Raw genomic sequence first — 112,491 nt, 5'->3', positions numbered from 1 at the left:
TTTCCATCTCGTTTAGCGTTGACTTTTTCATCGCATTATTGTTACCAATAGGCAGCGGTGAAACTAGCTAATGAATGCTTAATAGCTTTATAAGTAAAATTTATAAATAGCCCGGAAACCAATATGGCAAGACGCAACCTCAACGATTTACTCTCTTTCGTCACCGTGGCGCGGGAAGGCAGCTTCACGCGTGCCGCCGCGCAGCTTGGCGTGACCCAGCCTGCGCTGAGCCAGGCGATTTCCGGGCTGGAAGAGCGAATGCAAATCCGCCTGCTGACGCGGACCACCCGCAGTGTGTCCCCGACGGCGGCCGGGGAACGCCTGTTGCAATCGGTGGGCCATCGTATTGATGAGATAGAGGCTGAGCTGGACATGCTGACTGAACTGCGGGACAAGCCTGCAGGAATCGTCCGCATCACCTGCGGGCCGAACGTGCTGAAAACGACCCTGCTACCCAAGCTGGCGCCGCTGCTCCGCGAATATCCGGATATTCATATTGAGTTCGATGCTAATCACGGATTCCGGGACATCGTGGCGGATCGGTTTGATGCGGGCGTGCGACTTGGCGATACGATTGATAAAGATATGATAGCGATGCCAATCGGCCCGAAACTGCGCATGGCAGCAGCCGCTTCGCCAGATTATTTCGCACGATACCCGGTGCCGAAAACGCCTCATGATCTGACGCAGCATCAGTGTATTAATATGCGCATGGTTCGCTCCGGCGGGATTTATGTCTGGGAATTCGATCGCGAGGGAGGAGAGTTGAAGGTCCGGGTTAATGGACAGTTGACGTTTAACACGTCGGATCATGTTGTCGACGCCGCCCTGGCAGGGTTAGGCATCGCCTTTTTACCTGAAGAGGAATTCGGCCCACACATCAGAGAAGGTCGTCTCGTACGCGTGCTTGAGTCCTGGTGTCATCCTTTTCCGGGCTACTATCTTTATTATCCCAGCCGCAAACAGCCTTCCCCAGCCTTCTCACTCGTTGTTGATGCGCTGCGCATGAACGGGAAACTTTAGGTTTAAGATTTTTTCGCTGTATCAGGATGGACTTATCAAATGACCAGAACAGAGAGGCTTCTCGAGTTACTACAGATATTAAGGGCGCAAAGATATCCCATCACGGCATCCACGCTCTCAGAAAGATTAGGGATAAGCGTACGCTCACTTTACAGGGATATAAAAACGCTGCAGCATCAAGGGGTGCGCATTGAAGGTGGGGCAGGAATGGGTTATATCGTTAAGTCTGACTTTCATTTGCCACCCTTAAATTTTTCTCATGAAGAAATCAATGCTATTACCCTTGGGCTAAATTGGGTATCTCATAACACAGATGATGATTTCAAAAATACAGCAAGGAATGCGCTTGCTAAAATACACGCCGTCATTCCCGACGAATTAAAAAGCCTTATCGAAAGCCAATCCTATTTGATCGGCCCTTCAGAAAGTAATGAGGTCTTTTTCAAAGACATTCGCGATGCTATTAAAAAGCAAAAGAGAGTCCAAATAAAATATTGTGACAAGAAAGGCGCTTACTCTTCTCGTGTTATATGGCCCATCGGATTGGCATATATGCAGTCATGTTGGCTTTTGGTCGCATGGTGTGAGATGAGAAATGATTTTCGTCATTTTAGAACTGACAAAATTGCAGAGATGGCACAACTGGACTCTATATACAGGGAAAGCCGGATGGCTTTATTGAAAAAATGGAGAATAAAAGAAGGGATCGCCGAGGAGAAAGAGTACTGACAAAAACTGTCACAGCTATTTTGTATACTCCCTCAGATGAAAAACTCAATTCTACATCATAGGGGGAAAGATGAATTTGCAGAATAAAGTTGCTGTCATCACAGGAAGCACCACAGGGATAGGTGAGGCAGTCGCAGAGCAATTACACCAACATGGTGCTAAGGTCGTTATTGTCTCCCGCTCGCCAGAGCAGGCCATCCAAAAAGCGAAACAATTATCTTCACAGGGGCAACAAGCGCTGGGGATCGGATGCGATGTGTCGCAACCTGAACAAGTAGAGAAAATGATTGCTCAAGTGATCAAACATTTCGGCAGACTTGATTATGCTGTAAATAATGCGGGCATAACAGGTGAGCATGGTAAAAATATAACAGAACAGACGGTTGAAAACTGGGATAAAGTTATTGCCACTTCATTGAGCGGCGTTTTTTACTGCCTAAAATACGAAATACCTGCAATGATGAAGTTTGGCGGCTCTATCGTTAATTTATCTGCAGTCAATGGTCTGGTTGGCATTCCAGGATTAGCGCCCTACACCGTGGCTAAACACGGTATCATCGGTTTGACCCAAACCGCAGCATTAGAGTTTGCAACGCAAGGCATTCGAATCAATGCCGTCGCTCCGGGCTACGTCCAAACGCCACGAATGAGTGAATTCCCTGACAATATCGTACGTAGTTTCGCCAATAGCCACCCAATGAAGAGGATGGCAAAAATGCAAGAAATAGCAGACTTCATACTGTTTTTGCTGTCAGAAAATGCGGCGTTCTGCACCGGCGGCGTTTATCCCATCGATGGTGGTTATTTAGCTGAGTGAAACTCCCCCCAGTACTTTTAAACTGCAAGAGTTTCATAAAGCTTTAACGTCGGCTATGTCGAGGTGTGAACCTCATACAGTTCGACGTTAACCCTGGGGAACCGCTCATTCCCGTTCTTCTATCCAGCTCACAAGCTCCGCAAACTGAGCTTCTGAAAATACCGTGATGCCATGCTCACTGAGCAGTGACGCCGCCACTCCCATACCCGATTTACGCTGATTACTGAAAGAACCGTTATAGATAAACTGACTGCCGCACGTAGGACTACCATCAGTTAACAATGCGGCGGTACAACCTGCTTCTTGTGCTGCTCGCAGAGCCAGCCAGGCTGCCAGTTGATAATGCGGCGTAACATCCCTTCCCGTATTCTCAATTATTCTGGCTTGTCCACTCATTACGTCTCTCCCATCAGCCGACACGATCTCGGCAGGTGGTCGCGGAACAGGTAGCCCGGCAGCCAGCTCAGGGCAGTGGATTACCAGGCGCTGCTCCCGTTGCCAGCGAGCAAGTTGATGGGTCATCTGCGCTTTCTCTTTTCCGTTATAACGGACTTTAAGGCCCATCAGGCAGGCACTGACCAATATTTTATTTATCATTTCTTTGTTGGCCCCCGGAGACCGTTCACCCGCGCTTTCCGCGGCACACGAAAACTTAGCCCTGCCCGGCAGGCAGCAGTGATTCCACCAGCGCCGTCCACAGCGCCACGCCGGGCGCCAGTAGATCGTCGTTAAAATCGTAGCTGGCATTGTGTAGCGGCCTGGAGGGCGTGTCGCCGTCTGTGCCTATCCAGAAATAGGCGCCGGGACACACTTCCAGCATGCAGGCAAAATCCTCCGACGCCATGGAAGGATTGATCTGCCAGCGCACCGCGGCTTCGCCGAGCTCGGCCTGCGCCACCTCGCGCACCTTCAGCGCCTGTTGCGCATCATTTTTGGTCACCGGATAGCCCGGATACCACGCAATCTGACCGTCAACGTCGGAAACCTGCGGCTGCGTATGCACGTATTGCTCAATCAGGTTTTTTACCCGCTCGCGCACCGTATTGCTCAGGCAGCGAAAAGTCCCGCGCAACACCACGCGGTCCGGCAGCACGTTGATCGCCTCGCCGCCGTTGACCTGGGTAATGCTGACCACCGCGGAATCCTGCGGCGACAGGCGGCGCGACGGAATCGTCTGCAACGCCATAATCAGCTGGGCGGCGGCGACGATAGGGTCGGCGCCGCTTTCCGGCATCGCCGCATGGCAGCTTTTACCGGTGAGCGTTATCTCGAAGGCGTCAAGCGAGGCCATCATTGCCCCGGGATTCACCGCCACATGCCCCAGCGGTAAGCCTGGCCAGTTGTGCAACGCGTAAATGGCGTCCATCGGGAAGCGCTCGAACAACCCCTCTTCCACCATTTTGCGCGCGCCGCCGAGGTTCTCCTCCGCGGGCTGAAAGACAAAATGCACGGTGCCGCCAAAGTTGCGGGTCTGGGCAAGGTGCGCGGCGGCAGCCAACAGCATGGCGGTGTGGCCGTCATGACCGCAGGCATGCATCACGCCAGCACGACGCGAACGATATTCCACCGCCCCCTGTTCAGCGATAGGTAGCGCATCCATATCGGCACGCAGGCCAATCACCGGCCCCGGGCCGTTCTCAAGCGTCGCGACGACCCCGGTACCTGCCAGCCCGACATGTACCTGCAGGCCGAACGAAGCCAGTAGCCCAGCAACCCGACTCGAGGTCTCCTGCTCCTGGTACCCGAGCTCCGGATGAGCATGAAAATCGCGACGCCAGCCGATAGCTTCGGCAATCAGTGAAGACGATACCGCCATGTCCTGTTCCTTCCATTACTGAATGAGTGGTCCCCGTCCTGCTGCTTCCAGGCGGCACCCTTCGTTATATCCTTTCGCCCCCGCGGCTGACAACTTCAGCGATGATGATTTTTGTCTATTCACCAGCGGATCGTTTTATCGATATCAAAAATAGTAGCTATTTCAGCGGTGACTTCCGTCAGCTGATTAATTATCATGCAGACTGGTCGGCGTCTTGCCGGATTATCCACCTGCAACCTTCCGTTATCGGGAATACAATGTTTAACCCAGACCAGAATCGCCTGGCCCCCACGCTGGCGATGATCATGGCCGCTTCACTTGTGGGATTTATCACCGGCTATACGGTGCCATTAATCAGCCTTGAGCTGGCGCAGCAGCAAGTTGCTCCGCTTTATGTCGGCCTGCTGGCCGCGCTGCCGCCCGCTGGAATGATGCTCTCTTCTTTTCTTTCTCCCGCGCTGTGCCGTCGTTTTGAAATGGGCGCGTTGCTCAGCGTTAGCCTGATCCTGCTGGCGTTGGCGACCATCGCCTCCTGCATGACCACCGACATGACGCTGTTGCTGGTGCCGCGTCTGCTAACCGGACTCGCCTCCGGCGTCATTATCGTATTGGGGGAAAGCTGGATAACCGGCGGCGCGGCGGGCAGTAATCGCGCTACTCTCACCGGCATCTATGCCTCGGCCTTTACCGGCTGCCAGCTCGCCGGCCCGCTGCTTATCTCCGTCGGCCCCGCCTGGCAACACGCGGCGCTGATGGCCATTGTCGCCATTACCGCCGTTTGCCTGCTAATGCTGCGTCATCTGCCGCGCGGCAGTCGCGAAAGCCTTGCCGAGCGCGCCAGCTGGCGCAGCCTGGGGGCGTTTCTACCGGTGCTGGCCTCTGGGGTATTCTGCTTTGCCTTCTTCGACGCCAGTATTCTCGCGCTACTGCCGCTGTACGGCATCGATAAAGGTTTGAATGAAACGATGGCGGTACTGCTGGTCACCGTCGTCCTCACCGGCGACGCTATGTTCCAGGCGCCGCTGGGCTGGGTTGCCGACCGCTTCGGCATCCGTCGCGTGCATCTTATCTGCGCGGTTGTCTTTAGCCTGTCGCTACTGGCGCTGCCGTTTATGCTCGCCTCGCGCGTACAGCTGATGGCTATCTGCCTGCTGCTCGGTGCCGCGGCGGGCGCGCTTTACACCCTGTCGCTGGTGCGGGCGGGTAAAACCTTTAGCGGGCAAAAGTTAATCATGATTAACGCCCTGTTTGGCTTTTTCTGGTCAGCGGGTAGCGTGGCCGGGCCGATAGTCAGCGGCATGCTGATCGGCGTCTCCGGGTATGACGGCTTGATCATCACCCTGTTCGCCAGCGGCGTGCTATTCCTGCTGATCCAGTGTCTTAGCAAGAACGAAAAAACGCTGCTCGCCAATGAGCAGGAAGAGGACATGGAAGAGGCTACCGAGACCGCGCAATAGCGGAGGTTGTTGATAACGGGCAGGCGGGGATCCACCTGCCCGTTTTGCTTTTGGCTACAGCACCTTACTGAGGAAGGCGGCGGTGCGCGGATTGGTCGGCGCGCTAAAGATCTGCGCCGGTTTACCCTCTTCCTGAATCACCCCCTGATCGATGAAAATCACCCGGTCGGCCACTTCGCGGGCAAAGCCCATTTCGTGGGTCACGATCACCATCGTCATCCCTTCGCTGGCGAGATTTTTCATCACTTCCAGCACATCCCCTACCAGTTCCGGATCCAGCGCTGACGTGGGCTCATCAAACAGCATGATCGACGGCTTCATTGCCAGCGCGCGGGCAATCGCTACCCGCTGCTGCTGACCGCCGGAGAGGCTGGAAGGCCAGGCATCGCGCTTATCGCTGAGGCCCACCTTCGCCAGCAAGGCATCCGCCAGGTCGACCGCCTGCTGGCGCGGCATGTTGCGCAAATTCATCGGCGCCATCAGCAGGTTTTCCAGCACCGTCATATGCGGAAACAGGTTAAAGCGCTGGAACACCATGCCAACGCTTTCACGCATCTTGTTGAGGTCGGTCGTCCGGTCATGGGCGGCAAAGCCGTTGACCACCACTTCGCCTTCGCTCACGGTTTCCAGCGCATTCATACAGCGCAAAAAGGTGCTTTTGCCCGAGCCGGAGGGCCCGATAATGCACACCACTTCCTGCGGTTTAATATCGCAACTGATGCCGCGCAGCACGTGGCTATCGCCAAAGCGCTTATGTAAATTATTAATGTGAATCACTTTTGCCAAACCTCTTTTCCAGACGGTTAACCAGCTGCGCCAGCAGGAAGGTAATCACCCAATAGACCAGCGAGATCGTCAGGTAGGGCTCCCAGTAGGTGGCGTACGCGCCGGAGACGGTTCGCGCCGCGTAGGCCAGATCGGCAAGCCCGATCGCCGAGGCCAGCGATGAGTCTTTAACAATAGCGATAGCGTTGTTGCCAAGCGGCGGCAGAATGCGGCGAAATGCCTGCGGCAGGATCACTTTACGCATGGTTTTCCACCACGGCATACCCAGCGCGCGCGAAGCTTCCATCTGCCCTTTATCGATAGACTGGATCCCGGCGCGGAAAATCTCCGACACGTAGGCCCCGGCGTTAAGGGTAATCGCCACGATACAGGAGAGGAACGCGCCGTAGTTAGAACGCAGTTCGCGGGCGAAATCGGCGCTCATTATCCCGCTGGTGACCAGCAGGCCGTCGCGCGGGTTAATAAACAGCGGCACCAGCGCAAAGTGGACCACCATAATCTGCACAAACAGCGGCGTACCGCGGAAGGCGCTGACGTAGAAGCGCACCGGAAACTGCACCAGATAACGCAGAATATATTTCCATGGCCCGTGCTCGGCCTTCGCCATCCGCCCCAGTCCAAGCGTTAACCCCCACAACGTCCCGAGGATCACGCAGATAATGGTACATTTAATCGTCATCAAGGCGCCGTCCATAAACAGCGGGCCGTACTCCTCGATGATCTCCCAACGGAATCCCGTCATAGTCCTTCCCTAAAAAATACGGCCATCGCCTGAGCGACAGCCGCGGTCACTGAAAATTGGTGTTATTGCGCAGGCAGCGTCGGCACGTTGTCATCGAACCAGGTTTTATAGATTTTGGCGTAGGTGCCGTCGGCAACGATTTTCTGCAAACCGGCGTTGATTTTGCCCAGCAGTTCACTGTTACCTTTAGCGACGGCGATGCCGAAATACTGGCGCTCAAATTTAGCGTCAGGCACCAGCTTGAACTGCTTTTCCGGGTGCTGCTTGATGTAGTATTTAACCACCCCAACGTCGCCTACCGCAGCGCTGACGCCGTCTTCAAACAGCTCCTGCAGCATGAGTGGCGTATTGTCGAAGCGCTTAATGGAGGTGCTGTTTTTACCCAGTTCCTGCGAAACCACAATATCGCCAGTGCTGGAGTTCACCACGCCGACTTTTTCGTTTTTTAACGCCGCCAGCGAGTTCACTTTTGAACCTTGCGGCACCACAATCGACTGCTCGGCCGGGAAGTACGGCGCGGAGAAATCCACCATCTGTTTGCGTTTATCGGTGATGGTAATACCCGAGATGATAATATCGCGATCGCCGGTACCCAGAGTGGCGAAAATGCCCTCCCAGGGGGTGTTGACCAATTTGACGTCAAAACCTTCGGCCCTGGCGATCGCTTTAATGATATCGATATCAAAGCCTTCCAGCTGCTTTTGGCTATTTTCGAATTCAAAGGGACGGTAGGTGCCGCCAGAACCGACTGTATAGGTTTCCGCAGCCGCCTGTCCGGCTGCCGCCAGCGCGGCCATCATGAAACACGCTTTGAGCAAATTCTTGACCATGAGATGTCCTTTTTATGCATTTATTTTGCATAAAAATACACATACTTAGCATAGCATGCAACCGGAAAGCATCGGGATAGCGAATTATCTTTTGTTCAACCGCGTTGACCACCTGATTTGCCAATGGCTCGATGCAATTCATTGATTCGCTTCATTGATTTGACCGTCTTTTGCGGCGTAGTCGAGGCAACGGACAGCACGATCATTTCAAGGCAAATCAGCACCGTACCGTGCAGCGGCACTCGCCCGTTATCGCCGCCGCGCGGAACATCAATCACCACCTGTGCCAGTTGACTGAAGCGCGAATCCAGCGCCTGGGTGAGTAATATCGTCGGGATCCCCAGCCGCTGCGCCTCGCGCAACGTGGTCATGCCCTCCCGGTGCGGTGATTTTTGCCCCATCATAATCAGCACGTCGCCGCGCTGCAGGCTAATCAACTGCTCAGCAAGACTGAAGCCGGTACGGTTGAGGGTACAGGCAGGTAAGCCAATACGATTAAACAGACGCGCGGTGTACTCGGCGAGGATCCCCGACGCCCCGATGCCAAATATCGCCACCTGACGCGCATCGCCCAGCAGCGCCACCGCCTGGGCTACCGCCGCGCGATTATCCGCACGCGATAGCACCTCACAGGCGCGCTGATGCCCATCGAGCACAAAATCGATGCTGGAATTGACATCACAGGAGAGTGCCCCCACCGTCGAGCGCATCTTTTCCGACGAGGTCGCTGACGGCCCGAACCAGCGCGCCATGGTCTCTTTTAACTCGCGTAGCCCGGCAAAACCCAATGCCTGAATTGCCCTCACCACGGTGGCATCGGAGGTGTGAGTAGCGGTGGCGATCTCCATCGCCGTGCGTTCCAGTACCACCTCGCGATTATCATTGATGTAGTTTGCCACTTCGCGTAAACGGGGCGAAAGCTGATGCGCGCGGGCGCGAAAACGCTCGCCAAACAGATCGACTCTGCCCTTCTCTTTTTTCACTCCCGCTTTCATTTCGCCCCCGCCGGAATCGGCCGCCCGACGATGTGCGACTGCACCTGAGCAACCATCAGCGTCAATGCGGCGTACGAATTAGAAATAACCTCTTCGCGCGGCAACAAAATATAGCGGCCGGTGCGGCAGGCGCGCATAAAGTCACACCAGCCGGGCATGACCGCCTCCATGGCCTTTAGCTCATCCTGCGGCTTACCGCCGGTGTCCGAACGCCAGGTCGCGAAGACAAAATCGGCATCCAGTTCCGGTAGCTGCTCGGCGCTGACGTCGATCCGCTGGCCATCGGGGATCTTGTCGATCAACGGCGGGAAACGGAACCCGGCGTCACGCAAAACTCGCCCCAGCGCGTGATAGGAGTGGTGTACCGTCACCTTGCCGTTATTCGCCTGAATCACCGACACGCGATACTGCTGCGGATCGACCGTGGCCTTTAGCTGTTTAATTTGTTCCTGATAACGACGTTCAAGCACCGCCAGCCGCGCCTGGCTGCCGGTGAGCTGCGCCAGTTTGCGGTAAATCCGCGGCGCGCTGCCTTGCAGGTGATCGATACTGACCGTCGGCGCGATTTTCGCCAGTTGCTCCACCGAGACATGGCGGCTGGGCTCGGTAATAATCAGATCCGGCTTCGCCGCGGCCACGGCTTCAAGGTCAATATCGGCGGTGCCAATAAAGCGGATCTCGCTATTGTCGAAATCGACGCCGGTCAACTGGGCGCTGGAACGTAGGTAGTGGCTGCCGTCCGGGCGCGTGCGGCCATGGCTGGCCACCGGCGGTACCCCAAGCTCAATTAGCGGGATGGTAATATCGAGATCGTGCATCGAAACGATACGCTGCGGATGCAGCGGTACGGTCACCGTACGACCTAAATCGTCGGTGAAGGTTTGCGAATCGGCAGCCGCGGCAGCGCCCGCGCACAGCACCAGCAGAGAAACGAACCAACGCATAACAATCCTTTTTGATTTACAGGGCGTCACGGCGACGCCAAAGCAGAGCAATAAAAAATGGGCACCCCACCAGAGCAATAACAATCCCCGCCGGGATCTGCAGCGGCGCAAACGCCAGCCGCCCCAGCGTATCGGTTGCCAGCACCAGCAACGCGCCAATCAGCGCGCTGCCGCAGAGTAGCGCCACCTGACCGCCGCGCAGGACGAAACGCGCCATATGCGGCGCCATCAGGCCGACAAAACCCAGACTGCCAACGCAGGAAACGCTGGCAGAGGTCAGCAGCACGGGGGCGAAGAAACGCAGTAGCGTGAGCTGCGGCAAACGCACGCCAAGACCGATGGCGGTACTGTCACCCAGCAGCGCCACATCCGCCGCGCGGGCGGTGCAGAACAGAATCAATGCGCCAGGCAGCGCCCAGCAAAACGCCACCGCCAGCAGCGGCCAGGTCGCCGCGTGCAGGCTACCGGAGAGCCAGATCATCGCCGTCTGTACATCGCGTACGTCGGCGGTGGTCATAAAAATGCCAACCGCCGCCGCCAGCGTCCATGACACGCCGATGCCGATCAGAATAAAGCGCGGACGTGAACAATCGCGCGCCAGCGCCAGCACCAACAGCGCCACCAATACGCCGCCGAGCATTCCCGCCAGCGGCCGCCACGCGAGCCCTACGGCCGGGAAAAACAGAATTAGCGCCAGTACCACAATGCAGGCTCCCTCTTTGACGCCAATAAGGCCGGGGTCCGCCAGGCCGTTACGGGTAATGCTCTGCATCGCCGCCCCCGCCAGGCCAAGCATGGCGCCGCACAGCAGCGCCATCAAAATTCGCGGCAGGCGAATGTCAAACAGGATAAAGCGTTGCTGCTCGCCAATCTGCTCCGGCGCCAGCAGCGCACGCGCCCATGTCGAAGACGGCAGCGGGAAGCTGCCGCGGCTGAGGCTGTAGAGCCCCAGCGTCAGCAAAATGAACAGGATGAAGGCGGCAATTTTTAATGCCGCCGGACGTAACAATAGGCGGGTTGAACCCATCGCCAGAGGCCGAAATCCGGCGCGATGAACGGCGCGTTTCATTTAAAAAACCTCGCGGCAATAAAGATAAACAGCGGCGCGCCCACCAGCGCGGTCATCGCGCCGGTCGCAAGTTCCTGCGGGGCGACGATCGTACGGGCAGCGATATCCGCCAGCACCAGCACCAGCGCCCCTACTGGCGCCGCCAGCGGTAACGCCAGACGAATATCTTGCGTTATCAGACGGCGCACCACGTGTGGCACCACCAGCCCGACGAACCCTATTGGTCCGGCGACCGCCACCGCCGCGCCGCACAGCAACGCAATAGCGGCCAGCCCCAGCAGCCGGGTCTGCACCAGATTCACCCCCAACCCCAGCGCCACTTTATCGCCCAGCGCCAGCACGTTCAGACGTGGCGCGAGAAGCAGCGCCAGTCCCATGCCAGAAAGCGCTGGCACCAGCGCCGCCTGTAGAGTAGCCCAGTTCAACCCGGCCAGATCGCCGGCAAGCCAGGTGCGCATCGCCAGCAGCGTTTGTTCGTCAAGAATTAATATCGCCGCCGTCACCGCCGAGGCAAACGCCGAGATCGCCACGCCGCATAGCGTAATGCGCAGCGGCGTCGCCCCGCCGCGCCCGGCAGAGGCCAGCGCCATTACCCCGCCGAAAAGTAGCGCCGCGCCACAGGCGGCGGTTAGCGGGCGAGCTGCCGGAAAATCGCCGACAGAGAGGCCCAGCGCCGAGGTCGCGACCACCGCCAACGAGGCCCCGGCGTTGAGCCCAAGGATATGCGGCTCGCCAAGCGGGTTGCGGATCACCGTCTGCAGCAGCACCCCGGCAACGCCAAGCGCCGCGCCGGTCAACAGCGCCGCTGCCAGCCGAACCAGACGTAAATCAACAATAATACGGTGATCGAAGTTCCGCGGGTCGTACTCGATCAGCGCCTGCAGGACCGTCTGCGGCGCGATCCAGCGGGCGCCTAAACCAAGATGAATCAGCGAACCGGCGATTAGCATCAGGGTTAATAGCAGCATGGCCAACCGCGGACGAGTACGACGCCGCGTGGCGTACAGCACGGGGGCGCTCATCGGGCAACGGCCTGGGGTGCGCGAAACGGCATAAAGAAAGGTTTGCCGGTTTGCGGATTGATTGACATCTGCACATCAACATCAAAGACGTTTTTAATCAGTTCGGGGCTGCAGATTTCCTGTTCTGAAATGGTCCCGGCTATTCGCCCCTTTTTGAGAAATACCAGCAGGTCGGCATAGTTCACCGCAAAGTTCAGGTCGTGAAGCACCGTCACTACCGTGCGGCCATGTTCGCGGGTCAGGCTTTGCAGAAGTTCAAGAATTTCGACCTGATAGCGCAGGTCGAGCCAGGTGGTCGGCTCATCCAGTAATATGGTTGTCGTCTGCTGGGCCAGCGCCATCGCTATCCAGCAGCGCTGACGTTGGCCGCCGGAAAGGCTATCGACCGCCAGATGGGCGAATTCGGCGGTGCCGGTTAATAGCAGCGCCTCTTCCACCGCCTGTTCATCGGCTGCAGACCACTGGCGCATCAGCCCCTGCCACGGGTAGCGCCCGCGCGATACCAGTTCAAACACCGTGAGCCCTTCCGGCGTCAGCGGCGATTGCGGCAGGATCCCCAGCTGGCGGGAAACCGTTTTGGTCGGCATGTCGTGGATGGCCTTTCCGTCCAGACGCACGCATCCGCCGAGCGGTTTTAGCATCCGGGCGATGGTCGATAACAGCGTTGATTTGCCTGAGCCGTTAGCCCCGGCAAGCACCGTCATTTTACCGCTGGGGATCGTCAGGTTAATGTCATCGACGATAAGCGTCTGGCCATATCCGGCCGACAGGGATTCCAGGACGATCCCCTTTTCTGCAGGGTTTACCCGCTGTGGCATAACTCGCTCCTGCGCCGCAGCGTTCCGGCATCAGCCCTCGACGTTCTGCAGTCAAATCAAAATAAATCTCATTCTCTTTTGATCATGAAGGGGATGAATGTAGTAGTCAATACTGTGCTTCATGTTGTTCTCGTTACGTTCAATACCCCGCAGAGACACAAATGAATTTTATGAATAGTATTTATAATCAATAAAATAAAAGCATCACACTCTCTACGACAGGCTGCGAAATCGCGCTTTTCTTCTGCGATGATTTTTTATCTTACATAACATTTACTACTACATTTCTTCGTGTTTGAATGATTCTCAATTACATATCTGAAGGCGCGTTCAGACGCTTAACAGATAGGTTTTATTTTCAGGGCAATGATTTTATTGGCTTTATCTGACCGCAAAGGCAGATTCGTTCACGAGAAACAGATAATGACTCAACCCCATGTCGCCTGCAGGACATTGCAAGGGCGCGCGCTTTTTTCGCTTCTTTTTTTAGCCTCACCGGGATTAATGGCCGCAGAAAATAACGCGGCAAAGAATACAAAGGATGTTGAGGACACTATTACCGTGGTGGCTGACGGCCGCCAGCAGAACGCCACCAGCGGTTATCAGCCGCTGAGTTCGTCCACGGCGACATTGACCTCAATGCCGCTGCTGGATATTCCGCAGGTGGTGAATACCGTCAGCGATCGGGTGCTGGAAGATCAGCACGCCACTTCGCTGGATGAAGCGTTGTATAACGTCGCCAACGTAGTGCAGACCAATACCCTCGGCGGTACCCAGGATGCCTTTACCCGCCGCGGCTTCGGCGCCAATCGCGACGGTTCTATCATGACCAACGGCCTGCGTACCGTTTTGCCGCGCAGCTTTAACGCCGCTACCGAGCGGGTTGAAGTCCTGAAAGGCCCGGCCTCGACGCTGTATGGGATTCTCGACCCCGGCGGGCTGATTAACGTTGTCACCAAACGCCCCGAGCGCCAGTTCTCTGGTTCGGTTTCCGCCACCTCCAGCAGTTTTGGCGGCGGCACGGGTAGCTTCGACGTGACCGGACCGATAGAAGGAACTCGTCTGGCCTATCGACTGATCGGCGAATATCAAAATGAAGATTACTGGCGTAATTTCGGCAAGAACAAAAGCAGCTTTATCGCCCCTTCCCTGAGCTGGTTTGGCGATAGCGCGACCATTACCGCTTCGTATTCACATCGCGATTACAGCGCCCCTTTTGACCGCGGCACCATTTTCGACCTCGATACCGGCCACGCGGTCAACGTCGATCGTAAAACCCGTTTCGATGAAGCCTTTAATATCACCGATGGTTATTCCGACATTGCCCAACTGAATGCCGAGTACCGTCTTAACAGCGCCTGGACCGCGCGCTTTGATTACAGTTACAGTCAGGATCACTACAACGATAACCAGGCCAGGGTAATGGCCTATGATTCTGCGACCGGCAACCTGACTCGCCGAGTCGACGGCACGCACGGCTCGACGCAAAAGATGCATTCCACCCGCGCCGATCTACAAGGCAATGTGGTCATCGGCGGCTTTTATAATGAACTGCTGACCGGCGTCGCCTATGAGAATTACGATCTGCTGCGTACCGATATGCTGCGTTGTAAGAACGTGAAAGGCTTTAATATTTATCATCCGGTTTACGGCACTCTCGATACCTGTAATACCGTTTCCGCTGCCGATAGCGATCAGCGCATCAAGCAGGAGAGCTATGCGACCTATCTGCAGGACGCCCTGTATCTGACCGACAACTGGATTGCCGTGGCCGGCGTACGCTACCAGTATTACACCCAGTACGCCGGTAAAGGCCGTCCGTTTAACGTCAATACCGATAGCCGCGATGAGAAATGGACGCCGAAGGCTGGGCTGGTTTACAAGGTAACGCCAAACGTGTCGCTGTTTGCTAACGTCGCCCAGTCGTTTATGCCGCAGTCGTCGATTGCCAGCTATATCGGCGAACTGCCGCCGGAAGAGTCCACCTCTTACGAAGTCGGCGCGAAATTCGACCTTTTAGAGGGTATTACCGCCAATATCGCGTTATTTGATATTCATAAACGTAACGTGCTGTATACCGAAAGTATCGGCGACGAGACGGTGGCGAAGACCGCGGGTAAGGTTCGCTCGCGCGGCGTTGAGGTGGATCTGGCGGGCTCGCTCACCGATAACCTCAGCGTCATCGCCAGCTACGGCTATACCGATGCCAAAGTGCTGGAAGATCCCGATTATGCCGGTAAACCGCTACCGAACGTGCCAAAACATACCGGTTCGCTGTTCCTGACCTATGACATTCATAACGTCTATAACAGCAACACCCTGACCGTTGGCGGCGGCGGCCACGCGGTCAGCAAACGTTCCGGCACCAACGGCGCGGATTATTATCTGCAGGGCTATGCGGTGGCCGACGTCTTCGCGGCCTATAAAATGAAGCTGCAGTATCCGGTAACGCTACAGGTGAATGTGAAGAACCTGTTCGATAAGACCTATTACACCTCGTCAATCGGCACCAATAATCTCGGCAACCAGATTGGCGATCCGCGTGAAGTGCAGTTTACGGTGAAAATGGATTTTTAAACCTTGCCCTGCCCCGGATAGCGGCGCGCTGCGCCTTATCCGGGCTACTTCGGTGCCAATAGCGACTGAAACTGCCGCCGTTGTTGGCCTCAAAATCGCTGAGACGTTCCCGGCAGGCCGGGGCAGCACGCAGGGATGCGTGCTGAGGGCCGTGTTTTGCAAGGACGCTGCCTCGGCCCGACCCGAAGCCTGCCGGGATAAGTCGAAGGTACCACGAAGTGGCGATTTTGGCGGCCAGAGCCCGGGGGTACAGGGGGCGGCGGCGATTGGCCGCCCCCTGTGCGCTCCCTGCGCCATGGGAGACATAACGCAGAAGACATTTCGGGAGCGCAATGTGCTCTGAATGAACACAAAACAACTGTTTTTCTCGGACCAAACAGTTGCAAACCAATAACAGTATCGACGGTCCGTGTCATTTGTAGCCCCGATTAGCCCCGCACCTGGCTTACCAATCCTCTTCCTGGCCGAGGATACGCAAAATATCCTGCCGATGCTGCAATAACAATGGATTGTCGCGATGGCGGGGAAACGCCAGAGGAAGCGTAAATTCAGCGATAATGCGCCCCGGCCGCGGCGACATCACCAGTACTCTCTCGCAAAGCAGCAACGCTTCTTCAATATCGTGAGTCACCAGCAGGCTGGTATAACCCTGCTGCTGCCACAGTGCAATCAGCTCGCGCTGCATGCTGATGCGGGTAAGCGAATCCAGCTTACCCAGCGGCTCATCAAGCAACAGTAAACGCGGTTCATTCAGCAACGCGCGCGCCAGCGCCGCACGCTGCGCCATCCCGCCGGAAAGCTGCCGCGGCCACGCCTCGCTGAACGCCTGCAGCCCGATGCGCGAAATCAGCGCGTCGGCCTTCGGCTCCAGCCCCTTTTTCCCCTGCGCTTGCGGCCCCAGCAGCACGTTCTGCCGCACCGTCAGCCACGGATAAAGCGTCGGGTCCTGGAAAACCAGGATCCGTTCCGGCCCCGGCCCGCCCATCGCCGCATCGTCAATCTCAATATGCCCGCTTTGCTGTGGCTCCAGCCCCGCCAGCAGGCGCAGCAGCGTCGATTTACCGCATCCTGAGGGGCCAAGCAGCGCGACACTCTCCCCTGGCCGCAGCTGCAGGCTGATATTGTCCAGCACCGGCACCGTCTGTTTGCCCAATGTAAAAGCATGATGAAGATGACGTACCGCCACCGCCGCACCGGTCGAAATTGTCTGGGCACTTACCATTGCATCCCTCCTCGCTGCCAGCTCAGCAGCCGATCGCGAATCATAAATAGCCCGCTAATCAGGCCGGAACATAACAACGCCATCACGAATAGCGCCGCGTACATATTCGGATAGGCCGCCCAGCCCTGCGCCCACTGCAGATAAAAACCGATCCCGGATTTGACGCCGACCATTTCGGCGACAATCAGCACCGAAAACGACGCGCCAAGCCCCATAAACAAGCCGACAAACACGTTCGGCAGCGCGGCGGGGATCGCCACGCGCAGGATCAGAAATCGCTGGCTGGCTCCCAGCGTTCGCGCCACGTCATACCACGCTTTATCGATACCGATGACCCCGGACCAGGTCAATACCGTGACCGGGAACCAGGTGCTGAGCGCAATCAAAAACACGCTGGCGCCGAAGCTGGAAGGAAAGATAAACAGGCATAGCGGCAGCAGCGCGGTGGAAGGTACCGGCCCCAGCAGGCGTAAAATTGGATGCACCCAATAGCCAATACGCTGAGACCAGCCAATCGCCAGCCCGCTGATAAACCCGCAACTGGTGCCAAGCAGCACTCCGAGCCCGAGCAGCCCCAGCGAATGCAGCAGGCTATCAAGCAGCCGCGGCCAGTCATCGTGCAGCACTTCAATCAGCGCCTGCGGCGGAGCGAAAAACGGCACCGGCAAAAACGCCGTCTTGGCCGTCAGCCCTTCCCATAGCGCGAAGAGCACCGGCAGCAGCGCCAGCCATTTTCCGCCACGCTGCAAACGCGCGCCCCGCTGGCGCCAGTAACGGTAACTCAGCGTCAGTAACAGCAGTCCGCCGCCGAGAGTGAACTGCGCCAGCGCCCACTCCTCGCTAAACGGCCAGCGCCGACCGGCATCGGGCCAGGCCTGCGTGAACAGGCCGCCCAGCAGCCATAGCGCGGCGGCAAGCCCGCCCTCCGTCCAGAGCAGAGCGCCGAGCCCCGGTCGGGCGAGCGCGCGGTCAGGCGAAAACGTTGACATAAATACTCTCCGCAAACTGATGAGGATCGGTTCCCGGTTTGATGACCTGTACCCGCTGCAGATCCACGGCATACTGCGTCAGCTCTTTAACAAAAGCCTCGCCCACCGCATGATGACCGTGCCCCTGGCCGTGAAGAATGCCGCTAACCTCCGCTTCGTTAGTATTTAGCGCATGGGCGAGAAAAGATTGCGCCACGCTTTCCGGATGCGCGGCGGCATAGCTGTGCGCTTCCAGAATCGCCTGGGTAAGCGCGGCCGCCGCCGGTTTATGATCGCGCGCAAGGGCACCGCTGACGCCCAGCACGCAGCAGCTGAGATTGGCATAATCGCCGGTCATATTGCTGGCGATTAGCTGATATTTCCCGGTTTCCAGCAGACGATAGCTAAAGGGCTCGCTGCCGCTAATGGCGGCGATTTCGCGTTTATCCAACGCCACGCTGAGCAGGTCTGCCGGATAGACTTTCCACTGCACATCGCTTATCGGATCGATGCCGTGGCGTTTCAGCAAGATGGCGAAGAAGTTTTTATCCGGCCCGGCCATATCGGTAACGCCAATGGTTTGCCCTTTCAGACTCTCCAGCGCGCCAAAAGGCGAGTTTTTGGCCGTCAGCAGATTCAGGCAACCGCCGTGCGTTCCGGCGGTAAGTTTGACGTCAAAGCCCTGCTCCAGCGCCTTCAGCCAGCGTAGCGCCATGCCTACCCCGGCGTCGGCCTTGCCGGTGGCAATCGCTTCCAGCAGGACATCCGTCGAGTTACCAAAGTTAACAAACTCAACGTCGAGGTTATATTTACTAAAAATCTTCTGCTGCTCAGCGACGGCGACCGGCGCCAGGCACACTGCGCTTTTGTTAATCGCCAGCTTGATTTTATAAGGCTGCGCCAGACGCAGCGCCGGATGTTCATCGCCGCTCGCCATCTCCGCCATATCGTGAGCCCATAGCGGCACAGACGCCCCGGCCAGCGCCAGGCCACCGGTAAACTGTAAGAAACGACGACGGGTAAAACGTGTGGTCATCATGGCGCCGCCTCCGCATGAACCGGCGTGACCGGCACGTTAAAGCCGTGATCAAATGTCGGCGTTACATCGAGCTTTGCGCGAATGAGGCCGTTGGCAAGATAAAAGTCCGCCGTCGACTGCTGCTGGGCGACCGTCGGCGCGTCCAGCCGTTGCCACTGCGACTGGCGGTTGGCAAACTGCGCGCGGGCGATATCCGCCGGGAAACGAATGATCTCCCCCAACGTTTTGCCATAGCTATCGAGATTGGCGTAAGCCCAACGCTCGGCGCCGGCCAGTCGGGTAAGATAATCCTGAAGCGCCGCGCGCTTTTGCGGATCCTTCAGCGCATTATCGGTGGCGGCCAGGAAGGTATTACCCGGCAGCAGCCCTTTGCCGCTCACCAGAATCTGCCCTTCAGCGGTTTTCACCAGCTGCGTGGTATAGGGCTCCCAGGTCGCCCAGGCATCTACCGAACCGTTAAGCAGCGCGACTTTTGCATCCACCGGGCCAAGGAATACCCACTGCACTTCCTTCGGCGAAACACCCGCCTGCTCCAGCGCTTTCAGCGCCACAAAATGGCCAATCGATCCTTTCCCGGTGGCAATGCGTTTACCTTTTAAATCCGCCGCGCTTTTTAACGCGCTGCCGGGAGGTACCAATACAGCGGTCCCCGCCGGGTTGCTCTTATCGACGGCAATCGCTTTTACCGGCGCGCCGTTCGCCAGCGCGAACAGCAGCGGCGCATCGCCGATAATCCCCACGTCAACCGCGCCAGCGTTGAGCGCTTCAGCCAGCGGCGCGGCGGCAGGAAACTCGGCCCATTTAATATCGTAAGCGAGGTTTTGCAAGGCGTTAGCGGCCTCCAGTTGTGACCGCATGCCGCCTTTTTGATCGGCAATTCTTAGTGTGATTCTTTCCTGAGCCGCAACATAGCTGCTCAGCGTCAATAGCATTAGCGCCCCGGCTATGCGGGTAAAATGGGGTATGCGCATCTGAATTATCCTTGTTGTTGAAAAGCGTGTTTACCCGCCGCCAGCCACGCGCAGTCGTTCTGCGGCGTATGTACCCGCCCGCACAGGACGTTGCGATAGTGGCGTTCCAGAGGATGTTGCCGACTTAAACCATGATTGCCGGTGAGTTCAAGCGCCAGGTTGACCGCCTGAATGGCGTTGTCGGTGACAGTGACTTTCGCCAGATTGGCCTCAATAGCGGAAAAGCCCAGCTTCGCGGCATTCTCCAGCAGCGCGCGGTTAACCAGCAGCAGCCCTTCGATCTGCCCCACTTTTTCCTGTACCCGCGGCAGGCTGGAAAGCGCTTGCCCAAGATTGCCGGGGACCCGCGCGCCGAGCCACGCGACAAGCCAGTCGCGCGCCGCACGGGCCACGCTATCGTAAATCGCCGCCAGTAGCGCCGTATGACGGTTGGCAAACAGACGAAATTGTTCGGCGTCCGGCGCGGGCGGCTCGTCGGCAGGCCAAACGTCTACCGCGTGCCCGGCGGACACCTGCACGTTTTTCAGCACCACCTCGTGACTGCCGGTGGCCCGCATGCCGAGGTGATCCCAGCTTTTCACCACGCTGATGCCCTCGCTGTCGGCAGGAACCAGCCAGCTACCGACCAGCGGCGGGTTGTCGTCGCTGCGCGCCCACAGCGCCAGCCAGCTCAATCCTTCGATACCGGTGGTATAAATTTTGTGGCCGTTAATCAGCCAGCCCCGGCTGTTACGGCTGGCTATCGTTTGCGGCAGGCCGCCGCGCGCCGGAGAGCCCAGATCCGGTTCGACGCGCAGGCTATTGATCAACCCGCCGTTTGTGAGCGCATCATCAAATACGCGCTGGCGTAGCGGCTCTGCCCAGTGCGTATTTTCCGCCAGCCGCAGATGATGCAGATACTGCATGCAGACAATCAGCGCGGTTGCCGGTTCGCCCCAGGCGATGGCGGCGATAGCCTGTTGCAGCTCGGCTAAACTGGCACCAGGTCCGCCGTACTGCTGCGGTACGGCAAGGCTTAAAAATCCGCGTCGGCGCAGAACGTCAATATTGCGATGGGGAAAATCGCCGCTGGCATCAAGGCTGGCCGCCTCCTCCGCCATCAGTTGGCGGATCTCGGCAAGCTGCCGCGGCCAATCTGCGATTCGGCGATGACTCACGATGCACGCTCCGCCACGGCGCGCAGCGCGGCTTTTTCGCGGGTAATCGGCAGCAGCGCTTTGCCATACTCCTGCGCATCGTTCAGCGGATCGAATCCGCGGATCAGGAAGTTACGTACGCCGAGGTCGTAGTAGTCGATCAGCGCATCGGCAACCTGCTCCGGCGTACCGACCAGCGCGGTGGAGTTGTGGCCGCCGCCCACCAGCTGCGCGATGCCGGTCCACAGGCGTTTATCCACCACCTTGCCCTGCGCCGCCGTAGCCCGCAGACGCTGCGCGCCAACGCTATCGGGCTTGGCTTTAAAGCCCCCTTCACTCTGCGCCGCCCGCTCGGTGGCGACATGCAGAATATGCTCGGCCTTCTCCCAGGCTTCCGCTTCGCTATCGGCGATAATCGGCCGGAACGATACGCTGAAACCGATCTCGCGCTGATGTTTTGCCGCTTCGGCACGTACCCGCTGGATAGTTTCCGCAGTCTGCGCCAGCGACTCCCCCCATAGCGCGAAGACGTTAGCGTGTTTACCGGCAACCGTAATTGCCGCCTCCGACGAGCCACCAAAATAGAGGGGAATATGCGGTTTCTGCAGCGGGCGAATGGCTGACCAGGCCTGTTGCGCCTGATAAAAATCATTATCGATGTCCACCGGCTGTTCGGCGGTCCAGACTTTGCGGATGGTATCGAGGAAGGCGTCGGTGCGCGCATAGCGCTGGTCGTGGTCGAGATAATCGCCGTCACGGCGCTGCTCGGCGTCATTGCCGCCGCTGATGATATGTACCGCCAGCCGGCCGCCGAGCAGATGTTCGAGGGTGGCAAATTTACGCGCGGCGAGAGTTGGCGAGACAAAACCGGGGCGGTGCGCCAGCAGGAAAGCTATCTTTTGTGTCGACAACCCCGCCAGCGCGGTCACCAAAAAGCCGTCGGGTTGATCGGACCAATGCCCCACCAGCAGACGGTCAAACCCCGCGGCTTCATGTGTTTGCGCGAAGCGCACAATATAATCACGGTCAAAAATCGGCCCTACCGGGGCGATGGTTTCTGACGACAGGCGGTGGCCGATCATGCCGAGAAACTGAATGCTCATACAGAACTCCTGGTAGCAAGGTAATGAATGGGCCGCGGCGGCGGCGCGTTTTCATTACCCTATACACAGGCACTTAATGATCGAAATGCATTTTTATCATAACTTAATATGCAGAATAAGCATTTAAAAATTTATAGATATTTTTCAGTCAGATGCGTTAAGTTGCTGCACAATTTTTCCGGCAAAAAAAGTCAGCGGCTGGCTCAGATTAGCCAGATTCTGCGCGTTTACCAGCCACAGATGCACTTGCGGCTGAAAATCCGCGAGCGCAAGCGTGGCCACTTCGTCGCGCCACGGGCTGGCGGCCAGCGCGGCGCGAGGCACCAGTCCAAGCCCCAGTCCCTGCGCCACCAGGCTGATTTGCAGCTGGGCGCCAGCGGTCTCGACGTTCAGCGCAAGCCGCAGCCCCTGCGATTGCAGTTCGCGGATTAGCCCGGCCCGCAGGCCGCAGCCGTCGGGATTCAGTACCCAGCCTCGCTGCGCACAGTCGCGCAGCGCCCCGGCGTGCAGTCGCCAGCTTTTCGCCGCGATGACCACGATATCCAGCGGACACAGCAGCCTTCCGCTGTAGCCGTCAGCAAAGCGCTGCTGTTGTGGTCCCATCGCCAACACGCCATCCAGTTCGACGCTCTCCAGCCGTTTTTGCAGCAGCCCGCTCCAGCCACAGGTCACCTGCGGCTCCAGGGCCGGGAACTGCTGGCGTAGCGCGCTCAGCGCCGGCTGGAGGGCGATTTCCGCCACGCTCTGCGGCACGCCGAGTCGCAGAACGCCCTGTGGTTCCGCCTCCGGGTCAAGCAGACCGTACAGCTTTTTGGTTTCCCGCTTAATGCTCAGGCACTGCTCATACACCCGATGTCCGGCGGCGGTGAGCGTCAGGGGCCGGGTCTGGCGCTCCAGCAGCGTCACATTGAGGGTTTGCTCCAGACGCTGAAGCCGACGGGTAATGGCCGATTGGGTAATGCCGAGATATTCCGCAGCCTGGTTAAGAGAGGAAAACTGCACGGTAGCCAGCAGGGCATCAATGTCATCGATACGCATATAATCCTTAATGTGATTTTTGCATATTAATATATGCGGAAATTGCATTTTAATTATATTAACGCCTTTGCTAGCGTAATGACCAGTCCCGACAACAGGAAACCACCATGACCGCACCGCGAGTGGAAAAATTACGCCAGTTCATTCAAGACCTTGATGCCCTGCATCGCCAGTTTACCGATGAGGCCACCCTGCTCGACGCCGTCGCCGTGCGCCTGGCTTCGCTTGTGCAAAAAGACGACTGGTTGCCGGAAGAGTACACCCTGCCGCATCCCCATCACTATCAGCAGTATTTGCTGCATGCCGATTCCGGCCAACGTTTTTCGATTGTCAGCTTCGTCTGGGGGCCGGGGCAATCGACGCCGATTCATGACCATCGGGTATGGGGAGCCATCGGTATGTTGCGCGGCGCGGAGGAGAACCAGCGCTACCGACTCGACGAACGCGGTTTGCCGATCGCCACTGGCCCTGCTGAACGGCTTTCACCCGGCAAGGTGGAAAAAGTCTCATCCCGCGATGGCGATATTCATCGGGTGAGTAATGCGCTCGCGGACCACGTTTCAATCAGTATTCACGTCTACGGCGCTAACATCGGCAGCGTCCGGCGTGCTGTTTATACCGCGGATGGGATCGCCAAACCTTTCGTCTCCGGTTACTCCAACCGTCACTTGCCCAATATCTGGGATCTCTCAAAGGATAATGAATATGCCTGACTACAATTATCGCCAGCCAGCCGAGGTACGCCAGGCGCTAATCGATGGCGCAGAAGTGGCGCTCATCGATGTTCGCGAAGAGGCCGTATTTGCCACTAACCATCCGCTGTTTGCCGCTAATTTGCCGCTCAGCAAGCTGGAGCTGGAGATTTTTCGCCGCGTGCCGCGCCTGACGACGCCGATTACCCTCTACGATAACGGCGAAGGTCTCGCGGAGCAGGCCTTTGAACGGCTGCAACGCTGGGGCTATCAGGATGTCGCGCTACTGGCAGGCGGACTGACGGGCTGGCAGCGTAGCGGCGGCGAGCTCTTTCAGGACGTTAACTCACCGAGCAAAGCGTTCGGCGAGCTGGTAGAGAGCGAGCGCCAGACGCCCTCGTTGAGCGCCGAGGAAGTGAAGGCGCTGATCGAGGGTCCCCAGCCGGTCGTGGTGGTCGACGCGCGTCGTTTCGATGAATATCAAACGATGAATATTCCCGGCAGCATCAGCGTGCCCGGCGGGGAGCTGGCGTTACGCATCGAAGGCCTGCTGCCGTCGGCGCAAACGACAGTGATCGTTAACTGCGCCGGCCGTACCCGCAGCATTATCGGCAGTCAATCGCTGCGCAATGCCGGCTTAGCCAATCCGGTATACGCACTGCGCAACGGTACCATCGGCTGGACCTTAGCCGGACTGGAACTTGAGCACGGCCAGCAGCGTCGCTACGACGCCGATTTCCGCGCCTCAGCGCAGCGCGTGGCTGCGGTGACGCAGTTGGCCGAGCGCGCTGGCGTGGCCTTCATTGATGCCCCGACTTTAGCCCGCTGGCAACAGCAGCCGAGCCGCACCACCTATCTGTTTGATGTTCGCAGCCCCGAGGAGTATGCCGCAGGCCATCTGCCGCACAGCGTGAATGCCCCCGGCGGCCAGCTGGTGCAGGAAACCGATCATTATGCCAGCGTACGCGGAGCGCGGATTGTGCTGGTCGCCGATGATGAGATACGCGCGCCGATAGCAGCGTCCTGGTTGGCGCAGATGGGCTGGGAAGTGGCGGTATTACGCGATGTCCGCGTGGAGCAATTGAGCGAACGCGGCGTTCCGCCCGCCAGCGTACCGCCGGCGCCGCAGGCTGAGGAGATAACCCCAGCGCAGTTAGCGGAACAATTGCGCGAACCCGGCACCGTGGTACTGGATTTCACCACCAGCGCTAACTATGTCGCACGGCATATCCCCGGCGCCTGGTGGCTGGCGCGTTCACAGCTGCGTCAGGCGCTTGAGCTCATCCCTCCCGCAAAACGTTACGTTGTCACCTGCGGCAGCAGTCTGCTGGCCCGCTATGCCGTACCTGAAGTCGCGGCATTGACCGGTAAGCCGGTACAACTGTTAAGCGGCGGGACGCTGGCGTGGATTGATGCCGGGCTGGCGTTGGAACAGGGCGAGACGCATCTGGCAACGCCGCGCGGCGATCGCTATCGACGGCCTTATGAAGGAACCGATAACTCCGCTGAGGCAATGCAGGCTTATCTCGACTGGGAGTATGGCCTGGTGGAACAGTTAGCGCGCGATGGTACCCACGGCTTTAAAGTGTTGTAAGTCACAAACCCGGTGGCGACACGGCCACCGGGAATAGCTTACCTTTATTGGAAATTAAATTTCCGGGGTGGTTTTAAAGCCAACCAGCATCAGGATCGGCTGCTTCTGCGCCGCTGCGGCGTCAAACTGATAGTGGTTGCCCTGACGGTCGCCGCCGATGTACCAGGAGATCTCGGTTTTCCCTTCCGCCAGCGCCTTACGCACCGCTTTATCGATATCCACCATCCGATACTCACGAGATGAATTGAGATACAGTTGAGCATCAGAGTTGTAGCTGCAGGTCGGGCGATGCTTCCAGGTCACGCTCGCCGCGCTCCAGTCATTACTGGCCGGGTAGAAGAAGATCTGGTCCGCGCCGTTAGTTTCCACTTTGCCGCCGTACAGACGCAGGCGATATTTAAACAGCGACGCATCCTGATCTTTCGGCAGCGCCGGGATTTTAAACTTCACCAGGGTCAGGGTTTCCGGGTTGCTGGTACGGCCGCCTTTCTTCCAGTTATCGGAAATCTGCAGCGCTTCAGGCGCCCCGAAGTTAACATTCGGCTGCGCGCTCTCGACCACCGCGTTTTCTTCCGCCAGCGAGAAGCTATAAGGCACGTTGGTCCCGCAATCCATGCCTTCATTCATACAGTGTTCGGTCATGAAGTGCGCGCCCTCGACCGTCCAGCCGTTCATAAAATCAGCATGGGCAGTATAGATGCTGCCCCACTTCTCTTCACGTTTATCGCCCTTCATAACCGGGTCCATCGACAACTCAATTTTCGCCGTGTCCAGTGATTTAGTCTGCGGCAGCACATAGGCGATATTCATATTAACCGTCGGGATTTTTACCGGATAGTCGGCCGGGCAGGCGCCGTTGACATCATAGGCGGCGTTGCTGTGACCGTGACTCGGTTTCAGGTTGAAGCCATCCCAGCAGTTGGGGAACTGAATACCGATATTAAACTGCACCGCGTCGCCCGCTTTACGTAGGCCGCAAACCTCACCTGCCTTGTTGCTATAGCCTTTACCGTTGGCGCACAGGAAGGTTATCCGTGAGCTCGGCGCGGAGCCGTGGTGGTCGCCAGCCAGCAGCTCTAACCCCGACGGGAAAGGATGCAGCGGATACTGTTCGACTTTGGTCGCCTGGTAATAGGTTTTCTGATAAGCCGGAGTGACAATTTGTCCATCCGGCAACTTCATTGACGGCGCCCAATAGGCGGAACTATCGGCCTTGTTATCACAGGTGGTTTCCGGCTGCGCGCGCAGGGTTTGATAAGTTGATACCGCGTCGGTGTGGGTATTGCCGAAGAAATCATGCCACATCGCCTGGTTTGGCATACCGAACATCATAATCGCGTCGTCGCCAAGAGTGTGGCTGTAACCGCATACCGCCTGGGCTTGCGGTCCTGCATGGGCGGAAAAAGCGCTGGCGGCCAGCAGCGGGGTCAGGGCCAGTACAACTGAGTTAGCTTTCATTTTACGATCCTCCTTGTTTGAAGGACCGTAGAGATAGCAAGCGTGCGCCAATGTTACACATCAGCAAACATCATTTTATCTCATTCGCGCATAATCCATGAATACTGGAAGGTTTTCGCCGCCGGAAAATGGGTGCGCCGACGGTACGAGCCGAGCGCCTGCGGCGTGCAGTAGGTACAGCTTCCCAGCCATTCGGTATTTTCCGCCGCCACCCCGGCCTGTTGCAGCACCCGCTGCGCCAGCGCGCGGAGATCGAACCACAGATTATCGTTCCCGGTCGCCTGCGCTTGCCCGGTTTCTGGCGGGGCGAGGCGCTGATGAAACAGCTCGTCATTGTACCGTTTTGCCAGCTTGCCCGCCGGCATGGTCAACAGCAACTGATAAAACTCGGCCGAAACCTCATAGCAGCAGGCGTGAATATGCGGCCCGCAGACCACCACAACGTCTTCTATCGCCACCTGATGCTGGCGAAATAGCGCCAGGCTGTTTTCGATAATGCCGCTGGCCGCTCCTCGCCAGCCGGCATGCACGCTGCAAACATAGCGCCCATCCCGCGAGGCCATTAACAGCGGTAAACAGTCGGCGGTGACGACGCCGACCTTTTGCCCACGCAGAGCCGTAAATACAGCATCGGCATGCGGCCGCTCTGCCTGCGGCCCCTGATAATGATGAACAACATTGCCGTGCACCAGCTTAACCGGCGCCATTTCGCTGTACGGAAAAGCGGCGGTTTCGTGCACATCGAGAAAAGCGTAACGAATACCGGGGATATCACTTAATAAGCGGGATGGATAAGACATAACGGCGCATGAATGGATTGGTGGTGGATTTACCGTAGGTCAAAGCCGCTCGATACGCAAGATGTGGATGCTTTGTTCCCGGCATCGCTATATAATTTAATATATATCGCTTATTCTTATCCAACCGGGTTAATCCATGTCACCACACCGTTTACTTTTGGCGCTAACGTTGTTCAGCGCCAGCCTGTTCACCAGCCAGGCCTTTGCCGACCGCACCGTCACCGACCAATTGGGCCGCCAGGTTACGCTGCCGGACCACATCACCCGCGCGGTCGTCCTGCAGCACCAGACGCTAAATCTCCTGGTCCAGTTGAATGCCGGCGACGATATCGTCGGCGTGTTAAGCAGCTGGAAAAAACAGCTCGGGCCGCAGTTTGTCCGCTTTATGCCCGCTATTGAAAATCTGCCGATGCCGGGCGATTTAACTCAGGTCAATATCGAAAGCCTGCTGGCGCTGCATCCGCAGGTGGTGTTCGTCGCCAATTACGCGCCGCAGGCGATGATCCAGCAGATCCAAAACGCCGGGATTCCGGTCGTCGCGATATCCCTGCGTCAGGACGCGGCGGGCGAGAAAAACAAAATGAACCCGACGATGGCCGATGAAGAGCAGGCCTATAACGACGGGCTTAAACAGGGGATCCGCCTGATTGGCGAAGTCGTCGAACGCCAAAACCAGGCCGAAGCGCTGATTGATTACACCTTCGCGGCACGGGCAGAAGCTAACGCCCCGGTCGCCGGTATCCCTGACAGCCAGCGGGTGCGCGTGTACATGGCCAATCCAGATCTCAACACTTACGGCTCCGGCAAATATACCGGTCTGATGATGAAGCATGCCGGGGCGCTGAACGTTGCGGCCGCGACGGTTAAGGGTGCCCGTCAGGTCTCGCTGGAACAGGTTCTGCAGTGGAACCCTGAGGTGATCTTCGTCCAGGACCGCTATCCGCAGGTGGTCAAACTGATTGAAAACGACCCGCAATGGCAAGCGATAGACGCGGTGAAAAACCACCGCGTATGGCTGATGCCGGAATACGCCAAGGCCTGGGGCTACCCAATGCCGGAAGCGCTGGCGATAGGCGAACTGTGGATGGCGAAAAAGCTCTATCCTTCCCGCTACCGGAACGTCGATGTCGATGCGAAAGCGCAGGATTACTATCAACGCTTCTACCGCATGAAATGGACGCCGAATGCGCAGTAACCTTCACTGGGCCCTGCTGCACGGCGGGCTGACGGCGGCGACGTTGTTTATCGCTATCGCTTCGCTATGCCTGGGGCAGTACCACCTCAGCCTGAATGAGGTCTTTCATGAGCTTACGCATGGCGCGCCCGATAGCGACATCGCCGGGCAGATAGTCTGGTCAGTCAGGCTTCCCAGGGTAGCGATGGCGCTGTTGGCCGGCGGCTCGCTGGGGCTATGCGGCGCGACTTTACAAGGCGTATTCCACAACCCGCTGGTCGACCCGCATATCATCGGCGTGACCTCCGGCTCCGCCTTCGGCGGCACACTGGCGATCCTGCTAGGTTTTGACATCATATCGATGATGGGGTGTACCTTCTTCTTCGGCCTCGCCGCGCTGGCGTTGGTTTATCTGATTGCCAGGCTGCAAGGGCGTGAAAACACGCTAGCGCTGATCCTTTCCGGCATTATTCTCAGCGGTTTCTTTGCCGCGCTGGTCAGCCTGATGCAGTACCTTGCCGACACGGAAGAAACCCTGCCGAATATCGTTTTCTGGCTGCTCGGCAGCTTTGCCACCGCTAACTGGCATAAAGTGCTGTCCATGGCGCTGCCGGTCGCCGTCGCCGCCGTTATCCTGCTTAAGCTGCGCTGGCGTATCAACCTGCTGGCGCTGGAAGATAAAGATGCGCGCGGTCTTGGCGTTTCGGTGACCACATTGCGCCGCGGAGTGTTGGTTTGCTGCGCGGTGCTGGTCGCCGCCCAGGTCGCGGTCAGCGGCAGCATCGCCTGGGTTGGGCTGGTGATTCCGCATCTGGCGCGACTGCTGGTTGGCGCCGATCACCGCCGACTGCTGCCAACGGCATTCTGGCTCGGCGGCGCGTTTATGGTGGTGGTGGACGACCTGGCGCGCACCTTAACCCAGGCGGAGATTCCGATTGGCATTATTACCGCCCTGCTCGGCGCGCCGCTGTTTACCCTTTTACTCATTCGGTCCCAACGCCGCGGAGTGGCCCAATGAACATTTCATTATCACTGGACGCCCTGCGCTATGGTCATCGTCAGCCGCTCTTCTCCCCGCTGTCAATGCAGTGCCGTCACGGGCAAATCTGGGCGATACTGGGCGCCAACGGTCGCGGCAAAAGTACCCTACTGGATACCCTGACCGGCGTTCTGCCGCCGCTCGGCGGAAAGTTTAACGTAGAAGGCGGCATCGCCATCGTGCCGCAGTCGTTTCGTCCGGCATTCGGCTGGCAGGTACGCGATGTAGTACTGATGGGGCGCGCCCGCCACGTCGATCTGTTCGCGCAGCCGGGGCCGGAAGATGAACGGGAGGTTCAACAGGCGCTGGCGCAGTTGGGAATCGCCGCGCTGGCCAATCGGCTTTTTCGCGCCCTGTCCGGCGGACAGCAGCAGTTGGCGCTCATTGCCCGCGCGCTGGTCAGTGAGAGTCAGAATATCCTGTTAGACGAACCCTGCTCAGCGCTGGATCTGGCCAATCAACAGATTGTGTTACAGCTGATTAGCGACCTTGCTCATCGGCAGAAGCGCACCGTGATGTTCACCACCCATGATCCGACTCACGCCCTGCAGGTCGCCAGCCATACCCTGCTGCTGTTACCCGGCGGCGAATGGCTGGCGGGAGAGTCGTTCGCGGTGCTCAGCGAGACAAACCTGCGGCGCGCCTACGGGCTGCCGGTCCACAAAATCGATCATCCCGGTAGCGCAGTGCCGTTACTGGCGCCGCAGTTTACGATCCATCGTTAACGGCCAAAAAACCTGCCGCGCGCAGAAAGTTCTGCCCTTCCTCAGCGGTGATAAAGCGCCGTAGCTGCCGCGCGGCGGCGCTCTCCTCAATTTCTGCCAGCTGATACTCGCAGCGAATATTCCACGGCTCGGGAATGAGTAACGTGCGAAACTGCGCGCTCTCCGTCATCTGAACCGCATAGTGGGCGTAGCCGATAAACAGATCGGCAAAGTCTTCGCCAATTAGCCATGCCCCTGCGGTAGCGCCCGACGGTACAGTGAGCGACGCCCGACCGCCGACCAGCTGCTGCGCCCGGGCCATCAACGTCCGTCCGAGGCCCGGATAGCTGGCCTCAAGACGGGCAAAAAGCTGCCAGGTGTAATCACCGGAAGGATCGCAGCCCGGCGTCGAGGTCGCCAGCCGCAGCCGAGAATCGTGCAGTAACGCCAGCCAGTCAGCGCGATCGGTATCAGGCGTGCGGCGCACGGTCAGCATCAGTCGGTTAGCGGCAAACGAACAGCATTTTATCGCAAGCCCGGCTTGCAGCAGCGCCTGAGGGTGTTCGGTATTCGCACAGGCGAACAGCGAGCAGCGTTCGCCGCCTTCAATGCGTTCGCGCAGCAGGCCGGCCGGGCCGAACTGCGCCTCGACCTGAATGCCGCTAAGCTGCTGAAATCGCGCCAGCAGCGGGAGGAAAGCGCTTTTCAGGCTTCCCGCCGCCAGCAGGGTCAATGAAGGGGTCATCACACGAATCGCTATAAAGATAAAAATATAGCGCCAGGATAACGCCTTTTTTGTTGATTCAGTAGCGAATTTCCGCCCGTTCGCGCAGCTGTTCCGGCGTCGCCACCGGCAGCTGGAAGAACTCGAGATAGGCCGGGATCATTTCGAACAGCATATCGGTACCGCGCTGAATCGGACACCCCAGCGCCTGCGCCGCCCGCAGTAGCGGGGTGTATTCAACGCTCATCACCACCTCGCCGACCCAGGTGCGCGGCGACAGGCGCGAAACGTCCAACGGTAGCGGATCATCCGCTTTCATGCCCAGCGGCGTGGCGTTGACCACCAGATCCTGCGCGGCGGGATCGCCCTGCATCAGAACGATCTCCAGACGCGGATAGTGCTGATGCAGCCGCTGCGCCAGCGCCTCGGCGGCGGATAAAGAGGTATCGAACAGCGTCAAGGTACTAACCCCTGCGGCCGCCAGCGATGCGGCAATCGCCGAGCCGACGCCGCCGCAGCCGAACACCTGCGCCCGCGCCCCTTGTGGTTGAAAGCCCTTGCGCTTAATCCCCAGCACAAAGCCTTCGCCATCGAACATATCGCCGCGCAGGCTACCGTCGGCTTCGCGGCGGATGGCATTGCAGGCGCCGGCGATTGCCGCCGTCGGGCTCAGTTGGTCTACCAGCCCGCAGGTAGCCATTTTATGCGGCATGGTGACCAGCGCGCCGACGATGTTAGTCATGGAAAACAGCGCTGGCACCAGCGCCGCGTAATCCTCCGGCTTCACCCCCATCGGCACCACTTTGACGTCCGCCTCGCAATGGGCCAGCCATGGGTTATAAATCATCGGCGCTTTAAAACTGGCGGTCGGATAACCAAGATGCGCTATCAGCCGCGTATGACCACTAATGATCATGCCCTACTCCTGTTGTTACTGCGAAAGTTCGATGCGTTTGACATCGCCAAGAATAAACAGATAGGCCACTACGCCAAGCAGCGCCGCGCCGCCGATATAGACCAGCGCGTAGAAAAAACTACCGGAAGCGGCAACGATAAAACCGATAATCAGCGGCGTGAGGATCCCCGCCAGATTGGTGCAGAAATTAAAGATGCCGGCGGTTATCCCGCCCATCCCTTGCGGCGCGATATCGGAGATTAGCGTCCAGCCAAGGCCAACCATACCCTGACCGAAAAAGGCAAAAGACATCATCAGGATCACCGCCAGGTCGCTCGGCAGCCAGTTGGCGGAAATAATGCTGCTGGCCATCATCAGCCCGACGACGATAGGCAGCTTACGCGCCAGATTGGCCGAACCGGTGGCTTTCAACAGCTTGTCGGAGAGCCAGCCGCCAAACAGCACGCCACCCGCCGCGGCGAGAAACGGCAAGATGGCGAAGAAGCCTACTTTCAACCACGCCATGTGGCGCTCGGTCGCCAGGTACGTTGGAAACCAGGTCAGAAAGAAGACCAGCACGGTATTACCGGCGAATTGACCGACGCTGGCGCCAATCACCTGTCGTTTTGCCAACAGCTGGCGCACCAGCGGCCAGCTAAAAGCGTTTTGCTGCTGCTGCGCGCTAGCCAGTCCGCCGCCGCGAAGAATATGTTCGCGTTCACTGTCGCTCAGGCGGCTGTCCTGATGGGGTTCGCGGTAGCAACGCCACCAGACCAGCGCGAACAGGATGCCAACAATCCCGACGCTGATAAACAGCGCGCGCCAGCCGAAGCTGCCCATAATCCAGAACAGCAGCGGCGAGAAACAGGCCAGCCCGAGATATTCACCGACGGTGTAGACCGCCGTGGCCTTCGCGCGCTCCTGCTGTGGAAACCAGGTACTCACTACCCTGCTGTTGACCGGAAAACAGGGCGCTTCACTGACACCAAGCCCGAAGCGACACAGCAACAGCGTTTTCAAGCCAATCGCCATACCGTGAAATAAGGTGAACAGCGACCACAGCGCCAGCGAGAGGAAATAGGTCACCTTATTGCCGAAACGATCGAGGAAAATACCGCCGGGGATTTGCGCCAGAGCGTAGGTCCAGGCAAAGGCCGAAAAGACAATTCCCATGATGGCGGCATCAATGCCGAGCTCGGCGGTCAGTTTCGGCGCGGCAATACCGAGCACCGTGCGGTCGAGATAGTTAATCATCGTGCCGACGGCCAGCAGCGCCAGGATCCCGATACGCCGCCGGGAGCGAGGCGCGGTGGTCGCGGTATCAGCCGCCGTCGCCTGGTTATGGCTATAAGAGTTCATAGTCGTTTCCTGTCTTGAGTACAGATGAATGTTGTTATTGTGTTTGCGATGTTGTGTTGTGAACCATTTGCTACGTTTAACTGTACTGCATCGCCGAAAGGCGGACGGCGGCATTTACCGCGCCGTACTGGGCGTAACCGTCGCGCCGTTCGGTCAATTCGAAGAAGAAACGCCCCGCCGCGAATGGACGGGTATAAAGGTGGAGGAATTCGCCGCCGCGGGTATCACGGTCGTAGAGAATTTGCAGGCGTTGCAGCGTCTCTACCTGCGACTCTCCACCGAAGCGCGCCAGCAGATCCTCATAGTAATTCGCCGGGATCGGTAGCGCGTTCAGCGCGGCCTGCGGCAGATTTTCGAGCGTTGCGGGTAAATCGCGGCAGGCAAAAGCGGCGTGCTGTAGCCCGGCGCCCTGATAACAGGCGACCGAACGCGCTATCTGCGTGGCTCGACTTTGCGAAATATTCAGCGCCAGACGGATATCGCCCTGCGGGCTATGAACCGCCAGGCTGCGCACCAGGCCGTATGGGTCGGGCAACGTCTGTTCGTGTTCGAGACTGAAGCCGAAAACCGTACGGAAAAAGATAATCCAGTTGTCGCGGCTATCGGCCTCCATGCCTAATGCCAGATGGTCAATACCGCAGTAGTCGTCGCGCGGCGCGTCTGCCTGCAAATGAAAATCGCGGGCGTAGATGTCGTCACCGGTTTCAACCAGGTAGATCAGGCTGCCATCCGGGGCGCAAACCGCCGGGATCGAACTCTCATTAGGACCGGCATCCCCCTGCCAGGTGGCATAACCGTAGGCGCGGGCGCGCTCCACAACCGGCGTACTGTGGCTAACCCGCAGCGCCATTGCGCACAACGAGATGCCGTGGCGCTGATGAAAATGGTCGGCCCAGCTGTGCGGCTGCGCGTTAACAATCACCCGCGCCTCGCCATTACGCCAGAGCGCAACCTGCTTGGAACGATGCTTGCCCTGGAGCTTAAAACCCAACTGCGCCAGGCGCTGGCCAAGCGCGACAGACTCCGCCGGACTGGCGGCAAATTCAATAAACTCCAGGCCGTCATAGTGCGGTAGCGCAGGTGGCGAAAATAACGCCGCATCGCTATCCGCAAGCTGCCGACGGGTCTGCTCTTCGAGCCACAGCAACGAACGATAGCCATCTTTCGCCGTGGCACCCGTGGGCGAGGCGCGAAAGCCGTCATTGAAAATCTCCAGCGACCAGGGTCCGCGATAGCCGCAGCGGGTCAGTTCACAGGCGAAATCCACCAGCGGCAGTTGTCCCTGCCCAGGGAAGCAGCGGAAATGACGGCTCCATTCGAGGACATCCATCTTCATCAACGGCGCGTCGGCCAGCTGCAGGAAGGTGATTTTCTCAACCGGCACCTCGGCAAGTCCTTGTAGATCATCACCGAGCGACAGAATATGGAAACTATCAAGAACGATGCCCATCGCAGGGCTGTTAACCCGCTGCACCCGTTCCCATGCCTGACGCCAGCGGTTAACGTGAGTACCCCACGCCAGCGCTTCGTAGCCAATGACAACCCCCTCCTGCTCGGCGAGATCGGCCAGCGCGCGCAGGTCGGCGACCTGCAGTTCGATATCGGCCGAACAGTCCGGCTGGACGTTGCTACAGAGCAGCATGGTGTCGCAACCCAGTTCATGCATCAGTGCGAATTTCCGCTTCGCCCGCTGCAGGTTAGCGGCAAACTGCGCGCGGCTGGCGCCCTCAAAATCGCGAAAGGGTTGAAAAAGGGTGATTTTTAGCCCTAATTCAGCGGCAAGGTTGCGAATATCGCGCGGCGTGCCCGTATAATAGAGCAGATCGTTTTCAAAGATTTCAACGCCCTGATAACCGGCCGCGGCGATAGCGTGCAGCTTTTCGGGTAAAGTTCCGGATATCGAGACGGTAGCGATGGAACGCAACATAAGAGTCCTCGGGTCATCATTCGACATGAGCACTGACTATGTATCATTTGGTTCACAGGCGCCAGATTTGGTTGCTAAATTGTGATCATTATGTGTATTTTTTGTCTCCATAGAAAAAGGAGTCGTTATGTCCCTCGTTGCTCATGATGAAGCACAATCCCTGAAAGAGCGCATCTTTGCCGCCGCCATCACCGTGTTTGCCGAATATGGCCTCCCCGGCGCGCGTATGGAGCAGATCGCCATCGAGGCGCAAACCACCAAGCGCATGGTGGTCTACTACTTCAAGAGCAAAGAGCAGCTGTACCAGGCGGTACTGCAACATGTGTATGCGCGGATCCGTGAAACGGAACAACAGCTGGGGCTGGAGCACCTGCCGCCGGTCGAGGCGCTGGTGCAATTGGTGAAATGGAGCGTGCGCTATCACGCCACTCACGCCGACTACATGCGAGTTATCTGTATGGAAAACATGCAGCGCGGCAAGTGGTTGAAGGGTTCCGGGGAGCTGAAACCGCTGAACCGTACCGCGCTGTCGATTATCGAAGATATTCTGCAACGCGGCCAGCAACAGGGGATTTTCCAGGCCGGTCTGCAGGCGCGCGACGTGCATCGGCTGATCAGTAGTTTTAGCTTCTATCAGGTATCGAATTTTTATACTTTTAGCAGCCTGTATCTCGACGATCCGCTGCCTGAAATCGACGACGAAGCAATGGTTTCACACCACTGCGAGATTGCGGTAAAAGCGGTGATTCGGTTCGTTATCTCTTAAGCATTACTTATGTCGGGGCGCGGGGTTTAGTGCCCCGACAACGCGTGAATCACCCTTTCCATCGCCTCGCGGGTGAGCGCTGAACGTTCAATTTTGCTATTTGCCAGCGCGGTGCGTACGACACCGGCAATAACAATATGTTTCGGCTCCTGACCAAGATCGCGCATTTCCAATACCACCTTACCCACTACGCGGCACATTTCCTGATAGAGTTCGTCGTCTTTCGCTTTATTTCCCATTATTAAGACTCGTAAATTATCATTATCAATCAATTCATTATTGATACGATTTTATAATAAAGCAAACTGCGCTATTTTTTTTCACTCAATGAAGCGTTTTACTCCCTTTAATAGGTTTGTAAATGTGATAAAACACCGTTTAATCTGATCCGCTGCGGCAAAAGTGTGTTGCAGCTTCGCGAGCGAATCGTGTGAATTTTGTTACATTAATCACACTAAAAATGAAACGCCGTTTTTATTTTCCTTTTTCGTTTCGGCAGCGTATAATGCGCCTCGATTCTTTCTTGAATGGTTTCAGCGCATTGGACTGCACAAAAAAACGTACAAAACATTGCCACTTTTCATGGGCTGAACCGCCAGCACACATTCTTCTGCACGCTCTTTTGTTGTCACCTATCCTTAGAGCGTGGCATTGCAACTTTCGTAACACAGGTTTGACTCCGCGGCAGTGCGCCCCCGGAGCGAGATTTCCATATCCTTCACAACTTAAAGACTAAGACTGTCATGAAAAAGACCAAAATTGTTTGCACCATCGGTCCGAAAACCGAATCCGAAGAGATGTTGACCAAAATGCTGGACGCGGGCATGAACGTCATGCGTCTGAACTTCTCTCACGGCGACTATGCGGAACACGGTCAGCGCATCCAGAACCTGCGCAATGTGATGAACAAAACCGGTAAGAAAGCCGCAATCCTGCTGGACACCAAAGGGCCGGAAATCCGCACCATCAAGCTGGAAGGCGGTAACGACGTCTCCCTGAAAGCGGGCCAGACCTTTACCTTTACCACTGACAAGTCCGTGGTCGGCAACAATGAAATCGTTGCGGTGACCTACGAAGGCTTCACCACCGACCTGAGCGTCGGCAACACCGTACTGGTCGACGATGGTCTGATCGGCATGGAAGTGACCGCGATCGAAGGTAACAAAGTTATCTGTAAAGTGCTGAACAACGGCGACCTCGGCGAGAACAAAGGCGTTAACCTGCCGGGCGTCTCTATCGCTCTGCCGGCGCTGGCTGAAAAAGACAAGCAGGACCTGATCTTCGGTTGTGAGCAAGGCGTTGATTTCGTAGCCGCTTCCTTTATCCGTAAGCGTTCTGACGTGGTTGAAATCCGCGAGCACCTGAAGGCGCACGGCGGCGAAAACATCCAGATCATCTCTAAAATCGAAAACCAGGAAGGCCTGAACAACTTCGACGAAATCCTCGAAGCATCCGACGGCATCATGGTTGCGCGTGGTGATATGGGCGTTGAAATCCCGGTTGAAGAAGTTATCTTCGCGCAGAAGATGATCATCGAAAAATGTATCCGCGCGCGCAAAGTCGTTATCACCGCGACCCAGATGCTGGATTCCATGATCAAAAACCCACGTCCGACCCGCGCTGAAGCAGGCGACGTCGCTAACGCCATCCTCGACGGCACCGATGCCGTTATGCTATCCGGCGAATCCGCGAAAGGTAAATACCCGCTGGAAGCCGTTACCATTATGGCGACCATCTGCGAGCGTACCGACCGCGTGATGACCAGCCGTCTGGATTACAACAACGACAACCGTAAACTGCGCATCACCGAAGCGGTTTGCCGCGGCGCAGTTGAAACCGCTGAGAAACTGGAAGCGCCGCTGATCGTCGTCGCCACCCAGGGCGGTAAATCCGCACGCGCCGTGCGTAAATACTTCCCGGACGCCACTATCCTTGCGTTGACCACCAACGAAACCACCGCCCGTCAGTTAGTCCTGAGCAAAGGCGTAGTACCGCAGCTGGTGAAAGAGATCGCCTCTACTGATGATTTCTACCACCTGGGTAAAGAGCTGGCGCTGCAGAGCGGTCTGGCGCGTAAAGGCGACGTGGTTGTGATGGTTTCCGGCGCGCTGGTTCCAAGCGGCACCACTAACACAGCCTCCGTGCACGTGCTGTAATAATTTACAGGTTATTTTATCTTTTTTTAAAGCGCTCCAGTCGGGGCGCTTTTTTTTATTCATTCACTAGCTGTTCTTAATAAAAATGCAAATCGGATTTTACTATTTAATAAGAGATTATCTAAGATGAATCCGATGGAAGCCTTCTGTTTTCACAGCGCTTTTTAAACTAGATCTACGAATTCGATGCTTCTTTGAGCGAACGATCAAAAATAAGTGCATTCGGGTAAAAAAAATATTCTCATCCCAAAAAAGTTTGTGTAATACTTGTAACGCTACATGGAGATTAACTCAATCTAGAGGGTATTAATAATGAATCGTACTAAACTGGTACTGGGCGCGGTAATCCTGGGTTCTACTCTGCTGGCTGGTTGCTCCAGCAATGCTAAAATCGATCAGCTGTCTTCTGACGTTCAGACTCTGAACGCTAAAGTTGACCAGCTGAGCAACGACGTGAACGCAATGCGTTCTGACGTTCAGGCTGCTAAAGACGACGCAGCTCGCGCTAACCAGCGTCTGGACAACCAGGCTCACTCTTACCGTAAGTAAGAGTTCTGGTAATAAAAATGGCGCACATTGTGCGCCATTTTTTTTGCCTGTTGTTTTACCCTACTGCGTCAGTTTAGTGTCATTCTGCTGGCTATTCTGCGCTGACAGCTCGGACGTCGCGCTGCCCGCCCCTTCAGAAACCACCACCGGATAGCCCGCTCTTCGCGACAGCGCTTTTTTCAGCTGCAGGTGATCCACCGCTTTATCGTCAGAAAAGGCGTGAAACGCGGCAGGAAGCGTGTAAGAGATTGTCCGGGTATTTTCCCCTTCAGTTTGCGAAAGCGGCCTGTGGACCTCTACATAGCGTTTACCATCGGGTTCTACCGCGAACTTCACCGGCTGATTGATAATCCGTACCGGCGTGCCGGCGCGCACCTGGCTGAACAGCGCCTTGATGTCGTCAGCGTTCATTCGCATACAGCCGGAACTCACCCGTAGCCCGACGCTATCAGGCGCATTAGTGCCGTGGATCAGATACTCGCCGTTACCGTAGGCCAGTCGCAGCGCGTAGCGGCCTAATGGGTTATTGGGCCCGGCGGGGATCACCGGCGGCAGCTTAATGCCCTTCTCCAGCGAGCGCGCGCGAATACCGGCAGTCGGCGTCCAGGTCGGGTTAGGGATTTTCTGCCCGACGCGGGTGGTCATCTCCGGCGTTTCCAGCCCCAACTGGCCAATGCCGAGCGGATAAACCTGCACCTGATTTTGCCCCGGCGGGAAATAGTACAGCCGCAGCTCGGCCAGGTTGACGACAATGCCTTCACGCGGGACATCCGGCAGCAGCATCTGCGATGGGATTAAGACCCGTGTGCCCGGCTTCGGCTGCACCGGCGCAATCGTATCGTTGGCTTCAAGAATCAGCATCGCCGCCGTGTCGAAGTGGCGGGCGATAGCCTGCAGGTTGCGATCCCCTTCCTGTACCGTCCAGTATTGGTTTTGGCCAATCAAACGGCTGTTGGCTGGGGGAAGCGGATAATCGACAGCCCAGGCGCCGTGCTGCGCGCTCAGAGCTGCGAGAAGGGTCATTGCGATGAGAGACGCGCGTTTCATACTGAGATTCCTTCTTTCGCTGATAAAACGCCAGGATCTGCGCGGCGACGAAAGCGTTCGCCTTCGTCGCACGTAACAGAATGAAATCTACCTGTTTATTCTAGCTAAGATTTGCGGCTTTCGCGCGAATTGCGCGGATCATCGCTTCAAGGCCCTGCGAGCGGGAGGGGGTAAGATGTTGGGTCAACGCCATTTTTTCAAACCACGGGCGTACATCGAATTCGCTAATATCCTGCGCGGTCATGCGGTCATAAAGGATGAATACTACCGCAATCAGCCCTTTGACGATGGCCGCATCGCTATCGCCGCGTAGGGTAATCACGCCGGATGGCTCCTGCTCCATCACGATCCACACCTGGCTTTGGCAGCCCTGAATAATATTCTGCGCGATGTGTTCTTCCGCGCTGAGCGGCGCCAGGCGCTGGCCGAGTTCAATGATGTAGAGATACTTCTCTTCCCAGTTAGCGCAGCGAGAAAAGTTGCGCAGCAATTTGTCTTTGTCTGGTAATGCCGCCATAGTCGCGTCCTTTAACCCAGTAATTTGTGGATCCGCTGCAGCCCGGCCACCAGCCGATCCACCTCTTCCATCGTATTGTACATCGCCAGCGACGCCCGGCACATCGCCGGAACCTGATAGAACGCCATCAGCGGCATCGCGCAATGGTGTCCGGTACGCACCGCGATACCGTAGTTATCGAGAAAACTGCCGACATCGTAGGCATGATGTTTCCCGAGGTTAAAAGCGATGACGCCCAAACGATGTTGCGGGCCGTAAAGCGTCAAATCCGGCACCTTTTTCAGTTCCTGCAAGGCATAGCGCATCAGCGTCTGCTCATATTCGCCGATCTGCTCAAGCCCAATCTCGCTGACGTAGTCCAACGCGGCGCCGAGGCCAATAATTCCACCGGTATTCGGCGTGCCGGCTTCAAAGCGCCACGGCGCTTTCGCCCAGGTGGTGCCCTCCCTCAGGCTGACGGTGGCAATCATCGACCCACCGCCTTCCCACGGCGGCATCTCCTGTAGCAACGATGCTTTGGCGTACAGCACGCCGATACCGGTCGGCCCGTACAGCTTATGCGCCGAGAAGACGTAAAAATCGCAATCCAGCGCCTGCACATCCACCGGGTGATGCATCACCGCCTGCGCGCCATCCACCAGCACCTTCGCACCATGCTGATGCGCCAGCGGGATAAGCGCCGATAGCGGGTTTTCTGTCCCCAGTACGTTCGACACCTGGGTTATCGCCAGCAGCCGGGTGCGGTCGTCAAAGAGACCGGGAATTACATCGAGTTGTAAAGTACCGTCCTGGTTGAGCGGGATCACTCTTAGCTCGGCGCCGACGCGGGCACAGAGCATCTGCCACGGCACGATATTGGCGTGGTGTTCCATTTCGCTGACGATAATATTATCGCCAGCCCCGATGTTAGCCCCGCCCCAGCTATTGGCTACCAGATTGATGCCTTCGGTGGTACCTCGTACGAACACCAACTCTTCCGGCGAGCGGGCATTAAGAAAAGCGGCAGCCTGCTGGCGTACCTGCTCCATCCGCGCCGTCGCTTCGGCGCTCAGCGTGTGGATACCACGATGAACGGCAGCGTAACCATGGCGATAAAACTCGGCTTCGGCGTTAATCACCGCTTCCGGTTTCTGCGCGCTGGCGGCGCTATCGAGATAAACCAATGGTTGGCCGTTAACCTCGCGGCTCAACACCGGGAAATCGGCGCGCAGGCGTTCTACTGAAAATGTCATGCATCCCCTCCCGGCAGGCGCTTGCCAATGCGCGCCAACACCTGTTGTTTCAGCGCGTCATCGCTAATGGCTTCAGTAAGTTCGGCGGCGAAGGCGTAAAGGATCATCTGCTGCGCCGCCTGTTGATCGATACCGCGCGAGCGCAGATAGAACAGCTGTTCGTCATCAATACGACCGACGGTGGCGCCGTGGCTGCATTTGACGTCGTCGGCGTAAATTTCCAGCTGCGGTTTGGTATCGACTTCCGCCAGCCTTCCCAACAACAGATTGTTATTGGTCATCTGACCATCGGTTTTCAGCGCGTGTTTCGCGACGTTAATCAGGCCATTAAATACCGCCCGCCCCTTATCGCTGACGATGGTTTTGTGTAGTTGACGGCTGTTGCAGTAGCCAACGCGGTGATCGAGCCAGGTACGGCTGTCGCAGACCTCGTTTTTCACCGGCATCGCCAGCGAGTTAATGCGCAGATTGCTGTTTTCACCGGCCAGGCGGGTGCTGGTATGGTGTCGTAACACCGCGCCGCCCAGCAGGAAGCTGCTGCTGAATGTCGAAGCATCGCGGCCAAGCAGCAGATCGTTATGGGCGAAGTGGTAGCTTTGCCCATTTTCAAACGCCAGCTTGATATGCTGCAGATGGGCGTTGTCGGCGACAGACATGGTCAGGCGTCCGCCGGTGAAATGCCGCTGCTCATCAAGGCTAATATAGTGCTCGATGATGGTCGCCTGCGCCCCGCTCTCCAGCGCCAGATGATGGCGATAGTGAGCGGTATTAAGCTCTTCGCCGGCCAGTCCGCTGGTAATATGCATCAGCAGCAGCGGTTTCTCCGGGCGCTGATTGCGCTTTACGCCGATGCGGGTCACCGTCTGCGCCAGACTTTCGGTGAGATGAAGAAACACTTCCGGCTGTACCGCGTCCGGCAGATGCTGGCGCTGGTTATCAACGCTAACATCAAAACCGCTAGCGGTGAGATCGTCGCTGAGCGCCGGGCTGAAGCGGCCATCAATAAACACCATCCGCCAGGCGTCGAGGTTGAGCGCCAGCGCGTCGCGCTGCGCCACGCTGAGTGTAGCTGGAGTCGCAACAAACGTGCCGCTAAGCAGCGCGTCCAGCGGTGTGTATTTCCAGTTTTCATGTTTGCGCGTCGGCAACCCCAAGCGCAACAGCTGTTGCAAATGCTGATTGGCCTGCGGCGTGCGTTCTTCGCCCTGTGCTTCAAACAGATGATGCCACTGCTGCAGTGCGTTACTGCTGTTCGGTAAGCCAGCCATAGCCCTGCTCCTCCAGTTGTTTAACCAGAGTGAAATCGCCCGACTTGACGATTCGCCCCTGATACAGCACATGGACATAATCCGGTTTGATGTAATCAAGGATACGCTGATAGTGGGTGACGATAATAAAGGCGCGTTTGCCGTCACGCAGTGAGTTAACCCCCTCCGAGACAATCTTCAGGGCATCAATATCCAGCCCGGAATCCGATTCATCGAGGATACACAGCTCAGGCTCAAGCACCGCCATTTGCAGAATATCGTTGCGTTTTTTCTCGCCGCCGGAGAAACCAACGTTCACCGAACGAGTTAGCAGATCTTCCGGCATCTTCAGCAGTTTGATTTTCTCTTCCATTAAATCCTGGAAATCGAAACGATCCAGCGCCTCCAGGCCGCGATAGGCGCGTACGGCGTTGAGCGCGGTTTGCAGGAAAAACTGATTACTGACGCCTGGGATTTCCACCGGATACTGAAAAGCCATAAAAATGCCCTCCCCGGCGCGATCCTCCGGGGCGAGTTCGAGTAGGTCTTTGCCCTTAAACTCGACGCTGCCGCCGGTGACTTCGTAATCCTCCCGTCCGGCGAGGGTAGCCGAGAGCGTACTTTTCCCTGAGCCGTTAGGGCCCATGATCGCGTGGACTTCCCCGGGGCGCACCTCAAGGTTCAGCCCGCGCAGGATCTCTTTGTCTTCAACGGCGACTTGCAAATCTTTAATACTTAACATCTTTTTTCCTTAATTATCAGCCGACGCTATGTTCAAGGCTAATAGCCAGCAATTTTTGCGCTTCGACGGCGAACTCCAGCGGCAATTCTGAGAACACGTCTTTACAGAATCCATTGACGATCATTGAGATCGCATCATCTTCGCTAATACCCCGCTGCAGGCAGTAAAACAGCTGATCTTCGCCAATCCGCGAGGTGGTGGCTTCGTGTTCCAACTGAGCGCTGTTATTGCGGCATTCGACGTACGGGAAGGTATGCGCTCCGCAGTCCGGGCCGATCAGCATCGAATCGCACTGGGTGAAGTTCCGGGCGTTCGTCGCGGTCGGCATAATTTTGACCAGCCCGCGGTAGCTATTCTGGCTGTGGCCGGCGGAGATCCCTTTCGAGATAATGGTCGAACGGGTGTTCTTGCCGATATGGATCATTTTGGTCCCGGTATCCGCCTGCTGATGGCCGCTGGTCAACGCCACCGAGAAGAATTCGCCGATCGAGTTATCGCCGCGCAGAATGCAGCTCGGGTATTTCCATGTTATAGCCGAACCGGTTTCCGACTGGGTCCACGACATCTTGCTGTTTTCGCCTTCGCACAGCGCGCGCTTGGTGACGAAGTTAAGGATGCCGCCGGTATTGTTGTCGCCGGGGAACCAGTTCTGCACGGTGGAGTACTTCACTTCCGCATCTTTATGAATGATGACTTCAACCACCGCCGCATGCAGCTGATAGCTGTCGCGTACCGGCGCCGAGCAGCCTTCGATATAGCTCACGTAGCTACCCTCGTCGGCGACCAGAATCGTACGTTCAAACTGGCCGGTTTTCTCGGCGTTGATACGGAAATAGGTCGACAGCTCCATCGGACAGCGCACACCTTTCGGCACGTAGATAAAGGTGCCATCGGAAGCGACCGCGGCGTTCAGCGCAGCGAAGAAGTTGTCGTTGCCCGGCACCACGGTACCGAGATACTTTTTCACCAGTTCCGGATGATCGTGAATCGCTTCGCCAAAGGAGCAGAAGATGATCCCCTGTTCCGCCAGCTTCTCGCGATAGGTGGTTGCCACCGATACCGAGTCGAAAATGGCGTCCACCGCGACTTCTTTGCCTTCGCGTACCGGTACCCCGAGCAGGTTAAAAGCTTCCTCGACTTCATTTGTCAGGAAGGTGTTTGCCCCGGTCTGTTGCACCGCGCCGGGCTCTGAGGCGCAGGTCTCGTCGCAGTTGCCGCAGGATGGCGCCGAGTAGTAGCTGTAATCCTGATAATTAAGCTTATCGTAATGCGCTTTCAGCCAGTGCGGCTCCTCCATCTCCTGCCAGGCCTTAAAGGCGTTGAGACGAAATTCGAGCATCCACTCCGGTTCATTACGACGAGCGGAAATCGCGCGTACCACCTCTTCATTAATGCCTTTGGCCAGCTCATCGGTTTGTAGCTGGGTAAAAAAGCCTTCTTTATAGTTGAGCGGGCCGCCGGTCCAGCTTTTGACATCGTCAGTTGCTTCAGTATTTCGAGACATAGTTACTCCGCCTGAACCCCGAAGCTTTCGCCGCAGCCGCATTCGTGCTGCGCTTTCGGGTTATGAAACTTGAATATTTCATTTAAGCCTTCGCGAACATAATCCAGTTCGGTACCGTCAATGAACGGCATCGCCTGCAGCGGCGCAAACAGCTTGGCACCGTCGCGTTCAAACAGCAGATCATCGTCCGCCGGCTCGGCAATCATTTCCAGCACGTAGCCAAAACCGGCGCAGCCGCTGGTTTTAATCCCCAGGCGCAGTCCCTGTTTGTCCGGCTGTTTGTGCATCAGATCGCGAATATGGGCCGCCGCAGCGGGGGTCATCGTTAGCCCCTGCCAGGTGAAATCGTCAGGATTAAAGGTGTTTGTTTGTAGTTCCATCGCTCTACCTCATCGAGTGCCGCCATCGGGCCATACCCTCATGTTAGTGATAATGATTATCACTTCAACCCTGCCGGAGCAGGGGTATTCGGCCATTTCGCCCGTTTCTGCGCTTTTCTATAAGCATAGACCCTGGTGAAGGGGTTATCAGGAAGCAATTCTTATATTTAATAGATTGATAAATAATAAGTTATTGAGAATAAGAGCACAGGCGAAGCGGCAATGGAAAAGATGTATCGAAAATACCGATTTATGCGATAGAGACCGGAAATGGCACTTTTCGTCAGGGTTGGGGATATGAAGGGGGTTAATCTACCGCAGAAAATTACAGGATAAGCAGGTCGTTCATAAAGGAACTCCGATGACGAAGGTCGCCAAATTTAGTTCGCTCGCGGTTTTGGCTGTCGTGTTGTGCGGGATATATAAAACCGCGTCGATTACCATGGCGGCTAGCGCCGATTACTCGCGCGCGGACTGGCTCACCTTCTATCTGATTGCACCGAGCGAAGTTAAACATGCTCCCCTCATCAATGACAGCACGCCGATTCACTTCAGGGCTGCTGATGGCGCCTCCCCCCAGATAGACGAGATTGAATACGCCAGGGATACGGACGAAAACATCTTGTCTGAATACCTACGCGCTTTAGGTTATCGCCAGGAAAAAGATCCGGTATTCGGCACCCGCTGGTCTTTGCAAGGCACCGATAAAAGCGCCTATATTGCTGCGACTGAAAATTCAATCAGGCTGACGTTTACGGATTGAAATACCTGAGACAACGGATAGCAGCCGGCGTTGTCGAACTCCCATCTTACTTTCGCAAACAAGCAACATACTTTTCCCCGCTGCGACGGACGATCTCCCCGGCGTTATTCAGAATCTCCCGCCCCTCGAACGCGCCGTAGATTTGGCTGAATTTCACGTCAGCCAGCCGATGAATGATATCCGTGACCGTTGATGCCGGCAGCGGTAGCATATTGGGATAGCTCCACATGAAAGAAACGGCGTTTGCTCCGGGCGCCACCTGGACAATATCGCCGGATAATAGCAGGCCGTCGCCCTGCGCCCAGTGCAGGACGCAGCCACCAGCAAAATGCCCCCCCAGGCGAATCAGACTGGCATCGGCCGTCAGTTGCAGGCTATCGCCCTCCCAAAAGGTAATCCACGGGCTGTCGCGCATGACCCACTGGCGGTCATCCCCGTGCAGATAGATTGGCGCCTTGAACTCCGCCGCCCAATCCTGCATACAACTGTAGTAATGCGGATGTGAGATAGCGATGGCTTTCAGCCCACCCAGCGCGGAAACCAGCGTTTTTGTCGCCTCATCGAGGTTGGCGATGCAGTCCCATAGAATATTGCCCTGCGGCGTACGCAGCAGAAATGCCCGCTGATTAATGGCAAAGTCAGGAATAGTGCGAATGCTAAAAAGCGCGCTGTTATGCTGTTGCCACTTATTGCTGTGCGATGCGGTGAGCTTATTTAATGCAATCCACTGCTGGCCGCCCACCGGAACAAATTGCCGTTCGTCTTCGCATATCGGGCAATGTTGCGGAGGGTTTTCGCTAAATTCATATGAGGTACCACAAGCTTTGCATAGCGTAATCGTCATCTCTTCCTCTCTATTCCAGCATCCGATAACAAGCATGGCACAGCTTATTTTAGCGGTGTGGCAGATTGTGCAGAGCGCAAAAACCTACCTGCTTTGGTAGCGTTCTGTGTTTTTTATCGTTTGTCATAACGGGCATAATCAACCGGCACCAGTAGATGAACGATCGCCGGGAAAAAGGATGCGCAAATTTACAGCACTACTATTAATAGGGTTACTTACCGGCTGCTCGGTTAACGCGCCGCAAAGCGCGCAATACAATGCCGAGTACTCCCAGCGCCAGGATATACGCACGCAGAACGTATATCGATTTAAGATCAAACCGCTGCAACCCAGCGGCGGAAAATATTGGGGTGCGGATAATTTAACGCAGGTTTTTTACGTCAGTGATAAAAATGCCGCAGCCATTGAATTACGTTTCAATTTCCCCACCGCCACGCTGCAGGCTTCATCGTTAGACGAGCAAGGGAAAGTAGTAAGTACTCAAACGTTCGCCTTGTTAGCCGAATCCGCGACGCCGCCATCGGGTTCGGACACGAAGTATTTATATCTGACGAAAAGTGGCGAGTTACTTAGCAAATGGAAAAACTGTACTCCGGATATGAGCGTGGGTTGTAGTTGGGGGGGACATCAAATATTTATCACCCACAGCGCCGATCTGGCAGTGCAGTATGCAACCGGTGGCGCGGGTTTAGCTTTTCTGCTGATTCCATTTTACAATTCCGAAGCCCGGTTGCAGATTTTCGCCAAAGCGCCAATCGGCGCAGCTAGCGACTAATAGAACGATTCAATTTTGTGATGCGATCGGTTAATTCTTAAAAGCAGTGTTGGTTTAGGCAGCGTTTACTCATGTACAATTCGCGTCGTTTGTAAATGTTTACCGATGCAAAGTCGGATTATGGTTTACGGGAGCGAGTGTCGTACAGGATGATTGATATCAGTATTATGTCGATGTGCATGGTAGTGCTGCTGGTGATGAGCGTGTTGCTGGAGTAACCCTCCCCCTACTGTTTTTGTCAGCTTATGTAACCCCGGAATTAAACATAAAATTACCTCGCTGCTTCTCCAGCCGGGAAGCAGTCAGGCTGCGCCTTACCATCCTGCAAAACGGAGTTTACGCCCTTTGTCAGGAGGCAGCCGAAAAAATTTGCCAAAATGGGTTCGCCCGCGGGTATCCAGCGGGCTTTTTTTTGTTTACGAGCGTCTGTCGCGGGCATAAAAAAACCGCCGTGGTGAACGGCGGTTTACTGTTTCAGAGTGAATATGCGCTCGGCGTATTAACTCTTCACTTTACGATAGATAAACAGCACAACGATTGCGCCAATCACCGCCACAACAAAGCTGCCGAAGTTAAAACCGTCAACCTTGCCAAAGCCGAATAACGTACTGATCCAGCCACCGACTACCGCACCGATAATACCGAGGATCACGGTGACAATAAATCCACCGCCGTCTTTGCCCGGCATAATCCACTTAGCCAAAATACCAGCGATCAGACCAAAAATGATCCAGGAAATGATACCCATGGTTAACTCCGTCCTCTTTGTTACCGTGAAAGTATTTCGTAATTAAAATAGTAGCATAATTATAACGAATGATTTAACAAATATATATTTATTAGATGATTGCTTGCCGTTTCGCTAGCCCTGGTCTACAGATTATTCAGTGCTCGTTAATAACGAAAGGGGTGAAGAATGGGGTATTATGTACTGAAAAAGTCTGATAAGAGCGTCCCACAGCCATGGTATTTTCTGCTAAAGGCTGACAACCATGAGACCATCGCCACCAGTGAAATGTATTCATCGAAAGATGCGGCCAAAAAGGGCATCGCCTCGGTGCAGAGAAACGGTGCCAGCGAGGTCATTAAGGACGAAACGCAATAAACAAGAAGGGGATGCAAGTGCATCCCCTTAAATATTCTGCCGACCGTTACACCACGGCGGTGGTCAGTCGTGATGAGCAGCACAAACGCCCCTGCTCATCGGAGATATCGATTTGCCACACCTGATGGCGCGACCCCACATGTAGCGCGGTACAAACCCCACGCACCCGCCCGCTGCGTACCGAACGAATATGGTTGGCATTCACTTCCAGGCCGACCACTTTCTGTTCCCCTTCGGTACACAGATAGCCCGCGACCGAACCCAGCGTTTCAGCAAGAACCACCGATGCGCCGCCGTGGAGCAGGCCAAATGGCTGATGTGTGCGGTGATCCACCGGCATCGTCGCTTCAATGGCGTTATCGCTGATGGCCACAAAGTGAATATCCAGCAGGCCAACCATGTTCCCCTCGCCCATCGCGTTAAGCTGCGCTAGCGAAGCCTGACGTTTCCAAATCATCCGATAATCTCCAGCAGAGCCTGCAGCGGGTGACGCACTCCGCTGCCTTCGATACGCTTCACCTGACTGCGGCAGGAATAACCGGTAGCCAGACAGCGGCTGCGCGGTAAACGCGCCATCGCCTGCTGCCAGGAAAGCGCGTAAATCGCCAGCGAGTTGGCATGGTTTTTCACTTCATGACCATAGGTACCGGCCATACCGCAGCACCCCGTACTGATGTACTCCATTTTCGCCCCAAAACGGGCAAATATCTCCGCCCACTGTTTGGGCGCGGCCGGTAGCGCCGTCACTTCCGTACAGTGGCCAAACAGATACCAGGGTTCGCCGCTATTGTCCTGGCCGGCCGATGGCGCTATCGCCTGGGTCAGCCACTCATGCGCCAGCATCACGCGAAAATCGCCGCGTTTCTCGCCCAGCGTCTGGTTATATTCATCGCGATAGCAGAGCACCAGCGCGGGGTCGACGCCAACCATCGGTATATCCAGCCGCGCTACGCGGTTGAGAAAATCAGCGGTTTTCTGCGCGGTGCGCGCAAAGCGCGTCAGGAACCCCTTGATATGCTGCGCTTTACCGTTCGGCGAGAACGGCAACAGCACCGGCTGATAGCCAACTTTTTCAATCAGGCGGACAAAGTCAGCCACCACCTGCGCTTCGTAATAGCTGGTAAACGGATCCTGTACCACCAGCACCTTCTTCGCACGCTGTTCGACGCTCATCGCCTCCAGATCCTCAAGCGTGGTATTGGCGGAACGATGGCCTGCCAGCTGCTGCTTGAGCGACGGCACGGAGAGCAACGGTAGATCGACCATACCGATATGTTTTTCCGACAGCTTGCGCATCCACGGCTGATTGATAAAGAAGTTGAATGTTTTCGGCGCCTGGGCCATCAGCGGCGCGTAGGACTCGACCGTCGCGACCAGATGGTCGCGTACCGGACGCAGGTAGCGGCTGTGATAAAGCTGCAGGAAGCGGGAGCGGAATTCCGGCACGTCAATCTTAATCGGACACTGGGTTGAACAGGCCTTACAGGCCAGACAGCCGGACATGGCCTCTTTCACTTCATGTGAGAAATCATATTCGCCTTTACGCGCATGCCAGCTGTTGCGGGTACGCTCGATCAGGGCGCGCAGGCTTACACCTTTCTCCGGGAGTTCTTGCTCCAGTTTGTTCGGGTCTATCCCGCGGTCGGCCAGCTGGCGTAACCATTCGCGCACCAGCGTCGCGCGGCCTTTCGGCGAATGGATGCGCTGATTGCTGACCTTCATTGACGGACACATCGGGCTTTTTACATCGAAGTTAAAGCACAGACCGTTGCCGTTACACTCCATCGCGCCGCGCCAGGCGCTACGCACGGCGATGGGAATTTGGCGATCGTAGGTGCCGCGTTTCACCGCATCGACTTTCATCATCGGAGCGTCAACGCCTTCAGGCGGGCAAATTTTCCCCGGATTCAATCGGTTATCCGGATCAAAAGCGGCTTTCACTTTACGCAGTTCGCTATATAACTCCTCGCCAAAGAAGGCCGGACTGTACTCGGCGCGGAAACCTTTACCGTGTTCGCCCCACAGCAGACCGCCATATTTGGCCGTCAACGCCACCACCTCGTCGGAGATCTGCTTCATCAGCACCTCCTGTTGCGGATCGCACATGTCCAACGCCGGACGAACGTGCAGCACGCCGGCGTCGACGTGTCCAAACATGCCGTAGCTCAGACCATGTCCGTCGAGTAAAGCACGAAACTCGGTAATGTAATCCGCCAGATGCTCCGGTGGCACGCAGGTATCTTCTGCAAAAGGAATCGGTTTAGCGGCGCCTTTAGCATTGCCCAGTAGACCTACCGCCTTTTTACGCATGGCATAGATGCGCTCGACACCATCGAGTTCATGACAGACCTGCCAGCCAATCACCCCGGCGGCGCCCTGCGCCATCAGCTCATCAAGACGCTGACACAGGGTGGTTACCTGGCCGTCTATTAATTCAGCATCATCACCGGCAAACTCAACAATATTGAGCCCCAGCATCTCTTTTTCCGGCACATCAGCGATCAGTTCGCTCACCGAGTGCCAGACGATATCTTCGCGCGCCAGATTAAGGACCTTCGAATCGACGGTCTCCACCGACAGCGCCTTTGCTTCAACCATGAAGGGGGCGTTACGCAGCGCCGAATCAAAAGAGTCATATTTGACGTTGACCAACCGGCGTACCTTCGGCAGACGCGTAATATCGAGCCGCGCTTCGGTAATAAATGCCAACGTGCCTTCGGAGCCGGTCAGAATGCGCGTCAGGTCGAACTCGCTCATCTCATCATTGAACACGTGACGCAAATCGTAGCCGGTCAGGAAGCGGTTCAGTTTTGGGAATTTATCGATGATCAGCTGACGCTGCGCTTTGCAGCGCTGATAGACGGTACGGTAGATGCGGCCAATCGCTGACTGCTCGCGCCCCAGCGTTTCCGCCAGCGCGGCGGGAATGGGTAAGGTATCAAGGATATCGCCACCCATGAGCACCGAGCGCACCCCAAGCACATGATCGGAGGTTTTACCGTAGACCAATGACCCCTGTCCGGAGGCATCGGTATTGATCATACCGCCGAGCGTCGCGCGGTTACTGGTCGACAGTTCAGGGGCAAAGAAATAGCCGTAGGGCTTAAGAAACTGGTTAAGCTGGTCTTTGATTACCCCGGCTTCGACCCGCACCCATCCCTCTTCGGGGTTGATTTCGATAATACGGTTCATATAGCGCGACATATCGACGATAATCCCCGCGTTCAGCGCTTGACCATTGGTGCCGGTACCACCGCCGCGTGGGGTAAAAATCAGCGATTTAAAGCGTGGCTCCGCCGCCAGCCGCGCCAGTAAAGCGACGTCTGCGGTGGAACGGGGAAACAGAATGGCGTCCGGCAACAGCTGATAGACGCTGTTATCGGTCGCCATGGTGAGCCGGTCGGCATAGCTGGTGGCGGTATCGCCGGTGAAACCTTGTTGCTCCAGTACTTGCAAAAAATTCAGCACTAGCTGAACGACGCCCGGCGCTTGAGAAATCTGTGGGATCATGACGCTTGACCCTGCCTGAATATGTTGTGTTTAGAAGATGTAATAATGCGCAAATTAAACGTTTGCGTGGCGCACTCAACTTTTTATCACATTTTTTTCATATCCGCCCACGAGATTTACGGGCAAAATCAGGCGCGCGAAATTATTGATATTATTATCTGTACATGGAATTACGCTGCGTCAGCATTGAGACGCGACTGGAAAGGTAAATTTTCTCTATGATTAACCAACATCAGCCCCGGGACATACCGCAAATTCTGCTGTCGGTGCTGTTTTTGTCCCTGATAATTATTTCCTGCCTGTGGGTTGTGCAACCATTTATTCTCTCTTTTGCCTGGGCCGGTACCGTGGTCATCGCCACCTGGCCGGTGCTGCTGCGTCTGCAAAAGCTGCTGTTTGGCAAGCGCTCGCTGGCGGTGCTGGTGATGACGCTGCTGCTGTTTTTGCTGTTCGTTATTCCTATCGCCTTATTGGTGAATAGCCTGGTCGATAATAGCGCCCCGCTGATCAAAATCGTCAGCACCGGCCAGGTAACGCTGCCGGATTTCGCCTGGCTGAACTCGATTCCGCTGATCGGCGATAAACTCTATTCCGCCTGGCATAGCCTACTGGAGATGGGCGGCGCGGCGATTATGGCTAAGGTTCGCCCTTATATTGGCGCCACCACCACCTGGTTTGTCGGCCAGGCGGCGCACATTGGTAAACTTCTGGTTTACTGCGGACTGATGCTGTTGTTCAGCGCCCTGCTTTACTGGCGCGGCGAGCGCGTCGCCTATGGTTTCCGCTACTTCGCGACCCGTCTGGCCTCAAAGCGTGGCGATGCTGCGGTGGTCCTCGCCGGACAGGCGGTACGCGCCGTAGCGCTGGGCGTGGTTGTCACCGCGCTGGCGCAGGCGGTGCTCGGCGGTATCGGGCTGGCGATAAGCGGCGTGCCTTACGCCGCGCTGTTGACCGTGGTGATGATTTTCACCTGTCTGGTACAGCTGGGGCCGCTTATCGTGCTGGTCCCTTCAATTATCTGGCTATACTGGACCGGCGATACGACCTGGGGCACGGTGCTGCTGGTGTGGAGCTGCGTGGTGGGTACGATGGATAACGTGATTCGCCCGGTACTGATTCGCATGGGCGCCGACCTGCCGATGATTCTGATCCTCTCCGGCGTTATCGGCGGCCTGATCGCCTTCGGGATGATTGGCCTGTTTATCGGTCCGGTGCTGCTGGCCGTCTCCTGGCGTCTTTACGACGCCTGGGTGCAGGAAGTGCCGCCACCGCCGCTAGACCCGGATCTGGTTCTGGCGGAGCTCGCCGAGCTTAATGCCAGCCATAACAAAAGCGAAAAGTAACCGAAAGGCGGGGAAACCCGCCTTAAACTTAAGCTAAATTTATCAATCCCCCGCCACTTCCGGCATATTCATGTTCCAGCTCGATATTTACCTCTCATATTCTTCACACTGATTTAACTATTGAGAAGAATCCGATCGACGCCAACAGCCCTGATGCCTACTATTAGCCCACGGTTATAGATCAAGATATTGATTTATAAGCATGGAAATCCCCTGAGTGAAACAACGAATTGCTGTGTGTAGTCTTTGCCCATCTCCCACGATGGGCTTTTTTTTACGTCAAAACCAACCATCGCGAAACGTTGCTGAAGGCAAAAAAAATCCCCGGCATCTCTGCCAGGGATTGGGCCATCCGCGTTGAACTTATTTATTCAGTTCAGCCAGACCTAACCAGGTTTGCACCACGGTATCCGGGTTCAGGGACAGGCTATCGATCCCCTCTTCCATCAGCCAGGCGGCAAAGTCTTCGTGGTCGGACGGCCCCTGGCCGCAGATGCCCACGTATTTGCCCTGTTTTTTCGCCGCGCGGATGGCCATCGACAGCAGCGCTTTCACTGCGTCGTTGCGTTCATCAAACAGCTCAGACACGACGCCGGAGTCGCGATCGAGGCCCAGCGCCAGCTGCGTCATGTCGTTCGAGCCAATCGAGAAGCCATCGAAGTACTCGAGGAACTGCTCCGCCAGCAGCGCGTTCGACGGGATTTCGCACATCATGATGATCTTCAGCCCGTTCTCGCCGCGCTTCAGTCCCTGACGTTCCAGCTCTTCAACCACCGCTTTCGCCTGCGCCACGGTACGTACGAATGGCACCATCACTTCCACGTTGGTCAGGCCCATGTCGTTACGCACGCGTTTCATGGCTTCACACTCCAGCGCGAAGCAATCGCGGAAGCTTTCTGAAACGTAGCGTCCGGCGCCGCGGAATCCGAGCATCGGGTTCTCTTCTTCCGGCTCGTAACGCTCGCCGCCCACCAGGTTGGCGTACTCGTTAGATTTGAAGTCGGACAAACGCACGATCACCCGTTTCGGGTAGAAGGCGGCGCCAAGGGTAGCGATCCCTTCGGTCAGGCGGCCAACGTAGAACTCTCTCGGTGAGTCGTAGCCTTTCATCAGCTCGCGGATTTCGTTCTGCAGGCCCGGCTCCTGGTCGTCAAACTCCAGCAGCGCACGCGGGTGAACGCCAATCATGCGGTTGATGATGAATTCCAGACGCGCCAGGCCCACGCCTTCATTCGGCAGGCAGGCGAAGTCAAAGGCGCGATCCGGGTTGCCGACGTTCATCATCACTTTCAGCGGCAGATTCGGCATCTCGCCAACGCTTGAGCTCTTCACGCTGAAGTCCAGTAGCTCCGCGTAGACATAGCCGGTGTCGCCTTCAGCGCAGGAAACGGTGACGTTCTGGTTTTCCTGGATGCGATCGGTCGCATCGCCGCAGCCGACCACCGCCGGGATGCCCAGCTCACGGGCGATAATCGCCGCGTGGCAGGTACGCCCGCCGCGGTTGGTGACGATTGCCGAGGCTTTCTTCATGATCGGTTCCCAATCCGGGTCGGTCATGTCGGTGACCAGCACGTCGCCAGGCTCAATGCGGTTCATCTCACTGATATCGTGGATAACCTTGACCGGGCCGGCGCCGATACGGTGGCCGATAGCTCGACCTTCGGCGATGATCTGCCCCTGGGCATGCAGCGTATAACGCTCCATCACCTGACCGCGCGAACGGACCGTTTCCGGACGCGCCTGGACGATAAACAGCTTACCGGTATGGCCATCTTTCGCCCACTCGATATCCATCGGGCGACCGTAGTGCTTCTCGATCTGCACCGCCTGCTTCGCCAGCTCTTCCACTTCCTCGTTGGTTAACGAGAAAACATCGCGCTGCGCCTGGGGCACATCTTCAATCCGCACCTGCTTGCCGTGTTCCTGAGTCGGCGCATAAACCATGCGGATTTTTTTCGACCCCATGGTACGGCGCACGATAGCCGGGCGATTAGCCGCCAGGGTCGGTTTATGGACGTAAAATTCGTCGGGGTTCACCGCGCCCTGCACCACCATCTCGCCAAGCCCCCACGCAGAGGTGATAAACACCACCTGGTCGAAACCGGACTCGGTATCGATGGAGAACATCACGCCGGAGGAGGCCAGGTCGGAGCGCACCATCCTCTGCACCCCGGCGGATAGCGCCACGCCGCGGTGATCGTAACCCTGATGCACGCGATAGGAGATCGCGCGATCGTTAAACAGTGAAGCGAATACGTGCTTCACGGCAACGAGCACGGCGTCAAAGCCCTGCACGTTGAGGAATGTCTCTTGCTGACCGGCGAAGGAAGCATCCGGCATATCTTCCGCCGTCGCGGAAGAGCGCACGGCAAACGAGGCCTCGGCGTCATCGGCGGACAGCTGGTCATAAGCTTCGCGAATCGCGTTTTCCAGTTCGCTCTGGAAGGGGGTGTCGATGATCCACTGACGGATCTGCGCGCCCGCTTTCGCTAATGCGGAAACGTCGTCAATGTCGGTTTCATCCAGCAGTGCATAAATGCGCTGGTTAACACCGCTTTGGTCCAGGAACTGATCGAAAGCATCAGCGGTGGTGGCGAACCCGTTTGGTACGGAGACACCCATACCGGACAGGTTAGTAATCATTTCACCAAGGGAGGCATTTTTGCCCCCAACTCTGTCTACATCATTCATGCCGAGTTGGTTATACCAAAGCACCAGCGGTGACGAGCCATTGTTGGACATCGAGACAATCCTTTTGTGATTTAATACAAATTATAGAAAACACACGATCGACTACGGTATTCATCCTGACATATTTATGCCGCTGAAAAAAACGGTGAATCGTTCAAGCAAATTAATTTTCTGTTTTTCGGATTGTTTTCCAGAATTGTCTAACTCTATGATTAAAATGAACTCTATTGATATTTGATACAAATAATGGGCAAAATCAGAAACTGGACCTGCCATTTCATTAAAAACAAAAATAGCGTTTCATTTTTTTAAGTGAGACAAAGGTTAAAGCTCTGTGCTTAAATTTACTCTGCTTTTAGATAATTATACCGGATGGTCAAAATGGACAGTGCTGTAGATCGCCACGTATTTTATATTTCTGACGGTACCGCTATTACGGCGGAAGTTTTAGGCCATGCGGTAATGTCGCAATTCCCGGTGGCTATCAGTAGCGTAACCCTGCCGTTCGTCGAAAATGTCAGTCGCGCCCGGGCGGTAAAAGAGCAAATCGATGCCATTTTTCAACAAACCGGCATCCGGCCGCTGGTCTTCTATTCCATCGTTATCCCCGAAATTCGCGACATAATTTTGCAAAGCGAGGGTTTTTGTCAGGATATCGTGCAGGCGCTGGTCGCCCCACTGCAGCAAGAATTACATCTGGATCCCACGCCGGTGGCTCACCGCACCCATGGCCTGAATCCCGGTAACCTGATTAAATACGATGCGCGTATCGCCGCCATCGATTACACGCTTGCCCACGATGATGGCATCTCGCTGCGCAATCTCGATCAGGCGCAGGTGATCCTGCTTGGCGTTTCGCGCTGCGGCAAAACGCCGACCAGCCTGTATCTGGCCATGCAATACGGTATTCGCGCCGCTAACTACCCTTTTATCGCCGACGATATGGACAATCTGGTTCTCCCGGCCTCGTTAAAGCCGCTGCAGCACAAGATGTTCGGCCTGACGATTAACCCGGAGCGACTGGCGGCAATCCGCGAAGAGCGCCGGGAAAATAGCCGCTACGCCTCGTTGCGCCAGTGCCGCATGGAAGTGACCGAAGTCGAAGCGTTGTACCGCAAAAACAAGATCCCCTGCCTCAACAGCACCAACTATTCGGTAGAGGAAATTGCCACCAAAATCATGGATATCATGGGGCTGAATCGCAGGATGTACTAATACACTAGTACATTATTGAAAATTTGTTTATGCTATCGCTCGTGGCCTATACAGGATCATGCCCTGCTCTTGCAATAAGCAGGGATTGGTTTATCGTGATGCGCATCACTTCCCGGCATTTTCGCCGCGGAAGAAACAGATTTTTGAGACCCCAATGAATAAAACAGACGAATTGCGTACCGCGCGCATTGAAAGCTTGGTAACGCCCGCGGAACTGGCGCAGCGCCATCCCGTGTCGGCCGAGGTTGCCGCCCACGTCTCCGCCTCCCGCCGGCGGATTGAAAAAATCCTCAACGGCGAAGACCGCCGCCTGCTGGTAATTATCGGCCCCTGCTCCATTCACGACCCTGAAGCGGCGCTGGAATATGCGCGCCGCCTGCAGGGCATGCGCGAACGTTACCAGCCGCAGCTGGAAATTGTCATGCGCACCTATTTCGAAAAACCGCGCACCGTCGTGGGCTGGAAAGGTCTTATTTCCGACCCCGATCTCAACGGCAGCTACCGGGTCAATCACGGTATCGAACTGGCGCGTCGTCTGCTGCTGCAGATCAACGAGCTGGGTATCCCAACCGCCACCGAATTCCTGGATATGGTGACCGGGCAGTTTATCGCCGATCTGATTAGCTGGGGCGCCATCGGCGCGCGCACCACCGAAAGCCAAATCCACCGCGAGATGGCCTCGGCGCTCTCCTGCCCGGTTGGTTTTAAAAACGGAACCGACGGCAACACCCGTATCGCGGTCGACGCGATACGCGCCTCGCGCGCCAGCCATATGTTCCTGTCACCGGATAAACAGGGCCAGATGACTATCTACCAGACCAGCGGTAACCCGTACGGCCATATCATTATGCGCGGCGGTAAACGGCCAAATTATCATGCTGCGGATATCGCCGCCGCCGGCGAAGCGCTACGGGAATTCGATCTCCCTGAGCAACTGGTCGTCGACTTCAGCCATGGCAATTGTCAGAAGCAGCATCGCCGTCAACTGGAAGTGTGCGCCAATATCTGCCAGCAGATCCGCGAGGGCTCCACCGCCATTGCCGGGATCATGGCGGAGAGCTTCCTCGCCGAAGGGACGCAAAAAGTGATCCCCGGTCAGCCGCTGATCTGGGGCCAGTCGATTACCGACCCGTGCCTGAGCTGGGAAGATAGCGAAAAAATGCTCGCTGAACTGGCTGCAGCCACCGCTACACGGTTGTAATCCCTCCCCCCGCCGCGCTCGCGGCGGGATTTCACCGCTCGCCGTTCATCCTCTGCGCAATAACTACCTGAAATGGTAAGCCACAACAAAAAAGGCTTGCCGTGAAAATTAACATTACTGATAATGATTATCATTGTTGCTTTTATTTTTATTTTGGTGCTATGACGCGTATGGATAACACTGCCACAGCTGAGAAAACGAAAGACAATGCTCCCTATCCCCTTGCCAGCGATCGCCAAATCAGCAGCCGGACGCTGTTGGGTGCGGAAGGTCGCGTGGTGATCGAACATGACGGCCAGCGCTATCTGCTGCGCCAGACCCACGCCGGTAAGCTAATTTTGACCAAATAAAACCCCGCGCGATGGCGAGGCTTTACGGTTAACTGGAGCAGCTCACTTCCAGATGTTTACCCCAATCAGGCGGGCGGCTGGCATAATCATCTGTACGATCGGCGAACGGCTGCGCGAGGGCTTCATGCAGACGTTCCAGCTCGCCCATGTCGCCATCTTCGGCTTTTTCTATCGCCCGCTGCGCCAGCCAGTTGCGTAGCACCACCGCCGGGTTGACGCCCTGCATCCGCTGCTGGCGTTCGCTATCGTCGATCTGTTCATCGCGCAGCCGCGCCCGGTAGTCGGCAAACCAGCTATCAAAGGCCGCGCGGTCGATAAACTCATCACGCAGCGGCGATGCCGCGCTGTGCTGCTCGCTTTGGCTCAGCATCCGGAAGGTACGGGTGTAGTCACTCCCTTCACGCTCCATCAGGCTGAACAGTCCATCAAGCAGAGTGTTATCACCGGTTTGCTGAGTATAGAAGCCGAGTTTGTCGCGCATGCGGCGGCCGTAGGTAGTCAACAAGGCATGCTGATAGTCATCCAGCGCCGCGTTCAGCGCGTCGGCGCTGATGAACGGCGAGAGCGACTGGGCCAGACGCTGCAGGTTCCACAACCCTACCGCCGGTTGGTTATCAAAGCTGTAGCGCCCCTGGTAATCAGAGTGGTTACAGATAAAACCGGGTTGGAAATCATCGAGGAAGCCATACGGACCATAATCCATGGTCAGGCCAAGAATCGACATATTGTCGGTATTCATCACCCCGTGGGCAAAGCCAACGGTCTGCCAGCTGGCGATCATTTCAGCGGTACGCGTGACAACGTCACGAAACCAAAGAATATACTTATCCGCCTCCTGCTGCAGCTGCGGCCAGTGGTGTTCAATCACATAATCTGCCAGCTGCTGAACTTTTTCCGCTTCGCGACGATAGTAAAAATGTTCGAAATGGCCAAAGCGGACGTGGCTTTCGGCGATGCGCATCAGCATGGTGCCGCGTTCTTCGCGTTCGCGGTAAACCGGCGTGTCGCTGGTCACCATCGCCAGCGCGCGGGTGGTTGGGATCCCCAGCGCATGCATTGCTTCGCTGGCAAGGCTTTCGCGGATAGTCGAGCGCAGTACCGCCCGGCCATCGCCCATTCGCGAATAGGGCGTCAGACCGGCGCCTTTAAGATGCCAGTCAAAACGTTGACCATCCGGCAACTGCTGCTCGCCAAGCAGAATTCCGCGCCCGTCGCCAAGCTGACCGGCCCAGGCGCCGAACTGATGGCCGCTGTAGACCTGCGCCAGCGGCGACATTCCCGGCAGCACCGCCTCGCCTCCCCAGACGCCCGCCCCATGTTGCGGATTAAATAACGTCTCCGGGACGCCCAGCGTTTGCGCCAGCACGGTGTTGCGCCAGATGAGACGCGCGTTATCCAGCGGCGTGGGCGCCAGTGAAGTGTAAAAACCCGGCAGCCGATCGCGCCAGTGAGTAGTAAAAGACAGGGTCATGGTTCCTCCTGCCGCCAGTGTAGTGCCTTCAACAGGGGATTAACACGGGCGAACTGCAGGGTTATGGCAATTAAAAAAGGGAGCTCTCGCTCCCTTTTCTCGCCAGATGCGGGTTAAATGCGCCTCGCCTGCCAGAATTTCTTATTCCAGTAGACGTTGTCCAGCGACGAGCGGGTTACGCCCTGACTGGTGGAGGCGTGAATAAATTGATTGTCGGTATCATAGATACCGACGTGCAGGCCGCTTTCGCCGGAGCCGGTTTTGAAGAACACCAGGTCGCCGGGCAACAGATCGCTTTTATCAATTCGGGTGCCGATTTCCGCCTGCTCGCGAGTTTCCCGCGGCAGCTGCATGGCGAATTTGTCACGGAACGTGCGTACCACAAAGCCCGAGCAGTCGACGCCGCGTGGCGTCATGCCGCCATAGCGGTACGGCGCGCCGCGCCAGTTGCGCAATTGCTCATTGAGATTGGCTACCACGGTAATGGAATCAGCCAGCCGTGGATTCGGCGGCGGCGCGCGGTGGCTGCTACAGCCTGCCAGCACCATCGCCGCAATTAGAATGAACCACACACGCATCTCAGACGATTCCTCTGTTCCCTGTCCTGTTATTGCAATAATTTAGCCTGTTTAGCGGCTTACAGGCAAGATCCTTACCCGCTACTGTGACGCCACGAGCATAAGATGACCCGCGACTTCCACCCGCTGGAAAGCGATATGATAAGCGGCGGTCAAATTCTCTTCACTTAACACCTCATACGTTTCCCCGCAGGCAATCATCTGCCCCTCACAAATGAGCCACGCCCTCTGCGCATGACGCAATGTATGGTTGAGATCGTGGCTGCTCATCACGATAGCGATCCCCAGCGCGCACAGCGACGCCAGCACGTTATCCAGCGCCGCCTGCTGCGCCACATCAAGGCTGTTCATTGGTTCATCCAATAACAACAGCTGCCCGGCTGGATTCGCGCGCCGGTGAATCTGCAGGATCACCGCCGCCAGACGCACCCGCTGCCACTCGCCGCCGGAGATCTGGTTGACCTGGCGCCCCAGCTTATCGCTTAAGCCCAGTTGCCCGGCAATCTCGTTGAGCAACTCCTGCGGGGCGCTATCCTGCATATGTAACGACAGATAGTGCCACACCGGCATCGCGAAGGGCGGGAGCTGCTGCTGGCTCAGATAGGCGCGATGCCGGGCAAGCTCCGCTGCGGGCCACTGAGCCAGCGCCCGCTGGTTAAGCGTAATCAAACCGGGACCGCTGGTCAGCCCGGCCATGCGCGCCAGCAGGGTACTTTTGCCGGCACCATTCGGCCCCACGAGATGGATTATCTCACCGGGCCGCACGTCAGCGGTAAACGGCGACAGCCGCCCCGCTTCCGCTACATCCTGTAGCTGCATCAAAAACGGCATTATTGCGCTAATGCTCCTTTTACCGCAGCCAGCAGTTGCGGATCGTCCGGCGTCATATCCGGCGAGAAACGCTGAATCACCTGACCATCGCGGCCAACGAGGAATTTTTCAAAGTTCCACAGGATGTCATCAACGTACAGCGGTGCGCGCCCTTTACTGGCCATCCGCTCATAAAACCCGCTCCCTTCCGGTGCGACGGCCTTCGGGGCGGCGGCAATCAATTTTTGATACAACGGCGCGCGATGTTCGCCGTTGACGTCAATTTTACTGAACAGCGGGAAGGTGACGCCGTAGGTCATGCTGCAGAACGTTTTAATTTCTTCTTCGCTGCCCGGCTCCTGGCCGAGAAACTGGTTACATGGGAAGCCAAGGACGCTAAATCCCTGCGGGGCAAACTCTTCTTGCAGCGCTTCCAGTTGCTCATACTGCGGCGTGAGGCCGCATTTTGAGGCCACGTTGACGATCAGCAGCACCTTTCCGGCATACGCTGCCAGGGTGGTTTTTTCGCCATCAATGGTCGTCACTTCGGTATTAAGAATGTCGTGTTGCATAGCCTTCCCTCAGTCAATAATGCAGGTTAAGAAGATCCCTATCTACTGTAGCGGATTCAACGCGCTTGATTCTACTTTGATTCGCGGGCAAATGTCGCTTGATGTGACAGCGCTGCGCTTGCCAACGGCAACATGAATTCCTCTCAATATCCGCAGCGGACAAATCAGTGTACAGTGTGAAAAGTATGTAATAGTGTTTCGTTACTTGTTAATTTAAGAGAGTTTTTAGAGATGAAGAAGTTGTTAAGCTCGGTGTTAATCGCCACATCGGTGGCGCTGTTATCCGCCTGCTCTCCGGACGATAACAATAAGGTTAAAGTCGCGATCAATACCGGCCCGGATGAAGCTATCTGGAAAGTCGTAGAGCAGGTAGCAAAAGATAAATATAACCTCGACGTTGAGGTTATCTCTTTCAATGATTACGTCCTGCCGAATGAAGCGTTAAATAATAAGGATGTCGACGCTAACGCTTTCCAGACGCTGCCTTATCTCGAAGCGCAGTCGAAAGAGCGCGGCTATAAATTCGCCATCGTCGGTAAAACATTCGTCTTCCCGATTGCCGCCTATTCGCGCAAAATCAAAAATATCAGCGAACTGCCTGACGGCGCGACCGTCTCTATTTCTAACGAAACCACCACGCTTGGCCGCAGCCTGCTGCTGTTACAGGCACAAGGATTAATCAAGTTGAAAGACGGCGTAGGCTATCTGCCCACTACGCTGGATATCATTGATAACCCGAAACATCTGAAGATTGTTGAAGTCGATACTCCGCAGCTGACCCGTACGCTCGACGACCCGAACGTAACGCTGGCCATCATCAACACTAATTTCTCGGCGCAGGTCGGTTTATCCGCCGCCCGCGATGGTCTGTTTATGGAAGGCCCGGATTCACCTTATGTCAATGCGATTGTGGCGCGCGAAGATAATAAAGACAGCAAGAAAATTCAGGAGCTGAAAGAGGCCTTCCAGACCAGGGAAGTCGCCGATAAAGCGCAGGAAGTCTATAAAGGCGATGCCATCAAAGGCTGGTAAGCGTCCCCCGACGCCGTCCATGCTGACGGCGTCTCCCTACCCCCGTCGCCCTGAACGCAGCAGCAACCAGATGAACACCGGCGCCCCCAGCGTCGCCGTCACCACGCCGATCGGTAATTCCGCCGCCGATAACGCCAGCCGGGCGATGATATCGGCGCCGAGCAGCGCGCTGGCGCCAGCTAACAGGCAGGCGGGAAGCAGCACCCGATGATCGCTCAGGCCGCACAGGCGCAAAATATGCGGGATCACCAGACCAATAAAGCCAATCGCCCCCGCCAGCGCCACGCTGACGCCGACCAGCCAGCCGGTGGCCACCACCAGTAATTTCCGCCATAGCCACAGCGGCAGGCCGAGCTGACGCGCCGAGACTTCGCCCAACGCCAGTAAATTCAGCGGCTGCGATTGCCAGCATACCCACAGCAGCACCGGTAGCAGCGCCAGCATCAGCCACAGCTGCTGCCAGTCGACACCGCCAAAACCGCCCATCATCCAGTACATCAGCTGGCGCAGGTCAAAAGAGGTTGAGAAATAGACCGCCCAGGTCATCAACGCGCTACAGATAATGCCGAGCGCCACGCCCGCCAACAGCAGACGGCTGGTAGACAGGTGACGCCGGGCGAAACGGAGCAGAATAAAGGTAATCAGCAGCGCGCCGGCAATGGCGCACAGCCCCAGCGCCCACATGGGTAACACGCCGTGGCCTAACAGCACGGCGGCAATCAGCCCAACGCCCGCGCCGTTAGAGACGCCCAACAGTCCCGGTTCCGCCAGCGGGTTTTCAAACAGCGCCTGCATGATCGCGCCGGAAAGCGCCAGCGCCGCCCCCACTAACAGCACCGCCAGCGTGCGGGGCAGACGGATTTGCCAGATAAACAGCTCGCCTTTGGCGCTAAACCACTCCTGCGGCGGGATCCATTGGTCGCCGGCGCACAGGCTAATAGTCAATGTGACGAGCAGGATCAGCGTTAAGGCGGTTAGCCAACGACGGTTATGGCGCTGTTGAATATCGGCAAAGGTCTGCATAAGTCCCGGAGGCAAGTGAGCGAGGTGATTGATTTTACGGTGGCGATGGCGGGGAGAAAAGGAAAAACTCAGAGTCATTCCCACGCTGGCGCCAGCGCTCCTCGTGACGCCAGCGTGGGAATGGAATTTACACCAATACCTGGAACAGTAACGCGAAGAGAATGATATTCGCCACCACAATCGCCCAGCCGTTATACAGCATATATTTCAGATGGGTAGACTGCGCCAGCCCCATCTGACCAAACATATCCGAAGAGGGGAATGGGCCAAACCAGTCGACCTGCGAAGAGGCCAGTAACACCGCGGTAGTCCCCTGCGGCGGCACGCCGGCGGCCATTAGCATCGGGCCGAAAATTTTGTGGGTGAAGGTCATCTGCGCCACCGCCGCCCCCGGTACGTGGCCAATAATATTGAAAGCGAAGATGCAAAAGCACAGCCAGGCAGGCGAAATACCTTCCAGCAGCGGCTGGGTATAGTCGAGCAGCCCCTGATAGGCATGAAGGCCATCCATCAGCTCCAGGATCGGGTTATACAGCCAGTAGAGGATAAACATCCACACCAGACGGCCACAACCGTGGTACAGCGCCTGCAGGATCTGCGTCGGACGCAGGCCGCCCACCAGCCCGGTAATCAAGGCCACCAGCAGCATCACGATAATCGCAAAGCTGAATCCGGCTTTGATCACCACGCCAATGACCGCCATCACGATAATCGTTGCCGCGAAGGCCAACGCGCTGAGCTTACGCCGACGCAGCTGCGCGGCGCTCAGTTCCTCTGTTGGCTTCTCCGTGAGATCGACTTCATAGCGCAGTTTACCTTCGGTCATCTTCTGGATCCGCCCCGCCATCACCCAGCCGGCCAGCAGCGTCACCGCGCTCATCGGCAGCCCCACGTACAGCAGATAATCCGGATAGCTCAATCCGCCGAGGCTCAGGATAGTCACGGTGCTGGGGGTAAACGGCCCGGTAAACAATCCCACGGAGCCGGCGGTCATCATCAGCGCGGCCACCGTCGGCGGAGTCAGGCGTACCGCTGCCGCCACCGGGATGATCACCGCGACAATAATCGCGTTACCACCAGCCATCGTCCCCAGCGAGCCGCAGATTAAAATCGAGGACACCACAATGCCAAACTTCACTCGGGTCTGGCTGGACAGGCCGATGCGGTGAACTACAAATTTCACTAACTCAACCGCAGCGCCAGTACGGGTGGCGACTTCGCCAACCCCGGCGCCAAGCATAATAATCAGCCCGACGGTGGCGATAAATGAACCGGTGGATTTCGCCAGCATGGTGCCCATTTCCGGCAACCCGGTGGAGGTCATTATCATGGCGATAATAATTGAAGAAATCACCGCCAGCACAATATCGACACCGACCAGAGACAGCACCGCTAACGCCACTAATGGCGTAAAGCCCAACAGGCCGAGTTCATTACTCGGGCGGCCATGGCACCACCACGCGGTCAACACAAACAGCACCAATAACAGGCCAATAATAACGTTTTTTCTTGTGATATTTCGTCTGGCGAGCGTATTGCCAGCGAGCGTTGAGTCACTCATATAACTCCTTAAAGCCATTAGAACCGACCGCGATTGCAGGTTGGCGTATTCGGGCCTGCTCAGAAAATATCCCCCCTCGTTATCATTATTGGCTTCATGGCCTGAGGGTTTGTAGGGTACAAAGGGAATGGTTCTGAGAACGTAAAAGACCGCCTGAAGACGGTACCAGCAGCACAATATGTAACCGGAGCGCTGATTGGCGATTAAATTTATGTTAATTTAGTGTTAGTAGAAAATGACTTTTTATCGGCAAGCTATAACCCTGAGTTAACTGTTCATGAAACTGCGCCATCTGGAAATCTTCTACGCCGTGATGACTTGCGGCTCTCTTTCACGTGCGGCGGAATCGCTGAATATCTCCCAGCCGGCCGCCAGTAAAGCGTTAAAAAACGCCGAGCTTAAGCTCGGTTTTAAGCTGTTTCAGCGGGTACGGGGTAAGCTGCTGCCAAGTAGCGAAGCGCTCACACTTTTTGAAAAAGCGCAGAGCATTTATCAGGATCTCGATAACCTGCGCCTGCTGGCGGATAATCTGGCCCGCGATCCGCGCGCCAAAATTACCTTAGGCTGTTTACCAAGCCTCGGATTAAGCCTGGTGCCGGAGCTGGTGACCGATTTTTATCAACAAAACAGTAATCTGGTGATGACCTTAACCACCGAGCATACTGAGACGCTGGTCAAGAAATTGGATCTGCGCGAAATAGATTTAGCGCTGACGCTGCAGCCGGTCCAGCAGGGGGAGATCATCACCACCCTGATTGCCGAAGTGCCGCTGGTCTATATCGACCGCGACTACCGACAAGGCGCGGTGGACATCAAAGAGATCGATCAGCAGCGCTGGATCTCGCCGGGGCCGCATTCGCTCTCTGCCGCCATCGCCACCCGCCGTGATTTTTCCACTACCCGGCTTAATGTACAGACCTACTACATGGCCACCGAGTTCGTGAAGCGCGGTATCGGCTGCAGCATCACCGATATCTTTTCGGCGCGACATAATCTGTCGCCGGAGATGATTCACCCGATTACGCCGCCAATGAAAATCAACCTTTGCCTGCTGCGTCGCGCCGATGTTTCGCTCAGCCCAATCACACAGAAATTTGTCGATTTTCTGTGTAAACAGCTGCGTCAACAGCTCAAAGAAATTAACCTGCAGTTATACCCTGACCATAAAAAGTCAATTGCGCCGCTGGGGTAAATGCTTTGACATAACCGCAAGATATTTATCAGCGGTGGATATATCAGGTTATGAAAAAACGCATTGTGATTATCGGCGGCGGCGTGGTAGGGCTGGCCACCGCCTGGGTATTAATTAAGAGCGGACACCAGGTGCAGCTACTGGAGCGCAACGCCGAGCCGGGCAGCGCCACAAGTTTCGCCAACGGCGGGCAATTAAGCTACCGCTACGTGGCGCCGCTTGCCGACCGTGGCGTCCCCCTGCAGGGGATTAAATGGATGGGCAAAGCCGATTCGCCGCTGAATATGCGCCTGCAAATGTCTTTCCAGCAGTGGCGCTGGCTGTTGCAGTTCCTGCGCGCCTGCAATAGCCAAAGCAACAAAATTAACGGCGATCATATTTTGCGTTTATCACTGCTCAGCCGTCAGGTTATGCAGTCGTGGCTTGATGAAGATAATCTTGCTGATTTTCACTGGCGGCGTAGCGGTAAACTCATTATCCATCGCCGGGAGTACGACTTTCATAAAGCGGCAAAAGGGATTAATCCCCAGTATCAGCATGCCCTGAGTGCCGAAGCCTGCCTGCAGCTGGAACCGGCGCTGAAACACATCAGCCATTCGCTACAAGGCGGGATTTATTCACCGGGAGATGAAACGGCAGACTGCCATAAATTCTGCCTCGCCCTGCTCGACAAACTCAATGCCAGCAGCAACTTCAGCCTGCTCACCCACTGCGAGGTGCTGCGGCTCAATAAGCGCGACGGGCGTATCAGTTCGCTTGAGACCAGCCGCGGTACAATAACCGGCGATGATTATGTCGTCGCCGCCGGCAACGGTAGCGGCCCACTGCTGGGTCATCTGGGCGTGCGCGTGCCGCTGTGCGCGCTGAAGGGATACAGCCTGACCCTTCCCTACCCTAAAGAGGCCGGGATCGCGCCGGATATCAGCGTGACTGACTACGGACACAAAATCGTTTACGCCCGCCTGGGCGATCGGTTACGCATCGCGGCGATGGTGGATATCGGCTACGACGGTGAAGAAATACGGGATAGCCGCGTTCAGGCGCTGAAAAATATCGTCGCGAACAGCTTCCCCGATCTGCAGGGGCTGGATGAGGCTGAAGCCTGGACCGGTATGCGCCCGTCGACGCCAGCGGGCCCACCGATGCTGGGGCGCGCCGGATACCAGAATCTGTGGATGAATCTCGGCCAGGGTAGCCTTGGTTTTACGCTCGCGGCCGGCAGCGCCGTGATACTGGGAGCACTCCTCGATGGCGAAGCGCCGGCAATTTCTTTAGATGGTCTGACATGGAAACAATCCGCATGACAATTATTCGTAATAATCCGCAACCCCGACTTTCCGCCAGCGTCGAGTACGGCAACCTGGTGTTTCTCTCCGGCCAAACGCCGAAAAGCAGCGCTGATGATATTGCGCTGCAAACCCGCGAAGTACTGGAGAAGCTCGACGCCCTGCTGGTCGCCGCCGGTAGCGACAAGCAGCACATCCTTTCCGCACAGATCTGGCTTAAAGATATCTCACGCGATTTTGCCGCGTTTAATGAGGTCTGGGTGGCGTGGATGCCGGAAGGCCATAGCCCGGCGCGGGCGGCCGTTCAGGCCGAGATGGCGCGGCCCGACATCCTGGTGGAAATCATGGTCACCGCCGTAAAAGCGTAAGATAAAACAGGTAAGAAAAAAGGCCGCATAGCGGCCTTTTTAATTAGTCAGTCCAGATTATTTCTCTCTGGGTGAAGCGTTTTCGACACGGCTTTTTAACTTCTGTCCGGGTCTGAAGGTCACCACACGCCGGGCTGTAATGGGAATATCTTCCCCCGTTTTCGGGTTACGTCCCGGGCGTTGGTTCTTATCACGCAAATCGAAGTTGCCAAACCCGGAGAGTTTTACCTGTTCTCCGTTTTCCAGAGCACGACGGATCTCTTCGAAAAACAACTCTACCAGTTCTTTGGCATCCCGCTTGCTAAGCCCAAGCTTATCAAACAGATATTCTGACATTTCAGCTTTTGTAAGCGCCATAGGTTCAATCCCTCAATGATGCCTGGAATCGCTCTCTTAATGCCTCTACACATTTGGCAACGGTAGCGGCAATCTCCTCTTCTTCGAGTGTACGGCTGGTATCCTGAAGGATCAGGCTAATCGCAAGGCTCTTAAAGCCTTCCGCCACACCCTTACCACGGTACACGTCAAATAAGTTTACGCCAACTACCTGATTTACGCCAACTTTCTTACATTCGGCCAAAACATCGGCTGCAGGGACGTTTTCCGCGACCAGTACCGCGATATCGCGACGGTTTGCCGGGAAGCGAGAAATTTCGCGCGCCTGAGGCACCACGCGGTCTGCAAGCTTGTTCCACTCGATTTCGAACACCAGAGTGCGGCCGTTGAGATCCAGTTTACGTTCCAGTTCCGGATGAACAACCCCAATGAAACCAATGCGTTCACCTTTCAGATAAATCGCCGCGGATTGTCCCGGATGCAGTGCGGTAGCCGCTTCTGCGCGGAATTCGATATCGGCTAATTTACCGGTCAGATCAAGAACAGATTCCAGATCGCCTTTTAAATCATAGAAATCGACGGTTTCTTTTGCCAGGTTCCAGTGTTCTTCGTAGCGGTTACCGCTAATCACCCCGGCCAGCATCACATCCTGACGAATGCCCAGCGGCGCCTGCGTATCCGGCACGAAGCGCAGACCGCTCTCAAAGATGCGCACGCGGCTCTGTTGACGGTTCTGGTTGTAGACGACGGTGCCCAACAGACCGGTCCACAGCGACAGACGCATTGCCGACATTTCGCTGGAGATCGGGCTTGGCAGAATCAGCGCCTCTTCACCGGCGTGGATTAGCTGCTGTACTTTCGGGTCAACGAAGCTGTAGGTAATCACTTCCTGATAACCTTTGTCGTTCAGCAGCGTTTTCACGCGCTTCAGCGACAGATCCGCTTCACGGTGGGTTCCCATAATCAGACCCGCCTGTACCGGCTCGTCAGGAATGTTGTTGTAGCCGTAGACGCGGGCCACTTCTTCAACCAGATCTTCTTCGATCTCCATATCGAAACGCCAGCTTGGCGCAACGGCCTGCCACTGGTCCTGACCAACGGTCACTTCGCAACCCAGACGCTGCAGAATGTCGCTGACCTGCGCGTCATCGATATGATGGCCGATCAGGCGATCCAGCTTGTTACGGCGCAGGGTGATGGTGGCGCGTTTTGGCAGCGTCTCTTCGTTGGTTACATCGATAATCGGGCCGGCTTCACCGCCGCACAGGTCGATCAGCAGACGGGTCGCACGCTCCAGCGCTTTATACTGCAGAGCTGGATCGACGCCGCGCTCGTAGCGATGGGATGCATCGGTGTGCAGGCCATGACGGCGCGCGCGACCGGTGATAGACAGCGGGCTGAAGAACGCGCATTCCAACAGCACGTTCTGGGTTTCATCGTTAACGCCGGAATGTTCGCCGCCGAAGATACCACCCATCGCCAGCGCTTTCTTATGGTCAGCAATAACCAGCGTATCGCTATCGAGCTTAGCTTCAGAGCCGTCCAGCAGCACCAGCGTTTCGCCCTCTTTCGCCATCCGCACCACGATACCGCCTTCAATGCGGTCGCGGTCAAAGGCATGCATCGGCTGGCCCAGTTCAAGCAGCACGTAGTTGGTCACGTCAACCACCGCATCAATAGAACGGATACCGCAGCGACGCAGTTTTTCTTTCATCCACAGCGGGGTCGGCGCTTTGACGTTGATGCCTTTCACCACGCGGCCCAGATAACGCGGGCACGCCTGCGGCGCCTCAACCTGAATCGGCAGCACGTCGTCAATGGTCGCGGCAACCGGAGTGATTTCCGGCGCGTTCAGCGGCGCTTTGTTCAGCACAGCGACATCGCGCGCCACGCCGATAATACCCAGGCAGTCGGCGCGGTTTGGCGTAACGCTGATTTCGATGGTGTTGTCGTCAAGCTTGAGGTATTCGCGAATGTCGGTACCAATCGGCGCATCGGCCGGCAGTTCGATGATACCGCTATGATCGTCGGAAATACCCAGCTCGGAGAAAGAGCACAGCATCCCTTCTGACGGTTCACCGCGCAGTTTCGCCGCTTTAATTTTAAAATCGCCCGGCAGTACGGCGCCAATGGTCGCGACGGCCACCTTCAGGCCCTGACGGCAGTTTGGCGCGCCGCAGACGATGTCCAGCAGACGCTCGCCGCCGACATTGACTTTAGTAACGCGCAGTTTGTCAGCATTCGGATGCTGGCCGCACTCGACCACTTCACCGACGACCACGCCGTTGAAGCTACCGGCCACCGGCTCAACGCCGTCAACTTCCAGGCCCGCCATGGTAATCTGATCGGACAGCGCTTCGCTGTCGATCGCCGGGTTAACCCATTCGCGTAACCACAGTTCACTGAATTTCATTGTTCTGTCCTGCCCTTATTTAAACTGTTTGAGGAAACGCAGATCGTTTTCGAAGAATGCGCGCAAATCGGTCACGCCATAACGCAGCATGGTCAGACGCTCCATGCCCATGCCGAAGGCGAAGCCGGAGTAAACTTCCGGATCGATGCCGACGTTACGCAGTACGTTCGGGTGCACCATGCCGCAGCCCAGTACTTCCAGCCATTTACCGTTTTTACCCATCACGTCAACTTCTGCAGACGGCTCGGTGAACGGGAAGTAGGACGGACGGAAGCGTACCTGCAGATCTTCTTCGAAGAAGTTATTCAGGAAATCGTGCAGGGTACCTTTCAGATTGGTGAAGCTGATGTTCTTATCAACAATCAGACCTTCCATCTGATGGAACATCGGGGTGTGGGTCTGATCGTAATCGTTACGATAGACGCGGCCCGGCGCGATAATACGAATTGGCGGCTGCTGGTTTTCCATGGTGCGGATCTGCACGCCAGAAGTCTGAGTACGCAGCAGACGGGTCGCATCGAACCAGAAGGTATCATGGTCGGCGCGCGCCGGATGGTGACCCGGAATGTTAAGCGCATCGAAGTTATGATAGTCATCTTCGATTTCCGGGCCAGTCGCCACGGTAAAGCCGAGTTCGCCGAAGAAGTTTTCGATACGATCGATGGTGCGGGTAACCGGATGTAAACCGCCGTTTTCGATGCGGCGACCCGGCAGCGAGACGTCGATGGTCTCTGCCGCCAGACGGGCATTGAGCGCGGCGCCTTCCAGCTCAGCCTTACGCGCGTTCAGCGCCTGCTGCACCTGCTCTTTCGCTTCGTTAATGACCGCCCCCGCTGCCGGGCGCTCTTCCGGCGGCAACTCACGCAGGGTGGTCATTTGCAGGGTCAGATGCCCTTTTTTACCCAGATATTCAACGCGGACGTTGTCCAGCGCGGCAACATCTGATGCCTCGTTAATGGCTGCCTTGGCACTGGCAACCAGCTCTGCGAGATGTGACATGGTTTTCCTCATTATGTCGGTGCAGACACCGGTTTTAGTGAAATAAATATCCCGAATCTATATACGAAAAAAGCCTCCACAGGGGAGGCTTTCTGGCGCTGTTTTCCGTTTCTTCTTTCACGCGCTAGCCTCCTGAGTTCAGGTGCTAAAGTAAAAAAAGAAGCGGAAAATAGCAGCATTCATGCTTGCATTACCTTGTCTGGTAAGAAATGTCAGACCTGTATTGAAAAGCCTGCACGGATAAAAGTCAATGTATTGATAGTGTTGAAACGAAAAGAGGGAGACAAGCTCCCTCTTTCAACTGGCTTATGCCAGAGCTGCTTTCGCTTTTTCGACCAGAGCGGTGAACGCTAATTTGTCGAATACGGCGATGTCAGCCAGGATCTTACGGTCGATTTCAACAGAGGCTTTTTTCAGGCCGTTGATGAATTTGCTGTAAGAAATACCGTTCTGACGTGCTGCTGCGTTGATACGCGCAATCCACAGTTGGCGGAACTGACGCTTTTTCTGACGACGGTCACGATAAGCGTACTGACCAGCTTTGATAACAGCCTGGAAGGCAACGCGGTATACGCGAGAACGCGCACCGTAGTAACCTTTAGCTTGTTTCAAAATTTTCTTGTGACGTGCACGGGCAACTACACCACGTTTTACGCGAGCCATATGTGCTCTCCTGTATCTATTCTAATTAAAAAGTTAAAAGGGTTAACGACTTATGCGTACGGCAGGCACGCGATTACCAGGCCCAGATCGCCTTTGGAAACCATGGCTTTCGGACGCAGGTGACGTTTACGCTTGGTAGCTTTTTTGGTCAGAATGTGACGCAGGTTAGCGTGCTTGTGCTTAAAACCACCTTTACCGGTTTTTTTGAAGCGCTTTGCAGCACCGCGTACGGTCTTAATTTTTGGCATTTTAATAACTTCCACTTCGCATTGTTAATAAACGAAACAAAGGCGAACAAACCAGTGAGCCGAAGCCCACCGGAATGTTACTTGATGGCCTTACTGTTTCTTCTTCGGAGCGAGCACCATGATCATCTGGCGGCCTTCGATCTTCGTTGGGAAGGATTCGACTACTGCCAGTTCAACCAGATCGTCTTTCACGCGATTAAGCACTTCCATACCGATCTGTTGGTGGGCCATCTCACGACCGCGGAAACGCAGCGTGATCTTGGCCTTATCGCCATCTTCGAGAAAGCGAATCAGGCTGCGGAGTTTTACCTGATAGTCACCTTCATCAGTACCAGGGCGGAATTTAATTTCCTTAACCTGGATAACTTTCTGCTTCTTCTTCTGTTCCTTAGAAGACTTACTCTTTTCATAAAGGAACTTGCCGTAGTCCATGATACGACAAACTGGCGGTTCGGCGTTAGGGCTGATTTCAACTAAATCTACTCCAGCCTCTTCAGCCTTTTCGATAGCTTCTCTCAGACTCACAATACCCAGCTGCTCACCTTCCAGACCAGTTAAGCGAACTTCCTGGGCGCGAATCTCGCCATTAATACGATTCGGACGTGCCGTTTGAACTCGTTTTCCGCCTTTAATACCTTATTCCTCCAGTTGTTGAAGACTGCGGCTGCGAATCTCTTGTTGCAGCTTCTCGATCACTTCATTTACGTCCATGCTGCCGAGGTCTTTACCGCGACGGGTACGCACGGCCACTTTGCCGGCTTCGACTTCTTTGTCGCCACAGACCAACATATACGGGACACGACGTAAAGTGTGCTCGCGGATTTTAAAGCCAATCTTCTCATTTCTCAAGTCCGCTTTTACGCGAATGCCCGCATTTTGTAGTTTACGCGTCAATTCATTAACGTATTCAGACTGAGAATCAGTAATATTCATGACCACTACCTGCACTGGCGCAAGCCAGGTTGGGAAGAAGCCAGCGAACTCTTCGGTCAGGATGCCGATGAAGCGCTCCAGCGAACCGAGAATCGCGCGGTGAATCATTACTGGTACCTGGCGCTCGTTGTTTTCGCCAACATAAGAGGCGCTTAAACGCTGCGGCAGGGAGAAGTCCAGCTGTACAGTACCGCACTGCCATGCACGATCGAGGCAGTCATACAGGGTAAATTCAATTTTCGGGCCGTAGAACGCCCCTTCGCCCAATTGATATTCAAATGGGATGTTGTTTTCTTCCAGCGCCACCGCCAGATCCGCTTCCGCGCGATCCCAGGTCTCATCGCTACCGATACGTTTTTCCGGGCGAGTAGACAGCTTGACGACGATTTTCTCGAAGCCAAAGGTGCTGTACATATCATAAACCATACGAATACAGGCGTTCACTTCATCGCGAACCTGATCTTCAGTACAGAAGATATGCGCATCATCCTGAGTAAAGCCGCGAACGCGCATCAGACCATGCAGCGCGCCCGACGGCTCGTTACGGTGGCAGCTACCGAATTCAGCCATACGCAGCGGCAGATCGCGGTAAGATTTCAACCCCTGGTTGAAGATCTGCACGTGACCCGGGCAGTTCATCGGCTTAATGCAGTATTCACGGTTCTCGGAAGAGGTGGTGAACATCGCATCTTTGTAGTTGTCCCAGTGGCCGGTTTTTTCCCACAGCACACGGTCCATCATGAACGGGCCTTTAACTTCCTGATACTGATACTCTTTCAGTTTCGAACGAACGAAAGTTTCCAGTTCACGGAAGATAGTCCAGCCATCATTGTGCCAGAACACCATACCCGGCGCTTCTTCCTGCATATGATACAGGTCAAGCTGTTTACCAATTTTACGGTGGTCACGCTTAGCGGCTTCTTCCAGACGCTGCAGGTAGGCGTTCAGCGCTTTTTTATCTGCCCAGGCGGTGCCGTAGATACGCTGCAACATTTTATTGTTGCTGTCGCCACGCCAGTACGCGCCAGCGGTTTTCATCAGTTTGAAGTGATGGCAGAAACGCATATTCGGTACGTGCGGACCGCGGCACATATCGATATATTCTTCGTGATGATACAAGCCTGGCTTATCATCATGGCCGATGTTTTCGTCAAGAATAGAAACTTTATAGGGTTCGCCGCGCTTCACGAAGGTTTCACGCGCTTCGTGCCAGCTGACTTTCTTCTTGATGACATCGTAGTTTTTCTCGGCGAGCTCGTGCATACGTTTTTCGAGCGCGTCGATGTCTTCCTGAGTCAGGGTGTGGTCCAGATCGACATCATAGTAAAAACCGTTGTCGACAACCGGGCCAATGGCCATTTTAGTGTTCGGCCACAGCTGTTTGATCGCATGACCTAACAGATGAGCGCAGGAGTGACGAATGATCTCCAGACCGTCTTCATCTTTTGCGGTGATAATAGAAAGCGTGGAGTCAGTTTCGATCGGGTCGCAGGCGTCAACCAGCTCACCGTTTACACGTCCGGCGATGGTGGCTTTCGCCAGGCCTGGACCGATATCCAGAGCGACATCCATCGGGCTAACTGCGTGGTCGAAATGGCGTTGGCTGCCATCAGGAAGCGTAATTACAGGCATTTTATGTCCTTATTTGCAGTGGTGCCCCGCACGAAAGAGCACATACAAAACAATATAATCATAATTATCAACGAGTTGTGGCTCAGCTCCCGCTTCACTCTGCGAAAATATGAGTACGCCCGTCTATCTATTGAACCGCCCTCACCTGCAGCCGCTCGTTGATAACACCGAGGGTTAGTGTACACATCATTACTGCGCGATTAAAGTCGCAATAACTAAATGGTTATTCTTCTTTTAAATAGCAAGGGGCGATAACAATTTGTCGAGGCAATTCCCGCTTAAACCACGCGGTTAATTAACCGATCAATTACCTGAAATGAAGAGATAAATACCACCACCGCTAAAAAGCGAAATGAAAAAATCATCCGTTATAGTGAGAATTCATATCCGGCAGGAAATAACAGGAATCAGGCCGGTTGCCCGGCCTGAAAATTACATTTTATAACCAAGCGATAAGGTAGTGCGGCGGTCGGTATGCTCCGGCGCCGAGGCCGGCGGCTGGGAGTTCCACGTCAGGTTATAGGCGACACGCAGCGCAAAGTGGGCGTTGATAGCCACGTTTAATGCGCTTTCCGAGTTCAGCGTCGTATCTTCAGCGCCGAATACCGAAACCCCTTGAGTAAATTTGGCGTTATCGGTCATCTGCCATGCCCAGGTGCCGGAGGCGTACCCCAGCGGCTGAGTTTCGTTATCGCCATCAGTGTATTCGTCGTAACGCACGCCCGGACCAAATTCAAAACGCAAGCTGTGAACCGGGCCGTTGAGGATCTGGCGACCATAACCGGCAGTCAGCACGTCGCGCTGTTGATAGCCGTTGTAGCGATCGGTCAGCCAGCTGGCCTGGCCAAATACATAGTTCATATCGGTCAGGTTATAACGACTACGGCCGCCCACGGCATATTTCTCCGAAGAGCGTTGATCGTTAGAGGACGTGTTGCTCGCATTGCCCCACAGTGACCAGGCCGTGGTATCGCCGTACCAGGTCAGCGTGGAGTCAGCGGTCATTGAGGAGCTTTTCGTGTTGCCGGACTGAGCGAGATAACCCGCATTCACAGCACCTTCGAAAGGTTTTTTGGCAGTAGAAGGGTCATCCATGACGGTAAAAACGGAATCATCGGCCAGTGCGTTTACAGACGCAAAAAGCCCCCCCGCCAGCAATGCCGCTGCGGGTACTGTCTTCAAAAGCTTCATTATAACTCTCTAAAATACATATCTTCAGGACAGTACAAATGATGAATGGACCAGCGATCCCTTCATTTAATTTAGAGTCCGTACAACATTTAAGGAGACCAGGCAGGTCCCGGAAACTTTCGCGAGGCGCGCTGAATGCGAGTCCTAAGAAAGGCGCTTGATTATAAAAAAGCACGAATAACTTAGCAATCAGTTGCTATTTCGTTTTTTGAATAAGACGGTTCCCAAAACAATCTTTATTTCATAAAGATAAAAACCCAGACATCTTTGTAAATCCATCGTCCGCCCCGCTTCCCCTCACTCCATTTCAGTGCCATGCTTAAAAAAGCAGCTTTATTCGTATTAAGGAGGAACAGGATGACCAAAATTTATACGCTCACGCTGGCCCCATCACTCGATAGCGCAACGCTGACACCGCAAATATACCCTGAAGGCAAGTTACGCTGTAGCGCACCGGTATTCGAACCCGGAGGCGGCGGGATCAACGTCGCCCGGGCCATTACCTTTCTGGGCGGTAAAGCGACGGCGATTTTCCCGGTTGGGGGTGCCACCGGCGAGCATCTTACCGCCCTGATGGCTGATGAGCAGGTCCCGGTCGAAACAATAGAAACCCGCGACTGGACGCGGCAGAACTTACATGTGCATGTCGATGCCAGCGGCGAACAATATCGCTTTGTCATGCCCGGCGCGGCGCTAACCGAAGATGAGTTCCGTCGCCTGGAAGAGAAAGTACTCGCGATTGAGCCCGGTTCTCTGCTGGTTATCAGCGGCAGTCTGCCGCCCGGAATCAGCGTCGAACATCTGACTCAACTGGTAAAAAACGCGCAGCAGCACGGGCTACGTTGCATCATCGACAGCTCCGGCGATGCGCTGGCCGCCGCGCTGGATGTCGGCAACATCGAGCTGGTCAAACCGAACCAGAAAGAGCTTAGCGCGCTGGTACAGCGCGACCTCAGCCAACCTGACGACGTGCGTAATGCCGCGCTGGAACTAATCCGCTCCGGAAAAGTACGCCGGGTTGTGGTTTCGCTGGGTCCGCAGGGGGCGCTGGGAGTTGATGCCACCGGCAGCGTACAGGTGGTGCCGCCACCGATGAAAAGCCAGAGCACCGTTGGCGCGGGTGACAGTATGGTCGGCGCAATGACGCTACGTCTGGCGGAACATGCCTCGCTTGAGGATATGGTCCGCTTTGGCGTTGCCGCAGGTAGTGCCGCCACGATTAACCACGGCACCCGCCTGTGTTCATTAACCAACACGCAGAAAATCTACGATTACCTTTGTGGCCGCTAGTCTCGTCCCCCTTCACCCGGGTGAAGGGGGTCAATTCGCTACCATGGTCTATGCTAGAAATTCCATGCATAACAACAGAGTGAAAAATGAGCAACGATATTACCGCGCACGTGATCACCGTTAAGTTCCAGGAACAAGCGCTGACTGAGATTAACGAGCTCAGCAATCATTTCATTCGCGCAGGCTTCGTCCTGACGCTCAACGACGATGATGGCAAAACCCATGATTTAGGTACCAACACATTTGGCCTGCTGAGCGCGCAAAGCCCCGAAGACGTTCGGGCATTAAGCGCAGGTCTCGCGGAAGCCGCTTTAGGCAGGCCGGCAGAGATCGCCATCACCACATTTAGCGAATGGTTAAAAGCTCAATAAGTGCGATCGCCATCGTGGAAGACGTCAGTTGTGCGTTAGCTCGAACTTTACGGCCAGGTTATACGCTAACCTTATGATATGGTGGAAAACATGGGGAGAGACAGCATGTGGCAAGCTATTAGCAATTTGTTAAGCGAGCAGCACACTGACGGCGCTGAAATCGAACTGCGCAACGAGCTACCCGGCGGAGAGATCCATGCCGCCTGGCATTTACGTTTTGGCGGAAAAGATTATTTCGTCAAATGCGATGAACGCGAACTGCTCCCCATTTTTACCGCGGAGGCGGACCAGCTGGAGCTGCTCTCGCGCTGTAAAACCGTCAGCGTTCCGCAGGTTTTTGCCGTCGGCAGCGACCGGGATTACAGTTTTCTGGTGATGGAATATTTGCCGCCGCGACCGCTGGACGCGCATAACGCGTTTCTGCTTGGTCAGCAAATCGCCCATTTACATCAGTGGAGCGACCAGCCGCAGTTTGGCCTTGATTTTGACAACGATCTGTCGACGACCCCGCAGCCGAATGCCTGGCAGCGCCGCTGGTCAACGTTTTTCGCTGAACAACGCATTGGCTGGCAGCTGGAGCTAGCGGCGGAAAAAGGACTGCACTTCGGCGATATCGACAACATTGTCGAAAGTGTACAGCAGCGGCTCAGCAGCCATCAGCCGCAGCCTTCTTTATTACATGGCGACTTGTGGTCCGGGAACTGCGCGCTAGGGCCCAATGGGCCGTATATTTTCGATCCGGCATGTTATTGGGGCGATCGCGAATGCGATCTGGCAATGCTGCCTCTGCATCCGGAACAACCGCCGCAGATTTACGATGGCTATCAGTCGGTCTCGCCGCTGCCCGCTGGTTTCCTTGAACGGCAACCGATTTACCAGCTATACACTTTACTTAATCGGGCAATTCTGTTCGGCGGTCAGCACCTGGTCACCGCGCAAAAAGCGCTCGATGAAGCCCTGCAATAGGCGTAAAAAAAGGCCCTCAAAAGGGCCTTTTTCATCAGCGAGCTTAATCCATTTTTACGCCGTTTAAGCGGAATTTGATATTCATCGTCAAACCAGTGCCCGGCCTGCCTGCCTCGTAGCGCCATTTGCGCATCGCGGTTTTGACATCACGCTCAAACATATTGGCCGGCTTCGCAGAGAGTATCTGGATATTCTCCACCCGACCATCGGCGGTGACATCAAATTTCACGCGCACGTCACCTTCAATACGCAGCGCCTGCGCACGTTGCGGGTAAGACGGGTCGCCGCGTTTCAACGCTTTAGGACCGCTCGGCGCGGTGGTCATCGGTTTTGCCGTTGCCGCCGTGGTACTCGGGGCAGTACGCGCAGGCGCCGTATTGTTATTCTCAAACGGCGAGACCGGGCGCGGCTCAGCGGGCTTCACCTCGCGTTTCGGCTCGGCTTTTTTCTCCGGCTTAGGCTTTGGTTTCGGCTTGGGTTTGGGCTTCGGCTCCGGTTTGTGGATAACCACTGGTGCCTCTTTTGGCGGCTCAGGCACCACTTCAGGCTCCGGTTCCGGCTCCGGTTCAACAACGGGTTCAACGACCGGCTGCGCCGCCTGCGGAGGCTCTAAATCCGCCGGCGCCACCATCGTGATTTCGATTGGCTGTGAAGGCGAAGGCTTTTCAATAACCTGATGTACCGAGGTATAAAGCAACCCCGCCACAACGGCACCGTGGATAGCCACGGACAGCAGCGTTGGCCACGGAAAGCGGCGAGGTAAATCAAGGGTCATTGCGCTCATAGTCGTTTCTGTTGAAAAATGATGCCCTGATTTTAAATGCAAATAGCAATCATATTCAATAAGACGTGTTATCTTGCATCAAATTTTGCCTCGTTTTGTGGAAAAAAACCGGCGTGCCGTGGCATGCTAAAGGCGTGCGCATCTTACATTGCTGCCCATAACGCTTTCACGTCACGTGATTTGCCTATTTTTTGATTAAGGAGCCTTGCCGTGCTTTACGTCATCTACGCAGAAGATATCGCCGATTCTCTGGAAAAACGCCAGGCGGTGCGCCCTGCCCATCTGGCGCGCCTACAACTATTACATGATGAAGGCCGTTTACTGACCGCAGGCCCGATGCCCGCGGTGGATAGCAATGAACCTGGCGCGGCAGGATTTAGCGGCTCAACGGTTATCGCAGAATTTGAATCGCTGGAAGCGGCGCAGTCCTGGGCCAACGATGACCCCTATATCGCCGCGGGCGTCTATCAGCACGTCTCGGTGAAACCTTACAAGAAAGTATTTTAGTTAAGCAAATTAGCTAGTTAATATCAGTAAGATATACCAATCATAATATAGCGATCATTCTGTAAAGGACGCATTTAGGTACACTAAGTGCAGAATGGTCGCCCTTCCTTGGATCCTCGATACGTCTTCTATACTTTCAGTCTGACCACTGGAGGTTGATATGTGCGGACGCTTCTCCCAGTCAATGACCCGTGAAGATTATCTTTCCTGTCTTGCCGATGAAGCCGATCGTGACATCGCATATGACCCGGAGCCGATTGGTCGATACAACGTCGCGCCCGGTACCAAAGTTTTGCTTCTGAGCGAACGCGATGAACAATTGCATATCGATCCTGTCTACTGGGGTTATGCGCCAGGATGGTGGGATAAACCACCTCTGATTAACGCACGCGTCGAAACGGCGGCCACCAGCAGGATGTTTAAGCCGCTATGGCAACATGACCTGGCGATCTGCTTTGCTGATGGTTGGTTCGAATGGAAGAAAGAAGGCGACAAGAAGCAGCCCTACTTTATCCATCGTGCCGATGGCCAGCCGATATTCATGGCAGCAATCGGAAGCACACCATTTGAACGCGGAGATGAAGCCGAAGGTTTTCTGATCGTCACTGCAGCAGCAGATAAAGGGCTGGTAGATATTCACGACCGCCGGCTGCTTGTACTTTCACCAGAAGCAGCCAGGGAATGGATGAGACAGGATACAGGAGGGAAAGAAGCCGAAGAAATAGCTGAGGACGGTTCCGTGTCAGTTGACCATTTTACATGGTTCCCTGTTTCCCGGGCCGTGGGTAACGTTAAAAACCAGGGGCCAGAATTAATCGAGGCTATTGAGCGCCTATAAATTGATAATGTCCGAAATATGCCAGTAGCAGACATTGCTTTCCAGCGTTCATTGTCCTAAAAGTTAATGACCCAATGTAATCAGGACAATACTATGCTCCTTGAGAGACTTAAACGTCTCGAATGTTCTCTTCATGATAACAAGCGGAACGATCGGAAATGGCTTGAACATATACTTCATGAGGAATTTCGAGAGATAACGCGATCTGGCATGTTAGTTGATCGGGCAGAAACAATAGAGGCACTTTCTACTGAAGTTGATAGACCAATCATTCACAGTGACGAATTTAGACTTATCATCGTTAGAAATAATTTCGCAATATTGCATTACCGGACTTTTGATCCAGATGGTAGTAATGCCTCTCTTCGTTCTTCATGCTGGGAAATGAGTGGAAATGGCCAATGGCAAATGGTATTCCATCAGGGAACTCCTGAGTCAAGGCGTGTCTAGCTCCAAGTTGCATCGTCCGCTCCTCGCTCGCAGCGGACCTTCAGCTTGTATAACTATTCCGCTTCGTGCCAATGACCGACGTTATTTCTATCCAAAGCGCAGTAGAACGATTCTTTTATTTAAATGATATAGAGTATGTACGCTCACATTGGTTGTCTTAACCATTCACTTTGCTTGAGGGAAAAAATCAGACTCGGCGGTGCATCTTTCACATCATAAATCTCTTTTATATATTGAAACCCAGTTTTTTTTAGAACCTTCTGCGATGCCAGGTGGTTAGCTCTCACTACGGCGGATATCTCGGACAGATTTAACTTACAAAATCCATATTGGACAGAGTTTTTCGAGAACTCTGTCGCCAGACCTTTTCCCCATGCCTCTGTGGCGAAACGATACCCTAAATTATTAATTACTATATCCGCATAACTACGGATACGCAGCCCCCCAAAGCCAATGATTTTTTCCGGGCTATCCTTCAAAGAGATTGCCCAGTTTCCAAAACCGTGGGTTTCCCAGTGGTTAATCCAGTGAGCTAAAACAGTTTGAGCATGATGTATGTCAGGATAGGGCCCTGCGGGGTTAAAGGTGTTCGTAGCCGGGTCACCATAAATTCTGAAAAGGTCATCAAGGTCAGACTTCGTTACGGGGCGAAGATATAGTCGGGTAGATTGAAGTTGCAAAACAATTTCCTTACTAAAGAGCTCATCAGAATAGTTAGATAACTGTATATAGTGAATCACCTGACTTCGAGCAAATCACTGTATCTAAGCTTTTATTCCGGCACGCTTCATCAGTCGCCAGACCCGGTTCACTCCGCACTGCTGTCCGGTATCACGCACTTGCGATTGACCTGCCCCCAGGATTAGATACAACCTTCAGTTAGTAATGTCGGTTGGTGACCCGCTCCCCATATGTGATCCATTCATAATCAGGAATAACCGGCTTCATGTTGGCTGCATATTCTGCCAACCGGCAGACTTCTCAGCGAATTCGGATGGCGTCATCCAGCCCAGTGCAGAATGGGGACGCCTCTGGTTATAGTGTATGCGCCAGGCCGCGATTTTGCACTGTGCATCCTCCAGAGACATGAACCAGTTCTCGTTCATACACCCACTTGCCCAGCATTTTCCCTGCAAATTCAGAGCCGTTATCGGTTTTCAGCAACTGTGGTAAGGGACGTCTGAGCGCAATGGTGTTCAGCATCTCTGCGACCTCCGTTGAGTGCAGATTCTGGCCCACGCAGTTCCCCAGACATTCGCGTGTGTAGAGATCAATGACTGTCAGCAGACGTAACCGAAGCCCGTCAAATAAGGCATCAGAGACAAAGTCCATGCCCCAGACATGATTCGGATACAGCCCCTGAGGCTGGGACTGTCGGCGCTGTGCCGATTTATTCCGGCGTGGGCGTTTGAGACGCAGGGACAGCCCCTGCTCGCTGTAGAGTCGGTAAATGCGTTTATGATTATCCCGCAAGTCCTCCCGCCTGAGCATGACGTGAACCCTGCGGTAGCCATAGTGAACCCGGGTTTCGGTGATCTCCCTGATACGGAGGCGCAACGCACTGTCGTCTGCTGCAACAGAACAGTAGCGGAAAGAGCTGCGGCTGACCCGTAGCGCAAAACAGACCTGCCTCTCACTGGCTCCTTAGCGTGCCTGCTGGTCCCGGACCCATTCGCGCAGACGCGCTAGCGTCAGTTCTTTTTTGCCAGCACATCCTGCAGCATGGCCTTGTCGAGGCTCAGATCGGCAACCAGCTTCTTCAACCTGAGATTCTCTTCCTCGAGCTGCCGCGTGTGTTTCAGCTCCGAAGGAGAAATCCCGCCCTATTTCTTGCGCCATGTATAGAACGTGGCATCGGAAATGCCCTGCTTACCGCAGACCTCCGGCACGGACGTCTCCAGTTCAGCCTGCTTCAGGGCAAAAACAATCTGTTCTTCGGTGAATCGTGACTTTTTCATCGGCACCACCTCCGTTCAGGGAGTGTAGATCATGACGGCATTCTGTTTCTGAATGGTGCAGGATTTCGGGTCAGGGCCACAGCCGCAGTGTTCATGCAACCCTTCGTACCGGTATTGATCAACAGGTGGCCAATTCCGGGTTTGTTTCCTATTTTTTAAACCAGAACCCTTTCTTTAAGGCAATGAGGTCATGCTGAACACGTGGATCATCCTGATTGTGGCCATCGCGGCCGAAACCTTTGCAACAACCATGGTCAGAGCATCAGAAGGATTCACACGCCTGCTTCCTTCCCTTGGGGTCGTCGCCGGTTATGCCGTGTCATTTTACGGACTCTCTCAGGTCGTTAAGGTCATGAATCTGGGGATCGCTTACGCGATATGGGCCGGCCTGGGCATCTTTCTTGTCTCCATTTTTTCCTGGTTTCTCTTCGGCCAGAAGCTTGATCTTCCCGCCATTGCAGGGATGGGCTTGATACTGTCGGGGGTGGTGGTCATTCAGCTGTTTTCCTCCACCGTCACGCACTGATATTACCTGCAGGTACTGGATATGCCGAAACGTATACAGATTGCAGAAAAAAACTATCTTCCTGCCCTCATTATCTGGCCCGTCATTTATCTTATTCTGGCATTTATCTCTCTGAAACTGGACGATCCGCAAAATCGTGTAGCGATGGTCTGGTTTCCTGCCGGTGCTGCTGTCAGCGCTTTCCTTTCTCTGCCGCGACGATTCTGGCCCGCAATGTATATCGTGCTCTTTGCTGCCCGCGCAGGGATGGATCTGCTGATGCGCCATTCTTCGGAAACATCCCTGATACTTTCCCTGATTTCAGTCAGTGGTGACGTTACAGTAGCGCTGGCCGTACAGCACTACAGTCGTGGACAGGATGATTTTCGTAAGGTGTGTGTCTGGCTAATCAGTACTCTTATCATCAGCGCGCTGGCTGGTATGGCCGCAGCAGGATGGCTGTCTTCGCGTCATCCCGTGTCTTTTGCGGATACCACTGCTTTGTGGTGGGCGGCAAATGTCAGCGGCAACATCGTCGCCACTACCATACTGACAGGTCTGACATGGGAGCCAGCCCGGAAGGCAACGAGGGACGTCGTAAAGACCCTCGCCAGCGTGCTGTTGGTCGCGGTGATTGCCATACTCATTTTCTCTTCCCCTTCCGGGGAAGAGTCCCGGGCGGGGCTCATTTACGGACTGGCCTGCTTGCCGGTCCTGTTGACTGCTGTCGTCCCGGTCATCGCCGGTGCCCAAGCCGGCGCGCTGGCTTTTCTGGCACTGAGCATCGTTGTGGTTTCCTTTTCATGGCACCAGACAGGCCCCTTTTTTATTAATGGCCTGGATCCGGGCGAACCGCTGCTTCTCGCTCAGGGATACCTGTCCGGTACGGCCATCCTGACTATCTTTGTCCGGCTGTTACTGCGGTTGCCGGATAAGCTAAACGGTCCGGGGCGTAAGCAGATGCATCACGAAGAAACCGCCTTTCGCATGGATATCCGAAGTGGCCGGATCGACTGGGATCTGCAGGGAACACCGGTGCTGGCAGATACGGTGGCACACCTGCCTGACAGAAAAATCCTGCTCCAGAGCGTGGATACTGCTGTCAGGCAACAGTTAACATCACGCTGGGAACAGGCAATCCGCGGCCTGCCCGTTGGCGGATCGTTGATATTCCGGCTTACATTGCCGGGAGATGAACACGTAATGATCTGCGAGCGGGGACTATTCTTTTTGCCCGGTACAACAGGTGGATTCCTCGTCGGATACTGGTTACCCGCTAGTGGTCCGGTTTCCGTTATCCGTCCGGAGGACCACTGAATATGCTGCAGATTGCACTGCTTTTATGCGGCCGACGTTTTATCGGTGGCAACCGGTACCTTCTTACTGCTGCAGGTCTGATTTGGGGTCTTTTCGGTTTTCTGGTACTGGCGGACGGTATGCTGGGAGCACGCTATTTTCCGCTCGGACTTTTTGGCTGGTTTCTTTTGTGCGAGAGTCTGTTAACGCTTGTTGCGTCATCCGGTGCCACCGGGGCTAAGCGAGGAATTTATCTGTTTAAAGGTGGGATTATTGGAGCCGTGGCCCTGCTTATTCTGTCAGGATATTCAGGCAGTAATCTCCTCCTGGCTATCATACTGGGATTTATCTGTTTGTTGTCCGGCGCTTTTCAGGTTGCTGCCGCCTGGGTGGTTCGTTATCCGTACTGGAGACGCGCGCTGGCTGGCGGGATGTGTCAGATCCTGTATGCGGTATTCCTTTTCCAGCCCTATCCCACTCATCATGATGGAACGGTTCCTCAGTTCATCGGGGCGCTGATGCTGCTCAGTGCCGTTGACTGCATTCTGCTTGCTTTTCGGCTCCGAAGTCTGGCCCCGGGGGTGACTATTTTTGATGTCCAGTCTCCGGACAGCACAGGATACGCGCCGACAAATACAGAACCACAGCATCCCTGTCAGGAAGAAGTGGCGTTGGAAGCGACAGAGCTCCGTGTTCTGGTCTGGACACCGGAAGGTTCTGCTACTCAGGACACTCTCCCCCGGCCAGTGATGAATCGTTATATTGCAGCAGTGGATTCTGCCGGGGTCATTTCTACCGGACATGCCGCGCTGGAGATGCAGGATATCTATATCAGTCTTTACCCGGCAGTGGATATAGATCGGTCCCCTTCGGAGTTTTTTCGCACACTCCGGGCCGTACGGGAGAATAATGTACCCGGAAAATTTCAGGACAGTTACGCATCAGAGTCCGCCGCCTGGTGTGAAGCCGACAGACAGGTTTGTTTTCATACTTTCAACGCGGTATCACTCCGGGCATTCACTACATACTATCGCCGGCAGGAAATATATAACCTTACCTGGCGAAATTGCTCCAGCAGTGTGGCATACGCACTTGAAGCCGCGTTAGATGGTGTGCTGTGCAACCGGAGCGGCTGGTCAGTTTTTTTACGGCTCTTCTTGCAGCCGGAGCTCTGGATCGCAGCACAACTCCGCCGCCGTGCCACTACCATGGCCTGGACACCCGGGCTGGTTCTGGATTATTCCCGCGCATTGCACGGGCTGGTTCACCCGGCCAGACTGAACTGGTTTCGCAAACCATGAGATGCAACGGCGTCAGGAAAAGGTGCTCCTTCCGGGCGGTAGAAGAAACATCACCGGCTTCTGACTCCGCCTCCCTCCCGAGCCCTGACAGAAACCGGTATACCTCAGGGTTGTCGGGTCGTGCCGACAAGTGGTGTCCTGTCAGGATGCTTGTTTCTGCCATCGCAACAGACGGTACTGTTACCCCAGCATTGTTCATACGGAAAACCGATCAGGGCTTCCATGACGGCACGAACATCCGCTGTGACATGTGAAATCTGGCCACCAGCCCGGATACGTGCCACCTCAGCAAGCACCACCAGATGTGCCTTCCGGTTCAGCTTCATCTGCGCGCTGAAATAAATCCCCGCGAGAGCCAGTGCAATCACACCGACGCAAAAGACCAGCGCAATAGCCATTACCGCACTTTCCGGCTGGGTTTGCGATTTAGACTGGAATCCATAGAAACTCAGGATCGCTCCCATAGTAAACACAATCACAGAGCGCACAAGTTTACCGGAGAAGGTCATCGTGCCGGCATAGATCCCCTCGCGGCGGCGTCCGGTAAAGACTTCGTCAACATCAGCGAGAAAGGTATACACAGTCCAGGGAATGTAATACACCCCGCCCGTACCGATCCCGAAGACAACGGTAATCGCCAGCATCGCCGCAGTGGCATACTGTTGAGGTAGGTGGAAAAAAAAGAGCGCGGCATAACACAGTACGGAAAAAATAACGATACCCAGCGCAAGTATATAGGGCTTGCTGAACCCATGTTTTACGCAGATAGCAATAAAAATAGCTGTGGAAAAGAGCTGAAGTACGGAGTTCAGGCTGCTCAGTCCGGATACCATGGTCGGATCATACTGCAGGACAAAAATGATAAAGTAGGTAAAGACAGAAGCAAACAGCCACTCTGCCCCGAAGCCGCACAAATACATACCCAGATGTTTGCGAAAGACACGCAGTGAAAAAGTCGATCTCATCTCCCTCAGCAATGCCAGCATTGCATGGCTGAGCGTGGTGTTTTCTTCACTTTCCGGCGAAGCTTCTGCGGCCGGGCGCTCCCACGAGTAATACCAGAGTGTCCCCATCGCCACACATAAAATCACCCCATATGTCAGGGCGGTGTAAAAAAATGGGGTGGCCGATTCTTTACCGTAAACAAGAATGAACTGGCCCGGAATGAAAGCGGCGAGAAAGTTGGCTACTTTACCAAAAATAGCTTTAAAACCAGTGAGTTTAGATCGTTTCGCGAAATCTGCGGTCATTTCAGTGGCGAGTGTTTCATAGGGCACCATGACAGAGGTGTAGATCAACTCAAACAACACATAGGTACAAAGGTAATACCAGAAACCAAATCCATCGATCCACAGCAGGGGGTAGACCATCATCAGGGGGATGCCCAGCAGAATGAAGAACCGGCGGCGGCCAAAGCGTTTACCGAGACGCGTTTTGCCGAAATTATCTGAAATATATCCCATGAGCGGATTGCTGATGGCATCAATAATACTGGCAACCGAAAAAATAGCCGAAGCCTGCAGCAGTGTCAGACCACAAAAGGTGGTGTAAAAGTAAAGTAACCAGATACCGGCAATAGCCAGTGCCCCGCTACCCAGCAAGTTACCCCCTCCATATGCGAGCTGATGCCTGAAAAGAACTGGTCTTTCTATCTTCATAACCCTGCCCTTTGTTATCAAACAAGAAACGAAATATCGTTTTAGATTTTATAAGACTGTGTTTTATAGTCAGGATAACCGTAAAGAAAGGTGAGTATGTTCACATTAAAAACATTGCTAAGGGCGCTTCTGAAGAAATTGTGACCGGGGTTACATTTCCATCATCGGTACTGGACATTCCCCCTCGACAGAAAAGATACTTTGTTTTTATTATTATGAAACACAATTTCATAATAAAATTTCCTTCTGTAATGCAGGGGCTAGTAATGGCTAAGGGTTCAACGATTCAGTTACATTTTCACCATTTCAGTGACCCGCATACCGGGGCTCGGATAACGCGTCTGACACCACCAGATGTGATATGTCATCGCAACTATTTCTATCAAAAAAGCTTTACACGTGACGGCAGTAAACTCCTGTTTGCTGCTGAATTTGACGGTCATCGCAACTATTACCTGCTGGACCGGCAAAAACAGACCGCCGTTCAACTTACACACGGTCGTGGTGACAATACTTTCGGTGGCTTTTTGTCGCCCGACGATCGCAGCCTTTATTACGTGAAAAACGAACGGGAATTACGTCGTGTCAGTCTGGATGATTACAGCGAACATACGATCTATACGGTACCGGAGGAATGGGTTGGCTATGGCACCTGGGTAGCAAACAGCGAATGTACGCGTCTGGTCGGTATCGAAATTGCCCGTGATGACTGGACACCGCTCACCGACTGGCAAAAATTCCGGACGTTTTACCTGCGTCGTCCGCATTGTCGCCTGTTGCAGGTGGATCTGCATAACGGTTCCACGCGGGTGATCCATGAAGCGAACGAATGGCTTGGACATCCCCTCTATCGACCTTACGACGACAGTACGGTGGCATTCTGTCATGAGGGACCTCACGATCTTGTGGATGCACGCATGTGGCTGGTCAACGAAGACGGGAGTAACGTACGCAAAGTGAAAACTCATGCGCCGGAAGAAAGCTGTACCCATGAGTTCTGGGTACCGGATGGTTCCGCACTCCTCTACGTTTCATACCTTAAAGGTCATTCCGAGCGTTACATTCGCCGCTTCTCACCACAAACCGGAGAAGACAGCAGCCTGATGACAATGCCGGCCTGCTCACATCTGATGAGCAATGCCGATGGCACGCTGCTAGTGGGTGATGGCTCGGGTACCCCAGTGGACGTCGAGGATACCTCAGGGCATGTCATCGAAAACGATCCCTTTCTCTATCTCTTTGACACGCGAACCCGCCGCTATGCGCCACTGGCGACACATCAGAGTTCCTGGCTGGTGCTCGACGGCGACCGACAGGTTACCCATCCGCATCCCTCTTTTTCACCCGACGACCGGGACGTGTTATTTACATCTGATTTCGAAGGCCTGCCGGCCCTTTATCTTGCACAAATACCGGATACTCTGGTCAGTTCACTTGGTAAGGAGTAACTATGTTTATTTTTAGGGACGAGACTTCGGAGGAAGATCTCGGTAACGGAGTACGCAGGCGGATTCTGGCGCACAGTGGTTCGCTGATGGCGGTCGAAGTACATTTTGAAAAGGGTGCTATCGGGGCACTCCACCGGCATATTCACGAACAACTGACCTATGTGCTTTCCGGGCGCTTTGTGTTCGCCATTGGCGATGAGACTCGTGAGGTGAAAGCCGGTGACACACTCTACAAACAACCGAATATCATACACGGTTGCGAGTGTCTGGATGCCGGTATATTGCTGGATACTTTTACGCCACAGAGAGAGGATTTTCTGTAAGAGGCATGGTTTGACGTGGAGTCAGAGGAACCTGTAAAGAGCGGGAGAAGCCAGTGTGTAAGTATCCCGCATAATCGTGCCATTCATAAATGCAAAATGACGAACGGCATCGCTATTCTCTGCACAGGTCCTGCAGCAGTGTTCCGTATTCCGCGTGAATGACGCTGGAAAATTCACGAATGTAAGCCACCGGGTCCGCTGTCTTGTGCCTGTCCGGTATCACGCACTTGCGATAACCATAGACGCAGCCAGACTCAAGCCAGAACTGTTTGATCTGCCCGGTCAGCATCTGGTCTGTCTGGAGACGGCGGATCCCGGCCTGAGCATCTGACTGTTCATTATGAGTGGAAGAATCCGGACCGTACTTCTTTATCCAGGCGTAAAGACTGTGAGTGGTGATATCGAGACGTGTTGCAACACTGGAAACAGAATGACCACGATCAACAACCTGTTTGACTGCTTCAATTTTAAACTCTTCAGAATAACGCTTACCGCTCATGGGCACCTCTCTTTAAGTCATCTTCAGTGACCCTGAGGTGTCTGTTAAACCCGCGGCGATTCACGGTGCCTTTAATTTTTACTCTCAAAATTCAGAGAAGGTGAACAGCAAAGCATGACGCTGCCGTTTGACCAGGCACTTCCTGATTGAAAGAATCCGCATGTTGCGGCGAGATTGGGCTTCCAGCCAGCGCGATTTACGGCGACTCACTTGTCTAAGCATGCGCCAGCGCCCTACTTCCGTTCTACTACGCTTCATTGCTACTACTCTACGAGTGAAAAACACGCCCCATTATAAACCGATGAATCTGTCTGACCATCGCTTTCGCTGCGTTTTTATTTGCCAGATGGATGCTGATGCGTAAACTCATGGCATCGGGCTATTCAAAAGGATTTTTCATCTATGACAACCTTTTACACGGTCGTAAACTGGCTGGTCATTCTGGGGTACTGGCTGCTGATTGCCGGCGTTACATTACGTATTTTAATGAAACGCCGTGCGGTGCCGTCCGCCATGGCATGGTTGCTAATTATATATATCCTGCCGCTGGTGGGAATTATCGCCTATCTTTCCTTTGGAGAATTGCATCTTGGCAAACGGCGCGCCGAGCGCGCGCGCGCCATGTGGCCCTCTACCGCCAAATGGCTAACGGACCTGAAAAGCTGCAAGCATATCTTTGCGCAAGAAAATAGCCCGGTTGCCGAATCGCTGTTCAAACTCTGTGAACGTCGCCAGGGGATCGCCGGCGTTAAGGGTAACCAACTGCAGTTGCTAACCGAATCCGATGACGTGATGCAGGCGCTGATTCGCGATATTCAGCTCTCACGACACAATATTGAGATGGTGTTCTATATCTGGCAGCCCGGCGGAATGGCCGATCAGGTCGCCGAGTCGCTGATGGCCGCCGCGCGCCGCGGCGTGCATTGTCGGCTAATGCTTGATTCAGCCGGCAGCGTCGCCTTCTTCCGCAGCCCGTGGGCGGCTATGATGCGTAACGCTGGTATCGAGGTGGTTGAAGCGCTTAAAGTTAATCTGATGCGCGTGTTCTTACGCCGCATGGATCTACGTCAGCATCGTAAAATGGTGATGATTGACAACTATATCGCCTACACCGGCAGTATGAATATGGTCGATCCGCGCTACTTCAAACAAGATTCCGGCGTCGGTCAGTGGGTCGATCTGATGGCGCGAATGGAAGGCCCGGTGGCTACGGCAATGGGGATTGTCTACTCCTGCGACTGGGAAATTGAAACCGGCAAGCGAATTTTACCCCCGCCGCCGGACGTCAATATCATGCCGTTTGAAGAGGCTAACGGGCATACCATTCATACTATTGCTTCCGGCCCCGGCTTCCCGGAAGATTTGATTCACCAGGCGTTGTTAACTGCGGCTTATGCGGCGAAAGAACATCTGATCATGACCACCCCCTACTTCGTCCCCAGTGATGATCTGCTGCACGCCATCTGTACCGCAGCCCAGCGCGGCGTCGAGGTCAGTATTATTATGCCGCGCAAAAACGACTCCCTGCTGGTAGGCTGGGCCAGCCGCGCCTTCTTCACTGAACTGCTTGCTGCTGGGGTGAAAATTTATCAATTCGAAGGCGGCCTGCTACATACCAAAAGCGTGCTGGTAGATGGCGAACTGAGCCTGGTCGGTACTGTTAATCTTGATATGCGCAGCCTGTGGCTCAATTTCGAGATCACGCTGGCGATCGACGACGTGGGCTTTGGCGGCGACCTGGCGGCGGTGCAGGACGATTACATCTCCCGCTCGCGCCTGCTGGATGCAAAACTGTGGGCCAAACGACCGCTATGGCAGCGGATCGCAGAGCGACTGTTTTACTTCTTCAGCCCGTTGCTGTAAAACGTGCCCATCAGATGCTTAACGGGTAGCAATCATGGATATGGATTTAAACAATCGCCTGACCGAAGACGAAACGCTTGAACAGGCCTACGATATCTTTCTTGAGCTGGCGGCCGATAACCTCGACCCGGCGGATATCATTCTTTTCAATCTGCAGTTTGAAGAGCGCGGCGGCGCCGAACTGTTTGACCCAGCGGAAGACTGGCAAGAGCATGTCGATTACGACCTCAATCCAGATTTCTTCGCCGAAGTCGTTATTGGCCTGGCCGATACCGATGGCGGCGAGATCAACGATATTTTCGCTCGCGTTCTGCTATGCCGGGAAAAAGATCACAAGCTGTGCCACATTCTGTGGCGCGAATAAGCATTAAGCTAATGCGCCTGTAGAAAAGCCTGCCGACGGTAACATCGGCAGGCTTTTTGTTTTATACGTTATTGCGGTAATTCTGTTCCGCAGGCGTGGCAGAAACGGGCATTTTTATCATGCTCGGCGTTACTGCAGTTTGGGCAAACGCGGCGGGCACGTCGGTTTTGCAGCGCCGTCGTCATATGCGTCGTAATCAGCCCGGTCGGGATGGCGATGATAGAATAACCGATGAGAATAAGCACCGAGGCGAGTATCCGCCCTAATGGCGTATGCGGCGTAATGTCGCCGTATCCCACGGTAGTAATGGTGACGATTGCCCAGTAGACCGAGGCATTTAAGGTGGTAAACCCGTATTGCGGCCCTTCAATTAAATACATCAGCGAGCCAAAAATCACCATCACAATAGCAATAAACGAGTAGAACAGAATGAGCTGGTGACGGGCGCTGACGATAGCCCGCCAAAAAATATTCAGCGACGGCATAAAGCGCAGCAGTTTGAGAATACGCAGCGCGCGGATAACCCGCATGGCCCGCCAGGCAAAGACATACTCAAGGCTCATTTCCGGCCATAACCACATTACATACAGCGGCAGAACGGTCGCCAGATCGATAAATCCCCAGAAGCTGAAGATATAGCGCAGCGGATTCGGCCAGCTTATTACGCGTAAAATATATTCCACGGTGAAGACCGCGGTAATTCCTAATTCCAGCCAGACAAAAACATGCCATTCATCTAGCGACAGGTGATACTGCGAACCGAGTCCGGACTCAACAAAAATAATAACCACGCTCAACAGGGCAAATAAACCGCAAAGCCCTTCAAAACGGCGGCCGGAGCGACGAGTTTGATCGAAGAGTAGATGGTAAAGCCGCAAACGGGCGGCGGAAAGCGAAACTGCCACGTTAACCTCACAATAAAAAAGGGCTGACATCAGTCAGCCCGAGTGATTATAACGGGTCTACCTTCAGGCAGGAAACCGCATGGCGGAAACTGCCCTCCAGCACCGGCCGCGTTTTGGCGCATTCGGGCCCGGCCAATGGGCATCGGGTGCGGAATACACAACCCGATGGCGGATTAATCGGCGAAGGCAACTCCCCTTCCAGCAGTTGGATGGTTTTGTTTTTCTCCAGATCGGGATCCGGCACCGGCACCGCCGACATCAGCGCTTTGGTATAAGGGTGCAGCGGATTATGGTACACCTCATCATAGGTCCCCAACTCCACCGCGTGGCCTAAATACATCACCAGCACACGGTCGGAAATATGTTTTACTACCGCCAGATCATGGGCGATAAAAATCAATGATAGCCCCATCTCCCGTTGCAGTTGCTGTAGTAAGTTCACCACCTGCGCCTGAATGGAAACGTCCAGCGCCGAAACCGGCTCATCGCAAATAATCAACTTAGGCTCAAGGATCAGCGCACGCGCGATACCAATGCGCTGACACTGGCCGCCGGAGAATTCGTGCGGATAGCGGTTAATCAGGTTCGGCAGCAGTCCGACCTTCATCATCATCGCCTTCACGCGATCGCGCACTTCCTGACGAGGCATCTTCGGGTGATAGGTCCGCAGCGGTTCAGCGATGATTTCGCCAATGGTCATACGCGGATTCAGTGAGGCCAGCGGATCCTGGAAGATCATCTGGATATCACTACGCACATCGCGCCACTCTTCAGGTTTCATACCCAGCAGGTCTTTACCCAGCCAGGCGACTTTACCGTCGGTGGCTTTCACCAGGCCGATAATGGCGCGGGCGAAGGTCGATTTACCGCAGCCGGATTCGCCAACCACCCCCAGCGTTTCGCCTTCATACAGGCGCAGAGTGACGCCATCGACCGCTTTGAGCGTTTTTGATGGCTGCCAGAACCATTGCTTGCCATCTTTGATATCAAAATGCACCTTCAGATCGGCAATTTCGAGCAGCACTTTTCTTTGTTCGATCACGGCGTTCATAGCAGGTCCCCCACCGGTTTAAAGCAGGCACGCAGGCGGCCTGGCGCAAACGACTCCAGAGGCGGAGCGCTATTACAGATTTCCATGGCATGCGGGCAGCGCGGCTGGAACGGACACCCTTTCGGCAGACGCAGCAGGTTCGGCGGGTTGCCTGGAATCGTTAGCAAGGAATCGCCTTCGCCATCGAGACGCGGTACCGCATTGAGTAAACCGATCGAGTACGGGTGCGACGGTTGATAGAAGACGTCGCGCGCCTGACCGTATTCCATGGTGCGCCCGGCGTACATCACCAGTACCTTATCGCAGATCCCCGCGACCACGCCGAGGTCGTGGGTAATCATAATAATCGCGGTGTTGAATTCGCGCTTCAGCTCGTTGAGCAAGGTCATGATCTGCGCCTGCACCGTGACGTCCAACGCGGTGGTCGGTTCATCCGCGATCAGCAGTTTTGGCCGACATAACAGCGCCATGGCGATCATCACGCGCTGGCGCATCCCGCCGGAGAACTCGTGCGGGAACATCTTCATGCGCTTACGCGCTTCCGGCATCTTCACCGCATCGAGCATCCTTACCGACTCTTCAAAAGCCGCGGCTTTGCTCAGCCCTTTATGCAGCATCAGCACTTCCATCAACTGCTCGCCGACCCGCATATAAGGGTTCAACGAGGTCATCGGGTCCTGGAAAATCATCGAAATCTGTTCGGCACGCAGCTTATTCAGATCGCGCTCGGGCAAATTAAGGATTTCGCGACCGTTAAAAGTGGCGGAACCGCTAATATGGCCATTCGCGGCCAAAAGCCCCATTAGCGCGAACGCCGTTTGCGATTTACCGGAACCTGACTCACCGACGATGCCTAAGGTTTCTCCGGCCCTCAGGTTAAAATTCAGATCGTTAACCGCGGTGACATCGCCGTCTGGCGTTTTAAACGTCACCCGAAGATCCTTCACATCCAGCAGCAGACCGCTTTGCTGCGCGGCCTGCGGCGCTTTAGTCATTTCAATTGTGCTCATGACGGCGCTCCTTAGCGGTCTTTCGGGTCGAGGGCATCACGCAGGCCATCGCCGATAAAGTTAAAACAAAACAGCGTTACCACCAGGAACCCGGCAGGGAACAGCAACAGCCACGGCGATACCTCCATTGAGTTGGCGCCATCACTGAGTAATGCGCCCCAACTGCTCAGCGGTTCCTGGGTCCCAAGGCCGAGGAAGCTCAGGAAGGATTCGAACAGAATCATGCTAGGTACCAACAGTGATGCGTAAACCACAACTACACCCAGCACGTTCGGCACGATATGACGAATAACGATATTCGCGGTAGAGACCCCGCCGACCTGCGCGGCTTCAATGAACTCTTTACGTTTCAGACTCAGGGTCTGGCCGCGTACGATACGCGCCATATCCAGCCACGACACCATCCCGATCGCCACAAAGATCAGCAGGATGTTCTGGCCAAAGAAGGTGACCAGCAGGATCACGAAGAACATAAACGGGAAGGAGTTGAGGATTTCCAGTAAACGCATCATCACCGAGTCCACTTTGCCGCCGAGATAGCCGGAAAGCGAACCATAGAGGGTACCGAGGATCACCGCCACCAGCGCCGCGGCAACGCCAACCATCAGCGATATGCGCCCGCCAATCGCCACGCGTACCAGCAGGTCGCGGCCGGATGAATCGGTGCCAAAATAGTGACCAGACTCCATATCCGGGGCATTGGACATCATCCCCCAGTCGGTATCGAAATAGGAGAACTGCGACAGCATTGGAGCGATAGTCACAAACAGTGCAATAATCACCAGCACAATCAGGCTGGCCACCGCCGCGCGGTTATGCATAAAGCGACGACGCGCATCCTGCCACAGGCTACGGCCCTCAACTTCCAGCTTCTCACTGAAGTGCTCCAGCGCCTCGCTGTTTTTCTTACTTAACATCATGGCGAACTCCGGCTTCAGTAGCGAATTTTCGGATCGATAACGGCGTACAGTACGTCGACGATCGCGTTAAACAGAATGGTCAGCGCGCCGACCAGAATCGTCAGGCTGAGCACCAGCGAGTAGTCGCGGTTAAGTGCCCCGTTGACGAATAACTGGCCAATACCCGGCAGGCCGTAAATCGTTTCGATAACCATTGAGCCGGTGATAATGCCGACGAATGCCGGCCCCATATAGGAAAGCACCGGCAGCAACGCAGGCTTCAGCGCGTGGCGGAAGATAATTCGGCGCATCGGCAGGCCTTTCGCCCGTGCGGTACGGATGAAGTTGGAGTGCAAAACTTCAATCATCGATCCACGGGTGATACGGGCGATACTGGCAATATATGCCAGCGATAACGCCACCATCGGCAGGATCATAAATTTCAGCGCCCCGCCGTTCCAACCGCCGCCAGGCAGCCAATGCAACGTGATGGCGAAAATCATCACCAATAGCGGCGCCACCACAAAACTCGGTATGACGACGCCGGTCATTGCCACCCCCATCACCGCGTAGTCCCATTTGGTATTTTGTTTTAACGCGGCAATAACCCCGGCGCTGACGCCCAGGATTACCGCTAATAAAAAGGCGGCAAGGCCTAATTTGGCGGAAACCGGGAAGCTTGATGCCACCAGATCGTTCACCGAATAATCTTTATATTTAAAGGAAGGACCAAAATCACCGTGCGCCAGCTGCTTCAGATAATTGAAGTACTGGGTCATGATGGGGTCGTTTAAATGATATTTCGCTTCAATGTTCGCCATGACTTCCGGCGGCAGCGTACGTTCACCGGTAAAAGGACTGCCCGGCGCGAGACGCATCATGAAGAAAGAGATAGTAATAAGGATGAATAGCGTCGGAATCGCTTCCAGACAGCGACGTAATATGAATTTTAACATTGCCCGTACCTTCTGGCCTGTGCCTATCGAGTGCGATGAATTCAGACACGGTGGGGCAAGCTCTGCCTGCCCCACGTCTTGCCATTAATGTTTGATAATATAAAGGTTCTTCACGTAAATATTATCCAACGGGTCTTTACCGGTATAACCGCCAACCCACGGTTTAACCAGGCGCGCGTTCACATAGTAGTAAACCGGAACAATCGCGGAATCTTTATCCAACTGTTGCTCCGACTGCGCGTACAGCTCTGCGCGTTTCGCTTCATCGGTGACCTGCAGGGTATCGCCGATGATCTTATCAAATGCCGGGCTCTTATAATGCGCCGTGTTGTTAGAACTGTCGCTGAGCATGGTGTTCAGGAACGATGTCGGCTCATTGTAATCAGCACACCAGCCGGCGCGGGCGACGTCAAAGGTGCCTTGATGGCGGCTGTCGAGGAAGGTTTTCCACTCCTGATTTTCCAGCTTAACGTTAGCGCCAAGGTTTTTCTTCCAGATGGACGCCACGGCAATAGCCAGTTTTTTATGTAAGTCGGAAGTGTTATACAGCAGGTTAAAGGTCAGCGGCTTATCAGCGGTATAACCGGCTTCCGCCAGTAATTTTTTCGCTTCTTCATTACGCTTTTCCTGAGACCATTTGAACCACTCAGGTTCAACGAGTTTCATGCCGTCGGTGTATGGCGGGGTGTAACTGTAAGCCGGCAGATCGCCCTGGTTTTTCACTTTATTGACGATAATATCGCGATCCAGTGCCAGCTTAAGCGCGGTACGGACGCGTACGTCGGTAAATGGCGCTTTCTGGTTATTGATTTCGTAATAATAAGTACACAGATAAGGATCGACGTGAACTTCTTTCGGGATCTCTTTTTTCAGCTTCTGGAACAGTTCAATCGGCATGTTGTTATAGGTCATGTCGATTTCGCCGCTGCGGTAGCGGTTCACATCGGTAACTTCAGAAGAAATTGGCAGGTAAGTTACCTGGTTAATAACCGTTTTAGCGTTGTCCCAGTAATTCGTATTACGCTCGAGCACAATACGTTCGTTCACCACCCAATCTTTTAGTTTATAGGCGCCATTGGTGACGATATTCGCCGGCTGAGTCCATTTTTCACCATATTTTTCGATGGCGGCTTTTGGTACTGGGGAAACGGATGGATGGACAAGGAGTTTATAGAAATAAGGGACCGGCTCGCTCAGGGTGACTTCAAAGGTTTTGTCGTCGATCGCTTTGACGCCGAGATCGGTTGCTGGTTTTTTGCCGGCAATAATCTCATCGACGTTGGCGACATGGCCGTACTGGAGATAGCTGGCGTACGGTGATGCTGTTTTCGGGTCGGCCAGACGCTGCCAGCTATAAACGAAATCTTGCGCGGTAACCGGCGAGCCATCAGACCATTTGGCATCTTTGCGAATATGGAAAGTCCAGACTTTAAAATCTTTGTTATCCCACGATTCGGCAACGCCCGGAACAGGATGGCCGTTAAGATCTCCAATCACTAACCCTTCAAACAGATCGCGGTTAACGTTGGACTCCGGTACACCTTCAATTTTATGCGGATCCAGAGATTGCACCTCTGCCCCGTTATTACGCACCAGCGTTTGTTTATCCGCCAGTTGCACCCCGGCAGGAACATCCGCTGCCATAGCAACATTTGCGGTGATGAGCGCAGATAAAATTCCCGCCGCTACCAGACTTTTTTTAGTGATGATGGTCATGTGTTGTTACTCCACTCATTATAATTACTGGTTATTTAACCAGCCTGTTATTTTTCCCTTATAGGGATTCTGTACAGTGCAGGAGTCTTTGCCGCTGTCAGATTTTACTGCTTGCTATCACCGACTTATTTATTACGACCGCTCAAACGGCAGCCTTGACGTCGATTCTTTACCCCCTGTCCAGAGGGGAATGTCGGCACAACGAGTCATTTAATAATAATTCTCATTTGTGCATATTAGTTAGTTAGCGATCAGGCCGGAAAGTACCAAAACGATTTCTTGTCCGCCAATGCAATTTGCAAATATGTTACCGGATTCTCTTTTATTGTTTTTTTTACCGTGCTTATCGTAAGGCTTATAACGCCAAAAAAGAAAAAACATTGTTTTTAATCAGCAAGATAGGACCACCCTGTCGTTTTGCGGCCCGGCCCTGCGCGCGAAGTTGCTTTTTTGTACAAAAATTTAACAGTTGTCTATTTTTTAGCACATTAATCTGCTGTCTCAATGAAATTACTAATATCATTTCAATGATCCGACAGCAAGCGCCAGAGAATGGTGTGATGAAAATAACAGTGACGACAGGAGAAAGACAGTACGGCGAGATAGAATAAAATCAACTAACCATATGATAAATATAAATTTAAATCATCATTAGCAAAAGTTATCGTTTGTCTTTTTTATTAGTGCCAGGAATAACTTTTGCTAATAATCTTTCAAACGCGAGGCCCAACCCCGCGCCTGATACACCGGCTATGCTGTCAATCCAGGAAACAACGCTTTAATCCCGGTAACAATAAACTCGATGCCTAAAGCCATCAGTAACAGACCCATGATACGTGTAATGACGTTAATACCGGTCTGCCCCAGCAATCTGACTAACCATGGCGCCATGCGGAAAATTCCCCAACAACAGGCGGCAAACAACGCAATAGCGATTGAAAAACCAATCAGATGGGCAATCGAGTGATAACGCGTGCCCCACACGATCGTGGAACTAATAGCCCCCGGCCCCGCCATTAAAGGTAATGCCAACGGTACGACACCGATGCTTTCACGAATGGCCGTCTCCGACTTCTCTTGTTTATTTTGTTTATCTTCGCCGAGTTTGCCGCTGATCATCGACATGGCGATCGTCACCACCAGGATCCCGCCGGCAATACGGAAGGAATCAATTGAGATGCCGAAAATTTGTAAGATGCCATCGCCAAGAAAGAGCGAGGTAAGCAGGATGATACCCACCGACAGGTTAGCCGTCAGATTCGTCTTATTACGTACCAGCGCCGTCTGGTAACTGGTCATACTAATGAAAACCGGAATGATGCCAACCGGATTGACCAGCGCGAACAGGCCGATAAAAAATTTAAAATAAATAGCGAAATCAAACAACGGTAGGGTCACAGTGAACTCCGCAGCACCATTAAAAAAGGCTGTTGACAGTATCGGTACAAAATAATTGCGCAGAAGATACCCTTTTCATCGCCACAATTCATCTCAAATATGCAGCCGGGGTTTATTGATTTTATTTGTTATATATTTGTTTCGCGCATGCACTTTATTCATTAAATATGCATATCTTATCATTAACCCTGACTTGATTGGTTAATTATTGACCTGCTGAAAGGTATCAGCATCGCCAAATATTGATCCAAATCACGTAATTAATACTCAGAAGTGAGTAATCTTGGCTACATCAACAGAGTGAAAGGCCGAAGTACCTGAGTGCGTAGTGAGACAAAGCTTTTTTAGTAAATCAGTGGGTTCAAAGCGTTAGAAATCTTTACGTTAACATTTACATGCAAGCTGTTAACAGCCTGTCTATAATGTCGAATCGAGCTACTGTTTTACTAAAAAAGTTTAACATTATCAGGAGAGCATTATGGCTGTTACTAATGTCGCTGAACTTAACGCACTTGTAGAGCGCGTAAAAAAAGCCCAGCGTGAATATGCCAGTTTCACTCAAGAACAAGTTGATAAGATCTTCCGTGCTGCCGCTCTGGCCGCTGCAGATGCTCGAATCCCTCTCGCTAAAATGGCTGTTGCCGAATCCGGCATGGGTATTATTGAAGATAAAGTGATCAAAAACCACTTCGCTTCCGAATATATCTACAACGCCTATAAAGATGAAAAGACCTGTGGCGTCCTGTCTGAAGACGACACTTTCGGTACCATCACCATTGCTGAGCCAATCGGTATTATTTGCGGTATCGTCCCGACTACCAACCCGACTTCTACTGCTATCTTCAAATCGCTGATCAGCCTGAAGACGCGTAACGCCATCATCTTCTCTCCGCACCCGCGTGCTAAAGACGCGACTAACAAAGCGGCGGACATCGTATTGCAGGCGGCGATTGCCGCTGGCGCGCCGAAAGATCTGATCGGTTGGATCGACCAGCCTTCCGTAGAACTGTCTAACGCACTGATGCATCATCCTGACATCAATCTGATCCTCGCCACCGGCGGCCCAGGTATGGTTAAGGCCGCTTATAGCTCCGGTAAACCTGCTATCGGCGTTGGCGCAGGCAACACGCCGGTTGTTATTGATGAAACGGCTGATATCAAACGCGCTGTGGCGTCCGTACTGATGTCGAAAACCTTCGATAACGGCGTTATCTGTGCTTCTGAACAATCCGTGGTGGTTGTCGACTCCGTCTACGACGCCGTCCGCGAGCGTTTTGCCAGCCACGGCGGCTACCTGCTGCAGGGTAAAGAGCTGAAAGCCGTTCAGGACATCATCCTGAAAAATGGCGCGCTGAATGCGGCGATCGTTGGTCAACCAGCGGCAAAAATCGCTGAACTGGCAGGCTTCACCGTGCCAGCCACCACTAAGATTCTGATCGGCGAAGTTACCGACGTTGACGAAAGCGAACCGTTCGCTCACGAAAAACTGTCTCCGACGCTGGCAATGTACCGTGCGAAAGATTTCGAAGACGCGGTCAATAAAGCAGAAAAACTGGTCGCCATGGGCGGTATCGGTCACACCTCTTGCCTGTACACCGACCAGGACAACCAGCCGGCTCGCGTGGCCTACTTCGGCCAGATGATGAAAACCGCGCGTATCCTGATCAACACCCCGGCTTCCCAGGGTGGTATCGGCGACCTGTATAACTTCAAACTCGCACCTTCCCTGACTCTGGGTTGTGGTTCCTGGGGTGGTAACTCCATCTCTGAAAACGTTGGTCCGAAACACCTGATCAACAAGAAAACCGTTGCTAAGCGAGCTGAAAACATGTTGTGGCATAAACTTCCGAAATCTATCTACTTCCGTCGTGGCTCACTGCCAATCGCACTGGATGAAGTGATTACTGATGGTCACAAACGCGCGCTGATTGTGACTGACCGCTTCCTGTTCAACAACGGTTACGCGGACCAGATCACTTCCGTACTGAAAGCGGCTGGCGTAGAAACCGAAGTGTTCTTTGAAGTTGAAGCTGACCCAACGCTGACTATCGTGCGTAAAGGCGCGGATCTGGCCAACTCCTTCAAACCAGACGTAATCATCGCCCTGGGCGGCGGTTCCCCGATGGATGCGGCAAAAATCATGTGGGTCATGTACGAGCACCCGGAAACCCACTTCGAAGAACTGGCGCTGCGCTTTATGGATATCCGTAAACGTATCTACAAGTTCCCGAAAATGGGCGTCAAAGCCAAGATGGTTGCCATTACCACCACCTCCGGTACCGGTTCTGAAGTTACCCCGTTCGCCGTGGTAACCGACGATGCAACTGGACAGAAATATCCGCTGGCCGACTACGCTCTGACTCCGGATATGGCGATTGTCGATGCCAACCTGGTCATGGATATGCCGAAGTCTCTCTGTGCCTTCGGTGGTCTGGATGCCGTGACTCACGCTCTGGAAGCTTACGTCTCCGTACTGGCTTCTGAGTTCTCCGATGGTCAGGCTCTGCAGGCGCTGAAACTGCTGAAAGAGTATCTGCCGGCCTCTTACCATGAAGGTTCTAAGAACCCGGTAGCCCGTGAACGTGTGCACAGCGCCGCCACTATCGCCGGTATCGCGTTTGCTAACGCCTTCCTCGGCGTGTGCCACTCAATGGCGCACAAACTGGGCTCGCAGTTCCACATTCCTCACGGTCTGGCAAACGCCCTGCTGATCAGCAACGTTATCCGCTATAACGCGAATGACAACCCGACCAAGCAGACCGCATTCAGCCAGTATGACCGTCCGCAGGCGCGCCGTCGCTACGCTGAGATCGCAGACCACCTGGGTCTGAGCGCTCCGGGCGACCGCACTGCGGCGAAAATCGAGAAACTGCTGGCATGGCTGGAAAGCCTCAAAGCTGAACTGGGTATTCCGAAATCTATTCGCGAAGCCGGCGTTCAGGAAGCTGATTTCCTGGCTCACGTCGATAAGCTGTCTGAAGACGCCTTCGATGACCAGTGCACCGGCGCTAACCCGCGCTACCCGCTGATCGCCGAGCTGAAACAGATTCTGCTGGATACCTACTACGGTCGTGACTTTGTAGAAGGTGAAGCGGCGGCTGTGAAAAAAGAAGCGGCTCCGGCCAAAGCTGAGAAAAAAGCGAAAAAATCCGCTTAATTCGCAGAATTGAAATGAACGAAGCCCCATCTATTGATGGGGCTTTTTTTATATTCGTACTTTATTAGAGTTACATCCAGGAGTAGTGAATGCAATAAATCTGGTGAAGTCGGAATAAAGGAACCGATTCCATAAAAGACAACAGGCGCCATTTAGACGCCTGAAGGTAATGAAATTACAGCATTATTCGCCGTGACGCAGCTTACTTTGCACCTGAGTTAATGAACCAGTGCTTAACGCCTCTTTATAATGCTTACGGCATACGGAAACGTACCGCTCATTACCGCCAATCACTACCTGTTCTCCTTCATTGTATGGCCGCCCTTCCTGATCAAGACGTAACACCATGCTTGCCTTACGGCCACAGAAGCAAATCGTTTTTAACTCAACCAGTTTATCCGACCATGCTAACAAATACTGGCTACCGCTGAATAACTCACCGCGGAAATCTGTACGCAAGCCGTAGCACAATACAGGGATATCCAGCTCATCCACGACTTCTGAGAGCTCATGAACCTGTTCACGGGTCAGGAACTGGCTTTCGTCCACCAGTACGCAATGGATGGGCTGGCGGGCATGTTCTGACGCTATATCGGCATATAACGACGTCTGAGGATTATACAGCCGCGCTGGTGAAGAAAGCCCGATTCGTGAGCTCACTTTGCCAGAACCAAAACGGTCGTCAATTTCAGCGGTATAAACGACGGTACGCATCCCTCGTTCCTGGTAATTGTACGACGACTGCAACAGCGCAGTAGACTTACCTGCATTCATTGCAGAATAGTAAAAATAAAGTTGTGCCATCGGCTGCGTAACCCCAATCAATGTGTTTTACCGCGCAATTGTATCATATATTACTGAGCCTACCGTGCTTTCACGGCGGTATTGCTGCTGGTTTAATGACAATGCTTTACAACAAATGAAACGGCCAGCGAAGGAATAGCGTTCAGACATCACCGTCACCACGGTAGCAGATACAAATCATTGTCGTTTTGTGCTTAAACCGCCATTCTCCAGACAACTATAATGGGTTTTGGTCGCCAATTTATATTAAACCTCACCATAACTAATGCGCTAAAACTGAAGTGTGATATTTATCCACGGGAAGTATAAATTTACTCTCGAAACGCAGGAAAATCATCCTGACTCATGGTTTTAGCGTCAGTGCGCATGCTTAAGCTATAAGCGAGAAGATGTGAAGTCGCGCGAAAATTTAACTTAAATTATTTAATCAACCAGACAAATAACAAGTAATTTTGAATTCCTTACATTCTCCCCTATTGCACATCTGATTTTATCGCTCTATTATTAGTTCAACAAACCACCCCACAATATAAGTTTGAGATTACTACAATGAGCGAAGCACTTAAAATTTTGAACAACATCCGTACTCTTCGTGCGCAGGCAAGAGAATGCACCCTTGAAACGCTTGAAGAGATGCTGGAAAAATTAGAAGTTGTCGTTAACGAACGTCGTGAAGAAGAAAGCGCTGCTGCTGCTGAAATTGAAGAGCGCACTCGTAAACTGCAACAGTACCGCGAAATGCTGATCGCTGACGGTATTGATCCGAATGAACTGCTGAGCACTATGGCAGCAGTTAAAGCAGGCACCAAAACTAAACGTGCTGCGCGTCCGGCAAAATACAGCTACGTTGATGAAAACGGCGAAACTAAAACCTGGACTGGCCAGGGTCGTACTCCGGCAGTCATCAAGAAAGCAATGGACGAGCAAGGTAAAACACTGGACGATTTCCTGCTCTAATTCGCTTTATGCTTGATAAAAAAATCCCGCTTCGGCGGGATTTTTTTTATCGTTACACGCTGAAAGTATCAGGCATAAAAAAACCGGTTCGCTATCAGGCGAACCGGTTTCTCGGGTGGCGAATATTACTTCGCGACCGCTTGCGCAAGCCAGGCTTTAAAGTCTTCGCCCAGAGTTTTATGGCGAACGCCATATTCTACGAAGGCCTGCATATAGCCGAGCTTATTACCGCAGTCATGGCTTTTGCCTTTCATGTGGTAAGCTTCAACGGTTTCTTTCTCGATCAGCATATCGATAGCATCAGTCAGCTGAATTTCATCACCGGCTCCCGGAGGGGTTTTCGCCAGCAGCGGCCAAATATCGGCGCTCAGCACATAACGACCGACTACCGCCAGATTAGACGGCGCGACGTCTGCTTTTGGTTTCTCAACAACGCCAACCATCGGCACGCTTTCGCCAGGCTGCAGGCTTTCGCCTTTGCAGTCAACAACACCATAAGCGGTGACGTCTTCAACCGGCTCAACCATGATCTGGCTGGCGCCCGTTTCGTCAAAGCGAGCAATCATCTCCGCCAGGTTATCACGGGTCAGATCGGACTCATATTCGTCCAGAATCACGTCGGGCAGAATAACCGCAACCGGCTCATCGCCGACAACCGGATGCGCGCACAGCACCGCGTGGCCCAGACCTTTAGCCAGCCCCTGACGTACCTGCATAATGGTGACGTGCGGCGGACAGATAGACTGAACTTCTTCCAGAAGCTGACGTTTTACACGTTTTTCCAGCATCGCTTCGAGTTCGAAGCTGGTATCGAAATGGTTTTCAATAGAATTTTTCGAAGAGTGTGTCACCAGAACAATTTCAGTAATCCCAGCGGCGATACATTCGTTAACAACATATTGGATTAATGGTTTATCTACCAGTGGCAGCATTTCTTTCGGAATAGCCTTGGTGGCGGGTAGCATCCTGGTGCCTAATCCCGCTACCGGGATAACAGCTTTTCTTACTTTAGAATTAAGGGCAGCCATTGAAATCTCCTGGACTGTTCGTTTTTTGAACTTAATGTCAATAAATAACGCATCGAGTATATCAGTCTGATCAGTTAAACCTGGTCTGAAAAGGTATGGATACCCTCGAATTAGGACTTTTACGCATAAAACGCAGTGATAGTACCACCGGAAATGTAGGCCCGGTAATCCCACCTACTAAAAATAGAGCGAATTGTTCAATCTGCAGACAACATCAGGCGTAAACGTCCCCCTGCTCCCCAAATTTGGCACTGCCAGGATGTGCAGCGCTGGCTAATTTGGTTGAGGTATGCGTTGCCCAACGTTCCTAATGGAACGCCGTTACTAATTTGAATTTTATGCTCTCCGGTATTCAACGTACCGTTAAGACCGGCAGAAACCAGAATCAAATTTTTTAATCCGCTGTGATAATAACCAACCAACAATGGGAATTGACCCGGTAAATTGGCCTGGCGGAGTAATTGGTTAACTTGTTTTAACAATGCGCCCATTTCCGGCAGGCGCTGTCCCTGATGAGCAAGTTGTTCTTGCAGCAAACCATTAAACAAAGCGCGTAATAATAATGCCGCCAGAACGCCATTATCGCCAGCGCGGGTGACATCCAGGCAATAAAACGCCAGATCGTTTTCTGATAACGGTGCAATATCCAGCACCAACCCCGGCTTATCCGCTGAGATAAGCTGACGATAATTGATACGACAATGGGAAATCTCCTGCTGCACCGGCGGCTGAAGTTCCTGTAATAACCTTGACGCCGCCAGAGGATCGCTGACTAACGCGTCCCAGTCTTCAAATAATCTCTCTTCCTCTTCAACTCGTGAACTAAACATTGTCGGGTAGAGACATGCATACACCGTTTCACGCAGGCGATTAAAATCTTTTACCGGCTTCAGTAAGACATCCTGCACGCCAAGACGTAATGCTTTAGCAATATCCGCCATGTTTTCGGTCGCTGAAATCATCAGAATCGGGAGCTGTTCACCCTGGTTGCGAACCTGCTCAACCAGTTCAAGGCCGTTCATCCTCGGCATCGAGATATCGCAAATCATCAGATCCGGTTTCGAAATCGCGATTTGCTGTAGCGCTTCAATGCCGTCTTCCGCCTGGCGGGTAGTCGCCCCCAGGGAAGTTAGCCAGCTATCAAGGAGAGAGCGGAAAACGGGTTCGTCTTCAACTATCAGAATCTGTTTTCCCGCCAATGGCTGCGTCATGTTCTCTCCCCTGGCTGACGATAATTAAATAGTGGCACGCTATTCACGCTATCGCCTGTCAGAATTTACTTAAGTGTTGGACAAGTGCGCTACGCGGAAGTGCGCACCAAGGGTAATAATTCATCCATTTTTTTCTCAACGGCCAGCTGTCCTGCGGCCATCGCTTCGCCAGCACGATGAAAATCAAGAGTGGAGATTTGCGGACAAAACGGCTGGAGCAGGATATCCGGCGGATCGCCTGCCATACGATTACGTTTCAGGCGATTTTCCAGCACCTGTATCGAGGTTGACATAATCTCCATCGCCGTGGGGGTTATTGTCGCACGGCGAGAGCTCATTCTCCCCAACCGGGATCGCAGACGGGAATGCCAACTGAGCTCCTCTATCGGCTCCGGACGAGGCGACTCTATTGATAATAAATCCTGTTGCATAAGATGGGCGTCATGCTGGAGATCGACGGCAATCACAATATCCGCCCCCAAAGCTCGCGTCAGTGAGACCGGGACCGGATTAACCACCGCGCCATCCACCAGCCAGTAGCCGTTATGCATCACCGGCGACATCAGGCCAGGCATACTACAAGAAGCGCGGACCGCCATGTGCAGATCGCCTTCCGTAAACCATAATTCGCGCCCGGTACTCAGATTAGTCGCCACGGCGGCAAAACGTCGTTCGCACGCTTCAATTTGCGCGACGGGCATAATTTGCCGGTATTGATTGAACACCCGCTCGCCGCGTAACAGTCCGCCGCGCCGCCAGGAGAGATCCATCAATCGCAGCACGTCCCAGTTGCTAAAGGAGCTAACCCACTTTTCCAGCGCAGGGAGGCGATTGCAGGCGTAGGCCGCACCGACTAAGGCACCAATCGAACATCCCGCTACCACATCGACATCAACTCCCGCCCGATGCAGCGCTTTGATCACGCCGATATGCGACCAACCGCGCGCGGCGCCAGCCCCTAGCGCTAAACCAATCTTTAGCTTTCTCATTAGTACAGATACATATCCTTCCACTCCGAGCATGACATCAGCGCCATCGCTCAGTTAACATAATGCACTTTGGCGCTCTGGCGCCGTCATTCTTTTCCATGGAGGCGATTTTGTCGCAATTATGCCCCTGTGGCAGCGCTCTGGAGTATAGCTCATGTTGCCAGCGATATCTGACTGGCGGTCAGCTTGCGCCGAGCCCGTCACAGCTGATGCGTTCCCGCTATAGCGCATTCGTGATGAAAGATGTCGATTATTTAATCAAAACCTGGCATCCACACTGTGAGGCGCCACGCTTTCGCGCCGATATCGAAAAAGGCTTTGCCAATACGCAGTGGCTTGGTTTAACCGTTTTCGCAACCGATAACGGCCGTAGTTCCGATGAAGGCTTCGTCAGCTTTATCGCGCGCTTTACTGAAGATAACCGTCCCGGCGCGATTATTGAACGTTCCAGATTCTTAAAAGAAAACGGACAGTGGTACTATATTGACGGCACCCGACCATTAATTGGTCGTAATGACCCCTGCCCTTGCGGCTCAGGTAAAAAATTTAAAAAATGCTGCGGCCAGTAAGGCCCGGCATCAGCAATTGCAAACACAACAGGATTTTCCCCGCGATGCATTCATTACAACGTAAAGTACTACGCACCATTTGCCCTGATCAGAAAGGCCTCATCGCGCGTATCACGAATATTTGTTACAAACACGAGCTGAACATTGTACAGAACAATGAGTTTGTCGATCATCGTACCGGCCGCTTCTTTATGCGTACCGAGCTCGAAGGTATCTTTAATGACGCCACCCTGCTCGCCGATCTCGATAGCGCGCTGCCGGAAGGCTCAATCCGTGAACTCAATCCCGCGGGCCGTCGCCGAGTGGTGATTCTCGTCACCAAAGAAGCTCACTGTCTCGGCGATCTGCTGATGAAAGCCAACTATGGCGGTCTGGATGTCGACATCGCCGCGGTTATCGGCAACCATGAAACGCTGCGCACGCTGGTAGAACGTTTTGATATTCCTTTTGAGCTGGTGAGCCATGAAGGATTGAGCCGCGAAGAGCACGACCAGCGGATGGGTGATGCGATAGCCGCCCACGATCCGGATTACGTGGTACTGGCAAAATACATGCGCGTGCTTACCCCGGAGTTTGTCGCCCGCTTCCCGAACAAAATCATTAATATCCACCACTCATTCCTGCCAGCGTTTATCGGCGCGCGTCCGTATCATCAGGCCTATGAGCGCGGCGTGAAGATCATTGGCGCCACCGCCCACTACGTAAATGATAATCTGGATGAAGGCCCAATCATCATGCAGGACGTGATTCATGTCGATCATACCTATACCGCCGAAGATATGATGCGCGCAGGCCGCGACGTGGAAAAAAACGTCTTAAGCCGCGCGCTGTATCAGGTGCTGGCGCAACGCGTCTTTGTTTACGGTAATCGGACGATTATTCTTTAATCGACAGCGAAATGAATTGGTTAGCTTTGCGGCGTTACGCGTAAAAATCAGGCAACCAGTTTAATTTTGTCAAAGGAATGCTTTACAGGGGCGCGTCATTTGGTATGATGCGCCCCGCTTCCCGAGAAGGGAGCAGGCCAGTACAAAGCATTACCCCGTGGTGGGGTTCCCGAGCGGCCAAAGGGAGCAGACTGTAAATCTGCCGTCATCGACTTCGAAGGTTCGAATCCTTCCCCCACCACCATTATTCACTACAGTGATATGGTTTCCCCGACAAGCGTAAACAATGTTTGCACTTAGCGGGAAGGGTAAGAACCTTCGACTAAGGTTCGACTCGAGCGCCAGCGAGAGAACGTTGCCACAGGCAACGGCCCGAAGGGCGAGGAGCGATAGCGACGAGTTATCCTTCCCCCACCACCATTCATTTTGCTGAATAGCCTACAATTTGATTTTACCCCTGGTGGGGTTCCCGAGCGGCCAAAGGGAGCAGACTGTAAATCTGCCGTCATCGACTTCGAAGGTTCGAATCCTTCCCCCACCACCATCTCCTCATGTCATGCCCAGCTTAATCTACTTGCGATATTCTATATTCTGCCCTACGGGGAAGGATGAGAAGCTTCGACTAAGGTTCGACTCGAGCGTCAGCGAGAGAACGTTGCCGCAGGCAACGGCCCGAAGGGCGAGGCGCTTTAGCGCCGAGTAATCCTTCCCCCACCACCATCTCCTCGTGTCATGCTCAGCTTAATCTACCTGCGATATTCTATGTTCTGCCCTACGGGGAAGGATGAGAAGCTTCGACTAAGGTTCGACTCGAGCGTCA

At 54.7% G+C, this 112,491-nt stretch carries 108 protein-coding genes, 2 tRNA genes, 3 other RNA genes, 4 pseudogenes and 1 other annotated feature; of the genes and pseudogenes, 48 read left to right on the top strand and 69 right to left on the bottom strand.

What is annotated here, in order from left to right:
* Positions 1 to 123 precede the first annotated feature (123 nt).
* From ABLU80_RS02495 to ABLU80_RS02485, 3 genes are all read left to right on the top strand, one after another.
* A complete protein-coding gene (locus tag ABLU80_RS02495; RefSeq protein WP_047040954.1) occupies positions 124 to 1,023 on the top strand; it encodes a LysR family transcriptional regulator in 900 nt (299 codons plus the stop codon).
* Positions 1,024 to 1,062: 39 nt separating this feature from the next.
* Positions 1,063 to 1,752 (top strand): YafY family protein, encoded by a 690-nt coding sequence (locus tag ABLU80_RS02490; protein WP_047058175.1) that lies wholly within the window; start codon positions 1,063 to 1,065, stop codon positions 1,750 to 1,752.
* 70 nt (positions 1,753 to 1,822) lie between these two features.
* Positions 1,823 to 2,569: an SDR family NAD(P)-dependent oxidoreductase gene (locus tag ABLU80_RS02485; RefSeq protein ID WP_045366967.1), complete on the top strand. Its 747-nt coding sequence runs from the start codon at positions 1,823 to 1,825 to the stop codon at positions 2,567 to 2,569.
* 105 nt (positions 2,570 to 2,674) lie between these two features.
* Here ABLU80_RS02485 and ABLU80_RS02480 read toward each other — a convergent pair whose 3' ends face one another.
* Both ABLU80_RS02480 and ABLU80_RS02475 read right to left on the bottom strand, forming a co-directional pair.
* Positions 2,675 to 3,166 (bottom strand): DUF523 domain-containing protein, encoded by a 492-nt coding sequence (locus ABLU80_RS02480; RefSeq protein WP_032707834.1) that lies wholly within the window; start codon positions 3,164 to 3,166, stop codon positions 2,675 to 2,677.
* Positions 3,167 to 3,221: 55 nt separating this feature from the next.
* A complete protein-coding gene (locus tag ABLU80_RS02475; RefSeq protein ID WP_348849662.1) occupies positions 3,222 to 4,385 on the bottom strand; it encodes a M20 aminoacylase family protein in 1,164 nt (387 codons plus the stop codon).
* Positions 4,386 to 4,642: 257 nt separating this feature from the next.
* Between ABLU80_RS02475 and ABLU80_RS02470 the strand changes: the two genes are divergently transcribed.
* Positions 4,643 to 5,842 (top strand): MFS transporter, encoded by a 1,200-nt coding sequence (locus ABLU80_RS02470; RefSeq protein WP_026612337.1) that lies wholly within the window; start codon positions 4,643 to 4,645, stop codon positions 5,840 to 5,842.
* A 54-nt stretch (positions 5,843 to 5,896) separates the two neighbouring features.
* On the opposite strand, the gene ABLU80_RS02465 is transcribed toward ABLU80_RS02470, so the two are convergent.
* The 8 genes and pseudogenes from ABLU80_RS02465 to ABLU80_RS02430 form a co-directional block, all read right to left on the bottom strand.
* A complete protein-coding gene (locus ABLU80_RS02465; protein ID WP_032715551.1) occupies positions 5,897 to 6,619 on the bottom strand; it encodes an amino acid ABC transporter ATP-binding protein in 723 nt (240 codons plus the stop codon).
* Positions 6,606 to 7,370 carry an amino acid ABC transporter permease gene (locus ABLU80_RS02460; protein WP_020079062.1) on the bottom strand — a complete coding sequence of 255 codons (765 nt, stop codon included), beginning with the start codon at positions 7,368 to 7,370 and terminating at the stop codon, positions 6,606 to 6,608. Before ABLU80_RS02460 ends, ABLU80_RS02465 begins: the two co-directional genes overlap by 14 nt.
* 62 nt (positions 7,371 to 7,432) lie before the next feature.
* On the bottom strand, positions 7,433 to 8,200 hold the full coding sequence (locus ABLU80_RS02455; RefSeq protein ID WP_015366984.1) for a basic amino acid ABC transporter substrate-binding protein: 768 nt from the start codon (positions 8,198 to 8,200) through the stop codon (positions 7,433 to 7,435).
* 95 nt (positions 8,201 to 8,295) lie between these two features.
* Entirely contained in the window at positions 8,296 to 9,195 is a 900-nt protein-coding gene (locus ABLU80_RS02450) for a MurR/RpiR family transcriptional regulator (protein WP_015705156.1), read from the bottom strand.
* Positions 9,192 to 10,144: pseudogene (locus ABLU80_RS02445) on the bottom strand (iron-siderophore ABC transporter substrate-binding protein). The gene ABLU80_RS02450 and the pseudogene ABLU80_RS02445 overlap by 4 nt, the downstream one beginning before the upstream one ends.
* 11 nt (positions 10,145 to 10,155) lie before the next feature.
* A complete protein-coding gene (locus ABLU80_RS02440; RefSeq protein ID WP_045366961.1) occupies positions 10,156 to 11,208 on the bottom strand; it encodes an iron ABC transporter permease in 1,053 nt (350 codons plus the stop codon).
* Entirely contained in the window at positions 11,205 to 12,230 is a 1,026-nt protein-coding gene (locus ABLU80_RS02435) for an iron ABC transporter permease (protein WP_348849661.1), read from the bottom strand. The genes ABLU80_RS02440 and ABLU80_RS02435 overlap by 4 nt, the downstream gene beginning before the upstream one ends.
* Complete coding sequence (locus ABLU80_RS02430) at positions 12,227 to 13,048, bottom strand: ABC transporter ATP-binding protein (protein ID WP_015705152.1); 822 nt, start codon at positions 13,046 to 13,048, stop codon at positions 12,227 to 12,229. Before ABLU80_RS02430 ends, ABLU80_RS02435 begins: the two co-directional genes overlap by 4 nt.
* 504 nt (positions 13,049 to 13,552) lie before the next feature.
* Here ABLU80_RS02430 and ABLU80_RS02425 point away from each other — a divergent pair.
* Entirely contained in the window at positions 13,553 to 15,625 is a 2,073-nt protein-coding gene (locus tag ABLU80_RS02425) for a TonB-dependent siderophore receptor (protein WP_154105504.1), read from the top strand.
* Between the two features lie 445 nt (positions 15,626 to 16,070).
* Here ABLU80_RS02425 and ABLU80_RS02420 read toward each other — a convergent pair whose 3' ends face one another.
* From ABLU80_RS02420 to ABLU80_RS02390, 7 genes and pseudogenes are all read right to left on the bottom strand, one after another.
* Positions 16,071 to 16,847: an ATP-binding cassette domain-containing protein gene (locus tag ABLU80_RS02420; protein WP_045412709.1), complete on the bottom strand. Its 777-nt coding sequence runs from the start codon at positions 16,845 to 16,847 to the stop codon at positions 16,071 to 16,073.
* Positions 16,841 to 17,836, bottom strand: coding sequence for an ABC transporter permease subunit (locus tag ABLU80_RS02415; protein ID WP_042893957.1), 996 nt, complete (start codon positions 17,834 to 17,836; stop codon positions 16,841 to 16,843). Before ABLU80_RS02415 ends, ABLU80_RS02420 begins: the two co-directional genes overlap by 7 nt.
* Positions 17,817 to 18,854 (bottom strand): ABC transporter substrate-binding protein, encoded by a 1,038-nt coding sequence (locus ABLU80_RS02410; RefSeq protein ID WP_032705695.1) that lies wholly within the window; start codon positions 18,852 to 18,854, stop codon positions 17,817 to 17,819. The genes ABLU80_RS02415 and ABLU80_RS02410 overlap by 20 nt, the downstream gene beginning before the upstream one ends.
* Positions 18,851 to 19,825: an ABC transporter substrate-binding protein gene (locus tag ABLU80_RS02405; protein ID WP_015366990.1), complete on the bottom strand. Its 975-nt coding sequence runs from the start codon at positions 19,823 to 19,825 to the stop codon at positions 18,851 to 18,853. Before ABLU80_RS02405 ends, ABLU80_RS02410 begins: the two co-directional genes overlap by 4 nt.
* 5 nt (positions 19,826 to 19,830) lie before the next feature.
* Entirely contained in the window at positions 19,831 to 20,925 is a 1,095-nt protein-coding gene (locus ABLU80_RS02400; RefSeq protein WP_348849816.1) for an acyl-CoA dehydrogenase family protein, read from the bottom strand.
* Between the two features lie 85 nt (positions 20,926 to 21,010).
* Positions 21,011 to 22,064: pseudogene (locus tag ABLU80_RS02395) on the bottom strand (LLM class flavin-dependent oxidoreductase); the annotation flags it as partial.
* A gap of 144 nt (positions 22,065 to 22,208) precedes the next feature.
* Positions 22,209 to 23,102, bottom strand: a complete 894-nt coding sequence (locus ABLU80_RS02390) for a LysR family transcriptional regulator (RefSeq protein WP_020079075.1) — start codon at positions 23,100 to 23,102, stop codon at positions 22,209 to 22,211.
* A 107-nt stretch (positions 23,103 to 23,209) separates the two neighbouring features.
* Between ABLU80_RS02390 and ABLU80_RS02385 the strand changes: the two genes are divergently transcribed.
* Positions 23,210 to 23,815, top strand: a complete 606-nt coding sequence (locus ABLU80_RS02385; RefSeq protein WP_047079737.1) for a cysteine dioxygenase — start codon at positions 23,210 to 23,212, stop codon at positions 23,813 to 23,815.
* The gene (locus tag ABLU80_RS02380; protein ID WP_348849660.1) at positions 23,808 to 25,388 is read left to right on the top strand and encodes a rhodanese homology domain-containing protein; all 1,581 of its coding nucleotides are present in this window, start codon (positions 23,808 to 23,810) and stop codon (positions 25,386 to 25,388) included. The genes ABLU80_RS02385 and ABLU80_RS02380 overlap by 8 nt, the downstream gene beginning before the upstream one ends.
* Positions 25,389 to 25,442: 54 nt before the next feature.
* Here the strand turns inward: ABLU80_RS02380 and ABLU80_RS02375 are convergent, their stop codons facing one another.
* Positions 25,443 to 26,846, bottom strand: coding sequence for a DUF1996 domain-containing protein (locus ABLU80_RS02375; RefSeq protein ID WP_348849659.1), 1,404 nt, complete (start codon positions 26,844 to 26,846; stop codon positions 25,443 to 25,445).
* Between the two features lie 80 nt (positions 26,847 to 26,926).
* On the bottom strand, positions 26,927 to 27,646 hold the full coding sequence (locus tag ABLU80_RS02370) for a polyphenol oxidase family protein (protein ID WP_046884222.1): 720 nt from the start codon (positions 27,644 to 27,646) through the stop codon (positions 26,927 to 26,929).
* A 136-nt stretch (positions 27,647 to 27,782) separates the two neighbouring features.
* On the opposite strand from ABLU80_RS02370, the gene ABLU80_RS02365 reads away from it, so the two are divergent.
* Genes ABLU80_RS02365 through ABLU80_RS02355 form a run of 3 tightly spaced genes read left to right on the top strand, consistent with a single transcriptional unit; the run spans position 27,783 to position 30,584 of the window.
* The gene (locus tag ABLU80_RS02365; RefSeq protein ID WP_348849658.1) at positions 27,783 to 28,841 is read left to right on the top strand and encodes an ABC transporter substrate-binding protein; all 1,059 of its coding nucleotides are present in this window, start codon (positions 27,783 to 27,785) and stop codon (positions 28,839 to 28,841) included.
* The gene (locus tag ABLU80_RS02360; protein WP_213796247.1) at positions 28,831 to 29,838 is read left to right on the top strand and encodes an iron ABC transporter permease; all 1,008 of its coding nucleotides are present in this window, start codon (positions 28,831 to 28,833) and stop codon (positions 29,836 to 29,838) included. The genes ABLU80_RS02365 and ABLU80_RS02360 overlap by 11 nt, the downstream gene beginning before the upstream one ends.
* Positions 29,835 to 30,584, top strand: coding sequence for an ABC transporter ATP-binding protein (locus ABLU80_RS02355; protein ID WP_047079743.1), 750 nt, complete (start codon positions 29,835 to 29,837; stop codon positions 30,582 to 30,584). The genes ABLU80_RS02360 and ABLU80_RS02355 overlap by 4 nt, the downstream gene beginning before the upstream one ends.
* Here ABLU80_RS02355 and ABLU80_RS02350 read toward each other — a convergent pair.
* The 4 genes from ABLU80_RS02350 to ABLU80_RS02335 form a co-directional block, all read right to left on the bottom strand.
* Positions 30,568 to 31,308 (bottom strand): substrate-binding domain-containing protein, encoded by a 741-nt coding sequence (locus ABLU80_RS02350; protein WP_032707819.1) that lies wholly within the window; start codon positions 31,306 to 31,308, stop codon positions 30,568 to 30,570. The two genes, ABLU80_RS02355 and ABLU80_RS02350, sit on opposite strands and share 17 nt — an antisense overlap.
* Positions 31,309 to 31,366: 58 nt before the next feature.
* Complete coding sequence (locus tag ABLU80_RS02345; RefSeq protein WP_032711446.1) at positions 31,367 to 32,203, bottom strand: hypothetical protein; 837 nt, start codon at positions 32,201 to 32,203, stop codon at positions 31,367 to 31,369.
* Between the two features lie 15 nt (positions 32,204 to 32,218).
* Positions 32,219 to 33,541 carry an MFS transporter gene (locus tag ABLU80_RS02340; RefSeq protein ID WP_047079746.1) on the bottom strand — a complete coding sequence of 441 codons (1,323 nt, stop codon included), beginning with the start codon at positions 33,539 to 33,541 and terminating at the stop codon, positions 32,219 to 32,221.
* Positions 33,542 to 33,617: 76 nt separating this feature from the next.
* Positions 33,618 to 35,468 carry a TIM barrel protein gene (locus ABLU80_RS02335; RefSeq protein ID WP_348849656.1) on the bottom strand — a complete coding sequence of 617 codons (1,851 nt, stop codon included), beginning with the start codon at positions 35,466 to 35,468 and terminating at the stop codon, positions 33,618 to 33,620.
* A gap of 127 nt (positions 35,469 to 35,595) precedes the next feature.
* Here ABLU80_RS02335 and ABLU80_RS02330 point away from each other — a divergent pair, with 127 nt between their 5' ends.
* Entirely contained in the window at positions 35,596 to 36,234 is a 639-nt protein-coding gene (locus ABLU80_RS02330; RefSeq protein ID WP_015367005.1) for a TetR family transcriptional regulator, read from the top strand.
* A gap of 26 nt (positions 36,235 to 36,260) precedes the next feature.
* Here ABLU80_RS02330 and fumD read toward each other — a convergent pair whose 3' ends face one another.
* Together fumD and ABLU80_RS02320 are read right to left on the bottom strand one after the other, a co-directional pair.
* A complete protein-coding gene (gene fumD, locus ABLU80_RS02325) occupies positions 36,261 to 36,473 on the bottom strand; it encodes a fumarate hydratase FumD (RefSeq protein ID WP_015367006.1) in 213 nt (70 codons plus the stop codon).
* A gap of 235 nt (positions 36,474 to 36,708) precedes the next feature.
* Positions 36,709 to 36,840 (bottom strand): hypothetical protein, encoded by a 132-nt coding sequence (locus ABLU80_RS02320; protein WP_161799851.1) that lies wholly within the window; start codon positions 36,838 to 36,840, stop codon positions 36,709 to 36,711.
* A 137-nt stretch (positions 36,841 to 36,977) separates the two neighbouring features.
* Between ABLU80_RS02320 and pykF the strand changes: the two genes are divergently transcribed.
* A complete protein-coding gene (gene pykF / locus ABLU80_RS02315; RefSeq protein ID WP_015705134.1) occupies positions 36,978 to 38,390 on the top strand; it encodes a pyruvate kinase PykF in 1,413 nt (470 codons plus the stop codon).
* A 312-nt stretch (positions 38,391 to 38,702) separates the two neighbouring features.
* Positions 38,703 to 38,939: a major outer membrane lipoprotein gene (locus tag ABLU80_RS02310; RefSeq protein ID WP_002908860.1), complete on the top strand. Its 237-nt coding sequence runs from the start codon at positions 38,703 to 38,705 to the stop codon at positions 38,937 to 38,939.
* A gap of 60 nt (positions 38,940 to 38,999) precedes the next feature.
* On the opposite strand, the gene ABLU80_RS02305 is transcribed toward ABLU80_RS02310, so the two are convergent.
* From ABLU80_RS02305 to sufA, 7 genes are all read right to left on the bottom strand, one after another.
* Entirely contained in the window at positions 39,000 to 39,986 is a 987-nt protein-coding gene (locus tag ABLU80_RS02305) for a L,D-transpeptidase family protein (RefSeq protein WP_348849655.1), read from the bottom strand.
* 100 nt (positions 39,987 to 40,086) lie between these two features.
* Positions 40,087 to 40,503, bottom strand: coding sequence for a cysteine desulfuration protein SufE (sufE, locus tag ABLU80_RS02300; RefSeq protein ID WP_015705132.1), 417 nt, complete (start codon positions 40,501 to 40,503; stop codon positions 40,087 to 40,089).
* An 11-nt stretch (positions 40,504 to 40,514) separates the two neighbouring features.
* Positions 40,515 to 41,735: a cysteine desulfurase SufS gene (gene sufS, locus ABLU80_RS02295; protein WP_348849653.1), complete on the bottom strand. Its 1,221-nt coding sequence runs from the start codon at positions 41,733 to 41,735 to the stop codon at positions 40,515 to 40,517.
* On the bottom strand, positions 41,732 to 43,003 hold the full coding sequence (gene sufD / locus ABLU80_RS02290) for a Fe-S cluster assembly protein SufD (protein WP_348849652.1): 1,272 nt from the start codon (positions 43,001 to 43,003) through the stop codon (positions 41,732 to 41,734). Before sufD ends, sufS begins: the two co-directional genes overlap by 4 nt.
* Positions 42,978 to 43,724, bottom strand: coding sequence for a Fe-S cluster assembly ATPase SufC (gene sufC / locus ABLU80_RS02285; protein ID WP_015367012.1), 747 nt, complete (start codon positions 43,722 to 43,724; stop codon positions 42,978 to 42,980). The genes sufD and sufC overlap by 26 nt, the downstream gene beginning before the upstream one ends.
* Positions 43,725 to 43,740: 16 nt before the next feature.
* A complete protein-coding gene (sufB, locus tag ABLU80_RS02280; protein ID WP_015705129.1) occupies positions 43,741 to 45,228 on the bottom strand; it encodes a Fe-S cluster assembly protein SufB in 1,488 nt (495 codons plus the stop codon).
* 2 nt (positions 45,229 to 45,230) lie between these two features.
* Entirely contained in the window at positions 45,231 to 45,608 is a 378-nt protein-coding gene (gene sufA / locus ABLU80_RS02275; RefSeq protein WP_348849651.1) for a Fe-S cluster assembly scaffold SufA, read from the bottom strand.
* A gap of 361 nt (positions 45,609 to 45,969) precedes the next feature.
* On the opposite strand from sufA, the gene ABLU80_RS02270 reads away from it, so the two are divergent.
* Positions 45,970 to 46,371 carry a hypothetical protein gene (locus ABLU80_RS02270; protein ID WP_047077276.1) on the top strand — a complete coding sequence of 134 codons (402 nt, stop codon included), beginning with the start codon at positions 45,970 to 45,972 and terminating at the stop codon, positions 46,369 to 46,371.
* A 46-nt stretch (positions 46,372 to 46,417) separates the two neighbouring features.
* Here ABLU80_RS02270 and ABLU80_RS02265 read toward each other — a convergent pair whose 3' ends face one another.
* Positions 46,418 to 47,215 (bottom strand): MBL fold metallo-hydrolase, encoded by a 798-nt coding sequence (locus ABLU80_RS02265; protein ID WP_129242966.1) that lies wholly within the window; start codon positions 47,213 to 47,215, stop codon positions 46,418 to 46,420.
* 178 nt (positions 47,216 to 47,393) lie between these two features.
* Here ABLU80_RS02265 and ABLU80_RS02260 point away from each other — a divergent pair, with 178 nt between their 5' ends.
* Together ABLU80_RS02260 and ABLU80_RS02255 are read left to right on the top strand one after the other, a co-directional pair.
* Positions 47,394 to 47,990, top strand: coding sequence for a hypothetical protein (locus ABLU80_RS02260; RefSeq protein ID WP_348849650.1), 597 nt, complete (start codon positions 47,394 to 47,396; stop codon positions 47,988 to 47,990).
* Between the two features lie 95 nt (positions 47,991 to 48,085).
* Positions 48,086 to 48,208 carry a hypothetical protein gene (locus ABLU80_RS02255; RefSeq protein ID WP_015367019.1) on the top strand — a complete coding sequence of 41 codons (123 nt, stop codon included), beginning with the start codon at positions 48,086 to 48,088 and terminating at the stop codon, positions 48,206 to 48,208.
* 281 nt (positions 48,209 to 48,489) lie between these two features.
* On the opposite strand, the gene ABLU80_RS02250 is transcribed toward ABLU80_RS02255, so the two are convergent.
* Positions 48,490 to 48,738, bottom strand: coding sequence for a GlsB/YeaQ/YmgE family stress response membrane protein (locus tag ABLU80_RS02250; RefSeq protein ID WP_015367020.1), 249 nt, complete (start codon positions 48,736 to 48,738; stop codon positions 48,490 to 48,492).
* A gap of 168 nt (positions 48,739 to 48,906) precedes the next feature.
* On the opposite strand from ABLU80_RS02250, the gene ABLU80_RS02245 reads away from it, so the two are divergent.
* Positions 48,907 to 49,095, top strand: a complete 189-nt coding sequence (locus tag ABLU80_RS02245; protein WP_015367021.1) for a YegP family protein — start codon at positions 48,907 to 48,909, stop codon at positions 49,093 to 49,095.
* Between the two features lie 46 nt (positions 49,096 to 49,141).
* Here the strand turns inward: ABLU80_RS02245 and menI are convergent, their stop codons facing one another.
* The gene (menI, locus tag ABLU80_RS02240) at positions 49,142 to 49,552 is read right to left on the bottom strand and encodes a 1,4-dihydroxy-2-naphthoyl-CoA hydrolase (RefSeq protein WP_015367022.1); all 411 of its coding nucleotides are present in this window, start codon (positions 49,550 to 49,552) and stop codon (positions 49,142 to 49,144) included.
* The gene (locus ABLU80_RS02235) at positions 49,549 to 52,605 is read right to left on the bottom strand and encodes an FAD-binding and (Fe-S)-binding domain-containing protein (protein WP_348849648.1); all 3,057 of its coding nucleotides are present in this window, start codon (positions 52,603 to 52,605) and stop codon (positions 49,549 to 49,551) included. Before ABLU80_RS02235 ends, menI begins: the two co-directional genes overlap by 4 nt.
* Positions 52,606 to 52,823: 218 nt before the next feature.
* Between ABLU80_RS02235 and ydiK the strand changes: the two genes are divergently transcribed.
* Positions 52,824 to 53,948, top strand: coding sequence for an AI-2E family transporter YdiK (gene ydiK / locus ABLU80_RS02230; protein WP_015367025.1), 1,125 nt, complete (start codon positions 52,824 to 52,826; stop codon positions 53,946 to 53,948).
* Between the two features lie 170 nt (positions 53,949 to 54,118).
* Positions 54,119 to 54,226: antisense sRNA RprA (gene rprA, locus ABLU80_RS02225), an RNA gene on the top strand.
* A gap of 85 nt (positions 54,227 to 54,311) precedes the next feature.
* On the opposite strand, the gene ppsA is transcribed toward rprA, so the two are convergent.
* Positions 54,312 to 56,690, bottom strand: coding sequence for a phosphoenolpyruvate synthase (gene ppsA, locus ABLU80_RS02220; RefSeq protein WP_047040907.1), 2,379 nt, complete (start codon positions 56,688 to 56,690; stop codon positions 54,312 to 54,314).
* Between the two features lie 76 nt (positions 56,691 to 56,766).
* Between ppsA and ABLU80_RS02215 the strand changes: the two genes are divergently transcribed.
* The 4 genes from ABLU80_RS02215 (at position 56,767) to hemP (ending at position 59,405) form a co-directional block, all read left to right on the top strand.
* Entirely contained in the window at positions 56,767 to 56,877 is a 111-nt protein-coding gene (locus ABLU80_RS02215; protein WP_015705123.1) for a hypothetical protein, read from the top strand.
* Positions 56,878 to 57,020: 143 nt separating this feature from the next.
* Complete coding sequence (locus ABLU80_RS02210; protein WP_015367027.1) at positions 57,021 to 57,854, top strand: pyruvate, water dikinase regulatory protein; 834 nt, start codon at positions 57,021 to 57,023, stop codon at positions 57,852 to 57,854.
* A 154-nt stretch (positions 57,855 to 58,008) separates the two neighbouring features.
* Entirely contained in the window at positions 58,009 to 59,055 is a 1,047-nt protein-coding gene (locus ABLU80_RS02205; protein ID WP_015705122.1) for a 3-deoxy-7-phosphoheptulonate synthase, read from the top strand.
* A 170-nt stretch (positions 59,056 to 59,225) separates the two neighbouring features.
* Positions 59,226 to 59,405 carry a hemin uptake protein HemP gene (hemP, locus tag ABLU80_RS02200; protein WP_026612342.1) on the top strand — a complete coding sequence of 60 codons (180 nt, stop codon included), beginning with the start codon at positions 59,226 to 59,228 and terminating at the stop codon, positions 59,403 to 59,405.
* Positions 59,406 to 59,433: 28 nt separating this feature from the next.
* Here hemP and selO read toward each other — a convergent pair whose 3' ends face one another.
* The 4 genes from selO to ABLU80_RS02180 form a co-directional block, all read right to left on the bottom strand.
* Entirely contained in the window at positions 59,434 to 60,876 is a 1,443-nt protein-coding gene (selO, locus tag ABLU80_RS02195; protein WP_047063614.1) for a protein adenylyltransferase SelO, read from the bottom strand.
* Positions 60,877 to 60,989: 113 nt separating this feature from the next.
* Positions 60,990 to 61,454, bottom strand: coding sequence for an NlpC/P60 family protein (locus tag ABLU80_RS02190; protein ID WP_015367031.1), 465 nt, complete (start codon positions 61,452 to 61,454; stop codon positions 60,990 to 60,992).
* Between the two features lie 81 nt (positions 61,455 to 61,535).
* Positions 61,536 to 62,285, bottom strand: coding sequence for a vitamin B12 ABC transporter ATP-binding protein BtuD (gene btuD, locus ABLU80_RS02185; RefSeq protein WP_047063615.1), 750 nt, complete (start codon positions 62,283 to 62,285; stop codon positions 61,536 to 61,538).
* On the bottom strand, positions 62,285 to 62,836 hold the full coding sequence (locus ABLU80_RS02180; protein ID WP_015367033.1) for a glutathione peroxidase: 552 nt from the start codon (positions 62,834 to 62,836) through the stop codon (positions 62,285 to 62,287). Before ABLU80_RS02180 ends, btuD begins: the two co-directional genes overlap by 1 nt.
* A 231-nt stretch (positions 62,837 to 63,067) precedes the next feature.
* On the opposite strand from ABLU80_RS02180, the gene ABLU80_RS02175 reads away from it, so the two are divergent.
* A complete protein-coding gene (locus ABLU80_RS02175; RefSeq protein WP_015367035.1) occupies positions 63,068 to 63,868 on the top strand; it encodes a MetQ/NlpA family lipoprotein in 801 nt (266 codons plus the stop codon).
* A gap of 36 nt (positions 63,869 to 63,904) precedes the next feature.
* Here ABLU80_RS02175 and btuC read toward each other — a convergent pair whose 3' ends face one another.
* Both btuC and ABLU80_RS02165 read right to left on the bottom strand, forming a co-directional pair.
* A complete protein-coding gene (gene btuC / locus ABLU80_RS02170; RefSeq protein WP_015367036.1) occupies positions 63,905 to 64,891 on the bottom strand; it encodes a vitamin B12 ABC transporter permease BtuC in 987 nt (328 codons plus the stop codon).
* A 127-nt stretch (positions 64,892 to 65,018) separates the two neighbouring features.
* On the bottom strand, positions 65,019 to 66,452 hold the full coding sequence (locus tag ABLU80_RS02165; RefSeq protein ID WP_032714316.1) for a gluconate:proton symporter: 1,434 nt from the start codon (positions 66,450 to 66,452) through the stop codon (positions 65,019 to 65,021).
* 277 nt (positions 66,453 to 66,729) lie between these two features.
* Here ABLU80_RS02165 and ABLU80_RS02160 point away from each other — a divergent pair, with 277 nt between their 5' ends.
* From ABLU80_RS02160 to ABLU80_RS02150, 3 genes are read left to right on the top strand one after another with little or no spacing between them, the layout of a single operon-like run.
* Positions 66,730 to 67,644: a LysR family transcriptional regulator gene (locus ABLU80_RS02160; protein WP_015705115.1), complete on the top strand. Its 915-nt coding sequence runs from the start codon at positions 66,730 to 66,732 to the stop codon at positions 67,642 to 67,644.
* 38 nt (positions 67,645 to 67,682) lie between these two features.
* Positions 67,683 to 68,948 (top strand): D-amino acid dehydrogenase, encoded by a 1,266-nt coding sequence (locus ABLU80_RS02155; RefSeq protein WP_323128502.1) that lies wholly within the window; start codon positions 67,683 to 67,685, stop codon positions 68,946 to 68,948.
* Positions 68,945 to 69,298 carry a RidA family protein gene (locus ABLU80_RS02150; protein ID WP_015705113.1) on the top strand — a complete coding sequence of 118 codons (354 nt, stop codon included), beginning with the start codon at positions 68,945 to 68,947 and terminating at the stop codon, positions 69,296 to 69,298. The genes ABLU80_RS02155 and ABLU80_RS02150 overlap by 4 nt, the downstream gene beginning before the upstream one ends.
* A gap of 57 nt (positions 69,299 to 69,355) precedes the next feature.
* Here the strand turns inward: ABLU80_RS02150 and ihfA are convergent, their stop codons facing one another.
* The 9 genes from ihfA to ABLU80_RS02105 all read right to left on the bottom strand — a co-directional run bounded on the left by ihfA (position 69,356) and on the right by ABLU80_RS02105 (position 77,713).
* Complete coding sequence (gene ihfA / locus ABLU80_RS02145) at positions 69,356 to 69,655, bottom strand: integration host factor subunit alpha (protein ID WP_015367042.1); 300 nt, start codon at positions 69,653 to 69,655, stop codon at positions 69,356 to 69,358.
* A 4-nt stretch (positions 69,656 to 69,659) separates the two neighbouring features.
* Positions 69,660 to 72,047, bottom strand: a complete 2,388-nt coding sequence (gene pheT, locus ABLU80_RS02140; protein WP_285177119.1) for a phenylalanine--tRNA ligase subunit beta — start codon at positions 72,045 to 72,047, stop codon at positions 69,660 to 69,662.
* 15 nt (positions 72,048 to 72,062) lie between these two features.
* On the bottom strand, positions 72,063 to 73,046 hold the full coding sequence (gene pheS / locus ABLU80_RS02135; protein WP_015367044.1) for a phenylalanine--tRNA ligase subunit alpha: 984 nt from the start codon (positions 73,044 to 73,046) through the stop codon (positions 72,063 to 72,065).
* A 63-nt stretch (positions 73,047 to 73,109) separates the two neighbouring features.
* Positions 73,110 to 73,234, bottom strand: a sequence feature (Phe leader region).
* Complete coding sequence (gene pheM, locus ABLU80_RS02130; RefSeq protein ID WP_001386830.1) at positions 73,185 to 73,229, bottom strand: pheST operon leader peptide PheM; 45 nt, start codon at positions 73,227 to 73,229, stop codon at positions 73,185 to 73,187. (Overlaps the previous feature by 45 nt.)
* 118 nt (positions 73,235 to 73,352) lie before the next feature.
* On the bottom strand, positions 73,353 to 73,709 hold the full coding sequence (gene rplT / locus ABLU80_RS02125) for a 50S ribosomal protein L20 (protein ID WP_004102963.1): 357 nt from the start codon (positions 73,707 to 73,709) through the stop codon (positions 73,353 to 73,355).
* Positions 73,710 to 73,759: 50 nt separating this feature from the next.
* Positions 73,760 to 73,957, bottom strand: a complete 198-nt coding sequence (gene rpmI, locus ABLU80_RS02120) for a 50S ribosomal protein L35 (RefSeq protein WP_001124225.1) — start codon at positions 73,955 to 73,957, stop codon at positions 73,760 to 73,762.
* Between the two features lie 90 nt (positions 73,958 to 74,047).
* Positions 74,048 to 74,590, bottom strand: a complete 543-nt coding sequence (gene infC / locus ABLU80_RS02115) for a translation initiation factor IF-3 (RefSeq protein ID WP_004189469.1) — start codon at positions 74,588 to 74,590, stop codon at positions 74,048 to 74,050.
* Between the two features lie 3 nt (positions 74,591 to 74,593).
* Positions 74,594 to 76,522 (bottom strand): threonine--tRNA ligase, encoded by a 1,929-nt coding sequence (gene thrS / locus ABLU80_RS02110; RefSeq protein WP_015367045.1) that lies wholly within the window; start codon positions 76,520 to 76,522, stop codon positions 74,594 to 74,596.
* 432 nt (positions 76,523 to 76,954) lie between these two features.
* Positions 76,955 to 77,713 (bottom strand): YdiY family protein, encoded by a 759-nt coding sequence (locus ABLU80_RS02105; protein ID WP_015705111.1) that lies wholly within the window; start codon positions 77,711 to 77,713, stop codon positions 76,955 to 76,957.
* Between the two features lie 357 nt (positions 77,714 to 78,070).
* On the opposite strand from ABLU80_RS02105, the gene pfkB reads away from it, so the two are divergent.
* The 3 genes from pfkB (at position 78,071) to ABLU80_RS02090 (ending at position 80,340) form a co-directional block, all read left to right on the top strand.
* The gene (gene pfkB / locus ABLU80_RS02100) at positions 78,071 to 79,003 is read left to right on the top strand and encodes a 6-phosphofructokinase II (protein ID WP_020079097.1); all 933 of its coding nucleotides are present in this window, start codon (positions 78,071 to 78,073) and stop codon (positions 79,001 to 79,003) included.
* 86 nt (positions 79,004 to 79,089) lie between these two features.
* Positions 79,090 to 79,374: a type V toxin-antitoxin system endoribonuclease antitoxin GhoS gene (gene ghoS / locus ABLU80_RS02095; RefSeq protein ID WP_015367048.1), complete on the top strand. Its 285-nt coding sequence runs from the start codon at positions 79,090 to 79,092 to the stop codon at positions 79,372 to 79,374.
* 105 nt (positions 79,375 to 79,479) lie between these two features.
* Complete coding sequence (locus ABLU80_RS02090; protein WP_015705109.1) at positions 79,480 to 80,340, top strand: fructosamine kinase family protein; 861 nt, start codon at positions 79,480 to 79,482, stop codon at positions 80,338 to 80,340.
* 43 nt (positions 80,341 to 80,383) lie between these two features.
* Here ABLU80_RS02090 and tonB read toward each other — a convergent pair whose 3' ends face one another.
* Positions 80,384 to 81,124, bottom strand: a complete 741-nt coding sequence (gene tonB, locus ABLU80_RS02085; RefSeq protein ID WP_348849643.1) for a TonB system transport protein TonB — start codon at positions 81,122 to 81,124, stop codon at positions 80,384 to 80,386.
* Positions 81,125 to 81,334: 210 nt separating this feature from the next.
* On the opposite strand from tonB, the gene ABLU80_RS02080 reads away from it, so the two are divergent.
* From ABLU80_RS02080 to ABLU80_RS02070, 3 genes are all read left to right on the top strand, one after another.
* Positions 81,335 to 81,631, top strand: a complete 297-nt coding sequence (locus tag ABLU80_RS02080; protein WP_015367051.1) for a YciI family protein — start codon at positions 81,335 to 81,337, stop codon at positions 81,629 to 81,631.
* Positions 81,632 to 81,791: 160 nt separating this feature from the next.
* Positions 81,792 to 82,469, top strand: a complete 678-nt coding sequence (locus tag ABLU80_RS02075; RefSeq protein ID WP_020079098.1) for an SOS response-associated peptidase — start codon at positions 81,792 to 81,794, stop codon at positions 82,467 to 82,469.
* Between the two features lie 66 nt (positions 82,470 to 82,535).
* Positions 82,536 to 82,919 (top strand): nuclear transport factor 2 family protein, encoded by a 384-nt coding sequence (locus tag ABLU80_RS02070; protein ID WP_306301965.1) that lies wholly within the window; start codon positions 82,536 to 82,538, stop codon positions 82,917 to 82,919.
* A 143-nt stretch (positions 82,920 to 83,062) separates the two neighbouring features.
* Here ABLU80_RS02070 and ABLU80_RS02065 read toward each other — a convergent pair whose 3' ends face one another.
* Positions 83,063 to 83,599, bottom strand: coding sequence for a GNAT family N-acetyltransferase (locus ABLU80_RS02065; RefSeq protein WP_020079101.1), 537 nt, complete (start codon positions 83,597 to 83,599; stop codon positions 83,063 to 83,065).
* A 264-nt stretch (positions 83,600 to 83,863) separates the two neighbouring features.
* Positions 83,864 to 84,877: pseudogene (locus tag ABLU80_RS02060) on the bottom strand (IS3 family transposase).
* Between the two features lie 190 nt (positions 84,878 to 85,067).
* Here ABLU80_RS02060 and ABLU80_RS02055 point away from each other — a divergent pair.
* From ABLU80_RS02055 to ABLU80_RS02045, 3 genes are read left to right on the top strand one after another with little or no spacing between them, the layout of a single operon-like run.
* Entirely contained in the window at positions 85,068 to 85,403 is a 336-nt protein-coding gene (locus ABLU80_RS02055) for an SMR family transporter (RefSeq protein WP_015367055.1), read from the top strand.
* Positions 85,404 to 85,424: 21 nt separating this feature from the next.
* The gene (locus ABLU80_RS02050) at positions 85,425 to 86,699 is read left to right on the top strand and encodes an MASE1 domain-containing protein (protein WP_020079103.1); all 1,275 of its coding nucleotides are present in this window, start codon (positions 85,425 to 85,427) and stop codon (positions 86,697 to 86,699) included.
* Between the two features lie 2 nt (positions 86,700 to 86,701).
* A complete protein-coding gene (locus tag ABLU80_RS02045; protein ID WP_015367057.1) occupies positions 86,702 to 87,979 on the top strand; it encodes a hypothetical protein in 1,278 nt (425 codons plus the stop codon).
* 104 nt (positions 87,980 to 88,083) lie between these two features.
* Here the strand turns inward: ABLU80_RS02045 and ABLU80_RS02040 are convergent, their stop codons facing one another.
* Positions 88,084 to 89,637, bottom strand: coding sequence for an MFS transporter (locus tag ABLU80_RS02040; protein ID WP_045413634.1), 1,554 nt, complete (start codon positions 89,635 to 89,637; stop codon positions 88,084 to 88,086).
* Positions 89,638 to 89,903: 266 nt separating this feature from the next.
* Between ABLU80_RS02040 and ABLU80_RS02035 the strand changes: the two genes are divergently transcribed.
* Positions 89,904 to 91,085: an oligogalacturonate lyase family protein gene (locus ABLU80_RS02035; RefSeq protein ID WP_042893932.1), complete on the top strand. Its 1,182-nt coding sequence runs from the start codon at positions 89,904 to 89,906 to the stop codon at positions 91,083 to 91,085.
* Positions 91,086 to 91,087: 2 nt separating this feature from the next.
* Entirely contained in the window at positions 91,088 to 91,408 is a 321-nt protein-coding gene (locus tag ABLU80_RS02030; RefSeq protein ID WP_157194920.1) for a cupin domain-containing protein, read from the top strand.
* Between the two features lie 226 nt (positions 91,409 to 91,634).
* On the opposite strand, the pseudogene ABLU80_RS02025 reads toward ABLU80_RS02030, so the two are convergent.
* Positions 91,635 to 91,907 (bottom strand): annotated as a pseudogene (locus ABLU80_RS02025) (transposase); the annotation flags it as partial.
* Between the two features lie 84 nt (positions 91,908 to 91,991).
* A complete protein-coding gene (locus ABLU80_RS02020; protein WP_086538044.1) occupies positions 91,992 to 92,165 on the bottom strand; it encodes a YciY family protein in 174 nt (57 codons plus the stop codon).
* Positions 92,166 to 92,309: 144 nt separating this feature from the next.
* Between ABLU80_RS02020 and cls the strand changes: the two genes are divergently transcribed.
* Together cls and ABLU80_RS02010 are read left to right on the top strand one after the other, a co-directional pair.
* Positions 92,310 to 93,770 carry a cardiolipin synthase gene (cls, locus tag ABLU80_RS02015; protein ID WP_015367063.1) on the top strand — a complete coding sequence of 487 codons (1,461 nt, stop codon included), beginning with the start codon at positions 92,310 to 92,312 and terminating at the stop codon, positions 93,768 to 93,770.
* Positions 93,771 to 93,804: 34 nt separating this feature from the next.
* The gene (locus ABLU80_RS02010) at positions 93,805 to 94,134 is read left to right on the top strand and encodes an HI1450 family dsDNA-mimic protein (RefSeq protein WP_015367064.1); all 330 of its coding nucleotides are present in this window, start codon (positions 93,805 to 93,807) and stop codon (positions 94,132 to 94,134) included.
* Between the two features lie 68 nt (positions 94,135 to 94,202).
* Here ABLU80_RS02010 and ABLU80_RS02005 read toward each other — a convergent pair whose 3' ends face one another.
* From ABLU80_RS02005 to ABLU80_RS01975, 7 genes are all read right to left on the bottom strand, one after another.
* The gene (locus tag ABLU80_RS02005) at positions 94,203 to 95,069 is read right to left on the bottom strand and encodes an ion transporter (RefSeq protein ID WP_020079110.1); all 867 of its coding nucleotides are present in this window, start codon (positions 95,067 to 95,069) and stop codon (positions 94,203 to 94,205) included.
* A gap of 16 nt (positions 95,070 to 95,085) precedes the next feature.
* Positions 95,086 to 96,090, bottom strand: a complete 1,005-nt coding sequence (oppF, locus tag ABLU80_RS02000; RefSeq protein ID WP_015367066.1) for a murein tripeptide/oligopeptide ABC transporter ATP-binding protein OppF — start codon at positions 96,088 to 96,090, stop codon at positions 95,086 to 95,088.
* A complete protein-coding gene (locus tag ABLU80_RS01995; protein ID WP_015705106.1) occupies positions 96,087 to 97,100 on the bottom strand; it encodes an ABC transporter ATP-binding protein in 1,014 nt (337 codons plus the stop codon). The genes oppF and ABLU80_RS01995 overlap by 4 nt, the downstream gene beginning before the upstream one ends.
* A gap of 11 nt (positions 97,101 to 97,111) precedes the next feature.
* Positions 97,112 to 98,020: an oligopeptide ABC transporter permease OppC gene (gene oppC, locus ABLU80_RS01990; RefSeq protein ID WP_015367068.1), complete on the bottom strand. Its 909-nt coding sequence runs from the start codon at positions 98,018 to 98,020 to the stop codon at positions 97,112 to 97,114.
* 14 nt (positions 98,021 to 98,034) lie between these two features.
* Complete coding sequence (oppB, locus tag ABLU80_RS01985; RefSeq protein WP_015367069.1) at positions 98,035 to 98,955, bottom strand: oligopeptide ABC transporter permease OppB; 921 nt, start codon at positions 98,953 to 98,955, stop codon at positions 98,035 to 98,037.
* An 84-nt stretch (positions 98,956 to 99,039) separates the two neighbouring features.
* Positions 99,040 to 100,671: an oligopeptide ABC transporter substrate-binding protein OppA gene (gene oppA / locus ABLU80_RS01980; RefSeq protein ID WP_015367070.1), complete on the bottom strand. Its 1,632-nt coding sequence runs from the start codon at positions 100,669 to 100,671 to the stop codon at positions 99,040 to 99,042.
* Between the two features lie 750 nt (positions 100,672 to 101,421).
* On the bottom strand, positions 101,422 to 102,069 hold the full coding sequence (locus tag ABLU80_RS01975) for a YchE family NAAT transporter (protein WP_015367071.1): 648 nt from the start codon (positions 102,067 to 102,069) through the stop codon (positions 101,422 to 101,424).
* Positions 102,070 to 102,547: 478 nt separating this feature from the next.
* Here ABLU80_RS01975 and adhE point away from each other — a divergent pair, with 478 nt between their 5' ends.
* On the top strand, positions 102,548 to 105,226 hold the full coding sequence (adhE, locus tag ABLU80_RS01970; protein WP_015705105.1) for a bifunctional acetaldehyde-CoA/alcohol dehydrogenase: 2,679 nt from the start codon (positions 102,548 to 102,550) through the stop codon (positions 105,224 to 105,226).
* A gap of 183 nt (positions 105,227 to 105,409) precedes the next feature.
* On the opposite strand, the gene tdk is transcribed toward adhE, so the two are convergent.
* Positions 105,410 to 106,030, bottom strand: coding sequence for a thymidine kinase (gene tdk / locus ABLU80_RS01965; protein WP_015705104.1), 621 nt, complete (start codon positions 106,028 to 106,030; stop codon positions 105,410 to 105,412).
* A gap of 549 nt (positions 106,031 to 106,579) precedes the next feature.
* Between tdk and hns the strand changes: the two genes are divergently transcribed.
* A complete protein-coding gene (hns, locus tag ABLU80_RS01960; RefSeq protein ID WP_004103116.1) occupies positions 106,580 to 106,987 on the top strand; it encodes a histone-like nucleoid-structuring protein H-NS in 408 nt (135 codons plus the stop codon).
* Between the two features lie 125 nt (positions 106,988 to 107,112).
* Here hns and galU read toward each other — a convergent pair whose 3' ends face one another.
* The 3 genes from galU to rssA all read right to left on the bottom strand — a co-directional run bounded on the left by galU (position 107,113) and on the right by rssA (position 110,215).
* On the bottom strand, positions 107,113 to 108,015 hold the full coding sequence (galU, locus tag ABLU80_RS01955) for a UTP--glucose-1-phosphate uridylyltransferase GalU (RefSeq protein ID WP_015367076.1): 903 nt from the start codon (positions 108,013 to 108,015) through the stop codon (positions 107,113 to 107,115).
* 197 nt (positions 108,016 to 108,212) lie between these two features.
* A complete protein-coding gene (gene rssB / locus ABLU80_RS01950) occupies positions 108,213 to 109,226 on the bottom strand; it encodes a two-component system response regulator RssB (protein ID WP_020079113.1) in 1,014 nt (337 codons plus the stop codon).
* An 89-nt stretch (positions 109,227 to 109,315) separates the two neighbouring features.
* Complete coding sequence (gene rssA, locus ABLU80_RS01945) at positions 109,316 to 110,215, bottom strand: patatin-like phospholipase RssA (RefSeq protein WP_015367078.1); 900 nt, start codon at positions 110,213 to 110,215, stop codon at positions 109,316 to 109,318.
* 110 nt (positions 110,216 to 110,325) lie between these two features.
* Between rssA and ABLU80_RS01940 the strand changes: the two genes are divergently transcribed.
* From ABLU80_RS01940 to ABLU80_RS01915, 6 genes are all read left to right on the top strand, one after another.
* Positions 110,326 to 110,784: a YchJ family protein gene (locus ABLU80_RS01940; protein ID WP_026612345.1), complete on the top strand. Its 459-nt coding sequence runs from the start codon at positions 110,326 to 110,328 to the stop codon at positions 110,782 to 110,784.
* Between the two features lie 44 nt (positions 110,785 to 110,828).
* Entirely contained in the window at positions 110,829 to 111,671 is an 843-nt protein-coding gene (purU, locus tag ABLU80_RS01935; protein ID WP_015705100.1) for a formyltetrahydrofolate deformylase, read from the top strand.
* A 159-nt stretch (positions 111,672 to 111,830) separates the two neighbouring features.
* Positions 111,831 to 111,915 (top strand) — tRNA-Tyr (locus tag ABLU80_RS01930).
* A gap of 43 nt (positions 111,916 to 111,958) precedes the next feature.
* Positions 111,959 to 112,091: non-coding RNA, RtT sRNA (locus tag ABLU80_RS01925), on the top strand.
* 39 nt (positions 112,092 to 112,130) lie between these two features.
* Positions 112,131 to 112,215: transfer RNA gene (locus tag ABLU80_RS01920), tRNA-Tyr, on the top strand.
* Positions 112,216 to 112,258: 43 nt separating this feature from the next.
* A non-coding RNA gene (locus ABLU80_RS01915) (RtT sRNA) lies at positions 112,259 to 112,391 on the top strand.
* Positions 112,392 to 112,491 lie beyond the last annotated feature (100 nt).

Origin of the sequence: Klebsiella sp. CN_Kp104 (assembly GCF_040064515.1) — a bacterium.
Taxonomy (GTDB): Bacteria; Pseudomonadota; Gammaproteobacteria; order Enterobacterales; family Enterobacteriaceae; genus Klebsiella; species Klebsiella aerogenes.
The sequence above is the reverse complement of the archived record's forward strand: the minus strand, read 5'-3'. Positions and strand labels throughout refer to the sequence as shown.

Coding starts and splice junctions, on each gene's coding strand:
- ABLU80_RS02495 (WP_047040954.1), top strand. CDS start 124: ATGGCAAGACGCAACCTCAACGATTTACTCTCTTTCGTCACCGTGGCG.
- ABLU80_RS02490 (WP_047058175.1), top strand. CDS start 1,063: ATGACCAGAACAGAGAGGCTTCTCGAGTTACTACAGATATTAAGGGCG.
- ABLU80_RS02485 (WP_045366967.1), top strand. CDS start 1,823: ATGAATTTGCAGAATAAAGTTGCTGTCATCACAGGAAGCACCACAGGG.
- ABLU80_RS02480 (WP_032707834.1), bottom strand. CDS start 3,166: ATGATAAATAAAATATTGGTCAGTGCCTGCCTGATGGGCCTTAAAGTC.
- ABLU80_RS02475 (WP_348849662.1), bottom strand. CDS start 4,385: ATGGCGGTATCGTCTTCACTGATTGCCGAAGCTATCGGCTGGCGTCGC.
- ABLU80_RS02470 (WP_026612337.1), top strand. CDS start 4,643: ATGTTTAACCCAGACCAGAATCGCCTGGCCCCCACGCTGGCGATGATC.
- ABLU80_RS02460 (WP_020079062.1), bottom strand. CDS start 7,370: ATGACGGGATTCCGTTGGGAGATCATCGAGGAGTACGGCCCGCTGTTT.
- ABLU80_RS02455 (WP_015366984.1), bottom strand. CDS start 8,200: ATGGTCAAGAATTTGCTCAAAGCGTGTTTCATGATGGCCGCGCTGGCG.
- ABLU80_RS02450 (WP_015705156.1), bottom strand. CDS start 9,195: ATGAAAGCGGGAGTGAAAAAAGAGAAGGGCAGAGTCGATCTGTTTGGC.
- ABLU80_RS02440 (WP_045366961.1), bottom strand. CDS start 11,208: ATGAAACGCGCCGTTCATCGCGCCGGATTTCGGCCTCTGGCGATGGGT.
- ABLU80_RS02435 (WP_348849661.1), bottom strand. CDS start 12,230: ATGAGCGCCCCCGTGCTGTACGCCACGCGGCGTCGTACTCGTCCGCGG.
- ABLU80_RS02430 (WP_015705152.1), bottom strand. CDS start 13,048: ATGCCACAGCGGGTAAACCCTGCAGAAAAGGGGATCGTCCTGGAATCC.
- ABLU80_RS02425 (WP_154105504.1), top strand. CDS start 13,553: ATGGCCGCAGAAAATAACGCGGCAAAGAATACAAAGGATGTTGAGGAC.
- ABLU80_RS02420 (WP_045412709.1), bottom strand. CDS start 16,847: ATGGTAAGTGCCCAGACAATTTCGACCGGTGCGGCGGTGGCGGTACGT.
- ABLU80_RS02415 (WP_042893957.1), bottom strand. CDS start 17,836: ATGTCAACGTTTTCGCCTGACCGCGCGCTCGCCCGACCGGGGCTCGGC.
- ABLU80_RS02410 (WP_032705695.1), bottom strand. CDS start 18,854: ATGATGACCACACGTTTTACCCGTCGTCGTTTCTTACAGTTTACCGGT.
- ABLU80_RS02405 (WP_015366990.1), bottom strand. CDS start 19,825: ATGCGCATACCCCATTTTACCCGCATAGCCGGGGCGCTAATGCTATTG.
- ABLU80_RS02400 (WP_348849816.1), bottom strand. CDS start 20,925: ATGGCGGAGGAGGCGGCCAGCCTTGATGCCAGCGGCGATTTTCCCCAT.
- ABLU80_RS02390 (WP_020079075.1), bottom strand. CDS start 23,102: ATGCGTATCGATGACATTGATGCCCTGCTGGCTACCGTGCAGTTTTCC.
- ABLU80_RS02385 (WP_047079737.1), top strand. CDS start 23,210: ATGACCGCACCGCGAGTGGAAAAATTACGCCAGTTCATTCAAGACCTT.
- ABLU80_RS02380 (WP_348849660.1), top strand. CDS start 23,808: ATGCCTGACTACAATTATCGCCAGCCAGCCGAGGTACGCCAGGCGCTA.
- ABLU80_RS02375 (WP_348849659.1), bottom strand. CDS start 26,846: ATGAAAGCTAACTCAGTTGTACTGGCCCTGACCCCGCTGCTGGCCGCC.
- ABLU80_RS02370 (WP_046884222.1), bottom strand. CDS start 27,646: ATGTCTTATCCATCCCGCTTATTAAGTGATATCCCCGGTATTCGTTAC.
- ABLU80_RS02365 (WP_348849658.1), top strand. CDS start 27,783: ATGTCACCACACCGTTTACTTTTGGCGCTAACGTTGTTCAGCGCCAGC.
- ABLU80_RS02360 (WP_213796247.1), top strand. CDS start 28,831: ATGCGCAGTAACCTTCACTGGGCCCTGCTGCACGGCGGGCTGACGGCG.
- ABLU80_RS02355 (WP_047079743.1), top strand. CDS start 29,835: ATGAACATTTCATTATCACTGGACGCCCTGCGCTATGGTCATCGTCAG.
- ABLU80_RS02350 (WP_032707819.1), bottom strand. CDS start 31,308: ATGACCCCTTCATTGACCCTGCTGGCGGCGGGAAGCCTGAAAAGCGCT.
- ABLU80_RS02345 (WP_032711446.1), bottom strand. CDS start 32,203: ATGATCATTAGTGGTCATACGCGGCTGATAGCGCATCTTGGTTATCCG.
- ABLU80_RS02340 (WP_047079746.1), bottom strand. CDS start 33,541: ATGAACTCTTATAGCCATAACCAGGCGACGGCGGCTGATACCGCGACC.
- ABLU80_RS02335 (WP_348849656.1), bottom strand. CDS start 35,468: ATGTTGCGTTCCATCGCTACCGTCTCGATATCCGGAACTTTACCCGAA.
- ABLU80_RS02330 (WP_015367005.1), top strand. CDS start 35,596: ATGTCCCTCGTTGCTCATGATGAAGCACAATCCCTGAAAGAGCGCATC.
- fumD (WP_015367006.1), bottom strand. CDS start 36,473: ATGGGAAATAAAGCGAAAGACGACGAACTCTATCAGGAAATGTGCCGC.
- ABLU80_RS02320 (WP_161799851.1), bottom strand. CDS start 36,840: ATGTGTGCTGGCGGTTCAGCCCATGAAAAGTGGCAATGTTTTGTACGT.
- pykF (WP_015705134.1), top strand. CDS start 36,978: ATGAAAAAGACCAAAATTGTTTGCACCATCGGTCCGAAAACCGAATCC.
- ABLU80_RS02310 (WP_002908860.1), top strand. CDS start 38,703: ATGAATCGTACTAAACTGGTACTGGGCGCGGTAATCCTGGGTTCTACT.
- ABLU80_RS02305 (WP_348849655.1), bottom strand. CDS start 39,986: ATGAAACGCGCGTCTCTCATCGCAATGACCCTTCTCGCAGCTCTGAGC.
- sufE (WP_015705132.1), bottom strand. CDS start 40,503: ATGGCGGCATTACCAGACAAAGACAAATTGCTGCGCAACTTTTCTCGC.
- sufS (WP_348849653.1), bottom strand. CDS start 41,735: ATGACATTTTCAGTAGAACGCCTGCGCGCCGATTTCCCGGTGTTGAGC.
- sufD (WP_348849652.1), bottom strand. CDS start 43,003: ATGGCTGGCTTACCGAACAGCAGTAACGCACTGCAGCAGTGGCATCAT.
- sufC (WP_015367012.1), bottom strand. CDS start 43,724: ATGTTAAGTATTAAAGATTTGCAAGTCGCCGTTGAAGACAAAGAGATC.
- sufB (WP_015705129.1), bottom strand. CDS start 45,228: ATGTCTCGAAATACTGAAGCAACTGACGATGTCAAAAGCTGGACCGGC.
- sufA (WP_348849651.1), bottom strand. CDS start 45,608: ATGGAACTACAAACAAACACCTTTAATCCTGACGATTTCACCTGGCAG.
- ABLU80_RS02270 (WP_047077276.1), top strand. CDS start 45,970: ATGACGAAGGTCGCCAAATTTAGTTCGCTCGCGGTTTTGGCTGTCGTG.
- ABLU80_RS02265 (WP_129242966.1), bottom strand. CDS start 47,215: ATGACGATTACGCTATGCAAAGCTTGTGGTACCTCATATGAATTTAGC.
- ABLU80_RS02260 (WP_348849650.1), top strand. CDS start 47,394: ATGCGCAAATTTACAGCACTACTATTAATAGGGTTACTTACCGGCTGC.
- ABLU80_RS02255 (WP_015367019.1), top strand. CDS start 48,086: ATGTTTACCGATGCAAAGTCGGATTATGGTTTACGGGAGCGAGTGTCG.
- ABLU80_RS02250 (WP_015367020.1), bottom strand. CDS start 48,738: ATGGGTATCATTTCCTGGATCATTTTTGGTCTGATCGCTGGTATTTTG.
- ABLU80_RS02245 (WP_015367021.1), top strand. CDS start 48,907: ATGGGGTATTATGTACTGAAAAAGTCTGATAAGAGCGTCCCACAGCCA.
- menI (WP_015367022.1), bottom strand. CDS start 49,552: ATGATTTGGAAACGTCAGGCTTCGCTAGCGCAGCTTAACGCGATGGGC.
- ABLU80_RS02235 (WP_348849648.1), bottom strand. CDS start 52,605: ATGATCCCACAGATTTCTCAAGCGCCGGGCGTCGTTCAGCTAGTGCTG.
- ydiK (WP_015367025.1), top strand. CDS start 52,824: ATGATTAACCAACATCAGCCCCGGGACATACCGCAAATTCTGCTGTCG.
- ppsA (WP_047040907.1), bottom strand. CDS start 56,690: ATGTCCAACAATGGCTCGTCACCGCTGGTGCTTTGGTATAACCAACTC.
- ABLU80_RS02215 (WP_015705123.1), top strand. CDS start 56,767: ATGCCGCTGAAAAAAACGGTGAATCGTTCAAGCAAATTAATTTTCTGT.
- ABLU80_RS02210 (WP_015367027.1), top strand. CDS start 57,021: ATGGACAGTGCTGTAGATCGCCACGTATTTTATATTTCTGACGGTACC.
- ABLU80_RS02205 (WP_015705122.1), top strand. CDS start 58,009: ATGAATAAAACAGACGAATTGCGTACCGCGCGCATTGAAAGCTTGGTA.
- hemP (WP_026612342.1), top strand. CDS start 59,226: ATGGATAACACTGCCACAGCTGAGAAAACGAAAGACAATGCTCCCTAT.
- selO (WP_047063614.1), bottom strand. CDS start 60,876: ATGACCCTGTCTTTTACTACTCACTGGCGCGATCGGCTGCCGGGTTTT.
- ABLU80_RS02190 (WP_015367031.1), bottom strand. CDS start 61,454: ATGCGTGTGTGGTTCATTCTAATTGCGGCGATGGTGCTGGCAGGCTGT.
- btuD (WP_047063615.1), bottom strand. CDS start 62,285: ATGCCGTTTTTGATGCAGCTACAGGATGTAGCGGAAGCGGGGCGGCTG.
- ABLU80_RS02180 (WP_015367033.1), bottom strand. CDS start 62,836: ATGCAACACGACATTCTTAATACCGAAGTGACGACCATTGATGGCGAA.
- ABLU80_RS02175 (WP_015367035.1), top strand. CDS start 63,068: ATGAAGAAGTTGTTAAGCTCGGTGTTAATCGCCACATCGGTGGCGCTG.
- btuC (WP_015367036.1), bottom strand. CDS start 64,891: ATGCAGACCTTTGCCGATATTCAACAGCGCCATAACCGTCGTTGGCTA.
- ABLU80_RS02165 (WP_032714316.1), bottom strand. CDS start 66,452: ATGAGTGACTCAACGCTCGCTGGCAATACGCTCGCCAGACGAAATATC.
- ABLU80_RS02160 (WP_015705115.1), top strand. CDS start 66,730: ATGAAACTGCGCCATCTGGAAATCTTCTACGCCGTGATGACTTGCGGC.
- ABLU80_RS02150 (WP_015705113.1), top strand. CDS start 68,945: ATGACAATTATTCGTAATAATCCGCAACCCCGACTTTCCGCCAGCGTC.
- ihfA (WP_015367042.1), bottom strand. CDS start 69,655: ATGGCGCTTACAAAAGCTGAAATGTCAGAATATCTGTTTGATAAGCTT.
- pheT (WP_285177119.1), bottom strand. CDS start 72,047: ATGAAATTCAGTGAACTGTGGTTACGCGAATGGGTTAACCCGGCGATC.
- pheS (WP_015367044.1), bottom strand. CDS start 73,046: ATGTCACATCTCGCAGAGCTGGTTGCCAGTGCCAAGGCAGCCATTAAC.
- rplT (WP_004102963.1), bottom strand. CDS start 73,709: ATGGCTCGCGTAAAACGTGGTGTAGTTGCCCGTGCACGTCACAAGAAA.
- rpmI (WP_001124225.1), bottom strand. CDS start 73,957: ATGCCAAAAATTAAGACCGTACGCGGTGCTGCAAAGCGCTTCAAAAAA.
- thrS (WP_015367045.1), bottom strand. CDS start 76,522: ATGCCTGTAATTACGCTTCCTGATGGCAGCCAACGCCATTTCGACCAC.
- ABLU80_RS02105 (WP_015705111.1), bottom strand. CDS start 77,713: ATGAAGCTTTTGAAGACAGTACCCGCAGCGGCATTGCTGGCGGGGGGG.
- pfkB (WP_020079097.1), top strand. CDS start 78,071: ATGACCAAAATTTATACGCTCACGCTGGCCCCATCACTCGATAGCGCA.
- ghoS (WP_015367048.1), top strand. CDS start 79,090: ATGAGCAACGATATTACCGCGCACGTGATCACCGTTAAGTTCCAGGAA.
- ABLU80_RS02090 (WP_015705109.1), top strand. CDS start 79,480: ATGTGGCAAGCTATTAGCAATTTGTTAAGCGAGCAGCACACTGACGGC.
- tonB (WP_348849643.1), bottom strand. CDS start 81,124: ATGAGCGCAATGACCCTTGATTTACCTCGCCGCTTTCCGTGGCCAACG.
- ABLU80_RS02075 (WP_020079098.1), top strand. CDS start 81,792: ATGTGCGGACGCTTCTCCCAGTCAATGACCCGTGAAGATTATCTTTCC.
- ABLU80_RS02070 (WP_306301965.1), top strand. CDS start 82,536: ATGACCCAATGTAATCAGGACAATACTATGCTCCTTGAGAGACTTAAA.
- ABLU80_RS02055 (WP_015367055.1), top strand. CDS start 85,068: ATGCTGAACACGTGGATCATCCTGATTGTGGCCATCGCGGCCGAAACC.
- ABLU80_RS02050 (WP_020079103.1), top strand. CDS start 85,425: ATGCCGAAACGTATACAGATTGCAGAAAAAAACTATCTTCCTGCCCTC.
- ABLU80_RS02045 (WP_015367057.1), top strand. CDS start 86,702: ATGCTGCAGATTGCACTGCTTTTATGCGGCCGACGTTTTATCGGTGGC.
- ABLU80_RS02040 (WP_045413634.1), bottom strand. CDS start 89,637: ATGAAGATAGAAAGACCAGTTCTTTTCAGGCATCAGCTCGCATATGGA.
- ABLU80_RS02035 (WP_042893932.1), top strand. CDS start 89,904: ATGGCTAAGGGTTCAACGATTCAGTTACATTTTCACCATTTCAGTGAC.
- ABLU80_RS02030 (WP_157194920.1), top strand. CDS start 91,088: ATGTTTATTTTTAGGGACGAGACTTCGGAGGAAGATCTCGGTAACGGA.
- ABLU80_RS02020 (WP_086538044.1), bottom strand. CDS start 92,165: ATGAAGCGTAGTAGAACGGAAGTAGGGCGCTGGCGCATGCTTAGACAA.
- cls (WP_015367063.1), top strand. CDS start 92,310: ATGACAACCTTTTACACGGTCGTAAACTGGCTGGTCATTCTGGGGTAC.
- ABLU80_RS02010 (WP_015367064.1), top strand. CDS start 93,805: ATGGATATGGATTTAAACAATCGCCTGACCGAAGACGAAACGCTTGAA.
- ABLU80_RS02005 (WP_020079110.1), bottom strand. CDS start 95,069: ATGTCAGCCCTTTTTTATTGTGAGGTTAACGTGGCAGTTTCGCTTTCC.
- oppF (WP_015367066.1), bottom strand. CDS start 96,090: ATGAACGCCGTGATCGAACAAAGAAAAGTGCTGCTCGAAATTGCCGAT.
- ABLU80_RS01995 (WP_015705106.1), bottom strand. CDS start 97,100: ATGAGCACAATTGAAATGACTAAAGCGCCGCAGGCCGCGCAGCAAAGC.
- oppC (WP_015367068.1), bottom strand. CDS start 98,020: ATGATGTTAAGTAAGAAAAACAGCGAGGCGCTGGAGCACTTCAGTGAG.
- oppB (WP_015367069.1), bottom strand. CDS start 98,955: ATGTTAAAATTCATATTACGTCGCTGTCTGGAAGCGATTCCGACGCTA.
- oppA (WP_015367070.1), bottom strand. CDS start 100,671: ATGACCATCATCACTAAAAAAAGTCTGGTAGCGGCGGGAATTTTATCT.
- adhE (WP_015705105.1), top strand. CDS start 102,548: ATGGCTGTTACTAATGTCGCTGAACTTAACGCACTTGTAGAGCGCGTA.
- tdk (WP_015705104.1), bottom strand. CDS start 106,030: ATGGCACAACTTTATTTTTACTATTCTGCAATGAATGCAGGTAAGTCT.
- hns (WP_004103116.1), top strand. CDS start 106,580: ATGAGCGAAGCACTTAAAATTTTGAACAACATCCGTACTCTTCGTGCG.
- galU (WP_015367076.1), bottom strand. CDS start 108,015: ATGGCTGCCCTTAATTCTAAAGTAAGAAAAGCTGTTATCCCGGTAGCG.
- rssB (WP_020079113.1), bottom strand. CDS start 109,226: ATGACGCAGCCATTGGCGGGAAAACAGATTCTGATAGTTGAAGACGAA.
- rssA (WP_015367078.1), bottom strand. CDS start 110,215: ATGAGAAAGCTAAAGATTGGTTTAGCGCTAGGGGCTGGCGCCGCGCGC.
- purU (WP_015705100.1), top strand. CDS start 110,829: ATGCATTCATTACAACGTAAAGTACTACGCACCATTTGCCCTGATCAG.